Origin of the sequence: Mycobacterium sp. NPDC050853, from assembly GCF_040653875.1 — a bacterium.
GTDB lineage: Bacteria > Actinomycetota > Actinomycetes > Mycobacteriales > Mycobacteriaceae > Mycobacterium.
In genome coordinates this window covers 57,672-170,456 of the sequence record NZ_JBFAGW010000001.1, presented here as the reverse complement: position 1 = coordinate 170,456, position 112,785 = coordinate 57,672, and the positions used below count along the sequence as shown (strand labels likewise).

The window sequence follows — 112,785 nt, the reverse complement described above, 5'->3', positions numbered from 1 at the left end:
AGCACCGTGATCTCGGCGCCCATCGCAGCGCCCAGCTTGACGGCCATGTGCCCAAGTCCGCCGAGTCCGATGACGGCAACACGCTTGCCCGGACCGGCACCCCAGTGCCGCAGCGGTGAGTAGGTGGTGATACCCGCGCACAGCAGTGGCGCGGCCGTGTCCAGCGGCAGGCTGTCGGGGATGCGCAGCACGAAGTCCTCGTTGACGACGACGGCCTGGCTGTATCCGCCCTGTGTCTGAGTGCCGTCGCGGTCCTTGGCACCGTACGTGCCGACCATGCCGCCCCGGCTGCAGTATTGCTGCAAGCCGGCGATGCACTGGGGACACTCGCGGCAGGACTCGACCATGCAGCCGACACCGGCATGATCGCCCGGCTTGAACTTGGTGACTTCCGAACCGACCGCGCTGACTACGCCGGCGATCTCGTGACCGGGGACGATCGGGTACTTGGCGCGTCCCCACTCGTCGCGAACAGTGTGGATATCGGAGTGACAGATACCGGCGAACTTGATGTCGATGAAGACATCGTGCGGGCCGACTTCACGACGCTCGATAGTGGTGGGGACCAGTGGTGCCTTGCCGGACGTGGCGGCGTAGGCGGAGACGGTGACCATATATGCGTCCTTTTGAGATAGTTAACGAAGCTACCGATCTCAGACTACCCGCCGTCCTCAGCTGGGGCAGCTCAGATCGGTGACAGCGACCACTGCCCGTCGCCGATCAGCTCCAGTTTCTGCGTGTGATGCTGGTCGACCGTGCTGCGGTGACTGACGCTGACCACGGTGCACTCGGGCACCTCCGTGCGGATCAGGCGGTACAGCGCGAACTCCAGGCCCTCGTCGAGCGCCGACGTCGACTCGTCCATGAAGACCACCTTGGGCTTGATGAGCACGATGCGCGCGAAGGCGACGCGCTGCTGCTCGCCGGGGGACAGCACCTTGATCCAGTCGGATTCCTCGTCGAGACGGTCCACGAGGTGTGCCAGGGAGACCTTCTCTAGGGTCTGCCGGAGTTCCTCGTCGGCGAAGGTCCCCGACTCGGCGGGGTAGGTCAACGCGTCGCGCAGATTGCCCAGCGGGATGTACGGCAGCTGCGAGATGAACATGGTCTCGTGCTCGCCGCCGGGCCGGCTCCAATGACCGTCCGCGTACGGCCACAGCTGTGCCAGGGAGCGCAGCAGCGTGGTCTTGCCGCCACCCGAGGCGCCCTTGATGACAAGGGCATCGCCCGCGTTCAGCTCGAGGTTGACATCGTCGATAAGCCTGTCGCCATTGGGTTTACGGACGTATACGTTCTCCAGCGTGACCCCTTCGTCCTGGCTACCGGGGTCGAGCGACGGGAGCTCGCGGGATTGTCCATTAGCCTGCAGCAGTCCGTCGAGACGCATGACGGTCGCGCGATACGCGGCGAAGGTGTCGTACGCATTGCGGAAGAACGAGAGGTTGTCGTTGACCTGTCCGAACGCATTGGCGGACTGGCTGAGCGCGCCGTAACTGATTTCACCGGCCATAAGGCGCGGCCCTTGGATGACATAGGCGAAGACCGCAGACGCCTGGCTGACGCTCAGGTTCCATCCGGTGAAGCTGATGGTCCGGCCGACAAGATGCCAGAAGTTGGTGATGATGCCGTCGAATCGAGTCTGGAGCTGCTTGGACTCAGCTCGCTCGCCGCGATAGAAGGCAACGCTCTCCGCAGTATCCCGAAGGCGGACAAGGGCATAACGGAACATAGCGTTGAGGCGTTCGTTCAGGAAGTACAGCCGGATCAGTGGGCGCCCGATCCGGAATGCCACATATGTCGCGATGATGACGTACAGGAATGCCAGAAACACCATCGCGTGCGGGACGTTGACGCCGAAGTAGGTCTGCGGTCCGGACAGTTGCCACAGGATGATGGTGAACGACACCAGCGAGATCACCGAATTCACCGCACCAAAAGCGAGATGGGTGGACGAACTCTGTAGCGACTCTGGCGCCGTAGACATCGCCACGAAGTTGTTGATATCGGCCTGGATTCGCTGATCAGGGTTGTCGATGGTGCTGTCGATGAACCGCGACCGGTAGAACGCCCGGCCCTGTAACCAGTCGGATGTCACTCTTTTGGTGAGCCAGACGCGCCACCGGATGATGAAGGCCTGCAGGATGAATATATCGACCATCACCCGCGCTACGTGGATGGTCGCGAGGACGATGAACATCAAGATGGCATGCCAGAAGGCGGCTTTCGCCTCGGGCATTCCTTGCCCGTCGCGGGCCAGCGCTCCGGAGATCGCCTGGATCGACGAGGACAGGTCGTTGTAGTAGTACGAGAAAACCACGGCTAGCCGTACCCCGGACACCACCGAGAGCAGCAGAAGGGCGAGGAGGACCAAACCGGGACGCCCCTCACGGCTGGTGAAGTAGCTGCCCGTGATACGCCAAAACTGCTGACCCCACTGCGTGAAGGTGACAAGAGCGAGCGCAATCAACACGAAGCACACCACCGTCAGCGGCCACACCCAGCTGACCCAGACCAGCGATCGCCATGTTTCCGTTCCCCAGTCGGTCGCCGTCTCCATCAATCATGCCCTCCGAGTCCGTCACTATCCAGTTGATCGCGGAGTGTACGGGCACCGACTGTGCACGTCCTGGCAACGGGGTTACGGCGTGCCTTCGCCGAGTGTCAGCAGTGCTGTGCACACCCGGTGTAAATCACGCAGTAGCGCTCACACTCGGTGGGGAGTCCCGGCGTGAGGCCACCGCCACCACAATCGCGAGGATGCCGAAGAGCTCCGGCGTGGTGGGGATCTGGTGTAACACGAATACACCGATAGCGGACGCGGTGAGCGGAAGGAGCGCCAAAAGCACCGCGAAGTAGCTCCGCCCCGCCTGTCGCAGTATTACCTGGTCGAGCCCGTACGGGATGACGTTGGAGAGCACGCCCATCAGCAGTCCCAAGACGAGGACGTGCACGACGGGTACATCGTCATGAGCTCCGGCGATTCCCAGGCCCAAGACCGGAGCGGTCGCGATTGTGGCAACGGTGAATCCGACCGCCAGTGAGTCGGCCGGATTGCCCTGTAGCGCAACGCGCTTTCCGAGGACGATGTATCCGGCCCAGAACAGTGCGGCAAGCAGCGCGAAGGCCATCCCGGCGGGTTCGGACGCCAGCTGCACATCGGCGATCAGAACCACCCCGACGAGCGCGGCCAGCACCGAGAAGCCGTCTCGGGCAGAGCGCGAGCCGATCGCGGCAACGCCGATGGGCCCCAGGAACTCGATCGCCACCGCGGTACCGAGCGGCAGCCGGTCGATGGCCAGATAGAACGACATGTTCATCAGCGCGGTGACCACACCAAAGGCGCTCGCCCACAACAGTCGATCCCCCCGCCAGGCGGCGGCCTGCGGACGAGCGATGGCCAGGAACACCAGCGCCGCACCGCACACCCGGAGCCAGGCGACGCTCGCCGGGTCAAGCCAGCGGAACAGGCCGACACCGGCCGCGGCGCCGATATACATCGAGGTCCCGCTGACCAGCATGAGCGCGGGTGCGACCAGCCGGTGACGCGCGGCCTCAGCCATTGTGTGCTGCCAAGAGATGGCGGACCGCGGCGGCGAGGTCTTCTTCGAGCCACCCGGGCAAGGTGGGCATGTGGCGGCGTACTGCGGCATAGGGCAGGTCCACCACGGCGCGCATGAGCCGGTCGCGCGATCTCGCGTCGGCGCGACCATAGACGGCCCGCGTCAGATCCCGCGTCGCGCTGAACAACGGTTCGTTCATCTCGTCCAGTCTGGAACCAGCGTCGGCGCCAAGAACGTCGGTGCTGCGTAGGGATAGCAGCAGCCGGGCGTCGTCCGGGCAGGCGCGCGCGAAAGCCGGCACCGAAAGCGCCAGCGCCACAGCTACTTCAACGGAGTCTTCGGTGGAGCGCAGCGCGCCGAACGCGTGCTCATGAAAGCGCTCGACTGCGCGCAGCCATGTCGCCGACAGAATCGCCTCACGGTTGCCGAAGCGGTGGTTCAGCGTTCCGGGCGGGGCTCCCGAAGCGCTCGCGATTGCCGCAATGGTGGCGGCTCGCGGACCACCGCCGAGTAACAGGGCGCGCACTGCGTCGAGGATGGCATCGCTGGTGTGTTTGCGTTCCGGTGCCATCTGGAATGTTCATCCTAATTCTGATAGACAGTAGATATGGAACATCCATCCTATATTGACGAGCATACGATCCGGATAGACGCGCCGCGGCACCAGGTGTGGGAGAGCCTGCAGCACAATGTCGACGCCATGTTGCGGTCTGCCGAGCGCAACCCGATCGGCCCGTTGTTGGGCACCCGGCCTCGCGCCGGGTTCGCCGTCGACGGCATCGAGCCCGAACAGCGCTTGAGCTTGGCGGGGCAGCACCGTTTTTCGCGTTACGAGCTGGTTTTCGAGCTTGGCGAAACCCGGGACGGTGGTACGCAACTGCGTGCGCAGACCTATGCAGACTTTCCCGGGCTGCGCGGCAGGATTTACCGTGCCTTGGTCATTGGCACCCGCGGACATGTGCTGGCGACCAATTACATCCTGCGCTCGGTGAAGCGGCGGGCGAGTACCGTCTGAAGCGTGGGGACGTATGCGACGTGCCGTGGCGTCAGAACCGGCGCGACGCTCTGGCGCGCCACCGCGGACGGTCCGGAACACCATATTGTCCCCGATGGTGTGATGGACCTGATGTGGTTTCAGGGTCGGCTCGTCGTGGCCGGGCCCGACACTCGGATGTACAACGTCCAGGCCCACACGGATCAGGTGACCTGGGGACTGCAATTGGCACCCGGCCTCGCGTACGCCCTCTTTGGTGTGCCTGCAGACGAGCTCACTGACCGGCGCGTCGACCTGTCAGAACTCGTTACACCACAATCTGATTGGGTGCCAGAAGGTGATGTTGCCGCCTCACTTGAACGAGTTTTTCTCGATCTGTGGACGCGCGCGGAGCCGGATCACACCAGCCTGCGGATGGCGGCCTCGCTCGACCGGGCCGCTCGTGCGGGGTTGAGCGTGCGGTCGACCGCCAGGCAGCACAACCTGTCGGAGCGGTCGCTGCGCCGCCTGAGTAACCGGCTCTTCGGCTACGGACCCAAGACGCTCGTGCAGATTCACCGTTTCCACCATGCGCTTCATTTGGCGCGAGCCGGTGCACCGCTCGGCGAGGCCGCGGCCACGGCGGGTTTCGCCGATCAGGCGCACTTCAACCGCGAGACCAATCGACTGACCGGCACTACGCCGACCACGCTGCTCTGACGCTGGCCGATTCGTCCAAGACCAATACGGTCCGTCGATGGCAGGGTGACCTCGTGAGCATCAATCTGAACCGCGCACGAGAGTTCATGGCCGCCCATGCGCGCATCCTCGACGTGCGTCGCTTCGAGGCCATCACCACCGCTACCGATTCCGCCCGTGAGGCGACCGTGGACGCGCTTGCGGCGTACCGGAATCCGGATGGTGGTTATGGGTGGGGGCTAGAACCCGATCTGCGCGCACCGGAGAGTCAGCCGGCATGCGCCCAGCACGCGTTCGAAGCGCTCGCCGATGCCGGGCCGGTGAGGGCGCGGCATACGACAGTGCTTCTCGGCTGGCTGGACTCGGTGACGTTGCCCGATGGCGGGCTGCCCTTCGCACTTCCGGTCGCCGATCCGGCAGTCTGTGCACCCTTCTTCGCCCAGGCGAATCCGGAGGAATCTTCGTTGCAGATCACGGCGGCGGTGGCCACTCAGGCGTATCGCGCCGCGCGCTGGGACGCTGAGATCGTTCGGCACCCGTGGCTGTCCGCCGCGACGCGGTATTGCTTCGACGCGATCCGCCGGATCGACGAGGCGCCGTTCGCGTACGTCCTGTCCTTCGCGCTCCAGCTTCTGGACATCGCATCCGATACCCAGCCGGAGGCGCGTGAATTACTTTCTCGGCTAGGACGATTCGTCCCCCGTGATGGGTCGCTCCCTGTCCTTGGTGGGACCGAGGGGGAGAGGCTACATCTGCTCGACTATGCGCCCGAGCCCGGACGGCCCATTCGCGATCTGCTCGACTCTCACGCGATAACAGCGGATCTCGATCGGTTGGAGCATGCGCAGCACGACGACGGTGGTTGGGCGGTCGACTTCAGTAGCTACTCGGCGGCGGCAATGCTGGAATGGCGCGGCTACAAAACGGTTGGCGCGGTTGCGATCTTGCGCGCGAACGGTCGCTGAGGCTATTCGCAGGCAAGTTCACGGCGGGCCGATTCCGCGGCGAGGCCCTGCTGGAAACTCTTGATGAATCCCACCTGAGACTTCTTGAGCTGGCGTTCCAGCAGGCCGGGAAGCCGGATCTTCAGATCGAGGGAGACATCGGCGGTAAGCCGAGTCTGAGGGTCATCCGGGATGATGGTGAACTGGCTGACGTTGTGTCGCAGCGTTCTGCTCTCTATGAGGGTCAGCCGGCAGCCGTCCGGGAACCACTCGTACTCGGTGAGTGCGTCATCGGAGATCCCGAATGCGGAAGTTACGGTGCGCACCAACCGCGGCGAACCGTCTTGGAAAGACTCGACGACGGTCATGGAGCTGGCGATCTTTGGCCATGCGGGCAGTAGCGGGCGGAGCCAGCCATCGACCGACTCAACGTCTTTCAAGACCTCGAGGACGGTCTCGGGCCGGGCGGCGACGGTGATGTCGATGTGTTCTTGGATCACGTTCCATCCCTTCCGCGGATTGCCGGGAAGGTTAGCCGAGAAAACGCTCTTTTGCGAGCATTTAGCGCAAGATTCTCATAAAATACCAGTTCAAGACTGGTACAAGGGGTACGGGTACTAGCTGTTACGGATAGCTTTTAGGTGACGCGCTCGAGGGCGAACACCCTGATCTCGCGTCCGGTACGTCCCTTGTATGCCGTGTAGACCTCGAGCATTGCCTCGAAGCGGCGGTAGTAATCGTCGCGCTCGGGCCCTTGTGCGAGGGTCGCGACCACATCAATGGTCTGACCGGCCAATGTCACCTTGGCGTGTGGGTTGGCGAGCAGGTTGGTCGTCCACGCAGGGTGCTTCGCCTGGCCAAAATTGCTGCCTACCAAGGCGATTCGGTCACCGTCGTGCAGATAAAGTAGCGGCGAGACCCGAGGGTGGCCGGACTTGCGACCGGTCGTGGTGAGCAGCAGCGTCGACAAACCCAAGGGTCCCAGCACCGTGTAGCGGCTTCCGGAGCGTTCCATGACGGCTCGGTCCAGTGGTGTCAGCTTGCGGATGGTCCACGAACCCGCCTTGGTGGCGGCGAATTTGGCGGCAGCCCGAGACAGCACGCTGTCGGGATTGCCCCAGCGATTCTCGGGAAAGCCCTTGTCGCTCACGGTATCCCCGCTCCTTTGAAGCTGACGTTGAACCCGGTGCGCACATACTCGGCGACACCTGCCTGGGTGTACGGGTCGGCGGTGATCAAGGCGTCCGCCTCCTCCACGCTGATATCGCCGCTGATGAGTACGCCGCCGGTCGCGTGCTCGTTACGACCGGCCAGAATGAGGCGTCCCGCTTCAATCTCATCTGCAATCCAAGCAGCGTGATCCGGGCGGATCTGGTCGACGACGTCGAGCGGTTGGGTGTAGGTCAGGTTCAGCACGTGGTGCATGCGTGGAGCCTAACGGCTAGCGCAGCGACCCGGGAATCTAGTTGATGGGTGCGTTGACCCAGTGAAGGTCGTCCAGGATTCCGCGCGCCGCGACGATTCCGTCGCCGGTCTGCCACACCTCGTTGTTGACCGCGAACACCCGGTTATCGTGAGTGGCGCCGAGCGCCATCCAGGGCTTGGTACCGAAAATCCGGGCGGCGCGATCTTTTGCCGACGGCGTCGTGAAGGAGACATAGACGATGTCGCCCTCGACGGCCGAGAAGTCCTCGGTGCCGATCTCTATGAATGGGGTGTCGGTAAACCGTTGTGTCGCAGGACGATCCAACCCCACTGTGGCAAGCACCGAAGCCGGGAAGTTGTTGGCCCCGTACACCCGCACCGTCTGATCGGTGAACTGGACGATCGAGGCCTGGAAATGTGTGGCGTCGTTCTCACGGCCCACCTTCTTGGCGGCATCGACGAAACCCGCCCACAGCTTGTCCGTGTCCGCGGTTCGTCTGGTGGCCTTACCCACCAAGCGGACGTGCTCGGCCAGATCGTGTCCGGACACGATCACGGTGGGGGCGATGGCACTCAAGTCGAGATAGGAGTCCTGTTCGCCGGCCGAGCTCAGGATGAGATCGGGTTTGACAGCACCGATCTTGGCCAGGTCCGGAGCCGCCATCGGGCCGACCGACGGCAGGTTGTGGACCGTGGTGCCCAGGTACGACGGGGGAGCGGTAGTGCGGTCGGGCAGCGCCACTCCCACGATCCGGTCCTGCAGCCCTAGCGCGCACAGCGTGTCGATTGCACCGGCATCGAGGGTCACGATGCGTTTGGCGTCCTCGGGCACCTCGGTCTCGCCCTGGGCATGGCGCACCTCACGTGGTGCGTCCGGGTCGAGAGCCGCGGCATCCTTCGCGCAGGACTCGTCTGGCTTGCGTGCATTGCCCAGCACCCCCGCGCCCGCGATCTTCGTGGCGCTGGTGGCCAGCGTGCTCGGAGTCTCGTTGGTGGGCTTCTCGGTGCAGCCCGACACGGTCACCGCCATCAGTGCCGCCGTTATCGCGGCAGAGCCCCAGAACCTCGCTGTCTGCACCCGGTTGAACTTACCGCGCGGGGCTGCGAACACGCGGGTAGGACGCCGTGACCACGTCCGCACGGATCAGAAACGACCCAAGTACGACTCTCTGTAGGACCCGCTCCGCGATCGGGGGTGGCGCGGGCTAGGATTCACGGCAGACATGCAGTCACTGGAACGACTGCGCGCTACAAGGAATCGGAGGAGCCGTGACCGCCGAAGCACCCCCAATTGGTGGATTGCAGGCCAGCCGCCCGTTCCCGCCCCGTATGGGCGCCAAGGGCACTCTGATCTACCGGTTGATCACGACCACCGATCACAAGTTGATCGGCATCATGTACCTGGTCGCGTGCTTCGCGTTCTTCCTCATCGGTGGCTTGATGGCGCTGTTCATGCGCGCCGAGCTGGCGGTGCCAGGTCTGCAGTTCCTGTCGAACGAGCAGTTCAACCAGCTGTTCACCATGCACGGCACGGTGATGCTGCTGTTCTACGCAACGCCCATCGTGTTCGGCTTCGCGAATGTGGTGCTGCCGCTGCAGATCGGCGCCCCTGACGTCGCCTTCCCGCGTCTGAACGCCTTCTCCTTCTGGCTGTTCCTGTTCGGCGCCCTGATCGGTATCGCCGGTTTCATCACTCCCGGTGGCGCCGCCGACTTCGGCTGGACCGCCTACACCCCGCTGACCGATGCCATCCACTCACCGGGTGCCGGTGCGGATCTCTGGATCATGGGTCTGGCCGTCGGTGGTCTGGGCACCATTCTTGGTGCGGTCAACATGATCACCACATGCGTGTGTATGCGCGCCCCCGGTATGACCATGTTCCGGATGCCCATCTTCACCTGGAACATCCTGGTGACCAGCGTGCTGGTGCTGCTGGCCTTCCCCCTGCTGACCGCCGCCCTGTTCGGCCTCGCTGCTGACCGGCACCTCGGTGCGCACATCTTCGACCCCGCCAACGGTGGTGTTCTGTTGTGGCAGCACTTGTTCTGGTTCTTCGGACACCCCGAGGTGTACATCATCGCGCTGCCGTTCTTCGGCATCGTCTCGGAGATCTTCCCGGTGTTCAGTCGCAAGCCGATCTTCGGGTACACAACGCTGATCTACGCGACACTCGGTATCGCGGCGCTGTCCATCGCGGTGTGGGCGCACCACATGTACGCCACCGGCGCCGTGCTGCTGCCGTTCTTCTCCTTCATGACGTTCCTGATCGCGGTTCCGACCGGTATCAAGTTCTTCAACTGGATCGGCACGATGTGGAAGGGGCAGTTGACCTTCGAGACACCGATGCTGTTCTCGGTCGGCTTCCTGGTGACGTTCCTCTTCGGTGGCCTGACTGGCGTGCTGCTGGCTATGCCGCCGGTCGACTTCCACGTCACCGACTCGTACTTCGTGATCGCGCACTTCCACTACGTGCTCTTCGGCACCATCGTGTTCGCGACCTACGCCGGTATCTACTTCTGGTTCCCCAAGATGACGGGCCGTCTGCTCGACGAGCGTCTCGGCAAGTTCCACTTCTGGCTGACCTTCATCGGGTTCCACTCGACCTTCCTGGTGCAGCACTGGCTGGGGAACCAGGGCATGCCGCGTCGCTATGCCGACTACCTGCCTACCGACGGCTTCACCTTCCTGAACTCCTTCTCGACGGTGGGTGCCTTCATCCTGGGTGCCTCGACGTTGCCGTTCCTGTGGAACGTGTTCAAGAGCTACCGGTACGGCGAGGTCGTGACGGTCGACGATCCGTGGGGTTACGGCAACTCCCTGGAGTGGGCCACCAGCTGCCCGCCGCCGCGGCACAACTTCACCGAGCTGCCCCGAATTCGTTCGGAGCGTCCGGCATTCGAGCTGCACTACCCGCACATGTCTGAGCGCATGCGCGCCGAGGCGCACGTGGGTGGCGGCCACAAATAAGGCCGCGACTCCCTGTTGTGAAGGATCGCGTCACGGTTCTTGTCACCGTCACCGGAGCCGACAAACCCGGTGTCACCTCGGTACTCATGGGAGTGCTGTCCCGCCATAGTGTCGACCTCCTGAACGTCGAACAGGTCGTCATTCGTGGCAAGCTCACGCTCGGTGTACTCGTCAAAGCGCAGGGCCGTAGCGAGGCATTGGAAGCGTTGCAGGACGAGCTCGAAGAGGCCATGCACACCCTCGGGTTCGATGTTGACGTCGAATTCGGTGGGGACAGTTCGGTTATCAAGGATCCGTCAACCCACACCATCGTGGTGCTCGGGCGGCCGGTCACCGCGCGGGCTTTCGGGGCTGTCGCACGTGCACTGGCCGGTCTCGAGATCAATATCGATGTCATCCGGGGTATCGCCGACTACCCGGTGACAGGCCTGGAGCTGCGGGTGACCGTGCCTCAGGACCGGCTCACCGATGTCGATCTGCACACGGCGATGGCCCAGGTGGCCGTCGACGAGCCGGTGGACATCGCGGTGGAGCACAGCAGCCTGGATCGACGGGCCAAGCGGCTCATCGTCTTCGACGTTGACTCGACCCTGATCCAGGGTGAGGTCATCGAGATGCTGGCCGACAGGGCGGGTGCGCGCGAACAGGTCGCCGCCATCACCGAGGCCGCCATGCGCGGGGAACTGGACTTCGCCGAATCACTGCACCAGCGGGTGTCCACGCTCGCCGGACTGCCCGAGTCCGTGCTCGATGATGTCGCCGACGAATTGGTGCTCACCCCGGGTGCTCGCACCACCATCCGGACATTGCGCCGGCTGGGGTACTCGTGCGGTGTGGTGTCGGGCGGATTTCGGCAGGTGATCGAGCCCTTGGCCCATGAACTGGCCCTCGATTTCGTGGCAGCCAATGTGTTGGAAATCGTCGACGGGAAGCTCACCGGACGAGTGATCGGCGAGATCGTCGACCGCCCGGGAAAGGCCAAGGCGCTGCGGCAGTTCGCCTACGAGGCGGGCGTTCCGTTGGCTCAAACCGTGGCCGTCGGAGACGGGGCCAACGATATCGACATGCTGTCGGCGGCCGGGCTCGGTGTGGCGTTCAACGCCAAGCCGGCGCTACGGAAGGTCGCCGACGCCTCGGTAAGCCAGCCGTACCTGGACGTTGTGCTGTTCATCCTCGGCATCACCCGCGCCGAGATTGAGGCGGCAGACGCCGTCGATGGCGGTGTGCGCCGCGTCGACATCCCCGACGCCTGAGGTTCGTGCCTAGCCAACCATTGCCGAATCGGCAAGCGGTACAGCACCAGTCACGGTATGCCAGGCCTGTGCGAGCAGTTCCACTCCGCGCAGCAGCTGATCGTCCTGCTGGGTGAAGGGCACACGCACGAACCGCTCCAGTGAGCCGCCGACACCGAACCGCGGACCCGCCGCGATGCGCACCCCGAGCCGCGCGGCGGCGGCAGCCAACGCGGTGCTCATCGGCGCAGGCAGCCGGGCCCAGATGCATAGGCCGCCTTCGGCTTCCTGCAGCTCCCAGTCGGGGAGCCGACGGCGCAGCTCGGCCACCACCAGTGCACGGCGTGCACGCAGGGTCTCACGCTGCGTGGCCTCAACCTCGTCTGCACGCCCCAGCAGCTCGGCGGCGGCCAGCTGCTCGAGGATCGGTGTTCCGGTGTCCATGGCGGAGCGCACCGCTGCGAGCCTGGCAATGGTGGTGCGGTCGGCGCGGATCCAGCCGACGCGCATTCCGCCCCAGAACGACTTCGACATCGACCCGATGGTGACCACCAGATCGGGACGCGTCACCAGCGAGGCCATCGGCGCGGGCCCGGGGGCCTCATGCCAGGCGCCGACGAGCGACTCATCGACGACCGTGCGGGTGCGCGTCTGGGAAATTATGTCCGCCAAGGCCTTTCGTTGCGATAGCGGCATGGTGAGACCGGTGGGGTTGTGATTATCCAGCACCAGGTAGGCCAGGTTTGGCGCCGTCTGGCGGATGGTGGTTTCCATGCCGGTGATATCCCAACCCGACTCGTGCTCATGGGTGTGCATCGGCACCGGAACCGGGCGTCCACCACGCTGAGCGATCGCATCGAGTGCGCCGTGATAGCTCGGCTGCTCCACCAGAACGCGGTCGCCGGGCTCCACGAAGGCGCCAAGGAGTAGCGCGATGGCCTGCTGGGCGCCGCAGGTCACCATGATCTGGTCCTCGGTGGTGGGCAGTCCGCGTCGTGAGAAGTGCTCGGCGATGCGGGGGCGCAGCTCCGGTATCCCCACCAACTCGTGACCGATTCCCCGAAGGTGGGTGGGCAGCTTGGTCAGGGCCACCTGGTATGCATCAAGCACCGCGGCGGCCGGTGCGGCGGTGGCGGCGTTCTGCAGATCGATCATCGGGTTTACCAATCCCGTTGTGGCCGAAGGAGACCGGTCGGGCCCAGGCAGAGCGGTGGTGCTGCGCGCACCCTGGCGGCCGCGCAGGTATCCGCTCTCGCGCAATTCGGCATAGGCGGCGGTGACGGTGGTTCGGCTCACGTGGATGACGCTTGCCAGTGCTCGTTCGCTGGGTATCCGGGCACCAAGGGGCAGCCGGCCGTCGATGACAAGAAGCCTGATCGCGTCGGCCAATGCTCCGTAGGCGGGTCCCGCAGAGCCCGCGGTGCGCCATTGGCCGAGGTGACGGGCCAGGGTGTCGGCATGGATGAGCCGCTCGCGCGAAGACAATCCGGCAGTGACTACGCGATCAGACATAAATGCCAGTGTGGCTGAACTGGCTATTGAAAAACAAGCCAGTTGGCCGAGAAACTTGTCGGGTGACCGGGAAATGGATTGGTTGGAGTGCGCGTGGCACTGCGCTGCTGGTGGGTCTGTACCTCTACGGGTTTTCGATGGCCCTCATGGTGCGTGCCGGGCTCGGGTTGGATCCCTGGGACGTGTTCCATCAGGGCCTCTCGATGCGCACCGGGATGAGCATCGGGCTCGCCTCGGCGGTGACCGGCGTCGTCGTGCTCCTCGCGTGGATTCCGATGCGCAACAAGCCAGGTGTGGGAACGATTGCCAATATCGTGGTCATCGCCGTGGCTGTCGACTCCACACTGGCCTGGCTCCCGGCCCCGTCGGTGATGGCGGTGCGCGTGGCGTTCCTGGTCGGCGGCGTGGTGTTGAACGCGATCGCCACGGTGCTCTACGTGGGCGCTGGGCTTGGTCCGGGACCCCGGGATGGACTGACAACTGGACTGGTTCATCGGACCGGCCGGTCTGTGCGGCTGATCAGGACCACCATCGAGGTCATTGTGGTGGGGACGGGTTGGCTGCTCGGAGGGAACGTCGGGTTCGGCACAGTGCTTTACGCGCTGGGTATCGGACCCCTCATTCAGATGGTGCTGCGGTTGGTGCCGCGGAAGCTGTTGGCTGTCAGCGGTTGGGGCTCTGTGCTGAGTACACAACGCGACAACGCATCGTGCCCCGAGCCGTCGCTGCGCGGGCAGTCGGTCGGTTGATTCGTGTGGTCTGGTCTGGGGCCGTGTCAGGTGCTTGCTCGTGGCCCGGTCACCGACCTGACAGATCGACTGCCGCCCGCGTGTGAGGGATCTGCAACGCCGATAGCGTGCAGAGATCGGTCGGTAGATGTTAGCTACGCGCCGCTTGCGGCCGGCCGCCGACGACAGGGCCGTCGATTCGGGTGATCACACCAGAATTCTGGGCGAAAGGCTCTCGCAAGATGAAATTCGGCGTGCAAACTTTGCACCAAAACTCAGGCGGGGACCTCACCGACCACGATGCGATCGTGCGGGAGTTGACCCTTGCCGAAGAAGTGGAGTCGCTGGGTTTCGATTCCCTGTGGACTGTCGAGCATCACTTCACCTCGTACTCCATGTGTCCGGACCCCCTGCAATTCCTGGCATTCGCGGCTGCTCGCACACGGCACATCGAACTCGGCACGATGGCGCTTATCGTGCCGTGGCACAACCCGGCACGGCTCGCCGGCCAGATCACCTTCCTGGACAATCTCAGTAACGGCAGGCTGATTGTCGGGCTGGGCCGCGGGCTTGGCCGCGATGAGTTCGAGGGCCTCGGAGTGTCTATGGACGAATCCCGGGCCAGATTCCGCGAGGGAGTCGACATTCTCGTCAAGGGCCTCAAAGGTGACAGCCTCCAGTACTCGGGCACGGTTTTCGAGCAGGCACACCGGACCATTCGCCCCGCGGCAGCGGCCTCGTTCCACAACCGTATTTACGCGGCCGCGGTGTCTCCACCCTCCATCCAGACCGTCGCTGAACTGGGTGTGGGCCTATTGGTAGGACCGCAAAAGGCTTGGAGCGCACTGGCGGCGGATGTGCAGCATTATGCGTCGACCTTCGCCGCCTTGCATTCCCGGCCGGCACCGGCCCGGGTGGTTTCGTGCCAGGTGGTCTGCCACCGCAGCGCAGAGATCGCGCGCAGCCTGCGTGACCGCTACATGGATAACTACTTCGAAACCCTGATGGCGCACTACGAGATGACGGGTGAGCATTTCCGCGGCACCTCGGGTTACGAGCACTATTCGCAGGTGGCGGAGAAACTCGGCACCCGCAGCTCAGCCAGCGCCGCGCGGGGATTATCGGCAGTACAGATCAGCGGTGACCCCCACGAATGCATCGATCAAGTGGCCGAACTCACGGAGCTCACGGGGGCCGACCACTTCGTCGGGAACTTCTCGTTCGGCGGTATGGACCTGGCCACTGCACAATCGAGCATGCGCCTTTTCGCCGAACAGGTCATCCCCGCCCTGCAGCCCGCCCACCGCCGAAAGGCAATCAGTTGACGTTCCTGCCCGCGAAGCTGCGCGAACAGGTTCTCGCAGCCGCACATCAGGCCATGGTGGCCGGATACAACGGCCGCGGAAAGTCCACCCCGCAGCAGGTTCGGGCCGCCGTTCAGGACAAGACGATTCTCATCACCGGCGCCTCTCATGGGATAGGGCGCAGCGCTGGCCTGAGCCTCGCCCGGGCGGGAGCGCGGGTGGTTTTGTTGGCGCGGTCCGCGGAACAACTCGAGGAGGCTGCTGCCGAGATCACAGATCTGGGCGGTACCGCTTCTTGGGTGACTCTCGATCTCGCAGATTCCGGCCAGATCGACGAGACGGTCGCGGCGATCATCGCCGAGCACGGCCCAATCGACTTCCTCGTCAACAATGCGGGTAAGTCGATCAGGCGGTCAGTGCATCTGTCCTTCAACAGGTTCCACGACTACCAGCGGACTGCGGACACCAATTACCTCGGCCCCGTTCAACTCTCCCTCGGCGTGTTGCAGTCCATGTGCGCCCGGGGATCGGGGCACATCGTCAACGTTGGGACGCTCGCCCTCAAGATGCCCGCAGCGCCGCGATGGTCGGCGTACTACGCGTCAAAACGCGCGTTCGAGGCGTGGGCCAGGTCCGTGGCCCCGGAGGTCCGCGCCGACGGCGTCACGATGACGATGGTCTACATGGGGATGGTCCATACCCGAATGAGTGCGCCCACACCGGCATACGACAGTTTCCCATGTATGACTCCCGAGCAGGCGGCGCGGCTCATCGAGGACGCGATCGTCTTCCGGGCCCCGTCTGTCCAGCCCTGGTGGGCGCCCACCGCCGCGGTCGTGTCGGAGGTGTTTCAACGCCCCATCGAAGCTCTCTATGCGCGCCAGTTCCCGCACGGTGACGATACCGAAAGCGCCAAGGCGTCGGCGTTAACTGTCTCTGCGGCAACGGCTCTCGATTCACCCCAGGTCATCGTCGCGCCTCGGTAGGCGGGCTTGCCTTCGGCCCCGTCGCGGCTCCTGTGGGTGGCAGTGCAGAGAGCAGGCTGGTGATGACATTTTGGGAATGAGTGCGGAGATTGAAGTGACCGCCGGGCAGCGTGACGATATTCGAGCCGGCACGGGTTTCTTGCGCCCAGTCGCTGAGATGACCTGGCTGGACCTCCGTGTCGTCTGTGCCTATGAGAACCGAGACCGGGCAAGGAAGCGCCGCGGGGCCTCGGTACCGGTAGCTTTCGGCGATCGCCATATCCGCGCGTAAGCAGGACAGGTACGGCTTCATGAATGCTGCGCTGTTCAGGATTTCCTCGTCGGTTCCGCCCAGGTTCCGCAGGTACTCGATCAGCTGATCATCGGTCCGGGTGCTGAACAGCTCGTACACCTGCGGCCACTGCGGAGCCTGCTGCGCGCCCACGACGAGATGATGCAGATTGTCCTCGAGTTCTGGTGGTAGCAACGCCGCCACTTCGTACATGAGCAGCGCGCCTAGGCTATGGCCGTAAAGCACGAATGGCCGTTCCATGAAACTGCTTGCAGCCGAGATGATTTGGTTGGCAACTTCTGTCACAGAGCTGGGGATCGGTTCGGAAATGCGCCGTTCCCGCCCCGGTAGCGCGATCGGTACGACAGCGGCCTTGCCTGCGAATGCGGCGGGCCAGCGGGCGAACTCCAATGGCCCGCCGCCGGCGCCCGCCAGGCAGAACAGCACCGGCAACCCGGCAGGCACGCTCAGTCCTCGGGGAAACCATGCGGAGTGGCCACTCATATCAGTGCGTGCCCGACGAGATGGGCGAGGAATTGTTGGCGATGATCCCGCAGAAAGAAATGGCCGCCGGGAAGCACGTGACAGTCGAACAGGGCAGAGGTGTATTCGCCCCACGCCGACAGCGTCTCGCGTGTGGTCTCGAAATCAGACGCTCCGCCATAGGCGATGATCGGGCACTCGATAACGGGATCGTCGGCGATCTCGTAGAGTTCCCGAATCCGGTACGACGCGCGCAGGTCGGTAAGCAGCCAATCCCTGAAGGTGTCACTGGCGAGCAGTTCCTCGGGTGTCCCGCCGAGCTCGCGAATCCACGCGAGGAGTTCGTCATCGGTGCGGTCAGCCAGCGCGCTCTTGCGCCCCGGCAGATGCGGGGCCGATATCCCCGATACCACCAGCCGTACGATGGGCCACCCACCCTGGCCCAGCCGCCGGGCCAGTTCGTAGGTCACCAATGCCCCAAAACTGTGACCGAACAACACTATTGGCGCATCGTCCGGCACATGCTCACCGATAGCCACCTGGATGTCGTCGACGAGTGCCAGCAGCCCGGTAGTCAAGGGCTCCCGTCCGCGCCGCTCCCGCCCGGGCAGCTGAATCGGCCAGATCTCGACGTCAGCGGGCAACAGCTGTCCCCACGGAATGAACTCCGAGGGACCGGCGCCCGCGCCGGACAAGCACAGCACCCGCAAGCGTGGGTTCTCTCGCCGAGTCACGTAGTTGAACCACGTCCCGTACTGTGCCCGGGACTGTCTGTCCGGGCGCACCGCCGGCCGGCTCATAGGGCCGGTACCGCGGCGAGGTCTGACACCAGCTCGGCGAGCTCGGCGACGGTGGGCGCCTCGAAGATATCGACGGGCACGATCGACACCCCGAATCGATCCTTGATCTGTGACATTAACCGGGCGACCTTCAGCGAGGTCATTCCGAGCATGAAGATGTCATCGGACGGGAAGATATCCGCGCTTTCCAGAAGCACGCGCAGCATCGACATCAGCGCCTCTTCGGTTACTGACGCGGGCCGCGGCTGCCGTTCCGGGAGGGATTCGAGTACCTGTGCAGGGTCGGGCAGCGCCGCCACGTCGACTTTCCCCCAGGCGGTCAACGGCAATGCCGCCAGCTGGATGTACATCGTCGGCACCATGTGCAGCGGCAGCAGCTCCTCAAGCCAATTGGTCACCTCGTGCCGGTCGAACGGATGACTTTCGGTGGGGGTGTAGTAGCCGACCAGACGATCGCCGTCACGGCGGACCACGCAGTCCCCGATGGACGGGTGGCGCAGCAACACGGCCCGCACCTCGCCGAGCTCGACGCGATGTCCACCGAGCTTGACCTGGTCGTCTTCGCGCCCGCTGAACGACAACATGCCGTCCGCGGCCAGGCGGACATGATCGCCGGTGCGGAACACCCTGCCGTCTCCGGTGTCGAGAAAGCGTTCGGCGGTCAGTCCGGCATCCAGATAGCCGATGGCCACGGCGCGCCCACCGAGGTAGAGCTCGCCGGTCTCGCCGGGACTGACGGGATGCCCGGCCTCGTCGAGCACGTGCAGCACAGTGCCGTCAATGGCCGTACCGATCGGAAGGGGGGAGCCGGGCACCAGCTGGCTGGGCTGGATCTCGGCGTAGGTGCTCCAGATGGTGCCCTCGGTGACCCCGTACCCGTTGAGGAGGCGACGCCCCGGTGCCCACTGCTGCGCCACGTCGTAGGTGAGCGCTTCGCCGGCGCTCAACACCAGACGTACGTGGCCAAGACCGGTGGTATCCAGGGCGCGCAGTGACGACGGGGTAGCGATGAGCACGGTCGCACCGGAGCGTTCCAGGTGCTCTTGCAGCGGTGGCCCGGGGTATCGGTCATCGGGATGCGTGATGTGCAGCGCGGCGCCCACGGTGAGTGCCGCGGTCAGCTCGGACAGGGCCGCATCGACCGACCATGGCGCGATCTGGGCTACCCGGTCGGCCGGGGTAATCCCGAAGGCTCGGTGCTGCGCCGTGGCCACCGCGGTCAGTGCATCCTGGCTGCAGATAACACCTTTGGGATTGCCGGTGCTCCCCGAGGTGTAGATGATGTACGCCGCGCCAGCAGCACAGGCACGGCCTGGCGTGGGCCGCAGGCTCACCGATGCCGTCTCGCCGGGGTCGCCGTCGATCACCAGCCGGGCACCCGAGTCGGCGATCAATTGTTCCTGGCGTGCGGCCGGCTGTGTGGGGTCGAGCGGTAGCGTCACGGCCCCGCCGTGCCATACGGCGAGCAGGGCCGCGATCAGTTCGCTGCCGGGATGCGGCCGCACCGCTACCACTTCGCCGGGAACTATGTCGAGTGCTCTCAAGTCGGCCACTATCCGGTCGCGCGCCCCGATGAGATCGCCATAGCTGGTTGCGCCCCGCGTATCGGTCACCGCGATCGCCCCGGGGTTCCGGGTGGCGGCTTGGGCGACCAGGTCGCCGACGGAGCGAATTCCATTGTGTGTCACGGTCATGCGTGCGTTGTCCTTCCACTCGAGTGGTCATCGGTCGAAATCCGCACCGGCACCGAGACCGGGCACGGCAGGTTGACGTTGTTGTTCCAAGTGCAGGCGGACTGGGTCTGCTCCAGGTGCCGTGACCCGTCGAAGAGTGCCTTGAGCACGATCTGGCTTTCGAGCCGTGCCAGGGGAGCGCCCGGGCAGAAGTGCTTGCCGTGGCCGAACACGAGGTGTGCGCTATCGGGCACCGGCACGCTGTCGTGCCAGTTGGCCGCTGCCAGCAGAACCAGCACCGATTGGCCCGCGCGTAGCTGCTGGCCGCCAAGTTCCAGGTCTTCCAGGACAGTGCGCCCGACGAACCGCGACGGCGAGATACGCACCAGCAGTTTCTCCACCTCGTCGTCGCTCAGCCGTCCGCCGGCGTGCTGCGCTATCACGGTGGCCAGGAAACCGGTGGTGGTTTGATGCCCCGCCGATATCAGCATCATGAGATTGCTGGCGATGGTCAGCCTGTCGTCCACCCCGACGGCCAGTGCCGCGCGGACGAAACGAGCCGTGCCGTCCGTCTCGATGGTTGTGTCATCGTGCCCGCGCTCGTCCACGAGCCTGTGGCAGTACGTGAGGAAATCCGCCACTAGCTGGTAGGTGGCCGGGTCGATAGTGGGTTCGAATCCGGTGACCACTGTCGTGTAGGCGTCCGACCATGCCGGCAGTGCGGGAAGCTGTGCGATGGGCAGATTCAGGAGCTGTCCCACCACGTCAAGAGGCAGCGGTCTGGCCAACATCGCCAACATATCGGCCTCGCCCTCGCCGTGCGCGTCGAGCAGCTGTGTCGTGCGAAGCCGAATCCAGTCTCCCATCTCATCGATGTACTTTTTCGCCAGCGTTTTCCGCAGGATCGATTGCCACCGTGCGTGTTCGGGGCCATCGAGGAAGAGGGCCTGCCGGGAGATCGCATCGTGCACGGTGGCCGAGAGTTTGTCGGCGGCGCTGTCGGTGCTGTGATCGAACCGGGTGGCGCTGAACCGCCCGTCGGTGAGCACCGTGAGCGCTTCCGCCCGCCGGGATACCAGCCATACCGACGCGAACGGATCCCAGCGAACGGGGTGATCCCGGGACAGTTCGGTGAACAGCTCCTCGGGTGTCCGGCGGCGAGAGCGCGAACTGAGTGAATAGATGCTGAGCGAGCGATCAAAGGTCTTGGCGTCCTGTGTCATTGGGCCACCTGAGGAATTCCGGCTAGCGCCGTAATCGGAGGGCCGTCAGGTGCCCGGAGTACATCGATTTCCCAGCGATAGTCCGGTGCCTGAAGGCCGGAAACCATGTCGCGCAGCTCTTCCGGGCTGTAGGTGCGCAGGTCCGAGACAACGGCGTCCCACGTCAGCAGCAGCGGCAGTACGGGCAGCGGGAAGCACGACAGCAGGGTGGTGAGCCGTGGTGGGCGGGCACGTAGCACGGAGCGGTACACCCGCGGTGCCGCGTTCAGCACGCTGTCGGTGATGGCGGCCGCAGACCGTGCGGTGAACTCGAAGACCCCAATCCCCGCGCGGGAGTGGAAGGCGTCGGCCAGCACCTGGCGTGCGACGGCCGGAGGAAAATGATGGAAGCCGGTGAACAGGGTGCGTACGCCACGTAGCCCGGCGTGCACCGCGGTGGCGTCGACCGAATCCCGTTGGTAGTCAGCACTTGTGCCGAGGATCGTCACGGTTTCTTCCAGTGCGGCCCGATTTGGGTACTTGTCGGTGAGGGTTAGATGAACCGGGCCCGCGAGCTGTTCCACTGCCGGGAGCAGGCTGGCCCAGGGACCGCCGGCCCCCGAACACAGGTCGACTATCTGGCGGCTTCCCTGCGCGGCAAGGAGTTTGGCGATAATCGGCCCTACGGGTGCGTAGATTCCCTGTCCTAGAGTCAAACAGTCGCGCAGGACCGTGGTCATGGCATCCCGCAGCGGGGCGGGTAGCCAGGACTGGTCCTCGAACTCAAACAAGTGCGCTCTGGTCATCTGCATCGGCCTCCTCGCGGTTCTCGCTGTTGGCTTGGCCGGTGGCGGTCAGCTGGGTATGGATCTGCAGGGCCGTCACGGCGCCGAAGAGCGCCGGCAGTTCCACTGTGAATCCGGCGGCGGCCAGGTGTCCCAGCAGGCGCACGGCCAGCAGTGAGTTGCCGCCCTGGTCGAGGAAACTGCTACTGGGATCGAGTGGGGAGCCGAGCACAGCGGTCCAGGCCGATCGCAACGCGCGGCCGGCGGGATCGTCCGGAATGGGTTGCCCGGCCGACTGCGGCACGTCCTGCGATGAGCTCAGGCGTGCGATGTCGATCTTGCCGTTGACGGTGCGGGGGAAGGCAGTAAGCAGTGTGATTACCGCGGGCACCATGTATGCCGGAAGCAACGTTGTGACATGGCGGCGTAGGCCATGGATATCCACGTATCTTTCCGGCTGCGGCACCACGAACGCCTCGAGCTGCGCGGTCACCGGATCACCGGGAATGCGTTCGGACACCCGGACGACCGCGGCGGCGACATCCGGGTGGCGCAGCAGAGCGATCCGCACCTCGTCGAGTTCGACCCGGTGCCCTCGCAACTGAACCTGCGAATCGGAACGCCCGAGGTATTCGATCTCGCCATCGGGCAACTCCCGTCCGCGATCCCCGGAGAGATACCAGCGGTCACCGCCTGCAGGATCGGTGACGAACTTGCGCCGGGTGACGTCGGGGAGATTGAGATAGCCGCGGGCGACACCGACGCCGCTTACGGCGATCTCGCCGATCGTCCCGGGCGGCACGGGGCGACTGTCGGGGCCGAAGATCGCCAGGCGCCAGCCAGGTAGCGCTGTACCTACCGAGCGGGAGCGAGTCCGGATGTACGGCTCGTCGATTTCTTTCCAGGTCGAATGGACCGTGGTTTCGGTGATGCCATACATGTTCACCAACCGGGTGGAGCGCAAGGGATTTCGCGTGATCCAGGTTTCGAGGATGGCTGGCTGCAATGCCTCGCCGAGAAACATGACGAGTCGCAGGCCCAATCGCCCAGATGCCTCTGCGTCCGCGGCGATGAGTGATGCGAAGGCTGTTGGGGTCTGGTTGAGCACGGTGACCGACTCGGCGGCCAAGATTGCATGCAGTGCCTTCGGGTCACGCCGGGTCCAGTAAGGGAGCACCACCAGCCGCGCGCCGGTCGTCAGCGCGCCCCAGATTTCCCAGACGGCGACATCGAACCCGATCGAGTGGAACCACGCCCATACGTCAGCGCCGGTGAACCCGAGACCTGACCGGGTTCCATCCAGTAGGCCGAGCACGTTCCTGTGGGTGACGGCCACGCCCTTCGGCTGGCCCGTCGATCCGGATGTGTAGATCACGTACGCATCGGTATTCGGTGTTGCGGCGCTCGGCACCGGCCCCGACGGCGTAGCTTTGCTACTTCGCTCCATTAGTTCGCTGACCGAGATGGTCGCGAAGGGAATATCGCTTGCCGATGCTGTGGTAATCACCACCGCTGGATTGGAATCAGCAAATATTGATTTTGCGCGAGCCAAGGGCTGTGTCGTATCGACGGGAACATAACATGCCCCAAGGCGCAATATCGCGAGAAGGATCGGCAATGTGTCAAGTCCGTGTGGCATGTGAATGCCGATTCGCGACTTCACCTGGATATTTAGGGTATCCCGGAGTGCTGCGGCGACTTGGTCGGCCTGCCGATCGAGTTCGTGGTACAGCAATGACGTGGCACCTTCGGTCGCGGCGACGGCCTTGGGATAGTCCTCGGCGGTGCGCCGTACCAATTCGTCGAGAGTGTTCGCCGCAAATTGCATACGCTCGATGCCCGTCCTCGCCGCAGGATGTCGCGAAGTTCGTTGCCTGACATCGTCAATATAGCCACGCTAAGTAACTAGACGTTGGGGACTAGGGCAGAATCTGTCAACTGCACACGTCGATCCGGAACGGCTGCCGAGTCGGGTGGACCCCGTTCAGGGCCTTGGGTCGATCGGCTCCTGCCTGCGCCTGCGAGTTTTCATCCGATCCCGTCGGATCACCTCAGGACGTAGTCGCCTGATTGTGTCGGTCAAGGGACTCGGCTTCCGCCAGTAGCTGTTCCCGAACGGTCTCGGGCAGGTGGAGCAGCTTGGTCGTCAGCTCGGCCGCCACTGTGTCCTGGGCGAGTTCGAGCGCGGTCAAATCTACGTCGATCTCGTCCGCGTAGCCACTATCGGTGAAGTAACGGACATCGATGCGAAAGGCGTGCGCGATACTCTCCAGCGCTTGGAGGGAAGGTCGCCCTCGCTGCCCGTTCCGCAACTGTGAAAGATACGGTGCCGAGACCACGGCGCCCCCGGTTCGCATGAACACGAGAAATTCGCTGTTTGAAAACGGTCCGCGACCGGGACTGTGGAGGACCGCGAACACCCGGTTAAGTCTGGTGACGAATTCCTCTTGTGCTCGCGCATCCCTGAAGGGATAGAGGGTGCCGCGGTTGCTCTCAGCCGATGAATCGAGTTTTGATGTGCTGGTATCTGCCATCTTCTCGAATCCATTGATTCGCCGATTCGCATCGATCAGGCTTCCGAGGGCCGTGGTGTCGCGGCGCAGCTGGGAGTGGAAGGCGTCGACTCGGCGACGCCACACCTTGAGGTCATCCCATACCCATGACCGATTCTCGCCGTGAGCTGCGCGTTGCTGTATCCGATTCGCTTCGGCATCGAGCTGTGCGATGAGTCGATGGTTGGCAATCCCGATATTGTGCACCGTGTCGAGGTAGGGATCGGGATCAAGATCGTTTGTCATGTCGTTGCCTAGAATCCCTTCCGAGCTTGCTGACGTACGGATGAGGATACGCGATGAGGTTCCGGATGCTTCGCTAGGACGGCCTGCGGGATGGCTCCCGCTCGCCGCTCCAAGTTGACTCCCGCCGCCCGCCTCCCGCGCCTGATGCGGCACGATAGGCCGGGTGGTCGATGAACGCTTGCGTGAAGAGCATGAGTCAGAAATTGATCCGGACCTTCTGCTCGATTTCCGCGATGTACTGCTGCGCCGCAATCGCAAGGTGTTGGTAGGTCCGGTCACCTGGTCCGTAGAGCTCGACGAACGGTGGGTAATCGTTGGCCCCAACGGAGCCGGGAAGACGTCATTGCTGCGGATGGCTGCCGCCATGGAGCACCCCACCTCTGGTAGCGCCGCCATTCTCGGCGAGCGGTTGGGCCGCGTCGATGTATCGGAACTCAAGGCAAGGATTGGCCTCAGCTCTGCGGCGCTTGCGCAGCGGATACCCGATAACGAGGTGGTCCGCGACCTGGTGGTCTCGGCCGGGTACGCGGTGCTGGGCCGTTGGCGCGAGGAGTATGAAGACGTCGACACCGCGCGCGCGGTGGACATGCTCGAAACTCTCGGCGCCGAGCACCTGGCCGAACGCACCTACGGAACGCTGTCCGAAGGTGAGCGCAAGCGGGTGCTCATCGCCCGTGCCCTGATGACCGACCCCGAACTGCTGCTGCTGGACGAGCCGGCTGCAGGACTGGACCTGGGCGGGCGCGAGGAACTTGTCGCGCGGCTGGGTGAGCTCGCCGCCGACCCGGACGCGCCCGCGATGGTTCTGGTGACACACCATGTGGAGGAGATCCCACCCGGTTTCAGCCACGCGTTGTTGCTGTCCGAGGGGGAGGTTGTCGCTCAAGGTCTACTCGCGGACGTGATGACCAGTGCGAACCTGTCCCGCGCGTTCGGCCTGTCGATCGTGGTTGAGATGATCGACGGGCGCTATTTCGCGCGACGTGCCCGGCCCCGAGCCGCACATTCCAGGAGGCAGTGATGACCCCATCCCAAAAGGATTCAGCACGGCCCAAACCCGCTGCCACCGTCGTTCTCATTCGGGACGGCGACATCGGTGTCGAGGCGTTTCTGATGCGGCGCGATAACGCCATGGCCTTCGCCGGAGGGATGACCGTGTTCCCGGGCGGTGGTGTGGACTCCCGCGACCTGCGTGCCGATCTGCCGTGGGTGGGCCCCGATGTCGACTGGTGGGCAGAGCAATTCGGCGTGACACCGGAGCTGGCGTCGGCCCTGGTGTGCGCCGCCGCTCGCGAGACCTTCGAGGAGTGCGGTGTGCTCTTCGCCGGCACCTCGGATACCGAGATCGTGGGGGATGCGGCGGTCTATCGCCAGGCCCGCAATGACCTGTCGGACAAGACGCTGTCCTTCGGTGAGTTCCTGCAACGCGAGGGGCTGCTCTTGCGGGCGGATCTGCTGCGGCCGTGGGCCAACTGGATCACCCCGGAGGCCGAGCCCCGGCGGTATGACACCTTCTTCTTCGTCGCCGCACTGCCCGCGGGGCAGGACGCCGATGGCGACACCACCGAGGCGGTCGCCTCGGGGTGGCAGACCCCCGAGGCCGCCATTTCGGCTTTCACCGAGCGAAGGAGCTTCCTGCTTCCTCCCACCTGGTCCCAGCTCGACGCCGTATCCACGTCCGGTGTGACGGTTGCGGAGGTGCTGGCCGTAGGGCGGGAAATCGCACCGATCATGCCGGTCCTGAAGGAGGAGGACGGACGGTGGTTCGTCCTGTTCGACGATATGGACCGCTATGAAGCCGCACGTCAGGGCGCGATGGAAATCCCCGAGATCACCGGTCCGGAGCTGGCATGACCGAGCCCGAGTTCGTCTCAGTGCGCACGGCGCCCGAGCATCCCGGCATTGGCACGATCGCGCTGTCGCGACCGCCTACCAACACCTTCACCCGACAGATGTACCGCGAACTCGCGCAGGCTGCTGCGGAGGCGAACGCCCGCGAGGACATCAGAGTCGTCATCGTCTACGGCGGGCACGAGATCTTTTGCACCGGAGATGATTTGGCTGAGCTTTCGGAGTTGACCGGTGAGGAGATGGCGCGGAGTGCCGGCGACCGCCAGGCCGCGATCACCGCGGTGGCAGAGCTGGCCAAACCCACGGTGGCGGCAATCACGGGATACGCGTTGGGCAGTGGTCTGGAGCTGGCATTGGCCGCCGACTGGCGGATCGCTGGAGACAACGCCAAGGTGGGCTCGCCGGAGATTCTGGTCGGCATGATCCCCGGCGGCGGCGGAACCGCGCGGCTGGCACGGGTCGTCGGACTGAGCCGGGCCAAGGAGATGGTGTTCAGCGGCCGCTTCGTCGACGCCAAGGAGGCCCTGCGGATGGGGCTGCTGGATCAGATGGTGCCGCCCGACGATGTCTATACCGAGGCCGCGGCCTGGGCTCGGCGCTTCGTCGACGGGCCGCCCCGGGCGCTCGCCGCCGCCAAAGAGGCCATCGACCACGGCTTCGACAGCCCACTGGCCGTGGGTTTGGGCAGGGAACGTGAGCTGTTTTGCCAGGTGTTCGCCACACAGGACCGCGTGGACGGGGTGGCCGCTCAGCTGGAGATCGGCCCAGGGACGGGCCGGTTCAGGGGAGCCTAACCAGGCGTTAGGCTGACGGCCATGACGGAGATTTCCGAGCCGACGACCAAGGCCACCGCCGAGCAGGTCGCTGCCGCCTTCGAGGACAACAAGCTCGCCCAGATCCTGTACCACGACTGGGAAGCAGAGACCTACGACGAGAAGTGGTCGATCTCCTACGACCAGCGCTGCATCGACTACGCCCGCGGCCGGTTCGACGCCATCGTTCCCGCCGAGGACCAGCGTGAGCTGCCCTATGACCGTGCCCTCGAGCTGGGTTGTGGCACCGGCTTCTTCCTGCTGAACCTGATGCAGTCGGGTGTCGCGCGCAGTGGTTCGGTCACGGACCTGTCTCCGGGCATGGTCAAGGTCGCAACCCGCACCGGCAAAGAACTCGGACTGGACGTCGACGGCCGGGTCGCCGATGCCGAGCGGATTCCCTACGACGACAACACCTTCGATTTGGTGGTGGGCCATGCGGTGCTGCACCACATTCCCGATGTCGAGCTGTCCCTGCGTGAGGTGCTGCGGGTGCTCAAGCCGGGTGGACGGTTCATCTTCGCCGGCGAGCCCACCACCGTAGGGAATCTGTACGCCCGCGCGCTCGCGAATCTGACGTGGAAGGCCACGGTTCAGGCGATGAAGCTGCCCGGATTGGAGAGCTGGCGGCGTCCGCAAGAGGAACTCGACGAGAACTCGCGTGCTGCGGCTCTGGAATGGGTTGTTGACCTGCACACCTTTGATCCGGCCGACCTGGAGAAGATGGCCGCCAATGCTGGCGCCGTCGCGGTGCGGACCGCCAGTGAGGAATTCACCGCCGCCATGCTGGGGTGGCCGGTGCGCACATTCGAATCGACGGTGCCGCCGGGCAAGTTGGGCTGGGGCTGGGCGAAATTCGCGTTCGGCGGTTGGAAGGCGCTCAGCTGGGTGGACGAGAACGTGTGGCGTCACGTGGTGCCGAAAGGCTGGTACTACAACGTGATGATCACCGGGCTCAAGGCTTCTTAGCTCCCGATAACTTTCTTCGGTAACCGGAGTGTTCGAGCTCGCCGACGTCTCCTATCTGTCGTCCGAGGCAGGCAGGACGGCGCTGGTACGAGCGTCCGCTTACACGTTCTCGGCGGGCACCCTGGTTGCCGATACCGCGGCGCTGCGCACCGAATTCGGGGACCGCGCCGCGATCCTGGCGCAGACGGTGCAGCTGCGCCGTAAGGCAGTGATCAAGCTCGGCGATGTACAGGACTGGCTGTTCACCGATGACGCGGTGCAACAGGCGACTCCGGCCGCGGTGGCGCGGCACCGGGCTGCCCGGCTTACCGGCTTGGTGGTTCACGACGTCACCTGTTCGGTGGGGACCGAGCTGGCCGCCCTCGACGGTATCGCCGCCTCCGTCATCGGCAGCGATATCGATCCAGTGCGAACGGCGATGGCGCGCCACAACATTGGACAGCGGGTGCTGATCTGCAGGGCCGATGCGCTGGCACCGTCCAGCCGCGCCGAGGTGGTGATCGCTGATCCGGGTCGCCGGTCCGGCGGGAGGAGACGGTTCGATCCGTCTGCGTACACACCGCCTCTGGATGCGGTGCTGCGGACCTACGCCGATCGCGATCTGGTCGTTAAATGTGCTCCAGGGTTGGACTTCGCCGAACTGCGCGAGCAGACCGGGTTCGACGGCGAGATCGAGGTGGTGTCACTCGACGGCGGCGTCCGTGAGGCATGTTTGTGGTCAGCAGGATTGGCGCGTGCACGCCGGAGCGCCACGGTGCTCTCGACGACCGCCGACAACTACCAGCTGACCGATGCCGACCCCGACGACTGCGTGGTCGCCGAGGCGGGGGAGTGGATCGTCGACCCCGACGGTGCGGTCGTGCGGGCAGGCCTGGTGCGCCAATACGCGGCGCGATATGGATTGTGGCAGCTGGATCACCGCATCGCGTACCTGTCGGGGGATTCCGTACCCGTCGGCGTGCAGGGGTATCGCGTGCTGGATTCGCTGTCCTACAACGAGAAACGGTTGCGTCAGGCGCTCGCCGCCCGCGATTGTGGTGCTGTGGAGATCACCGTGCGAGGGGTGGATATCGACCCGGCGCTGCTGCGTACCAGGCTGAAGTTGCGCGGCAGCGTGGCGCTATCGGTCGTCATCACTCGGATAGGTAGTAGTGCAAGGGCTTTCGTCTGCGCTGCTAGGTCCCCGGGCGGAACCCGTACACCATGCCCTCGCTCAGAGTGACTATCACGCGCCGATCGGGTCCGATCGAGATCCCGGCAGGGAAGCCCGCGGCATCGGGTAGCGGGTAGCGATTGATGGTGGCTCCGTCCGGGGTGTTGAACACCACTAGGGCCAGCCCCTTGTCTCCGTCTCGCACGACGGCGTAGCCCACGTTTCCGGCGGCCTGGCTCGACGTCGAGAGCGGAACGAGATCATCTCGGCGCCAGGCGATCTCACCCGCGTTACCGGAGTCTTTGATCCCCACCAGGGTGGCCTTGTCGCCGGTTCCGGCGATGATGGTCCCGTCCGGCGCGACCGACGGCGGCGTGGTGGCATTGAATCCCAACGGCACCGACCATTTCTGGCTGCCGTCGAACGTGTGCATCGCGTGGAGCGAACCCTTGCGGTCGTTGATGTAGACGGTCTCCCCGTCATGAGACATCACAGGGGAGCCGATCACACCCTCGTCGATGATCCTGTTGGCCCACTTGTGTTTCAGTGTGATCTTGCCGTCGGCGTCGTAGGTGATTCCCAGCAGCACCGGCACCGGTTTGCCCGGCTGCCAGAGGGTGGTGACGATGGTGCCGGTCGCCGGGTCATAGGCCGGGGAGGCCGATACCGGGCATTTGGGCCGCGCCGCTTCGCAATCGTCCAGACCGCGTCGTGGATCGGCCGGGTCGATCCCGTCGAGCAGGTCCATCGGGGTGCCCACGACCTCGCCGCGCTGGGCGTCGAAGATCACTATCTGACCGAGGTGCGTGACGATCAGGAGCCGTCCGGGCTCGACGATCTTGGGCGTGGTGGGGGCACCGATGACGGGCTTACGCCAGCGGATCCACTGGGTGGGTGGAAACGACACCAACGCACCGGGCTGGCCGATATAGAGGTTGTTGTATCCGTCGGCGAGCGGTCCGGACCACGGACTTCCGGTGACCATGCGGGTACACCAGCGCTGCCGCGCGGCCCTGTTGTTCTCCCACCCCATGAGCGTGCAGCCGGACGGGGTGTCGGCGCTGACCGCGACGAAGTTGTCGATACCGATTGCCGCGGCGCTGCGTATCTGGCCCTTGGTGTTCCGGCTCCACTCCAGGGTCAGCTCGCGCGCCCCTTCGGTGGACGTGTAGCTGCTGTTGTGTGCATCGGCGTAGCTGGCGGACCAGCCGGGTGCGGCCTTGATATTGATCCACGAATCGTCGCCGGAGCAGGCCGTCGGCAGAAGCGTGAATACCGCGACCGCCAAGGTCGCGAGCAGTCGTGCCCTGGAAAGCACGGTGAGGCACTCCTTTAGTCAACCCGAACGTGGTGTGCGCGCCCCACGAAGGCGGTGGTGCGCTCATCGCAGGGTAGTCGGTCGGCATTCGGTGGTCCCGTAGGCTGTGCGGCCATGACGACGATGTGGGGCGCTCCCCTGCACAAGAGGTGGCGCGGCCAGCGCCTCGGGGATCCGGCACAGGCCAAGTTCCTGACCATGGCTTCGCTGCGATGGGTGATCGCCAACAAGGCCTATACGCCGTGGTACCTGGTGCGGTACTGGCGGCTCCTCAAGTTCAAGCTCTCCAACCCGCACATCGTCACGCGCGGCATGCTGTTCCTCGGCAAGAACGTCGAGATCCACTGCACACCCGAGTTGGCGCGGATGGAGATCGGCAGGTGGGTGCATATCGGCGACGGGAACTCGTTGCGCGCCCATGAAGGCTCCCTGCGCCTCGGCGACAAGGTGGTTTTCGGCAAGGATAATGTCGTCAACGCGTACATCGACATCGAGTTCGGCGACTCCGCGCTCATGGCGGACTGGTGCTACGTCTGCGATTTCGACCACATCATGGATGACATCACTGTGCCGATCAAGGACCAGGGGATCATCAAGACCCCGGTACGGATCGGGCCGGACACCTGGATCGCTACCAAGGTGACGATTCTGCGGGACACGATCATCGGGCGCGGATGCGTGCTGGGCGCCCATGCCGTGGTCAAGGGCGTGATCCCGGACTATTCGATTGCCGTCGGAGCGCCGGCCAGGGTCGTCAAGAACCGGAAGGTGGCCTGGGACGCCTCGGCCGCGCAGCGGGCACAGCTCGCCGAGGCGTTGGCCGATATCGAGCGGAAGAAGGCGGCCGCTAGCTCGTCGGAGTGAGCGTGAACAGTGGGAAGACCCGGTCTGTGCGCGTCGTGTACTCGGCATAGGGTGGGAACGCTGCCACGGCGCGTTCCCACCACGCCGCACGCTCGGCCTCGTCGGTGATCTCGTCGGCGCGGACGACCTCGACGTTTTCGCCGTCGCGCAGGTCGATCAAGGGATTGGCCCGCAGGTTCGCGACCCAGGCCGGATTCTTCGGCGCACCGCCGATCGATCCGACCGCCAGGTACACGCCCTCGTGCTCGACGCGCATGAGCGGGGCCTTGCGGATCTGTCCCGATTTCGCGCCGACGGTGTACAGCACCACGACGGGGATGCCGTCGAACGTGGTGCCCTCGGCTCCGCCGCTGGATTCGTAGATCTCGATCTGCTCATCGACCCATTGCGGGTTGGCGGCGATGTACTCGGAGGTGAATTGGTTGCTCACCGTGGCTGCAACACACGCGGCGGGCGCCCTATTTCAGCCCATGTCGCGCAGCAGGTCTTCGATGCGGTTGTAACTGACCTGCATGCCACCCTCCATGCCGGAGTTGATGTGCCCGTCGCGATGTTCCTTGGAGCTGTGCTCCACCAGAACCCGCATGGTGGTCACGCCGTCAACCTCGTCGAGGGTGGTGGAGGTGAGGGCCGCGGCATCCGGCATGCCCTCGAAGACCTCGGTGTTGACCAGCCGATGCGGTGCATCGATCTCCCGGTACTCACCGTGGAATCCGACTTCCATATCTGGCGCGGATTCGCACGGTTGGCTGACCACGTACCGCCAGGTGCCGCCGATCCGTAGATCGATCTCGCACACCTGCCATTGAGCAGTCTCGAATCCCCACCAGCGCTTGACCAGATCCGGTTCGGTGAGCGTTCGGAAGACCAGTGCGGCGGGCGCATCGAATGACCGCGTGATGAGAATTGCGGTGTCCGAAGGCAATTCGACGGTGGCGCTGCCGTACCGATTCGTCGACGATGAGCCGCTTGCGCGAAGAGCGTTGGGGTCGGAGGTCATTCCATATCCTCTTTCTTGAGTTCGGTGAGTAGGTCGTCGAGCCGGTCCAGGCGCTCGTTCCAGGTGTGTTCGAACGCGGCGACCCACTCGTGGACGGGCCGCAAGGCCTCGCCGTTGACGCGGTAGAGGCGGTGTCGCCCGTGCGAGCGCACCCGCACCAGATCGACGGCGCGGAGCACCCCAAGGTGCTTGGACACCTGTGGTTGGCCCATCCGGGTTCGATCCACCAGGTCGTTCACCGTGACCTCGCCGGTGCCGATGGCGCTGAGGAGGTCACGGCGGCTCGCCTCCGCGATCGCGTTGAACGCGTCAGCCGTCGTCGGGGTGCGAGCCATGGCGCTAACATATACCGATATGGGAATGTGTCAACCGTGGATCATCGGGATACCCGCGAATTGCGGTACCCTGAGCTGCGTTGGCTTCGTCAGTCGGAGCGAGTCGAAATCAGTCATTGCGGGGTAGTGGGAAGCTGAGTATGGACAGGCCGATCAAGACCCGCCGTATCAAGTTCCGCTACCAACCCGGTTCGCTGGATCGTCACTTCGTACAGGGTGACCTGGTGTCAAGTCACATGATGGCTATGCTGTCGGCAGTCTTCCCGGAGGGTGAGGAGTTCTTCATCCGGTCGGTCCGGCGCTACTCCGATCAGATCACCGATCCCGAACTCAAGCGGCAGGTGTCCGGGTTCATCGGCCAGGAGATGACACACGGGCGTGAGCATCGCGAGCTCAACGAGCGTCTGCAGGAGATGGGATATCCCACTGCGTTCGTGGAGCGGCTCGCTCGCCGGATATTCAACTTTCAGACCCGGAACTACCCGCCGATCTACACGTTGGCCGTGACGGCCGCGCTGGAGCACTACACCGCGGTGCTGGCCGAGACGCTGCTGACCGATCAGCGCGCTCTGGACATGCTCGGCGAGGGCGAGGTGCGTTCCATGCTCCTGTGGCACGCCTTCGAGGAAGCCGAGCACCGCTCCGTCACCTTCGACGTTTACCGGGCGGTCGGTGGCAGCGAGCGGCTGCGTATCTGGGTGATGCGCCGCACCACCCTCGCCTTCATCTACACGACGTTCTTCGAGACGGTGATCTCGCTGCTTCGTGACAAGGCCGCCTACAACCCGATTCGATTGGCGAAAAGCATTGCGGCATTGCGGCATTTGCCTTTCCTGAGCCGTGAGGTGCGGCGCCGGATCGGTGAGTACAACCGCCCGGGATTCCACCCCAATGACTCCGACAACACCGAACTCATCGATAAATGGCATGCCGAGCTATTCGGTGAGAACGGTCACCTGACCGGCCACCTGCATTAGAGGCGCGATCTGCGCGCACTGGCACACTTGGGGATACTAGTGCGCAGATGTGTAGCGGGGTGAGGTGATCATGGAACGGGAAATCAAGACACGGCGGATCAAGTTTCGCTATCCGGACGGTTCTCTGCGGCGTCACTATGTCCAAGGTGACTTGGGGATGAGTCACATGGTGGCGGTGCTGTCAGCAGCCTTCCCAGAGGGGGAAGCTTTTATGATCCGCTCGGTGCGGGCGGTCGCCGATCAGATCACCGATCCGGAGCTCAAGAAGCAGGTGGCCGGGTTCATCGGCCAGGAAGCCACCCACAGCCGCGAACACCGCGAGCTCAACGAGCGTCTGCAGGAGATGGGCTATCCGACCGCGTTGATCGATCGAGTGATACGTAGGACGCTGGAAGCGCGTACCCGCTACCTCTCGCCGTTGTACTGCCTGGCAATGACCGCGGCGCTGGAGCATTACACCGCGATCCTGGCCGAGACACTGTTGAGCGATCAGCGTGCCCTGGACATGCTCGGCGAGGGTGAGGTGCGTTCCATGCTGCTGTGGCATGCGCTGGAGGAATCCGAGCACCGCGCGGTCGCCTTCGATGTGTACAAGGCTGTCGGCGGCACCCATCGGATGCGGGTTCTCGTGATGTGGTTCACCACACTTGCATTTCTTGCGTCCGCCGGGTGTGCGACGTACATGTCACTGTTTCGCGACCGAGACTTCTACAATCCCAAGATCCACTATCGGAGTGCCGTCCGATTTTTCGGCGCCCCCTTCTTCTCTCGATCGGTCTTTCGGCGACTACTGTCTTACAACCGCAAGGACTTTCACCCCAATGAGGTTGACAACACGGAGCTCATTGCGAGGTGGAATGCCGAGTTGTTCGGTGAGCACGGGCAGATTGCCGACCGTTTGCATTGATCCTCAGCCCGTCAGGTAGCGGGTCAGCATGCTGACCAGCTCGTCCTCGAACGGAGCCGGGTCGATGGGTCGCGGGCCTGCCACCAGGCGGTGTACCAATGATTCGATGGTCGCCACCACCATCCTTGCCGCTGTGGATGTTTCGATTACCCGGACATCGGGATGTGCCGCCAGAATTGCCTCGGCCGCAGCGACGACGGCATCCTCGGACCGGTGCAGCAGCGCAAGAAACTCGGGTGGTCGCGGCGCCTCTTCAAACAGCACCCTATGCAGCCTCGGGTTGTCGCGATGGTTGTCGATGGCCGCTCTGACAAAGATCCGAAGCATACCTTCGATCGAATCCGGTAGTCCCGCAGTGAGATGCCGTTGAATGAGCGCAAACCCATCCTCGGTGTGGGAGGTCATGAGCTCGACGAGGATGGAGTCCTTGTTGGGGAAGTACTGATACAGCGAGCCGATGGAAATTTCGGCCCGTTCCGCGATCCGGTTGGTGGTGCCGGCCGCATATCCGAAGTCGGCGAAAACGTGAGCAGCGGCATCCAGGATGCGCTGCCGGGTGGCCCCGGCGCGATCCTGTCGTGGCTGCTTGCGGGGCTGTAGTCGGGGGCCGGGCACGGTGTCGTCATCTCCTTCAAATGCGAGTACCACAAATGCGAGTAATTACTCATAATAGTGGCTGAGCTGCTGTAATGAAAGGAGACGCCGATGAAGACGGTGTATCTGGAGACCGAACTGCCCACCGACGCCGACCGGGTGTGGGGCGCGATGCAATATGCCGGAACCTTCCTGTACCTGTGCCGTGGCATATTCGGCATTCCGGCGCTCTCGGGGCGTACCGAGCCCATGCGGATAGGCGAGCGCGGATCCGCTTGGTTATGGGGTCTGCATCTGATCCCGTTGTACCGGCACACGATTCACGTGGTGGAGGTCGACGAGGAGAGTCGAACCGTACGGACCAACGAAGGCGGGGGAATCCTGCGTACCTGGAATCACACTCTGCACGTGGAACCGATAGGTGATCGTCGCTGCCGGTATAGCGATCGGATCGATATCGACGCCGGCTTCCTCACACCCGTGGCCGCCGAGGCGGCCGCGGCGATATTCCGGTATCGGCAACGACGTTGGCACAAGCTCGTCGACAAGCACCTGCTGCCGGAGGGGCCTGCGTACACCCGGGGATAGTGCTGTGTCACAACCACTCCCGATGTCATCCGGCCGATCGGGATCAGAGCAGCCCGTGTGCGCGTAGGTCCGATATGTACTTGGCGATGAGCGCGCGATCGATCTGTGGAATGTCGGCGCTCTCGCCTCCGATGTTGTGGTCCTGCACGGCCTTCCGAAACACATCGGTGGGCGCGGCGGCGCCGCGGCGCGGGTGGCCCGGCGCCCGGTAGGCATCAAGGAGTGGAAGCACCGAGGCACGTCGTTGTTCGTCCGACAGGCTTCGCAACGCCGTCTCGAATCGCGACAGCCATTCGTCGTAGTCGTCGATGATGTCGATGGAATGACCATCTTCGACCAGCCAGTCGACAAAGGTATCCACCGAGATGCCGTCATCGTGCGGGTTCATGACGTCGTAGGAGCGGAAGCCCTCGATGGTGGCCAGCCCCAAGGTGGTGATGGCCTCGGCGACGAAATCGACTGGCAGTCCCTCGTAATGGGCTCGCGGTCGGGAGCCGCCGCCATCGCCCTGGTAGAAGCTGCGCGGGGCGATACCGGTGAGGACCAGGCTCAGCAGCATGCGGGTGAAGGCGTCGGTGACATTGAGCTGACCGCTGTATCGGCGGTGGGTGAGGATCATGTCGGAGCGGAAGACGGCGGCAGGCAGGCCGCACAGATCATGTGCCTCCCGTAGCAGCACCTCGCCGGCCCACTTGCTGTTGGCGTAACCGTTGGCGTAGCCCGCGCCGACGGGCCGGATGGGGCTCACCGTGCGGATGTCCCCGTCCTCGTCGAAATCAGGCACCGTCATGGCGACCGCCATCGTCGACAGGTACGTCACCGGTTTCATCCGGGTGGTCAACGCCAAGCGGATGACCTCCGCTGTGCCAAAGACATTGGGACCGAACAACTGGTTGTAAGGAAGCACATGATTTACCAGTGCGGCGGGATGGACGATCTTGTCGACTTCCCGAGCCAGCTGCTCCCAGGTCGCGTCATCTAGGCCGAGACGGGGCTGGGCAATATCGGCAGCGATCACCCGTAGGTGTCTCTGCGCCAACGCGCGAAACTCGCTGAGCAGTGCCGGATCCGTGTCGCCGTACGCGGCCTCGAGCCGTGCCAGGGCGTCGGCGTCACTCTCGCCACGGACCAGACAGATCAGCTGCCCATCGGACTGCGCCAGCCGCTGCAGCCACTCCAGACAGAGGAACCGTCCGAGATATCCGTTGGCGCCGGTGAGCAACACGGTGCTGACCACGCACGCGGGCTTATCCAATTCTGAAGCGTTGCTGAGTATTTCGGAGTCGATGAACTTGTCCAGGGTGAGGTCGGCGGCGCTGACGACCGAGGCGTCCGGCCCATGCACACCGGCGGCGGTGGCGGTGTTGTTTTCGCGCTCCGTCTCGATGTAATCGGCAAGGGTCCGCAGATCGGCGGCGGGACCGGTAATCACGCCAACCGGCACCTCGACGTCAAAGAGATCGCGCAGCAGGTTGGAAAAGGTCAATGCCGACAGCGAGTCTCCACCGAGATCGATGAAGTGGTTGTCGGGGCGCACGGCATCCCCGGACATGCCGAGCAGTGCCCGAGCGGCCTCGGTGACGGTTTCGATGATGGGGCGCTGTTGTGCGGTATCCCGCAGCTGCCGCAGCTCTTCGACGCGGGCCTCGGCGAGGTCGACGTAGAGCTGTTCAAGCCGATCCCCGTAATGCTCGATCATCTTGGGGCGTATGGGCTTACCGACGGCCGCAAGCATGCCGCTTTCGATGGTGAACGGCGTGGTCTCGATGATGAAGTCGGCCGGGAGTTCGTACGAGTGTAGGTGGTTGGCGCGAGCGGTCCGCCGCAGCGATTCCCGGATCGTGTTTTTGAGGTCGACGGGGTCGGGGTGTCCGCGCAACGCCTCCTCGGTGGGCACGACGACCGCCAGCAGGTAGGCGCGTTCACTGTTGCCGTAGACGAAGATCTGGCGGACCAGCGGTGCGCCGACGTACACCGTCTCCAGGTTGGCCACTGCAACGAACTCACCCTGGGCAAGCTTGATGACGTTGTTGCGCCTATCCACGTACACCAGCTCGTCGGGAGCGATCTCCGCCATGACATCGCCGGTCCGGTAATAGCCGTCGGCGTCGAAAACCTCGGCCGTGACATCGGGACGTTTGTAATACCCGGGCGTTGCGGTGGCACTCTTGACGAGCAATTCGCCACGCGGATGCGGCTTGTCGGTGGTGTAGTACCCGAGTTCGGGTACATCGACGAGCTTGTAGTCGAGCACCGGTGGACGAGAGATCTTGCCATCCCGGAACACGCCGCCCACCTCGGTCAAGCCATATAGATCGAGCAGATGGAAGTGGAGTGCGGATTCCAGGAAGGATTTCATTTCGGGGGACAGTGGCGCCGTGGCGAGCATGCCCGCGACCACGCGTCCGCCCAGAACATCTTCGCGCAGTTCGGTTTTCGCACTACGATCGGCCGACTCGGGGTCGGCTCCGTCGGCAATGAACGAATCCATGCGCGTTTGGTAGTGCTGGAAAAGCATGTCGACCACCCGCGGGACCACGCCCGTGTACGTGGGGCGCACCAGCTGCCAGTCCTCGAAGAGGGTGGACAGATCGCTCTCGGGAACGAAGTAACAGGTGCCACCGGGTATGAAGGCGGTCAGCAGTCCGACACGGCCCGCGAGGTGGTTGAGCGGCAGGAAGTTGACGTTGATGATCGGGGTGTCCCGGTTCGGTGCCGCACCCGAGGACCAGAATCGGGTCACCGTCCACTCCGTGAACATTGCGCCCTTGGGGGCGCCGGTGCTGCCCGAGGTGTACATGATCAGCGCGGTGCGCTGGTCGTCGCCGTCGGTGTATAGTGCTGGTTCGGGCAGTTGCCGCCCCTTTGCGATGACGTCCGCGAGCGGCTCGACGGTGACTTCTGTACCGGCCGCGCGTAGACGATCCCTTGCTGCGGCGAGCTTCTCGCGGTGATCGTCAGTATCGGGGCGGTAGTCGAATACCACCACCCGCCGCAAATCCGGTGACCCCAGCGCGGCCTCCACCGCGAGTTCCAGGCAATCGGCGCTCGCTGCCACCAACCGCGGGTTTGTCTCCTCCAGCATCATGCGCAGCTGCGCCAAAGATGTGTTGTGTTGCAATGGAATCGACACACACCCATTCATCAGGGCGGCGAGGTCGAGGGTGACATAGTCGGGGCTGGAGAAGCCGATGGTGGCGACGAAGTCACCGGCGCCAATGGCATTGGGGCCGTGCTGCCACTCCGCGAGAATGGCCGAGATATCGTCGAGAAGCTGCCCGTAGCTGATGGTCTGGAAGGCGGGCAGCAGGCGGTCGACCGTACGGCCGGTCGTGGGGTCGACGACCGATTCGCGGGACCGGAACCCCATCACGGGCCGGTCGGCGTAACCGGTGAGCAGGGCGTGGAGCACCTGGGACAACCGCAGGCCGGGCACCAGCAGGGAGTCCATGACATTCGGATCGGGCGTGGCCGCCCGGAATTGAGGGTCGGACTCAAACAGTGTTGCCGCCCGGGCCGCCGCGTCGGTCTCGCAAGCGGGGGGTGTATTGATGGTCACGTGCCTCTACCGGTCCGGCAGCGGGCGCTCGACGATGACGCTGCGGCCCAATGGTTCCCGTTCGCGGCGTTTGGCGGCCAAGTACACCTGAGCCGTTTCGTCGGCCACTGTGGCCCAGTCGAAGTCCGCGGTGAGCCGAGCCCGTGCCGCTACGGCCCGTTCGGCGGCGGCGGTCGGATCGTCGAGGGTGCGTTTGACCGCATCCGCGATGCCTGCCACATCGCGTGGGGTGAAGGACAATCCGGTCTCGCCGTCGATGACGGCCTCACCGAGCCCGCCGACGGTTGAGGTCACCAGGGGAGTACCCGCGGCCGCGGCCTCCAGCGCCACGATGCCGAACGGCTCGTAGTGGCTGGGCAGCAGGATGGCGTCGGCGCGATGCAGCCATTGCAATAGTCCCTCGTGGTCCAGGTTGCCCAGGAACTGAACGGACTTGACGACCTTGTGCTTGCGCGCCTGTTCGAGGAGCCAATCCTGTTGCGTGCCATCACCTGCGACCGTCAACACCGTCCCCGGGTGCGAGCGGCGAATCTTGGGCAGCGCCGCGATGGCGTCGTGGATACCCTTCTCGTATTCGAGCCGTCCCACAAAAAGCAGTACGGGAGGAGACCCGTCGGAGGCTAGCCGCGGTGCGAATACCCAACGGGTGACATCGATTCCATTGCGGATGACATGGACCTGCGGTAGCTCGGGCCCGAACAGTTCGGTCACTTCGTCCAGCATCGATGCCGAGCAGGTGATCAGCGAGTCCGATTCGCGGGCCAGCCACCATTCCACCGAATGCACCTGCCTGCTGATGCGTCCCGACACCCAGCCGCTATGCCGGCCCGCCTCGGTGGCGTGCAGCGTCGACACCAGCGGTACATCGAAATGCTCGGCAAGGGTGATTGCCGGGTGGGCGACCAGCCAGTCGTGGGCGTGCACCACATCGGGGTGCCAATCGCCAGATCCCTTGAGAGCCAAGGCTAAACCCGCCCGCACCATCGCATGGCCCATGGCCAAGGTCCAGGCCATCATGTCGGTGCCGAAATCGAAGTCATGCGGGTCTTCGGCGGCCGCGACAACCCGCACGCCCTCGTAAACCTCATCGGTGGTCGGGTGGCTGGCGGGGTCCGTGCCGGAGGGGCGCCGGGTGAGCACCACGACGTCGTGGCCTGCTGCGGCCAGCTCAGTGGACAGGTGGTGCACATGCCGGCCGAGCCCACCGATCACCACCGGTGGGTACTCCCAGGAGACCATCAGGATTCTCATAGATGAGCCTCTCGGGCGAAGACCGTGTTCATCGGGGCAGCCTCCTGGCATCGAGTGCGCCGAACAGCCCGTCAGCACGATTCCACCCGTCCGCCAGGCGGATTGCGGCGTCCTGTCTTCCGCTGGCGAGCGCCGCAGAGATCTCGCGGGTGGCGTGCGCATGGAGATGAGCACGGTAGCGCGCGTAATCGGCGGCCGAATCCTTGCTGACCATGAAGGGCCAGTCGCTCGATACGGTCAGCAGGGCTTCACGCAGGATCTGATCGGCCACCCGATTGCGGGTATGCGGCGCGGGCTGCTCGTGCAGGGCCTTGTCGACCGCAGCGAGGGCGGTGTCGACCACCTCGGTGTTCAGCTGCACGAGGTCGGCCACCTTCTCGCCATTCCAGACATGCCAATCCTTACCGGAACCCCATGAACTGGCAGGCAAGTCGATGGGCTTGCCCACGTACCCCTGTGCGCGGGCCTGTTCCAGGGTGCCCACCTGGACACCTGCCTCGGGCAATGCCCGCAGCACCCGCTCGAGCCAGGCCGGCCCCTCGTACCACCAGTGCCCGTACAACTCGGTGTCGAAGGCGGCGATGACATGCGCGGGTCGGCCGATCCGATCGGACTCTGAGATGAGGCGCTGGCGCACGGTGTCCACGAAATCGCGGACATGGACGTCGATCGCGGCGTCGGCGCGCTCTGGCTCGTATGGCGCCTTGGCTTCCGAGGCCACGTTGCGTCCGGTGACCCGGGCGGGTTTGAGGCCGGTGTCGTGGTCGTAGGTGTGGAAATCGCGGTAGGCGGCGTTACCCGGATACCCCGACTTCGGCGACCACACGCGGTAGCTCACCGCCAGGTCGCGGCCAAAGGCCACCACATCGGTGTCGCCCACCGGCCGACCCAGTGAGGTGTCGCCCTGCAGGGACGGTCCGTCGACCATGAAATGGTTGACCCCGGCCGCTGCGTAGCCTTCCTCCATGCCTGGGGCATAGGCGCATTCGGGTGCCCAGATGCCGGTGGGTGCATGTCCGAAACGCTGTTCGGCGTCGGCAAGTCCCTCGCGCAACGCGAACTCGCGTAGCCGTGGGTTTAGCAGCGGCTGGAACGGATGTGCGAGCGGACCACCCAGCAGCTCAATGGCTTTTGCGTCTATCAGACTGCGCAGCGGACCGCTGCCGCCGTGGCGCCAGTACCCATCGAATTCATCGAGAGCGGCTGTGGCGCTGTGGTATTCGCGAATACCGAAGGCCCGTAACATTTCTGGGCTCGACGCGGTGCCCGGTTCGGCATCGGTTTTCGCGATGGTGGCGGCCTCGAAGGCACGCAGTTGCCAGTTGGCCAGCCAGCTGTACAGCCCGGTCAGGCAGTGTGGGTCGTCCAGCTGTGCGGCCACCACGGGGGTGATGCCAAGGGTGATCAGGTTCTCCCGGCCCTCGGCCGCCAGCGTCCGCAGCACCTTAAACAGTGGCAGATACGCGGCCGACCAGGATTGGTACAGCCATTCCTCGCCGACCGGCCAGCGTCCGTGATTGGCGAGCCACGGTAGGTGCGTATGCAGCACCATGGTGAATAGCCCAGGAACCTTTTCTGTCACGGAATCACCGCAATGGCAACCAGATCCAGACTCTGGTCGATGTCGCGTTCCCCCGCGTCGACTATCTCGAAATCTTCGGTGGTCAGTCCCGCGATATCCGCGAGCAGGTCCTGTGGCCAGGGTGCGTTGGCGACCGCACGCTCGATCTGCGCGTCGATGATCGAACCGCCGTACTTGACGTCGAGCTCGCGCAGCCGTGGTCCGTGAAAGACGCCATTCATCGACTGCACCGAAAACCCGGCCTCCACCAGGAGCTCGTCGAGCTCGGCGCCACTGAGCTCGCGGGTGTGGAACGGATTCAGCGGGGTGTCGCGGCCGGGGGAGAAGGTGATCCGATTCGGCGTGCTGATCAGTAGAGAGCCGCCGGGGCTGAGGACACGCGCGCACTCGGAGAGGAACTGGCCCTGATCCCAGAGGTGCTCGATCACCTGGAAGTTCACCACCACGTCCACCGAACCCGCGGCCAGCGGCAGGTCTGCCAGGTTTCCGGCGCGCATGTCCACGCGGGGGTACCGGGCCTTCACGTGCGCGATCGCGGACTCGTCATAGTCCAGCCCGATCACGTGCTCAGCCACCTGGGCCAGCATGTCCGCGCCATAACCCTCGCCGCTGCCCGCCTCCAATACCTTGCGCCCCGCGCAGAGGCTGCTGAGCCGCTCGTACACCACCTCATGACGGCGGAACCAGTAGTTCTCTTCGGCGATGCCGGGCACGGTCCGCTCGCCGGTGAGCGCCAAGGCTGCATCGGCATCATCGGCCGATGCGCCGCTTGCGCGAAGTGGATCAGCCGGGTGCGGGTCGGTCAGGTGCGAGTTCATCGTTTGGCAGGCTATCGGGTGAACGCCGTGTCTTAATACTGGTGGCCCAGATCACAGGCCGGAAACCAGGGGTGAACCGGCTATGGTGGACGGGCGAACTCCTTATATTACCCATGAGTAACATCATTGGCCGGGTTAGTCACGAAAAACGTGGCAATGCGACCGGCGCGGTATGGGGACGCAGGGAAGCACCTAGCACCAAAGCAGACAGCTGGTAAACAGCTGGACAGACAGCGAAGAGGAAGGACGATCGGAGACTTATGACGAATATCGCGGTCCTGATCAAGCAGGTCCCAGACACCTGGTCAGAGCGCAAGCTCACCGACGGTGACTTCACGCTCGACCGGGAAGCCGCCGACGCGGTGCTCGACGAAATCAACGAGCGTGCCGTCGAGGAAGCGCTGCTCATCAAGGAGCGCGAGGGCGGCGATTCGGTCGTGACCGTCGTCTCGGCCGGTCCCGAGAAGGCCTCCGAGGCCATCCGCAAGGCTCTGTCCATGGGCGCCGACAAGGCAGTTCACCTGCTCGACCCGGGTCTGCACGGATCCGACGCCATTCAGACCGGCTGGGCCTTGGCCCGCGCACTGGGCCAGGTCGAGGGCGTCGAGCTGGTCATCGCCGGTAACGAGGCCACTGACGGCCGTTCGGGCGCCATCCCCGCGATCATCGCCGAGTACCTGGGCCTGCCGCAGCTGACTCATCTGCGCAAGCTGACCGTCGAAGGCGGCGTCGTCAAGGGTGAGCGCGAGACCGACGAGGGCGTGTTCGAGGTCGAAGCCAACCTTCCGGCCATCGTGAGCGTCACCGAGAAGATCAACGAGCCCCGCTTCCCGTCCTTCAAGGGCATCATGGCCGCGAAGAAGAAGGAAGTCGCCGTGCTGACCCTCGCCGAGATCGGCGTGGATGCCGAAGAGGTGGGTGTCGCCAACGCCGGTACGACCGTGCTGTCCTCGACTCCCAAGGCTTCCAAGACCGCGGGCGAGAAGATCGCCGACGAGGGCGAAGGCGGCACCAAGGTCGCCGCGTTCCTGGTCGCTCAGAAGATCATCTAAGACCCTCTAATACAGAAACGAGAAAGCAAAGTTATGGCTGAAGTACTTGTGCTCGTTGAGCATTCAGAGGGTGCGCTGAAGAAGGTGAGCGCCGAGCTCATCACCGCCGCCCGCGTCCTGGGTGAGCCCTCTGCCGTGGTGGCCGGTCCTGCCGGTACCGCGGCGGCGCTCATCGACGGTCTCAAGGAGGCCGGTGCCGCGAAGATCTACGTCGCCGAGTCCGATGTGATCGACAGCTATCTGGTGACCCCGAAGGTCGACCTGCTGGCCTCGCTCGCCGAGACCGCCAGCCCCGCCGGCATCCTGATCGCCGCGACCACCGAGGGCAAGGAGGTGGCCGGACGCCTGGCCGCACGCCTGGGCTCGGGCCTGCTGACCGACGTCATCGAGGTTCGTGAGGGTGGCAAGGGTCTGCACTCGATCTTCGGTGGTGCGTTTACCGTCGAGGCGCAGGCCAATGGCGACGCGCCGGTCTTCACCGTGCGTCCGGGTGCCGTCGAGGCCGCGCCGGCCGCTGGTGCGGGCGAGCAGGTCACCGTTGAGGTGCCGGCTCCCGCCGAAAACGCCACCAAGGTCACCGCGCGTCACCCGATCGTCGGTGGCGACCGTCCGGAGCTCACCGAGGCCAACATCGTCGTGTCCGGCGGTCGTGGTGTCGGCAGCGCCGAGAAGTTCAGCGTCGTGGAGGCGCTCGCCGATTCGCTCGGTGCCGCCGTCGGCGCCTCGCGTGCCGCGGTCGACTCCGGGTACTACCCGGGCCAGTTCCAGGTGGGCCAGACGGGCAAGACCGTATCGCCGCAGCTGTACATCGCGCTGGGCATCTCGGGTGCCATCCAGCACCGCGCCGGTATGCAGACCTCGAAGACCATCGTTGCGGTCAACAAGGACGAGGAAGCCCCGATCTTCGAGATCGCCGACTTCGGTGTGGTGGGTGACCTGTTCAACGTCGCGCCGCAGCTGACGGAGGCCGTCAAGGCTCGCAAGGGCTAATCGGCCGAGCGGAGCCCGGGGGATGACACAGTGGATGCCTGAGGGCTATCCAACGCCTGAGGACTATCCAGAGCCTCGACCACCGCGTCGAGTGCCCTGGATAGTCCTTTCGGCGTTTATGGGCGCTCTCGTGGTGGGGCTTGTGCTGGCTGTTGTCATCGTCGGATCTCACCGGACCATCGTGGGCATGGCCGTGCTGCCACCAGGAGAGTCCGTTCGGACGACCGACCGGACGACGGCGCCTCCGAGGGGGACGCCGTCGGTGATCCCGCTTCCCAATGGGTCCCAAGGGCCTCTTGGTGGCCCGACCTACGGGCCGGGAGACAAGCTCCAACCCATCTCGATGCCCACGTACGTACCGTTCGATTTCAACCTGCCGGCGGGGTGGGGGTGTATGCACACCGAGAACAAACCGCTGGATAAACGGATCACCTGCATGGACGAAGTCAACAAGGGTGGTGCGGCCGGCTGGATCGGGACCGACCGATGTGCCGACGGATGTGGGCAGCCCGCGCAGGACAAAGTGCGCGCGAAACTTCCGATCAACGCCCAATTCTGGAAGCCCATCGACGATGTCACGTCTTATGCCCGGGTGACGGGCACCCTCGGAAACGGCACACGGGTGGTCCGCATCGCGATGACATGTGCCTTCGCATCTGCTTCCGGGGGGACTCGCGACACCCTGGCGGTGGCCATGATCACCGGTCCGCCCGAAACCGAGGACACCCTGCGGAAGATCGCGAACGAACTACGTCTGCGAGTCCCGGCCTAGTTCCTGTTGCGCAGCTGCCTGCGTGACGTGATGCCGCGCTTGGCGAAAACCTTCCGCAGGTGCCATTCGACGGTGTGCGAGCTGATGAACAACTGGGCGGCGATCTCCTGATTGGTCAGACCTTGACCGGCCATCCGGGCAATCTGCGCCTCCTGGGCCGTTAACGCGTCTTCCGAACTGGCAGAACGTTTCCGAACCTTTGCGCCCGTCGCGCGTAGCTCACGCTCCGCACGCTCGGCAAAGGCTTCGGCGCCCATATGGACGAAACTTTCGTGGGCCGCCTTGAGCGCCACGCGGGCATCCGCGCGCCGATGACAGCGGCGTAGCCATTCTCCGTAGATGAGATGCGCACGCGCGAGGTGGACGGAAATCCTTGTCTTCGTGAGCCGTTCGATCGCCTCGCGGTACCAGGCCTCCGCATCGTCGTCGGCGGCGAGCAGCGCCCGGGAGCGTGCCACCATGCCATGTGCCCAATCGGATTCGCCCGCCAGCGCCCGCTCTTCCAGTTGGTCAAGCGCCTTCGCCGCCGTGTCACGCTCGCCGCAGCGCACCGCCGCCTCGATCAGTTCGGTAAGGCACCAGCTGAACAACCCGAGATCCTCGTGCTCGCAAGCCCTTCGCGCCGCGAGGAAGGCAAGCTCGTAGCGGCCGAGGCCGTTGTTGAGCACGCCCGCCGCATACCCCATCGCACCGAGAAGTCTGCCCTCACCCCGCGCCGCTCCGTCACGCATGGCGGCATCGATCAGTGGTATCGCCTCCGCACCGCGCCACGCCGCCAAGATCAACGAGTGGTACCTGATCGGTGCATGGCCTGTCGCGGCCGAGATGGCATCGGCCTCCTGGACCAGCTCGGCCGCCGCGTCAAGCTCACCGGCATGCACATGGACACCCGCGCGATAGATGAGAGCCGCGGGGAGAACCGACAGCGCGCCGACATCACGGGCGATTTGCACCGCGCGGGTCGCGAGGTGATGCCACGTATCGTCGTCCCACACCTCATGAGTGGCGGATTCGAGCGCGATGGGAAACGCCTGCCATATCCAGCTCGTGTTCTCAGCGCTGTCGGCCTCACGGCGGATCAGGGCGAGCGCGTCACACAGTATCTGCGCGCTTGCGGCCGGACCGTGGGTGATTCGCATCGCCAGACCGTCGAGCAAGAGATCGGTCGGCCGCGGGGGTTGTGTCCCTGCGGGCGCCATGCGCGCCGGCTCGGCCACCTCGACCGCGCCGCCGCGTGGGCAGAGCCGGCCACCGTACATAGCAGCCCCCACCGCGTCCAGATAGGTCTCGCGGGCCAGGTCGTCGTCCAGGTTCTCCAAGCCCTTGGCGGCGTCCAGCAGGCCGATCGCGGCGTCGGACACCGTCGTGGAGCCATACGTGCCGACACGGCTTTCCGCGAACGTGATCTTCGCGCGCAGCCGTGTCGCCCTTGCCCGCGCCGGCGGATCCAGCGGAGCCATATCCGCGATGGCGAGCAGCTCACGGGCAGCGTCGAAGGCCGCCATATCGTGTTTGGACTGGGCCGCGGCCAGTGCCCGCGACCCGCGTACTTCCGGATCCGAGGTGAGCTCCGTTGCCCGCTGCAAAAAGGCCGCCGCCGCCGAGATGCCGCCCCTGGCCTTGGCGCGGTCGGCTGACCGCTCCAGTTCGGTTGCGATCGCCTCATCGGTGCCCGCGGCAGCATGAGCGCGATGCCACGCCCGACGATCAGGATCTGTCGCCGGATCCGTCGCCTCCGCCAGTGCACCGTGAATTCTTCTGCGTTCCAATGGGTTTGCGCTTCGATAGATTGCCGACCGCACCAGCGGATGACGAAAGCGGACCCGGGTACCCAACTGGATCAGATCGGCGGCCTCGGCTGGTGCGACCGCATCCATCGAGATTCCGAGTCGTTCGGATGCGCGCGTCAACAGCGCCGCATCGCCAAGCGGGTCGGTTGCCGCGGTGAGAAGCAATGTCTGTGTCCGGGCCGGTAGCTGCTGAACCCGTCGAAGGAATGCCTGTTCGATCTGACCGCTCAGGCGACCGGAGTCGGGCCACCCAAAACCACCGGCGAGCTCCTCGGTGGTCAGATCCCTGGGGAGTTCCAGCAGGGCCAGCGGATTGCCATGCGTCTCGGCCACGATGCGGTCGCGAACCCGGTCATCGAGGAGACCCGGAATCGCGGCGTCCAGCAGTGTGCCGGCGTCGGCGGCCCGCAGCCCGCTTACCGTGAGTTCCGGCAGCCCGGTGAGCTGGTCGTCGGTACCGTCGCGCACCGCGAAGAGCATGGCGACCGGTTCATTTGCCAAGCGCCGTGTGACGAAGGCCAGCGTCTGCAATGAGGCCCGGTCGAGCCATTGAGCGTCGTCGATCACGCACAGCATGGGTTGGTGTTCGGCGGCCGCCGCCAACAGGCTCAGCACCGCCAGTCCGATCAGAAAGCGGTCGGGTGCAGGTCCGCTGCTGACCCCAAATGCGGTGTCGAGTGCCTTGCGTTGTGGGTCGGGCAATGCCTCGACGTGGATCGACAACGGCGCACAGAACTGTTGTAAGCCGGCGAACGCGAGTTCCATCTCCGATTCGACGCCGGCCGTCCGGGCGATCTGAAACCCCTGCGCCTGCGCAAGCACGTACCGCAATAGTGCCGTCTTGCCAATGCCCGCTTCGCCGCGCAGCACTAGGACCTGACTGGGCCCCGAGCGCGCGGCCATGACCAGACGGTCCAGTGACGCGCACTCTTGAGTTCGACCGCACAAACGCGATCCCGGATAGCTGTTGATCACGTGCTCCGCCGAATCTGACTAATAGGGCACGACTTTACCGAGCCGTCCTACCGTAGAACGACTACGGGCTTTCCAGGGTTCGAATCGAACGCAGATCTGCGACCGTTACTTGGGTAACGAGAAAGGTAATCGCACAATGAAAATCACAGTTGTCGGTGCTACCGGCCAGATCGGGTCTCGGGTGGTGGCGCTGCTGACCGCCGATGGCCACGAAGTCGTCGCGGCGTCGTTGTCCTCTGGCGCAAATGTGTTGACCGGCGAGGGATTGGTGGACGCGCTCACCGGATCGAATGTGGTTATTGACGTTGTCAATTCTCCGTCGTTCGAAGACGGAGCGGTGATGGACTTCTTCACCGCCTCGGCGCGCAATCTTGTTGACGCGGCGAGGGAGACCGGCGTCGGTCACTATGTCGCGCTCTCCATTGTGGGGGCTGACGGTCTTCCGGAGAGCGGATACATGCGGGCGAAAGTGGCGCAGGAGAACATCATTACCGAATCCGGGTTGCCGTACACGATCGTGCGCGCCACCCAGTTTCAGGAATTCGCCCAGTCCATCACCGACACACTCGTTGTGGGCGATGAGGTGCGGGTACCGGACGCCAGGATCCAGCTGATCGCCGTCGATGACGTGTCCGCACAGGTGGCCCGGGCCGCCGAGGCCGCGCCCCGCGACGGGATCATCAATATCGGTGGGCCCGAGAAGTTTTCGTTCGTCGACATGGCGCGGACCGTGCTGGCCGCCAGTGGTGACGACAAGCAGGTCGTGGTGGACCCCAGCGCAACCTACTTTGGGACACCCGTGGACGACGACAGCTTGGTCACCGGCGATGACGGTGTGCTTACCGAGACGCGGTTCGCCGACTGGATGGCTAGCCGATGATCGAGAACGGCGACCCGATGAGCGGGCTGACGGTGTTGCAGACCGTGACACCGCCGGTGATCCCCGCCGACGCACATGTGATGACGGCAGAGATCGGGTGGCCGCCCGGCAGTGCGGGCACCCCGCCGATGCGGTGCTGCGCTTCGTAGTCACCATGATGTGTACACCGGGTACGCCGATGTTGGTGCTGGTCGACGAGGATGAGCTTCGGCAGCGTGCGGACCAGCGCGTGAAGGCGTGACCATGCCCGCAGAGCAACCGTTAGCTCTGTGTTTGCCTTAGGGATTCCCTTCCGCAAGCGTGTATTTGGCGTCTTGAACGCCGCAATTAACGGATCGTGCATGGACACGACACGCTTCCGATGCCGTTCCGCCGCATAACTGGGCGAATCTCGCAGTCATGAGCACCGCTTCAGTTCTCATCGCCGCAGATCAGTCAATGCCAGTGGCTACCGGGAAGAACGGGGAATCGCCGCTCGGTCCTCAATACACCCTGCTGCTGTCGAACGACCCCGCCGATATCGATGCCGTACAACGGCTTCGATACGACGTGTTCAGCAGCGAGCCGGGATTCCAGCTCGCCAGCACTCCGGCAGCGTTCGAGGGACGCGACGCCGACCGTTTCGACGAGCACTGCGATCACCTGCTGGTACGCGAGGATACCTCGGGTGACGTAGTGGGCTGCTACCGGATGCTTCCGCCGCCGGGTGCCATCGCTGCCGGAGGGCTTTACAGCGCAACGGAATTCGATATCAGCGGACTAGATTCGTTACGTCCTCAGCTGGTGGAAATGGGTCGCGCGGTAGTGCGCAACGACCACCGCAACGGCGCGGTGGTGCTGCTGATGTGGGCGGGAATCCTGGCCTACCTCGATCGCTGCGACTACCAGTACGTCACCGGTTGCGTGTCGGTGCCCATGCAGGACAGCCCCGAGAACGCTCCGGGTAGCCAGGTGCGCGCGGTCCGTGACTTCGTCATGAAACGGCATGCGGCCCAGCCGGAGTACACGGTGCGGCCCTACCACCCGGTGGTCGTTGACGGGATGGGGCTCGACGACATCGCGCCGCCGGCCAAGGTGCAGGTGCCCGCCCTGATGCGGGGATATCTGCGGCTGGGCGCGAAGATTCTCGGAGAACCGGCACATGACCCGGATTTCGGTGTTGCCGATTTCATGGCGCTGCTGAGCAAGGACCAGGCAGATGTGCGCTACCTCAAACGGTTGAGGTCCGTCGGGGCGGCGGCCGAAGCGGTTTCGGGCCAGGAATGACGATGGCGCCGGAATACGCTCACGCCTGGTTGCCGAAGGCAACCTGCGATGACAGCTGTATGCGGGCCAACCCCATCGACGAGCCCGGACGGGTGACGCGAACCCTCCGTACGACGACTCGGATGGCCATGGCGATCACGATGTTGACGCTTGCACCGCTGCTGGGGATACCGCTTCCGGGCCGGGTGCGCTGGCAGCGTGGCTACTGCCGGTTGATGCTGCGCTGCCTCGGGGTACGGATCTCCGTCTCCGGCGGGCCGATTCGCGATATCCGCGGTTCCCTGGTGGTGGCGGGTCACGTGTCCTGGGTCGACGTTTTCGCCATCGGTGCCGTACTACCGGGTTCATTCGTCGCCCGGGCGGATCTCATTGATTGGCCCGGTTTGGGTGTCATCGCGCGCATGATGCGGGTCATTCCCATCGAGCGCGGGAATCTGCGCACGCTGCCGCGGGTGGTGGACACCGTTGCCTCCCGGCTGGAAGCCGGCCAGACGGTGGTGGCCTTCCCGGAGGGCACCACCTGGTGTGGCCGCGCGTATGGGTCATTCCGCCCCGCGATGTTCCAAGCCGCCATCGATGCCCAGCGGCCGGTACAGCCGCTGCGGCTGACCTACCACGACCTCAACGGCGAGCTGTCCACCGTTCCGGCGTATATCGGCCAGGACACCCTGATGGCGTCGATCCGGCGGCTCACCGCCACGCGGATGACCGTGGCGCATATCCAGGTCGCGGGGCTGCAATTGCCCGGCGAGAGTCGCCGCGATCTGGCCAGCCGCTGCGAGGCCGCCGTCCGGGCCGGTGACCGCGCCCCGCAGTTCCACAGCCATCCGGAGCACCCGGAAACCGTCGCAGCCTGAGACGCTGGGCCTGGTGACGGGGGTATCGAGTCTCCGCTGGATCTGGCCGCGAATGCTGACAGCTATCCTGGATGCGCTATGTCCCGATCGGTTTACCTGGACCACGCCGCCACCACCCCGATGCGCCCCACGGCCATCGGGGCGATGGCTGCCACCATGGCGCAGACCGGTAACGCCGCCTCCTTGCACGGGTCGGGGCGCGATGCGCGGCGTCGGGTGGAGGAATCGCGCGAGTCGATCGCTGCGGCCCTGGGCGCCCGACCGTCGGAGGTGATCTTCACCGCCGGTGGCACCGAGAGCGACAACCTCGCCATCAAAGGCATCTATTGGGCGCGTCGCGACGCCGATGCGCGCCGTACCCGCGTCATTGCCAGCGCCGTCGAGCACCATGCGGTGCTCGATGCCGTGCGATGGCTCGCGGACCACGAGGGGGCCGAGGTGACGTGGCTGCCGGTGGACGACGACGGCACCGTCACGCCTGCGGCACTGCGCGCGGTGCTGGCCGAGCATGACGACGTGGCGCTCATCACGGTGATGTGGGCCAACAACGAGGTCGGCACCGTCAATCCGATCTGCGAGTTGGCTTCCATAGCGGCTGAGTTCGAGATTCCCATGCACAGCGATGCCATCGGCGCGGTTGGCCAACTCGATATCGGTTTCGCCGTCAGTGGGCTCTCGGCGATGAGCGTGGCCGCGCACAAGTTCGGCGGCCCCATGGGCGTCGGTGCGTTGCTGCTGCGGCGCGAAACCGCGTGTGTCCCACTGCTGCACGGCGGTGGCCACGAACGCGATATCCGTTCCGGCACGCCCGACACCGCGGCCATCGTGGCGATGTCGACTGCACTCGTCGAGGCTGTCGCGGAACTGCCCGAGCGTGCCGCCGAGCTGACGAGGCTGCGCGACGAGTTGATCGATCAGGTGCTGGCCCAGATTGCGGGTTCCACTCTCAACGGCGCGGCAGGCTGTGGCCGATTGCCCGGAAACGCGCACTTCACCTTCGCCGGTTGCGAGGGTGACTCCCTGTTGATGTTGTTGGACGCCAACGGCATTGAGTGCTCAACTGGTTCGGCGTGCACGGCAGGGGTCGCGCGGCCCTCCCATGTGCTCATCGAAATGGGTATCGACCCCGAAGTCGCGCGCGGATCGCTGCGATTCACCTTCGGTCACACCTCTGCTTCCTCGGATGTGGAGCGTGCGGTCGAGGCCCTGCATGCTGCCGTTCCCCGTGCGCGGGCCGCCGCGCTCGCCAGCGCCGGGGGCCGATCATGAGAGTGCTTGTCGCCATGAGTGGGGGAGTGGATTCCTCGGTGGCAGCCGCACGCATGGTGGACGCCGGGCACGATGTGGTCGGCGTGCACCTGGCTTTGTCGGCCGCACCCGGAACCCTGCGCACAGGATCCCGGGGATGCTGCTCCAAGGAGGACGCCGCCGATGCGCGCCGCGTCGCCGATATGCTCGAAATCCCTTTCTATGTATGGGATTTCGCCGATCGATTCAAGGAAGATGTCATCGACGACTTCGTCGAGGCATACGCCGAGGGTCGCACCCCGAATCCGTGTGTGAAGTGCAACGAGAAGATCAAGTTCTCGGCGCTGGCCGACCGTGCCATCGCCCTGGGCTTCGATGCGGTGGCCACCGGCCACTACGCGCGACTGCAAGAGGGCAGACTGCGCCGCGCGGTTGACGACGACAAGGACCAGTCCTATGTGCTCGGGGTGCTGACAGCAGATCAGTTGAGCCGCGCTCTGTTCCCGGTGGGAGACAGCCCCAAGGGCGATATCCGGGCCGAGGCGCAGGAGCGCGGTCTGCTCGTTGCGAACAAGCCCGACAGCCACGACATCTGCTTCATCCCCTCCGGTGACACCCAGGCTTTCCTCGGCGCGCGCATCGGCGTACGTCGCGGGAATGTGGTGGACGCAGACGGCAGTGTGCTGGCCACCCATGCCGGGGTGCACGAATTCACCATCGGCCAGCGCAAGGGGTTAGGGCTGGTCGGTCCCGCCGCGGACGGCCGTCCCCGATACGTCACGTCGATCGACGCCGAGACGGCCACCGTACGAGTGGGAACCGTTGAGGACCTTGAGGTGTGGGAGCTCGGCGGAGAGCCGGTGGTATGGACATCTGGTCGGATCCCGGCCGGACCCATCGAATGCCAGGTTCAGGTCCGCGCACACGGATCGGTGGTCGACGCGGTGGTTGACCCTGCGGCCGACCGGATTCACATCCGACTACGTACGTCCCTGCGCGGTGTCGCCGCCGGGCAGACGGTGGTGCTGTACCGGCCGGACGCCGAGGGCGACGAGGTGCTCGGCAGCGCCATCATTACGCGCGGCTAGAGACCCTAGACGCCCGCGGAACGCATGGCGATTGCGACGCGTTCGGCGACGTATTGGCGTCCGGGTGCGGTGGGGTGCATCGGAATTCCCTCATCACCGGCGCCGCTACCCGTCATCGATACATATCGCTGATAGTCGGGCGCGCAGACGCTGTGGTCGCTGCCCGTCTCGGGGATGATCGGGGTGAACCCCGCCTTCCCGGATTCGGCGATGATGGTGCTGTTCAGCTGGCGCTGCAGACCGTTGAGAAATGTGATTGTTTCTTGGCTGTTGATCAACCCGACGAGACACCCGCTGGCGTTCGCGGGCAGGATCGGTAGATAGCCGACGGTGAACACGCGGGCGTTCGGTGCCGCTTGGCGTATCGCCGCGTACGCGCCGGTCAATTTCGGCCCGACCGATGACACGTTGGTACTGAATTGCGCCTTCTTCTCCGGCGGGCAGGTGAGCGCGAACAGGCAGTCGGTGGCGATCTGCTCGAAGCCGGCGTCGTTTCCGCCGATGGACACGACCGCCACCTTGGTGGCGGGGGACAGTCCCGTGTTCTGCGGGCCGCGTGTGGATGGTGTGTAGACGTCGGTGGAGAGTGCGCCCACGCAGGAGTAATCGGCGAACGTCATCTGCGGGAACGAGGAGGCCACCAGGTGTGCAACATTGTCCGTCGCCTGGTTGCACGCGGCCCCGACGGGACCGGTGATGCCAGCAGCCGTCGAACCCGCGGCCATGAACGAATCCCCGATCGTGACCAGCTGGGCACCGGCTGCGGGTTCGGCCGAGGCGACCGAAGGGCCGGTCACCGTGGCCGCGATCACCGCGGCTAGGCCGATCACCGCCCCGAGCGTCCTGAAGGCGCGCATGTAGTCCTCTTCTCCCCGCTGGCCGGCAGATGGCCTGATCAATGGTACTGAACGGCATATCGCCGTCCGCCCACGTCGCCGTTACGGAGGTGTCGGAGCTGAGCGTCAGGCGATCGTGGTCGCCGCCTTGTCGGCCTTGGCGGCATTGCGCTCGGCGCGCTTGGCCTGACGCTCTAAGTACTTGGCCTTGACCTCTTCGAAATCCTGGGAGGTCTGCTGGAGGTCACCGATGATGCGCTCGAGGTCTTCGCGGTACCACTCGCCCTCACCGGTGATGTCGGTGCGTTCGAAGATGCGCCACTTGCGCAGTACCGGCATCACGACTTCGGCGAGGTGCGATTGCGGGTCGTAGATGCCGCCGGTGGCGATGGTGACGGCATTGCGGCGGAATCCGGGGATGGTGTAGCCGGGCATCGTGAAGTTGTCGAGCACGTGGTGGATGGACTTCACGGCCTGATTCGGCGCGATCTGAAGACCGGCGTCCACCATGTTGCGGTAGAAGATCATGTGCAGGTTCTCGTCGTTGGAGATGTGTTTGAGGAGCTCGTCGGCGATGGGCTCATTGCAGGCCTTGCCGGTGTTGCGGTGCGAGACGCGGGTGGCCAGCTCCTGGAAAGACACGTACACCACCGAGTCGAACAGGCTCTCGGCGAACATGTGGTCGCCGCCCTGCCGGTTCTGGCCGGGGGAGAAGCCGCGGGTCATCTGCTCGATGCGGAGCTTCTCGAGCTCCACCGGGTCGACCGCGCGGGTGACGACGAGGTAGTCGCGGATGGCGATGCTGTGGCGATTTTCCTCGGCGGTCCAGCGGTTTACCCAGGTGCCCCACGGTCCGTCCATGGTGAAGTTCATGGCGATCTCGCGGTGATATGAGGGCAGGTTGTCCTCGGTGAGCAGATTGGTGATCATGGCGACCTTGGCCACCTCGGAGAGTTTGCACTGCTCCGGGTACCAGTCCTGCCCGCCGAGTGCCTTGTAGTTCTTGCCATCGGACCACGGAATGAAGTCGTGCGGGTTCCAGTCCTTGAACACGCCGAGGTGGCGATGGATGTTCGCTTCGACCACGGGCTCGAGCTCGTGTAAGAGCTCGCGGTCGGTAAATTCCTTCTGCGGCATGAATGCGGTCCTCGGGGTTAGTTATCTGTGTCTGAAAGTGACACTTATATCTGACCGGGTGGCTGCACGCGCTTCTAGTGACGAAGGTCCTCTATCTGGTGTGGAAAGTCCCTTACCCCTGGTGGTTTCGGCGGGCGCCCGGTAACCAAGACCTGTACGTTCAACGGCTATGGCTGATGGTCTTCGCGCGAGCGGCTCATCCGCGCGCTCAGGCCCCCTGGACCGGATCTTTCGGATCTCCGAGCGGCAGTCGACAATCGGGCGGGAAGTCCGCGGCGGGATCGTCACCTTCTTCGCGATGGCCTACATCGTGGTGCTGAATCCGCTCATCATCGGCGGGGAGCCGGGACGCGCGCATAACGCTGACGTATTGGGCAATGTGCTGCCGGTGGGTCAGGTCGCGGCGGTCACCGCCCTGGCTGCCGGGGTGATGTCGATCCTGTTCGGACTGATCGCGAACTATCCGTTCGCTCTCGCTGCGGGGCTGGGCATCAACAGTCTGCTCGCGGTGTCGTTCGCATCTCAGATGAGCTGGCCCGAGGCAATGGGGTTGGTGATCGTCGACGGTCTGATCATTGTGGCGCTGGGCATCTCGGGGTTTCGGACCGCGGTGTTCCATGCCATTCCCGACGAGCTGAAGGCGGCGATCGCCGCGGGGATCGGGTGCTTCATCGCATTCATCGGCTTCGTCGACGCGGGTTTTGTACGGCGGATCCCCGACGCCGCGAACACCACTGTGCCGGTGGGTTTGGGCATCGACAATTCAGTGGCCACCGTTCCCACCCTGATCTTCGCCGCCGGCGTACTGCTGATGGGAATCCTGGTGGTGCGCAAGGTTCGCGGCGGACTGCTGATCGGCATCGTGGCGATGACCGTGGTGTCGATGATCGCGCAGGCCTTGACCGAACGCGGTGCGCAGCCCACCGATGGCAAGGGATGGAACCTCACCGTCCCGGACTGGCCGTCCTCCGCGGGAGGAATACCGGATCTGAACCTGCTCGGTCAGGTGGACCTGTTCGGCGCCTTCACCCGGGTGGGGGTGCTGTCGGCGACGGTACTGGTGTTCGCGTTGGTGCTGTCGAACTTCTTCGACGCGATGGGCACCATGACCGGCCTGGGTAAGGAGGCCGGTCTGGCCGACGCACACGGCACCCTGCCGGGAATCGGACGTGCGCTGACCGTCGAAGGGGTGGGCGCCGTAGTCGGCGGTGTCTCTTCCTCGTCCTCCAACACCGTCTTCGTCGAGTCGGCGTCGGGGATCGCCGAGGGTGCCCGCACCGGGCTGGCCAACGTGATCACCGGTCTGCTGTTCCTGGCGGCCATGTTCTTCACCCCGCTGTATTCGGTAGTGCCGCTGGAGGCCGCCGCACCGGCCCTGGTGGTGGTGGGCGCCATGATGATCGGTCAGCTCCGCAGCATCGACCTCACCCGGTTCGACTATGCGCTGCCCAGCTTCCTGACCGTGGTCACCATGCCTTTCACCTACTCGATCGCCAACGGCATCGGTGTGGGGTTCATCAGCTGGGTAGTGCTTGCGGTGGCCTCGGCAGAGAAGGGGAGCAGGTTCCGGTCGGTCCATCCGCTGCTGTATGTGGTGGCGGCATTGTTCGTGGTCTACTTCGCCAAGGGGCCGATCGAGGAGCTCATCGCATAGGTTCTAAGCGTGAATGTGTGGGCGAACGGAACGGGTGTCGGGTCCTGGCCGGGCCTAGAGGTGCGTGCCGTGACCGAGATCGTGGCCGCCGAGCTTCCGCTGGCCCATATCGTGGAGCTGCCGGCGCGAGGGGTGGGTGCCGATCTGATCGGCCGGGCCGCCGCGCTGCTGGTCGATATCGCCGTCGATCTGGCACCCACCGGATACCGGACGACCGCCCGCCCCGGCGCGGTGGTCCGGCGGGCGCGCGGATTCCTGGAAGAGGACATGGATGCGCTCGAAGAGGAATGGGAGCGCGGCGGGCATCGCGGCACCGATCGCGCGGTGAAGGTACAGGGACCCGGGCCGATAACGCTTGCGGCGCAGCTGGAGCTACCCAACGGCCATCGTGCGATCACCGATTCCGGCGCGGTGCGGGACCTGGCGGCGTCGCTGGCTGAGGGATTGGCTCAGCATCAAGCAAGGCTGTCTCGTCGGCTCGGTGTTCCCGTGGTGGTGCAGCTTGATGAACCGTCGCTGCCCGCCGCACTGGAGGGCAGGTTGTCCGGGACCAGCATGTTCTCGCCGGTGCACCCGGTCGACGTGCCCACCGCGACCTCGCTGTTGGACCAGTGCGCTGAGGCGGTGGGTGGCGAACTGCTGGTCCATTGTTGTGCTGCCGATCCTCCCTGGGAACTGTTGCGAGGGGCCAATATTCGTGGGATCGCGGTGGACGCCGCATGCCTGACCGATGCGCAGGCTCTCGATGGTCTGGCCTCGGTCCTGGACACGGGTAAGGCGGCGGTACTCGGCGTGATTCCCTCCGTTGCGCCGTCCGTGCCGATATCGGCCGATGTGCTGGCCGTCAGTACCGCTGGGCTTGCCGACAAACTGGGCTTCGGGCGTGCGGTGCTGCGCGATCGGATCGGCATCAGTACGGGATGTGGGCTCGCAGGTGCGGATCTCCAATGGGCGCGCACGGCAACTGAATTGACGCGCAAGGTCAGTGATCTCATCGATGCCGACCCGGATGCGCTGTGATGGACGTCTATCAGGCCATCGCCACGCGCCGGGACGTGCGCGCGGAGTTCACCGGACAGGTCGTCGACGATGAGACGTTGATGAAGCTGCTGCAGGCGGCGCATCGCGCGCCCAGCGTCGGGAACAGTCAGCCATGGGATTTCGTGGTGGTGCGCGAGCCGGAGGCCCTGGAGGCCTTCGCGGCACATGTCTCCGCGCAGCGCGAACGATTCGCCGACAGTCTTCCGGAGGAACGACGAAACACCTTTGACCCCATCAAGATAGAAGGAATCCAGGAGAGCGGCACCGGCGTGGTGGTTACCTACGACCACGGACGTGGCGGCCCGCATATCCTGGGCCGGCACACCGTTGCCGATGCGGGTTTGTTCTCTGCGGTGCTTGCGATCCAGAACCTGTGGCTCGCCGCGGTCACCGAGGGGATCGGCGTCGGCTGGGTGTCCTTTTACGAGGAGCAGTTCCTGGCCGAATTAATCAACGCGCCGACGCATATCCGGCCGATCGCCTGGTTATGTGTCGGACCGGTACGCGAGTTCGCCGAGCGGCCCGATCTAGAGCGGTTCGGCTGGCGCAGTGGGCGCCCGTTGGAGGAAGCCGTGCACTGGGGCCGTTACCGGCAGACCTAGCGTCCCTTGAACTCGGGTGCTCGCTTCTCGAACACCGCGCCGATGGCTTCCTGCAGGTCCTCCGACGGGAGGAACGCGGCGTTCCAGGCCGAGACGTACTTCAGGCCGTCGGCGACGACATTCTCACGCTCGCGTCCCAGCACGTCCTTGACGCCCTGCACCACCAGCGGGGGATTGGTCGCGATCTCGGCGGCAGTGGCATGCGCGGCCGCCAGGGTTGCCTCCGCGGTGTCGAATACGTCGTTGACGAGCCCGATCTTCTCGGCTCGGGCGGCGTCGATGTCCTTGCCGGTAAGCGCTAGTTCACGCAGGTGGCCCTCGCCGATGATCGGTGGAAGGCGGTGCAGCGAGCCGATATCGGCGACGATCGCCACCTTGGCTTCACGCACGCTGAACTTCGCGTCGGAGCTGGCATACCGGATATCAACGGCCGCGATGAGGTCGACACCGCCGCCGATGCACCAGCCTTGCACCGCGGCGATCACCGGCTTGCGGCACTCGGCGACGGCGGTCACCGAGGCCTGCAGCCTGCGCACCTCGTGGAGGAAGTCGGTGCGCGGCTTGGCCAGTGCCTTGTCGGCCATCAGTGGCATGAAGGTGCCCGCCATGGCAGGCAGGTCCAACCCGTAGCTGAAATGCGGCCCAGCGGCCGCGAGGACGATCGCTCGCACCTCAGGGTCGGCGTCGAGCTCGGTGAAGATCAGCGGTAGTTCCCGCCAGAAGTCGGGTCCCATCGCATTGCCCTTACCGGGGCCGATGAGGGTGACCTGGGCAATGTGCCCAGTGGTCTCGACGGTGAAGGCCTTCCAGTCGCTCATGGGGCTTGAGCCTACGGGCCTAAAATTGGAAGACTCAGGCGGGGAGCAGACCCCTGCGGTCCTCGCGGAGCTGTTTGATTACCGACGGCCACGACATCGCCCAGGACTGCACATCATCGCCGGATTGACTCGTCATGAAACCTCGAATGATGCCGACGAGCACTGTGCGGTCGCCGACATGCGTGTACACGGGGCCTCCGGAATCACCCTTGGCGATCACTGGGCCGTTGAATCTGAACCAGCCGTTGCCAAGTCGTGTCACCGATCCGCACGCATCACCCGTGGTGAAGCCGGTGCGGCAGATCGGCATTCCGACAGCGGGAGTAACCGTGTCATCGCGTTCGAGCCGTTGACCATTCGCCAGGATGTCGTTGAGAGGCAATCCTTCATCGATCGAGATGGCCTCGTAGTCGATGGTGTACTCGTCCTCGTACACCGGGCCCTCGGGGGGACGGTTGTCGTGCGCCAGGATCTTGTGTCCTACCGCGGCGCCGTCTCCGTTACGGACCACGCCGTCACCGTCGAAGCAGTGCCCTGCGGTGATGGCCACGTGCAGCCCAGGGTCGACGTAGCCAAGCGTGCAGCTGAGGGCGCCCTGGTAGATGAGCATGCCCGGGTACACAAGCGGCGGGTCGGCATGTGCGGGTGCAGGATTCGCCGCAGGAAGCACTAAGAGCACGGCCGCGATGGTCGTTATCCACAAAAACGGGCGCATGAGGGTTAGGGGACAACCATTCTCGCGGGACCGGAGGGTCGGTCATCGGAGGGCGCCGGAGGAAGAACCATTGCCGGCGCCTGGGGATTGGCGGCTACCGGGCTGGCGACCTCGGGTCGTCCCGCGGCCGCGATATCGTTTCGGATCTGCTGCTGGACCGTTGGCCAGGACAGTGCCACGGTGGACTCTCGATGGGTCTGGTTGGCGGTGAAGCGAGCGCTGACGATGCCGACGATGGCGGCGTTGCCGGGCGAGGTGACGGTGTACACGGCACTACCGGAGTCTCCGTGGTCGGCGGGAAGGCCGTCCACCAGGAACCAGCCGTTGCCGATTCCGTCGATCGAGCCGCACGCCTCACCTGTGGTGATTCCCACCCGGCACACCGGGAGGCCGTCCCGGGGGACGACTGCCGGATCGACTCCGAGTCGCAGTCCGTTGGGCAAAACGTTGTTGATCGGCACACCCTCGTCGAAGGCGATGCCCTCGTAGTCGATTCGGTAGTCGTCGCGGGACAGTGGCCCCTCGGGCTTGATATTGGACTGGGCGACGGCGAGCTGCCCGATGCGGGCCCCGTCGCTGGTGAACACCGGTCCATTGCCGCCACAGTGACCCGCGGTGACACCGACGCGCGCTGCGGGATCCACGAAACCGAGCGTGCAGCTCAGCGATTCCTTACCGGGTGGGCGCTGGATGATCTCCATGCCCGGGTAGATCAGCGGGTCGGCATGTGCCGCAGTCGGGTTCACAAGGCCGAGACCGGACAGCCAGGCAAGGGCCGAGACCCCTGCCGCTGATCGTCTCCACCGGACGGTACGTCGACCGCTGCCGCCGACACTGGTCACGCCGTAGCTCTCTGTCTGCCACGTTTACCGTCGACTGAGCCCCGACCAGCGTTAGGAGAGCACGCGGCACGACTCTCCGGTGCGAGCCTATGCGAATCAGGCGTCTTGTGGTGTGGGAAGGGTCTCCGGGGCCGGTGGATTCCCAGGTGGTGGGGTTGCGTCGGGCGATTTTTCGAGGTCTTCTCGGAGTTGGTCGATGACGGTCGACCAGGAAATCGCCGTGGTCTGCACCAGGCCGGTCTCCACATCCCGGGTGGTACCGCGGGCGATTCCGACGATGGCGCCATGCCCGGGGGAGGTGATCGAGTAGACGGCACTGCCAGAGTCGCCGTGGTCGGCGGGCAGCCCGTCGATCTCGAACCAGCCGTTGTTGATGGTGGTCACGGTGCCGCAGGACTCGCCGGTGGTGACGCCGTTGCGGCATACCGGCAGACCGGTGTGTGGCTGGATACCGCTACCGCGCTCAAGTCGAATCCCATTGGGGAGTACGTCGTTGATCGCCACGTCATCGCGGAATTTGATGGCCTCGTAATCGATCATGTACTTCGAACTGTCGATGCGATCGCCGTCCCGCAGATTGGAGCCGGCGATGACGAGGGCGCCGATGATGTTGCCCGTCGAGTCGTACACCGGGCCATCGGTGTCCATGGCGCAATGGCCGGCGGTGAGACCGAGCCGGGCATCGGGGTCGACGAACCCGAGCGTGCAGCTCTGGGTTCCCTGAATGATCTCCATCCCGGGAAAGACGAGGGGGCCATTGGCGAGAGCCGGGGGCGCCGAGGCAACGGCGATCAGCGCGGCCGCACCGAGGGCACTGCACAATCTGTTAGCAACAGGCAATTTGCGTCCCAACCCGTCTCTCTTAGTCGTAGGCAAAGTACAGAATAAGGGGCTTGTCAAAGGTCAGTCGGGCTGATCGAGCAGCTTGATCAGTCGTTTGGTGGCGATCAATCGGTAGGAGGCATCGAGCAGCTCGGCGACCTCATCCCAGTCCACATCGGCGGCGCCGAAGTCCAGTCCGAGCCAGCCGAAGGGGCCCATATAGGCGGGGTAGTAGAAGCGTTCGTCCTGCAGAAGCGCGCGGCGCTCCGAATCATCCACCTTGAGCAGCACCGAGTAGGGGTAGGCGATCATCTCGCCCTTGGTGGTTCCCTTGGCGTTCCCGCCGAACATCGCGAAGAGCTTGCTGGCCTTGGCGGTGCCTGCCTTAAAGACGGGACGACCCCAGGAGATCTGTTCGGCCGCCTCGGGTAGGGCGAGCGCCAGCTCGCGTAGCTCGGCCAGCCCCGGATCGCTCTCGGTAAACATGATGGGGTGTGTGCCCATGGGCACATCCTAGGGTTCCTGGGCTGTCGGCCGGGTCCGTTAGCCTGCCGGTATGGATCCCGATATCCAGCGCCAATGGGGTGAGCTGGCCGAAGAGGTGCGCGGTCACCAGTTCCGCTACTACGTCAAGGACGCCCCTATCGTCTCCGATGGTCAGTTCGATGAGCTTCTGAAGCGGCTGACGGCGTTGGAGGAGCAGTACCCCGAGCTGCGCACTCCGGATTCGCCGACGCAGCTCGTGGGCGGCGCGGGGTTTGTCACCGAATTCACCTCGGTCGACCACTTGGAGCGAATGCTCAGCCTGGACAACGCATTCAGTTCCGAGGAGCTGACGGCCTGGGACGCTCGGGTACGCGGCGATATCGGTTCTGAGATCGGTGCGGAACCGGAATACCTGTGCGAGCTGAAGATCGACGGGGCGGCGCTTGCGCTCGTCTACGAGAACGGCGTGCTGGTGCGTGGGGCTACCCGCGGCGACGGTCGTAGCGGCGAGGATGTCACCCTGAACGCCAGGACCATCGAGGATGTGCCGGAAAAGCTCACGGCGTCAGCGCAATTCCCGATACCGCGGCTCTTGGAGGTCCGTGGCGAGGTGTTCTTCCGGTTGGAGGATTTCGAGGTGCTGAATGCTTCGTTGGTGGAGGAGGGTAAGCCACCTTTTGCCAACCCACGTAACAGCGCGGCGGGCACCCTGCGACAGAAGAACCCGGCGATCACCGCCAAGCGAAGGCTGCGGATGATCTGCCATGGACTCGGTCGTGTGGAGAGTGCGGCGGGCTTCACGTTCGAGACCCTGCACGACGCCTATTTGGCATTGGGGGAGTGGGGATTACCTGTCTCTACCCACACCTCGAAGGTGCGCGGCATCGCGGAGGTGCAGGAACGCGTCGACTACTGGGCCGAGCATCGCCACGATGTGGAACACGAGATCGACGGCCTTGTCGTCAAGGTCGACAAGGTGGCGCTGCAGCGTCGTCTCGGCAGCACCTCACGCGCGCCCCGCTGGGCCATCGCGTACAAGTATCCGCCCGAGGAGGCGACGACCGAACTGCTCGACATCCGGGTGAGCGTGGGCCGCACCGGAAGAGTCACCCCCTTCGCATACATGACGCCGGTCAAGGTGGCCGGATCCACAGTTTCCCTGGCGACCCTGCACAACGCATCCGAGGTCAAACGTAAGGGTGTGCTCATCGGTGACACCGTGGTGATCCGCAAGGCCGGGGACGTCATCCCCGAGGTGCTGGGACCGGTTGCCGATCTGCGGGATGGATCAGAGCGCGAATTCGTCATGCCCGCAACATGTCCCGAATGTGGCACCACACTTGCCCACCAGAAGGAGGGTGACGCCGATATCCGGTGCCCCAACTCGCGGAGCTGCCCCGCGCAGCTGCGCGAGCGAGTGTTCCATGTGTCGGGGCGCGGAGCATTCGATATCGAGGTGCTCGGATATGAGGCGGCGATCGCGCTGCTCTCGGCCGGTGTCATCGAAGACGAGGGTGACCTGTTCACGTTGACCGCCGATTCTCTGCTGCGCACCGATCTGTTCAAAACCAAGGATGGTGTGCTGTCCGCCAACGGAGCTCGGCTGCTGGACAACCTGGACAAGGCCAAGCAGCAGCCGCTGTGGCGGGTGCTGGTGGCGCTGTCGATTCGGCATGTCGGCCCGACCGCCGCGCGCGCTCTGGCGACCGAATTCGGCGACCTACAGGCCATCGAGGAGGCGTCCGTCGAACAGCTGGCGGCTGTCGAGGGAGTCGGAGGCACCATCGCCGCGGCCGTGGTCGATTGGTTCACCGTCGACTGGCATCGTGCGATTGTCGATAAATGGCGAGCAGCGGGCGTTCGGATGGCCGACGAACGCGATGAGTCGATACCACGCAATCTGGAAGGTTTGTCGATCGTGGTGACCGGTTCGCTGCCCGGCTTTTCGCGCGATGAGGCCAAGGAGGCCATCATCACCCGCGGGGGCAAGTCGGTGAGCTCGGTATCCAAGAAGACGGCGTTTGTCGTCGTGGGAGACGCACCGGGATCCAAGTACGACAAGGCCGTTGAGCTCGGTGTGCCGATTCTCGATGAGGACGGCTTCCGTGCGTTACTGGCCGATGGACCACCGGCGTAGCACTGACAAAGTCTGACGCCGAGCGTGAAGCTATGGCGAGAAATCGCTCGGAATCCCGCCATCGCTTCACGCTCGGCGCTAATTAGGGTTTCGGTGGCCCCGACAGATCAAAGACCCGCAAGTCGCCGTAATCCGTTGAGGAGTAGTGCGTCTCGACCCATTTCTGGATCTCGTCGGCCACCCGCTTGGAGTCGTCGTCTTTCTGTGGCTGCTCTTTCTGCTTGTCCTTGTCCTTGACGGATTCGGCGTAGAACTCAACGGTGCCGTCCCGCGTGTAGTCGATGAACTGCTGCAGGGTGATGGGGTTGTCGCGTCCGGAGAATCCACCGATCGCCATCACCGGCGCGTTGGTCTCCAGCTGGATGGGCGCTGCGGTGCGGGTATTGGTGGTCGCCACCGGCCACCTGGCATCCGAATCCTTGATCAATGCCGCCAGCTTGGGGTCTAGCGGTTTCGGCGCCCGGCCTCCGAACTTGTCGTCGTCGGGCACGACCGGGCCCGAGGTGGACAGCCCGCCGACCTTCGGTGTGGTGACGTTCGCAATGGTGAACGCGATCGATCCGCCCAGTGAAACGGCAAGCGCCAGTGTGGCAATGCCAACCCGCAACCGTGCGGAGCGCTGCAACCCGCCAAGCGTCAACGCCACCGCCGCCGCGATCCCGCCGACAAGCAATACCCAGCGCAGCCAGGGCAGCCACGCGGGGTCTCGCCTCAGCAATACCCACCCCATGATGACGGCGGCAAGCGTCACGGCCGCGAGTCCGTACCGCCCGATGGCTTCGGATCGCTTCTCCCACAGCACGACTACGCCGACCGCTATCGTGCCCGCGATACCGGGCGCCATCGCCGAGGTGTAGTACGGATGGAACTGTTGTTTCATGTAGGCGAGGATCACGTACGTCGAGACCAGCCAGCCACCCCACAGAATCAGTGCCACCCCAGCGGGATTGGCGATCAGGGCGCGATACCGAGCGACAAGCACGGCGACCATTCGCCGCCAACCCGTGGCGTCGGCGACTTCTGCGGTGCGGCTGGTGATGACGAATCCGAGGATCAGCGCGACGAGCGCCGCTGGGATGAGCCAGGCCACGTGGAAGGCTTGATCGTCTTCAAAGATCCGGAATAGGCCAGGCTGCCCCGAGAAGCTCGGTCCCGAACGGCCGCCACCGTAGCCACCCATGCCGCCACCGGAATCGCTGCCCAGCAGGCGATCCAGGCCGTTGTAGCCGACGGCCAGTGTCCACTCGCTGTTATCGGTCGAGTTGTCGACATATGGGCGACTGGCGGCAGGTGTCAGGGCGACCGCGAGCATCCACCAACCGGACGACACGACGACGGCGACGGCGGCAGTCAGCAGCTGCGCCAACTTGGCCTTCCAGCCGAACTTGGCAGCCAGCACGTAGACCACCAGCAGAGCCGGCGCCACTAGCAGTGCCTCCAGTGTCTTGCACAGGAATGCGAATCCGATACCGGCACCGGCCAGCGCCATCCAGCCTGCCGCTTCGCGTGACCGCTCGGTATTGAGCGCGCGGGTGGTGAAGTATGCGGCGATCACCATGCCGAAGACCATGGGGGCATCGGGATTTGAATGCCGGAACATCACCGAAACGACCGGGATCAACGCGAACACCGCGGCGGCCAGCAGACCCGCTTGTGGTCCGGCAAGGCGTTTGACCGCGGCGCGGATAAGGGCGGCGCTGGCGACCGCGAGCAGTGCCTCGGGGATGAGCATGCTGGCGCTGGAGAAGCCGAAGATCCTGGCGGACAAGCCCATCAGCCACAGACCGCCAGCGGGCTTGTCTACCGTCACATAGTTGTGCGGATCGAAGCTGCCGAAGAACCATGCCTTCCAGCTCTGGCTGCCGGACTGTACGGCGGCCGCATAGAAGGAATTGGACCAGCCGTTCTGGCTGATGTTCCACAGGTACACCACGGTGATGGTCAGCAGAATGGCGGCGAAGATAAGCCGTTCACGAGTTCGGCTCATGGAGGCGTCGATATCAGTCACGCCAGTGAGTGTGCCGGGCGATTCCGGGAATTCGCTGTACCGTTCCTGTGAGCTGGCCGCTACCGCAACAAGGTCGCGACGATCCCGGCCAGGTAGCCGAGACGGGCCACTTCTGAGGGCCGGAACTCGGGGCCGCCAGGACGCCCCAGCACCACGGCGGTTTCACCTGAACCCAGCGGCGCAGCGACCAACGTGGTGTCCATGTCCTTCCACAGCTGCGGTACCCATTCGGCGGCGGTCTCGAGAACCTGCGGATGCTCGAGCGGTAACCAAGGGGCGGCGGTGGCCTGTGTTTCCGGGGCCCCCGAGCTGCCGGCCACTCGGATGAAGCCGGTGCCGTCCTGACGCACCACGGTGCACCAATTCGCGCGCAGCACGTGGGGGGCTTCTTCGGCGAGCACCGTAAGGCGGGCGGATGCTGCGGCTGCGGCCACCCTGTCGATGAGTTCCAGCTCGCGGTGCGCCTCCAACAGGCCCGTGTGTGGGCGGATGGAGTGCACGCGAACGCCGCTCAACGTCTCCGCGGCGGTGATCAACGAATCGGGCATCGCACCGGGTGGCAGGTCGATGACGAGATCGTCGATGGCATAGCCCGGACCGCGCTCGACGACGTCGAGAGACAGAATGTCGGCGTTCACCGTGCCGAGCGCGACAGCGACCGACCCCAGACTGCCGGGACGGTCATCGAGCTGTATGCGCAGGAGATAAGACGGCACGTCGAACACTGTGGCACAGACTGCCGCGCGACGCCCTCTAGGCTGTCTACCCGTGACAGCTATTTCCCGCGATGAAGTGGCGCATCTGGCCAAGTTGGCCCGGCTCGCGCTGACCGACGCCGAGCTTGATGGGCTCGCCGGTCAGCTCGGCGCGATCTTGGGCCACGTCAGCCAGATCAGCGAGGTTTCCACCGACGAGCTCGACGAAGTCGAGGCGACGAGCTCGCCGCTGGATGCGGTGAATGTCACACGGCCTGACGTGATCGCCGATTGCCTCACCCCTGCTGAGGCGCTCGCTCAGGCTCCGCGGGTGGCCGAGGGACGTTTCGCGGTACCGCAGATCCTGGGAGAAGCAGAGTGACGGATCTCATCAGGCAGGACGCGGCATCGCTGGCCGCACTGATCCATTCGGGCGAGGTGTCATCGGTTGAGGTGACGCGCGCGCATCTGGATCAGATCGCCAGTACCGACGACACCTACCGAGCCTTCCTGCACGTGGCGGGGGAGCAGGCTCTCGTGGCCGCCAAGGACGTCGACGATGCCATTGCGGCCGGCTCGGTGCCTTCACAGCTTGCCGGCGTTCCGCTGGCGCTCAAGGATGTCTTCACCACTCGGGACATGCCGACCACCTGCGGGTCGAAGATCCTCGAGAACTGGGTTCCGCCCTACGACGCGACCGTGACCGCGCGGCTGCGCGAGGCCGGGATCCCGATCCTGGGCAAGACGAACATGGACGAGTTCGCGATGGGCTCCTCCACCGAGAACTCCGCGTACGGACCCACCCGCAACCCATGGGACATCGAGCGGGTGCCCGGCGGCTCGGGCGGCGGTAGCGCGGCCGCGCTGGCTGCCTTCCAGGCGCCCCTGGCCATCGGAACCGACACCGGTGGCTCGATCCGCCAGCCCGCGGCGCTCACCGCGACCGTCGGCGTAAAGCCCACCTACGGAACGGTCTCACGTTTCGGTCTGGTGGCCTGCGCTTCCTCGCTGGATCAGGGTGGCCCCTGCGCGCGCACGGTTTTGGACACTGCACTGCTGCACCAGGTGATCGCCGGACATGATCCGCGTGACTCCACCTCGGTCGACGAGCCGGTGCCCGATGTGGTGGCTGCCGCTCGCGCCGGTGCGACCGGTGACCTCAAAGGCGTTCGCGTCGGCGTGGTCTCGCAGTTGCGCGGTGACGGGTATCAGCCGGGTGTGATGGCATCGTTCAACGCGGCCGTCGAGCAGCTCACCGCACTTGGTGCCGATGTGGTGGAGGTGTCCTGCCCCCACTTCGAATTCGCTCTTCCGGCCTACTACCTGATCCTGCCGTCGGAGGTGTCCTCCAATCTGGCGCGGTTCGATGCCATGCGGTACGGCATGCGAGTCGGGGATGACGGAACGCATAGCGCCGACGAAGTCATGGCGCTCACCCGGGCCGCGGGATTTGGTCCAGAGGTTAAGCGGCGCATCATGATCGGCACCTATGCGCTTTCCGCTGGGTACTACGACGCCTATTACGGCCGGGCACAGAAGGTGCGCACGCTGATCAAGCGCGATCTGGACCGCGCCTATGAGCAGGTGGACGTGCTGGTCACCCCGGCCACCCCCACAACCGCATTCCGGTTGGGGGAGAAGGTCGATGACCCGCTGGCCATGTACCAGTTCGACCTATGTACGTTGCCGCTGAACCTGGCCGGACACTGCGGGATGTCGGTGCCCTCCGGGCTTTCGGCTGATGACGGGCTCCCGGTGGGTCTGCAGATCATGGCTCCTGCGCTTGCCGACGATCGTCTGTACCGAGTGGGCGCGGCATACGAGGCCGCTCGCGGAGCGCTACCTGCGGCGATCTAGCCGGCTGCGCTTTCTGAATGACGGCGCGATCAAGGCACCCGCGCTCTAGTGCGTGCACCGGCCCACCGCTAGATTCGCTCTTATGGCATTGGCGCCCCCACGCGTAGCGACCCACAGTGGTGAGGTCGAAGGTTCTATCCGGCGCGGTATGCGCCGTTTCCGTGGAATCCCTTATGCCGAACCTCCGGTAGGGCCGCTGCGGCTGCGGGCGCCCCATCCCGTGCAGCCCTGGGAGGGAGTGCGCAAATGTCGGAGCTTCGGTGCCGCGCCGATTCAGCCGAAGGTATTCACGCCGCAAAAACGGCGCAGTGAGGACTGCCTGACGCTCAATGTGGTGACGCCGGAGGACTTGCCGGACGGGCCGCTACCGGTGATGTTCTACATCTATGGTGGCGGCTACTTCCTTGGTAGTTCCAGCAGCCCGCCCTACGAGGGTTCGATACTGGCGCGCCGCGGATGCGTATACGTGTCGGCGAACTATCGCGTGGGTGCGCTGGGTGCATTCGACCTGTCTTCGTTGTCCGATGCCGATCACGTCATCGAAAGCAACGTGTACCTGCGTGATCTTGTATTGGCGCTGCGGTGGGTCCGCGACAACGTTCGCGCCTTCGGGGGCGACCCGGACAACGTGACCATTTTCGGCGAGAGTGCGGGCGGCAGCGGCGTCGAGACCCTGATGGTCACCCCGGCCGCAGCGGGATTGTTCCATCGCGCGATCATCCAAAGCACCGCCAGTGGCCTCGCTGCTACCGCTGATTCGGTCGCACACGATGCCCGGCGATTCGCCGAACTCCTCGGCGCCACATCCGATAACGCCGCCGTGGCCGTCATGAATGCCTCGCCGAGGCAACTGCTGCGCGCGCAGCGGAAGTTGATCGCGGAGGGCGGGTTCCCGTTCGGGCCTTCGGCCGACGGCGACTATCTGCCGAGGCTTCCCGTGGAAGCCATAGAACACGGTGACGCGCAACGGGTTCCACTGATCATTGGCAGCAATGCCGACGAAGCCAGGCTCTTCACGAAGGTGATCAAGGCGATGCCGCTGTCCGAGGCCGAGCAGCAGGAGATTCTCGCGCGCGGAGGTCCCGGTTATCGGGAACGGATCGTCGCCGCCTACCCGGGATACCCATCGAAGGAAGCACGGTTGCGGCTGGCGGGAGACATGTTCTTCACGTCCTCGGTGTGGCGGATCGCTCAGGCGCACCAACAATTCGCGCCGGTGTACGTCTACCAATTCGACTACGCACCTTGGACGGTGCGGGCCGCCGGCTTGAAGGGATCCCATGCGACCGAGCTGCCTGCGGTTTTCGGCAACTACCGTGGACCCGCCGGGGCGCTGCTGGCGGGCAGCATCACCCATCGCGATGCATCACGAGTTGTCGATGACGTGCAGCAACGGTGGGTAGCGTTTGCGCGCAACGGATTTCCGAGTGAAGACTGGCCGTTATACCGTGGTCCGGACTGGCCGGTGATGGTCTTCGACCGCGAGCCACGCGTCGAGGACAACCTTGGCACCGACCGTCGCGAGGTATGGGCCGGGTTCACGCTGAGCGTTCCGAGCCGGCTGCCGAAAGCCTCGTAGCGCTGCCGCTCGGCGCAGTCGCGGGCATGATGGGGCTATGCGTATCGGAGTGCTCACCGGTGGCGGAGACTGTCCCGGACTCAATGCCGTCATCCGTGCGGTGGTACGAACCTGTGCCAACCGCTACGACTCGCAGGTCGTTGGTTTTCAGGACGGCTGGCGGGGTCTGCTGGAGAACCGGCGTATTCAACTGGCCAACGATGACCGCAATGACCGGCTGCTCACCAAGGGCGGCACTGTGCTCGGCACCGCGCGTACCAACCCCGACACGTTGCGGGCCGGGCTGCACCAGATCAAGCAGACCCTCGACGACAACGGGATTGACGTGCTCATCCCTATCGGCGGGGAAGGCACGCTGACGGCGGCCAGCTGGCTCGCCGACGAGAACGTACCCGTGGTCGGTGTGCCCAAGACCATCGATAACGATATCGATTGCACTGATGTCACTTTCGGGTTCGATACGGCGCTGACCATCGCCACCGACGCCATCGACCGGCTGCACAGCACGGCCGAATCCCACCAGCGGGTCATGCTGGTAGAGGTGATGGGCAGGCATGCGGGGTGGATCGCGCTGCACGCCGGGCTGGCCTCCGGTGCGCATATGACGTTGATCCCCGAAGTGCCGTTCGACGTGGAAGAAGTGTGTCGCCTCATCAAAGGCCGCTTCCAGCGCGGGGATTCGCATTTCATCTGTGTGGTGGCCGAGGGCGCCAAGCCCGCCGAAGGGTCGATGGAGCTGCGTGACGGGGGAATTGACGAGTTCGGGCATCAGCGATTCACCGGGGTGGCCCAGCAGCTGGGGGCGGAGATCGAGAAGCGCATCAATAAAGAGGTACGCACCACCGTGCTCGGTCATGTGCAGCGTGGTGGTACCCCGACGCCGTTTGACAGGGTGCTGGCAACCCGATTCGGCGTGAATGCGGCTGACGCCGCCCATGCCGGGGAGTACGGGATCATGGTGTCGCTGCGGGGGCAGGAGATCGGGCGGGTGCCGTTGGCGGAGGCGACTCGGCAGTTGAAGCTGGTGCCGAAGAATCGCTACGAGGACGCCGCCGCGTTCTTCGGCTGAGGGGTCCTTGGCGAGCAGACGCTTATTGCACACGCCACCTGCGATTTGTGTGCAATAAGCGTCTGCTCGGCGCGTAAAGCCGACCCATTAGGATCGCAGCATGACTGAACTGTTGGACTACGACGACGTGTTGACCCGATACGAGCCGGTGCTCGGCATGGAGGTCCACGTCGAACTGTCCACGGCCACCAAGATGTTCTGTGGCTGCCCTACGGAATTTGGCTCCGAGCCGAACACCCAGATCTGCCCGGTCTGCCTGGGTCTGCCGGGCTCGCTGCCCGTCGTCAACGAGAAGGCCATCGAATCGGCCATCCGCATCGGGCTGGCGCTTAACTGTGAGATTGCCCCGTGGGGCCGGTTCGCCCGCAAGAACTACTTCTACCCGGACCAGCCGAAGAACTACCAGATCTCTCAGTACGACGAGCCGATCGCCTTCAACGGCTACCTCGACGTCCCGCTGGACGACGGGACCATCTGGCGGGTCCAGATCGAGCGTGCCCATATGGAAGAGGACACCGGCAAGCTGACGCATATCGGCAGTGAGACGGGCCGCATTTCGGGGGCCACCGAGTCTCTTCTGGACTACAACCGAGCCGGTGTACCGCTCGTCGAGATCGTCACCAAGCCCATCGAGGGCACGGGGGCGCGGGCACCGGAGATCGCTCGCGCCTATGTGACGGCGCTGCGAGACCTGTTGCGGGCTCTGGATGTTTCCGATGTGCGGATGGACCACGGGTCAATGCGCTGCGATGCCAACGTATCGCTCATGCCCGCCGGTGCCGCTGAGTTCGGCACCCGCACCGAGACCAAGAACGTCAACTCGCTCAAGAGTGTCGAGGTGGCGGTCCGCTATGAAATGCGGCGCCAGGCAGCGGTTCTCGACGCGGGTGACGAGATCATCCAGGAGACGCGGCACTTCCTGGAGCAGGACGGCAGCACCAGCGCCGGGCGGCGCAAGGAAACCGCCGAGGATTACCGGTACTTCCCTGAACCCGATCTCGAGCCCGTCGCACCAAGCGCCGAGCTGGTCGAGCGGCTACGCGGCACCCTTCCGGAGCTGCCCTGGTTGCGGCTGGGCCGCATTCAGCAGGAGTGGGGTGTCTCTGATGAGGTGATGCGCGACCTGGTGAACAACGGCGCCGTCGAGCTGGTGCAGGCCACCGTCGCTGAGGGGGCCGGCAGCGAGGAGGCCCGCTCGTGGTGGGGCAACTACCTTGTGCAGCAAGCCAATTCGCGTGAAGTCGACTTGGCTGCGCTTCCTATCACCCCGGCCCAGGTGGCTGCCGTCGTCGTGCTGGTCAACGACGGCAAGCTGTCCAACAAGCTGGCCCGGCAGGTGATCGATGGGGTGCTCGCCGGGGAGGGTGAGCCCGAACAGGTGATGACTGCCCGCGGACTGGTTATGGTGCGCGACGATTCGGTGATCCAGGCCGCCGTCGACGAGGCCCTGGCTGCCAATGCCGATGTCGCGCAGAAGATCCGCGATGGCAAGGTGGCGGCCGCCGGTGCCATCGTCGGCGCGGTGATGAAGGCCACCAAGGGTCAGGCCGACGCGGCGCAGGTCAAGGACCTGGTGCTCAAGGCCTGCGGCCAGAGCTAGCTAGTCCAGGTCGTCATTGGCGCGGGGGAATCCGCCGCCCTTCGGGAACAGCGGGAACACCACGTCCTCGGTGTCGGTGGCGGTACCGAAGTCCTTGTTGATGGAACCGCCCCAGACGTTGCCGTCGGCCGAGAGCTTCAGCGACCGCACGTGACCGTGCTGCTCCTTTTGGCGGAGCACCTCGGGATCGCCGGTGACCGCGCCGGTCTCGGGGTTCTGGCGCACCACCACCGTGGTCTGGTTGAACACCAGGTTGACCATCACCGAGTTGTCCAGTGCTGCGCATCCGGCCACACCAGGCTTGTCCGGCCAGTTCCACACCGTCGAGATCTTGCCGTCCTTGGTGAGCTTTTGCAGCCGGTCACCCGCGGGCGAGCGGTCGGTGACATACAGCGCGCCGTTGGCGGCATCCACACACATGGCGCCACCTTCGCCGATACCGGAAATCGCGGTCGTCGGCGGTACCTGGCCCAGCGTGGTGGGCTGCTCTAGGCGGATCACCTTGCCTGCCAGCGAGTTCGGGTCGTTTGCCGATCCGGGATTACCGGCATTGCCGGTTTGCACGACCAGAGTGGTGGGGCTGGTGAAAGCCAACGATCCCGCATTGCCGGTGGGGCCCTTGGGAATTCCGGTGAGGATATCCTTGGGCACATCTCCGTCGGCGACGCGAATCACCCGGTTGTCGGTGGGGGTGCTGATGTAGGCGTACATCAGCCGGTCCTGTTGGTACGAGGGGGAGAGCACGATATCGGACAGTCCGCCGTCCCCCGAGGGGTCGACGGGAATGACCGTCTTCACCTTCGGCTCGGCGCTCGTCGCGATCTCTTTGATGACACCGGTCGCGCGCTCGGCGACCAATGCGGTCTTGCCGTCACTGCCCATGATGAGCCCGCTGGTGGCTTCCAGGCATCCCTGCATCACGCCCTCGGCGGGGCACTGCTTGGGAAACGGCTTACCGGGCAGCGGCGGCGGCGGGGTGGTCGTGGTTTGGGCGACCCCACGCCTGGGAACCTCGGTAAACGGCTGATCCTGCGTGGGATTGAACCGCACACAACCCGATAGCAGCGTCACCGCTGCGGTTACCGCCGCCATCGAACCGACAATCAGTCTTTTCCCCGATGGCTCATTGGTCGGTCCCTTCACGGGATTTAGCCGGATGTCGCCGGCTCTGCGGCTCCGGCAGCGAATGAGCATGCCCGCAAGATTACGGACCTTACGGCGTTGCTCGCCACATTCGGGCCTCTAATGGACTTACTCTTGGGCCGTGACCGGTCATTCGGACGATCCACAGGTGTGGCGTAAGCCGCCTGAACTGGTCGACCCTGAAGATGATGTGCCGTCCGCCAACTATGGCGGCGACTTCGAGACCACGGCAATCCCGCATTATCAGGCGGAGAAGCTGACGAGCTCCCACGACGTGAAAGAGGTTGGACCGTTGTACGATCCAGCGCCGCTGCCCTATGCCGAACCTGCTACCACCCAGATATCTTCCGAGGCGGTGCAGGCACGACACGCTGCACCGTGGGGAAGCCAGGACCCGACGGGCGACCGTCGTGGCACCCAAGACCTGGGACTGTTGTTGCTGCGTGTCGGAGTGGGTGCGGTGCTCATCGCCCACGGGCTGCGCAAGGTTTTTGGCTGGTGGGGTGGGACCGGGCTCAACGGCTTTGAAGCGACTCTCGGAGATCGTGGCTTCAAATACGCCGACATCCTTACCTATGTCGGTGTGACGGCGGAGCTGGGCGCCGGGGTGCTGCTGGTTCTGGGCCTGCTCACGCCACTGGCGGGTGCGGCCGCGCTGGCCTTCATGGTGAATGTGCTGCTGTCCGACATGGTGGCGGACAAAGCGAATCGCTATGCGATCTTCTGGCCCGCGGGGCACGAGTTCGAGCTGCTGATGATCGTCGCGATCATTGCGGTGATCCTCGTCGGCCCTGGTCGGTACGGGTTTGACGCCGGACGCGGCTGGGCCCGCAGGCCGTTTGTCGGGTCCTTCGCCGCGGTGCTGCTGGGCTTGGGTGCTGCGGCCGCCATCTGGGTGTTCCTCAACGGAACAAATCCGCTGGCCTAACCATGTTTCTGCACCGATACGCGGTGTCGCACGTCAGTCAATTGCGAAATGCGTCGTAAACCGTAGTTTCGACGGCTGCTCAGCACTGCAGAGGCTGCTGCGTTAAACGGATTCCGATCATGTTGGGCGAAATCTCAACGGAAACCGTATTCTGCTCGCATTCGGCCGAGCGAGGAGACGCGCATGAGCTCAGACAGTGCAGTGGAGAGCAAGGGGCTCAAGGGCGGCGCGATGGGGCTGCTTTCCAGCGTCGTCGTCGGGCTCGCCTCTACGGCACCGGCCTACAGTTTGGCCGCCACCCTGGGGTTGATCGTCGCCAGCGGCGGCGCCCTGCTGGCCGGGGTCAAGGCGCCCGCCATCGTGCTGATCTCCTTTATCCCGATTTACCTCATCGCGGTGGCCTATCAGGAGCTGAACAAGGCCGAACCGGACTGCGGCACCACCTTTACCTGGGCGTCCCGGACCTTCGGTCCGATTGTCGGATGGCTCGGCGGCTGGGGGATCATCGCCGCCGATGTCATCGTGATGGCTAACTTGGCCCAGATCGCGGGCGCCTATTCGTTCACGTTTGTCGGTGATCTGGGGTGGACCGCGGCGGCCAGTCTGGCCGACAGCACCCTGTGGTCGACAGTGGCAGGCGTCCTCTGGATCGTGATCATGACGTACATCTGTTACCGCGGTATCGAAGTCTCGGTGCGCCTGCAGTACGCACTCTTGCTGGTCGAGATGGTTGTCCTGGTTGCCGTGTCGATCATCGCGTTGATCAAGGTCTACACCCATAACGCCGAGGCCTACTCGCTGCTGCCGTCGCTGTCCTGGTTCTGGCCCGGGGGTATGGACTTCGGCACGGTCATCGCACCCGCCGTGCTGACAACGATCTTCATCTACTGGGGCTGGGATACCGCGGTGGCATGCAATGAGGAATCCGATGACCCGGGACGCACGCCCGGGCGGGCCGCAGTGCTGTCCACGTTCCTGCTGCTGGCCACCTACGCGCTGGTGAGCGTGGCCGCCGTCGCCTTCGCCGGGGTGGGCACCGAGGGTATTGGGCTGGGCAATCAGGAGAACGCCGCTGACGTGTTCGCGGCCATCGGACCCGAACTCTTCGGGGATAGCTTCCTCGGGCATGTAGGGATGCTCCTGCTCTCGGCCTCCATCCTGACGTCGGCGTCGGCCTGCACCCAGACCACGATCCTGCCGACGGCCCGCACCACCCTGTCGATGGGTGTCTACAAGGCGCTGCCCGACTCGTTCGCGTCGATCCACCGCACGTATCTGACGCCAACCACCTCCACCGTGGCGATGGGTGCTGTCTCGATCGTCTGCTACGTGCTATTTACGATCATCAGCACCAACCTGCTCACCGCGCTGATCGGATCGGTCGGCCTGATGATCGCCTTCTACTACGGGCTCACGGGCTTCGCGTGTGTGTGGTTTTACCGCCGGACACTCGCGCAGAGTGCGCGCAATTTCCTGATGCGTGGTGCGATCCCCTTGCTCGGCGGAATCGCCCTTACGGTCATCTTCGCCTACGGGCTGATCCAGTACGCCAAGCCCGACTGGCTCATCGATGACGCCGGCAACAACGTCACTCTCTTCGGGGTGGGGGCCGTCGCGGTCGTCGGGATCGGTGCCCTGGTGCTCGGTGTCGTGGTGATGCTGCTCTGGCGGGTGGCCGCTCCACCGTTCTTCCAGGGGACGACGCTGCCACGGCGCAGTGCCGATCTGGTGCTGGCGCCCGCAGGACCCACCGCGCACTTCGGCTTACCTGACGCGGTTGAGGCGCAGCAGACCGTCATCGCCACCGATCTGTCCAATCTCCCGGAGGGGGAGGTGGCGTTGAATCCGCAGACGGGCGAGGAGTTCAGCCGGGACCGTTGACGCGCTAGCGTGCTGCCAAGGCCTCGTTGGCGGCGGCCGCGGCGTCATAGTCGGGGATCCAGTCGTCGGCCAGGATGGCGGTGAGCCCCTCGGCCTGCTGCTGCGGGCTGAGGTCGGTGGCGCGGTAGATGCGACCCGACTGTCGTGCGTTCTGCTGCACCCGGCTGGTGCGGTCGCGGCGCAGCGACTCGTAAAGCGCCAGCCGCCCGGGGATGTCGGTGTCTGATGCGTCCGCCAGCACGGTGGCCAGCACCACCGCGTCCTCGATCGACATATTTGCGCCCTGACCCAGATGCGGAGTCATCGGGTGAGCGGCATCGCCGATGAGCGTGATGCGATCGGTCGACCAGCACCGCAACGGCTTTCGGTCGTAGAGACCCCAGCGGAAGGTCTCGGTCATGGCCGCGACGACATGCCGCACCGGTTGGGCCCACTCGCCAAACTCGGCGGCCAGCTCCTCGACATCGCCCGGGGCAGTCCAGGATTCCTCCGCATCGAGATTGCTTGCGGTGAAGGCCACCACGTTGAGCATCTGGCCCCGCGAGACCGGATAGATGAGGAAACTGCGCCCGGGGCCGAGCCACATCTGCATGCAGTCCAGATCGACTGTGCCACCCAGACGTTCGACCGGGATCAAACCTCGGTAGGCCATGATGCCCTCGCTGGACAGCTCCACCGGCCCGGCGACGACGCGCTGCACTACCGAATGGATACCGTCGGCGCCCACGACGATATCGGCGCGTTCCTCGGATCCGTCGTCGAACAGAATGCGCACGCCCTCGGGCGTTTCAACGAGGTCCAGGCAGGAGCGGCCCAGTTCGACGGTGCCCTGCGGCAGGGCGCCCAGCAGTGCGGCCTGCAGCTGGCCGCGGTGCACGGGCAGCGAGGTCACGGGCCGGTCGGGGCTGACGGCGGGCCAGGCCGGCGGCATCGGGACGCTCTCGCCGTTCCAGGTGTGCCATGTCGAGCGGTGGATGGGGGCGCCGATGGCCCGCACCCGGTCCAGAAGACCGGCACTGTCGAGGGCCCGCAGACCGTTCTTGGCGATAACCACACCCGCGCCTGCCTCGCGCAATTGGTGTGCTTTCTCAAAGACTTTGACGTCGATGCCCTTGGTGCGCAACGCCACAGCGGTGGTCAGGCCGCCGATTCCCGCGCCGATGACTGCTACTCGCATGTGTCGGTCCCTTCGTCAGTTCTCCATAACGTTAGCATGCTAACTATTGTCATGCTAACGCGTTAGACTGCGGCGGTGTCAACGCGTCCGGATGAAGGTTTAGCGCAGGAGATCGAAGACTTGGTTGCGGCCACAGACGTCGTGTATTTCGCGATGCGCAGGGGGCGTACCTCGCCCACGGGCACGCAGGCCGGGCTGAGTCGGTCTCAGCTTGAGCTGCTGGCCGCACTGCTTGACCAGCGTTCGATGCCGGTCAGTCAGCTCGCCGCCACTGCCGGGGTGGCGGTGCCGACGGCAACCCGGGCGCTCAAGCAGCTGGAGGAGCGGGGCATCGTGCAGCGCGCCCGTTCTTCATCCGATGACAGGCTGGTCCTGGTGGGTCTGTCGGCGGCCGGGCGGGCACGGGTCAATAAGGCGCAGTCGGCCTTTCGTGCGGCTCAGCATGAGGTGTTCGCGGGGCTCTCCGGTGTTGAGCGCCGCGCGATCACCGAGAGCCTCACGAAACTTGCGGGCCTGATCAACGGCCGCCTGGACGAGTAGCCCCTAGCGCTTGGCAAATATCGTCCGGTGCCAATCTTTTTCGGCGGTGCCGGTGATATCGCTCATGACGTGCTTGATGGTGAGGTACTCCTCCAGGGAGTAGTCGGACATGTCCTTGCCGAAGCCGGACGCGCCGAATCCGCCGTGTGGCATCTCGCTGACTATCGGGATGTGATCGTTGATCCACACGCATCCAGCCTTGATGTCCCGCGAGGCCCGCTGTGCGCGGTAGATGTCCCGCGTCCACACCGAGGCGGCGAGGCCGTAGGCGGTGTCATTGGCCTGGCGCAGCGCGTCGTCGTCATCGGTGAAGGACCGCACGGTGAGCACCGGACCGAAGATCTCGTTACGGTAGGCCTCGGACGACTCCGCCACATCGGCGATCAGCGTGGGCCGGTAGAAGGATCCCGGTAGATCGGGAGAGGTTCCGCCGGTGACGATCCGGCCACCCTGTGTGGGGGCGCGGTCCACGATCTTCGACACCCTGTCGCGGTGTGCGGCCGAAATCAACGGTCCGATATCGGTATTCGGATCCATGGGGTCGCCGACGACGACCTTGTTCATCACCTCGCCAACCCCCGCGACGAAGTCGTCGTACAGGTCGTGGGCGACGATGGCGCGGGTTGCGGCGGTGCAGTCCTGGCCGGAGTTGATGATCGCTCCCGCGACCGCACCCTGGATCGCGGCGTCCAGGTCGGCATCGTCGAACACCACGAAGGGGGCCTTGCCGCCGAGTTCCAGTTGTGTGCGATGGCCGTGAATTGCCGCCGCCGCCATTACTTTTCGGCCGATTGCAGTGGACCCGGTGAAGGTCACCAGGTCCACGTCGGGATGTCCGGCGAGTGCGGCGCCGACATCATCGCCGCGCCCGGTCACGACATTGAGCACGCCCTCGGGCAGTTCGGCCTCGGCGGCCAGACGTGCCAAGGTCAAGGTGGTCAGCGGCGTCAGCTCACTCGGCTTGATCACCACCGTGCATCCCGCGGCCAGCGCGGGCAACACCTTCCATACGGCCATTTGCAGCGGGTAGTTCCATGGGCTGATGGTGGCGACCACCCCGGCTGCCTGTCGCCGGATGCTGGAGGTGTGATCGGCCGAGTATTCGGCCGTTGCCTTGCCCTCCAGATGTCTTGCGGCACCGGCGAAGAACTCGACGTTGTCGATGCTGCCGGGTACATCGAACTCGCTGGCCAGCCGCACCGGCTTGCCGGTCTGGGCGACCTCCTCGGCCACGAGCGTGTCGGCATCGGCGGTCATCGCGGCGGCCAGTTTGGCCAGGACCGTCGCGCGCTCGGCGGGTGTCGACGAGGCCCAACCGGGTCCCGCGGCTTTAGCCGCCGTCACCGCCGCATCCACATCGGCGGGGGTGGCCAAGGCCAGTTCCGCGACGACAGTGCCGGTCGCCGGATTGATCACACGGTGCGCTTCTCCGCTGGTCGTGACGGGGTGGCCATTGATCCAGCTGCTGGGAACGCTCACCTCGCCAACAGTATCGTGAATCCACGGATTCCATCGTCTGTAACCCATCCTCGGCGGTAATTCGTCGTAAATCATTGCGTTAGGCGATGGAATCCGTGCACAATCGACCTCGTGGCCAATACGACACGACGCTTGTTGCGCGTCGCCGATCCCGGTAACAGCTCCGCTGCCTTCCAGCTCGACGACGTCTCCAAGGCGATCGTCGAGGAGCTTCAGCAGGATGGCCGGCGTCCCTACGCCACCATCGGAAAGTCAGTGGGGCTCTCCGAAGCCGCCGTGCGTCAACGGGTACAACGCATGATCGATGCCGGCGTCATGCAGATCGTGGCGGTCACCGATCCCATGCAGCTCGGGTTCGCACGTCAAGCCATGATCGGCATCAAGTGCTCGGGTGACACCACCGAGGTGGCCGAGCGGCTGGCGGAAATCCAGACCGTCGACTACGTGGTGCTGACCGCCGGAACCTTCGACGCAATCGTTGAGGTGGTCTGCGAGGACGACGACGACCTGCTGGACCTGCTGAACAAGCAGATCCGCGCGGTGCCGGGGGTGACCTCCACGGAGACTCTGGTCTATCTGAAATTAGTTAAACAGCAATATAATTGGGGTACACGGTGACAACCGTCGATGTAGCACACGATATTTCAGGCGACCTGCAGGAAAAGGCGGCCCGCCATCTCTGGGGCCACTTCGCCCGGCACGGCGAGGGCATCACGCCACCCATCATCACTCGCGGCGAGGGGGTGACCATCTGGGATGACCGCGGCAAGAGTTACCTCGATGGTCTCTCCGGATTGTTCGTGGTGCAGGTCGGGCACGGACGCACCGAGCTGGCGGAAGCAGCGGCGCGCCAAGCCGAGAAGCTCGCCTTCTTCCCACTGTGGTCGTACGCCACCCCGACCGCGATCGAACTCGCCGATCGCATCGCCGGGTACGCCCCAGGTGATCTGAACCGGGTCTTCTTCACCACCGGCGGGGGAGAGGCGGTGGAAAGCGCGTGGAAACTGGCCAAACAGTTCTTCAAGCTGACTGGGAAACCCGGCAAGTACAAGGTGATTTCGCGCGCCATCGCCTATCACGGGACCCCTCAGGGGGCACTTGCCATCACCGGCCTGCCCGCGTTCAAGGCGCCGTTTGAGCCGTTGACCCCGGGTGGGTTCCGCGCACCGAACACCAACTTCTATCGCGCACCGGATCCGTATGCGCACGACCCCAAGGCATTCGGGCGATACTGTGCCGACAGGATCGCCGAGGCCATCGAATTCGAGGGGCCCGATACCGTCGCGGCGGTGTTCCTCGAGCCCGTGCAGAACGCGGGCGGTTGCTTCCCTCCGCCGCCGGGCTATTTCGAGCGGGTGCGCGAAATCTGCGATGAGTACGACGTGCTGCTGGTTTCCGATGAGGTGATTTGCGCCTTCGGCCGCATCGGATCGATGTTCGCCTGTGAGGATTTCGGGTACGCGCCGGACATCATCACCTGTGCCAAGGGCATGACATCCGGGTACTCGCCGATCGGAGCGATGATCGCCACCGACCGGCTGTTCGAACCGTTCAATGACGGTAAGACCACCTTCCCGCACGGATATACCTTTGGCGGACATCCGGTATCGGCCGCCGTGGCACTTGCCAATCTCGACATCTTCGAGCGCGAGGGGCTCAACGATCGGGTGCGCGAGAACGCGCCGGTGTTCCGCTCTACCCTGGAAAAACTCCACGACCTGCCGATCGTCGGTGACGTGCGTGGTGAGGGGTACTTCTACGGAATCGAACTGGTCAAGGATAAGCAGAGCAAAGCGACCTTCAGCAGTGAAGAAAGCGAAAGATTACTGCGCGGCTTCCTGTCCTCGGCGCTCTGGGAGGCGGGGCTGTACTGCCGGGCCGACGACCGTGGTGACCCGGTGATTCAGCTTGCGCCACCGTTGATTAGCGGGCCACGCGAGTTCGACGCGATCGAGGAGATCCTGCGGGGAGTGCTCACCGCGGCCTGGGCCCGGTTATAGACATGAGAGTCCTCATCGTGGGCGCGGGAGGAGTGGGCAGTGCGGCCGCGCTCATTGCGGCGCGCCGGGAGTTCTTCGAAACACTCGTGATCGCGGACTACGACATCGCGCGGGCGCAGGCTGTGGTCGATCGCCTCGGCGATCCCCGGTTCACCGCGGCCCGCATCGATGCCTCCTCGACCGAGGACGTCACGGCTCTGTGCCGTGAGCATCGAATCACGCATGCTCTCAACGCTGTTGATCCTCGATTCGTCATGAGCGTCTTCGAGGGATGTTTCGCGGCCGGGGTGACCTACCTCGATATGGCGATGAGCCTCTCGCATCGTCATCCGGACCAGCCGTACGAGCTGCCCGGGGTGATGCTTGGCGATGAACAGTTCGCCACCGCCGAAAAGTGGGAGTCTGCAGGGCTGTTGGCGCTCGTGGGCATCGGGGTCGAACCAGGGCTTAGTGACATCTTCGCGCGGTACGCCGCCGATCACCTGTTCTCCGAGATCGACGAGCTGGGCACCCGCGACGGATCCAACCTGGAGGTGCAGGGGCACCGATTCGCTCCGTCGTTCTCCATCTGGACGACCATCGAGGAATGCCTCAACCCGCCGCTGATCTGGGAACGCGATAAGGGATTCTTCACGACCGAACCCTTCAGCGAGCCAGAGGTTTTCGACTTTCCGGGAGGTATCGGACCCGTCGAGTGCGTCAACGTCGAACATGAGGAAGTGGTGCTCATGCCGCGCTGGGTGAACGCCCGGCGAGTGACCTTCAAATACGGCCTCGGCGCAGAGTTCATCAACGTGCTGCGCACATTGCATCTCCTCGGGCTCGACAGCACCGACCCGGTCAGTGTTCGTGCCGGAGGTGGCGATGCGGCCGTCAGCCCGCGTGATGTGGTGGCGGCGTGCCTGCCGGACCCGGCCGGGCTGGGGCATCTGATGCGCGGGGCCACCTGTGCCGGGCTGTGGGTGACCGGCACCGGTAAGGACGGCAGGCCCCGCGAGGTCTATCTGCATCACGTCGTCGACAACGAATGGACGATGGCGCGTGACGGCGCCCAATGCGTGGTGTGGCAGACCGCCGTCAACCCGATCGTGGCCCTGGAGCTGCTCGCCGAGGGTGCGTGGAGCGGTGCCGGGGTGCTCGGCCCCGAGGCGTTCGACAGCCTGCCGTTCCTCGATCGACTCAATACCTTCGGTGCCCCGTGGGGCATGCAGGAGCGTGCGGCCGCCTAGTCGCGGATGACGCCTTCATAGGGGTTCGGCACTCGGCCGTTACTGGCCGCCGACAGGATGGGCAGCGTCGAGAACGTCACGGCCGGCAGCCGTAGGCCGGTGCCGTCGGTGAGATTGGCCTGCGCCCAGGCGTGCTTGTCGAAGCTGAGCCCCTTCACATCGGTCCACGGCAACGTGCGGATGGATGTCAGCGTCCGCACCTGTACCGACTCGGTATCGACCGCCGTGAAGTACCTGACGACCGCGTAGGAGATGACGACCGGGATGACCAGCAGTGGCGCGAGGATCGGCTGGTACAGGACGAAGGTCAGGATGCCGAGCGCCAGAAACCCGGACATGAAATGCGCCATCGGCGATATGCGGATCACGGTGCGCTTCGTCGTCGATGAGCCGCTTGCGCGAAGAGGATCAGGCTCCGATGAGCCGCTTGCGCGAAGAGGATCAGGCTCCGATGAGCCGCTTGCGCGAAGAGGATCAGACTCGGCCATTCGCCCATTGTCCCTTATGGGGGCAATTTGACTCGGACCTCTAGAAACGACTACCGTGCCCGGTGTGAACAACCACACCTTGCTCGTAGTAATCGGTATGCGCGTCGACGCGTAGCCCGAGTCCAAGGCAACTCGCGCACACTCGACGCGCAACCCTCGTACAGCAGACCGCTGGCGGGGGTTTTTTGTTGCCATAGGTTTCACTACAGCCACAACAAGAGGACAGACCACGATGAGCGCACCTACGAAGCCCAAGCCAGCGGCGGCTCCTGAGCCCAATGTCGTCGCACCCCAGCGCGTCTCCGGCGCGCAGTCGGTAGTGCGGTCGCTTGAGGAGCTCGGTGTCGAGGTCATCTTCGGTATTCCCGGCGGTGCGGTCCTGCCCGTGTACGACCCGCTGTACGACTCGACCAAGGTCCGCCATGTCCTGGTGCGCCATGAGCAGGGTGCGGGGCACGCGGCAAGTGGCTACGCGCACGCCACCGGCAAGGTCGGCGTCATGATGGCCACCTCCGGTCCGGGCGCGACGAACCTGGTCACCCCGCTGGCCGATGCACAGATGGACTCCATCCCGGTGGTCGCGATCACCGGGCAGGTGGGCCGCAGCATGATCGGCACCGATGCCTTCCAGGAGGCGGACATCTCCGGCATCACCATGCCGATCACGAAGCACAACTTCCTGGTGTACAACGCCGAGGACATCCCGCGGGTCATGGCCGAGGCCTTCTACATCGCACAGAGCGGGCGTCCGGGGGCGGTGCTCGTCGATATCCCCAAGGATGTCCTGCAGGCGCAGACCACGTTCAGCTGGCCGCCGCAGATGTACCTGCCCGGCTACAAGCCCGTCACCAAGCCGCATGGCAAGCAGGTCCGCGAGGCGGTCCGGCTCATCACCGCGGCCAAGCGTCCAGTGCTGTACGTCGGTGGCGGTGTCATCCGCGCGGACGCGTCCCCGGAGCTCAAAGAGTTGGCCGAGCTGACCGGCATCCCCGTCGTCACCACCCTCATGGCGCGCGGCGCATTCCCCGACAGCCACCAGCTGCATATGGGTATGCCCGGGATGCACGGCACCGTCGGTGCGGTGGCCGCGCTGCAGCGCAGCGACCTGCTGATCACCCTGGGTGCACGGTTCGACGACCGGGTGACCGGGCAGCTGGAATCGTTTGCCCCCGATGCCAAGGTGATTCACGCCGATATCGACCCCGCCGAAATCGGTAAGAACCGTCACGCCGATGTGCCGATCGTCGGTGATGTGAAGAACGTCATCACCGAACTGATCGAGTCCATCAAGGCGGACCGCGCAACCGGCACTGCCACGGATCTGTCCGACTGGTGGGTGTACCTGGATGACCTCCGCACGCGGTACCCGCTGGGATACGACGCGCAGCACGACGGCAGCCTGGGCCCGGAGTTCGTCATCGAGACGTTGGGCCGGATAGCCGGACCCGAGGCGGTCTATGTGGCGGGCGTTGGGCAGCACCAGATGTGGGCCGCGCAGTTCATCAAGTACGAGAACCCGCGCACCTGGCTCAACTCCGGTGGTCTGGGCACCATGGGCTTCGCGGTTCCCGCCGCCATGGGCGCCAAGATGGCGCGGCCGGAGGCCGAGGTGTGGGCCATCGACGGTGACGGCTGCTTCCAGATGACCAACCAGGAGCTGGCCACGTGTGCCATCGAGGGCGTGCCCATCAAGGTGGCGCTCATCAACAACGGCAACCTGGGCATGGTCCGTCAATGGCAGACCTTGTTCTACGACAAGCGCTACTCGCAGACCGACCTGGCGACGCACTCGCGCCGCATCCCCGATTTCGTGAAGCTGGCCGAGGCGCTCGGCTGCGTCGGATTGCGTTGCGAGCGTGAAGAGGACGTGGCCAAGGTGATTGAAGAGGCGCGTGCCATCAACGATCGCCCGGTGGTCATCGACTTCATTGTCGGTGCCGACGCGCAGGTGTGGCCGATGGTCGCGGCCGGCACCAGCAATGACGAGATCATGGCGGCCCGGGGCATCCGGCCGCTGTTCGACGACGACGATATCGCGGCTCCCGCGGAGGGACAGGAATGACAAGTACCCATACTCTGAGCGTTCTGGTCGAGGACCGTCCCGGCGTGCTCGCTCGTGTCTCCGCGTTGTTTTCTCGTCGTGGCTTCAACATCGCCTCGCTGGCGGTGGGGCCGACGGAGCTCAAAGGCATATCGCGCATGACAATCGTCGTCACCGTCGACGATTTTCCGCTGGAACAGGTCACCAAGCAGCTCAACAAGCTCATCAACGTGATCAAGATCGTCGAACAGGACGAGGCCAATTCGGTGGCTCGTGAGCTGGTGCTCGTCAAGGTGCGCGCCGATGCGACGGTGCGCGCACAGGTGATCGAAGTGGTGAACCTGTTCCGCGCGAAGGTTGTCGATGTGTCGCCGGAATCGGTGACCATCGAGGCGACGGGCACCCAGTCCAAGCTGGATGCACTGATGCGGATGCTCGACCCGTACGGTATTCGGGAGATCGTGCAGTCCGGTGTGGTCGCGCTATCGCGTGGCCCGCGGTCCATCGCCGCCGCCAAATAAGATCTGATTTTAAAAGGTAAGAAGGGAAAAGCACTGTGGCAGTTGAGATGTTCTACGACGACGATGCGGACCTGACCCTCATTCAGGGGCGCAAGGTTGGTGTTATCGGGTACGGCAGCCAGGGGCACGCGCACTCGCTGAGCCTGCGTGACTCCGGCGTTCAGGTGAAGGTCGGTCTGCGTGAGGACTCCAAGTCCCGCGAGAAGGTCACCGAGCAGGGCCTCGAGGTCGACACCCCCGAAGAGGTCGCCAAGTGGGCCGACGTGATCATGGTGCTCGCGCCCGACACCGCGCAGGCCGAGATCTTCAAGAATGAGATCGAGCCGCATCTGAAGGACGGCGATGCGCTGTTCTTCGGCCACGGGCTGAATATCCACTTCGGTCTGATCAAGCCTCCGGCCAATGTCACCGTCGGAATGGTCGCCCCGAAGGGCCCAGGCCACCTGGTTCGCCGGCAGTTCGTCGATGGCAAGGGTGTGCCCGCGCTCATCGCCGTGCACCAGGACCCCAAGGGTGAAGGCCAGGCGCTCGCGCTGTCCTACGCCAAGGGCATCGGTGGGACCCGGGCCGGCGTCATCAAGACCGACTTCAAGGAAGAGACCGAGACCGACCTGTTCGGTGAGCAGGCTGTGCTCTGCGGTGGCACCGAGGAACTGGTCAAGACCGGTTTCGAGGTCATGGTCGAGGCCGGGTACGCCCCCGAGATGGCGTACTTCGAGGTGCTGCACGAGCTCAAGCTGATCGTCGACCTCATGTACGAGGGCGGCATCGCCCGCATGAACTACTCGGTGTCCGACACCGCGGAGTTCGGCGGGTACCTCAGTGGTCCGCGTGTCATCGACGCAGGCACCAAGGAGCGGATGAAGGACATCCTCAAGGACATCCAGGACGGCACCTTCGTCAAGCGCCTCGTCGCCAACGTCGAGGGCGGCAACAAGGAGCTCGAAGGTCTGCGCAAGGAGAACGCCGAGCACCCGATCGAGGTCACCGGCAAGAAGCTGCGCGACCTGATGAGCTGGGTCGACCGGCCGATCACCGAGACTGCCTAGTCTCAATCGACGCAAAAGCCCCCGGCGCCCTTTGGTGTCGGGGGCTTTTGCGCGTAGGCCTCGGGCGGTGTCGTTGTCTCTCAGTGGGAATGGTGTCAATCGGCAGCGGGCCGCTCTCGCCGGATAACACAGGCAATCTGGCGGCCTACAAGGTCACAGCCCCGCTTACTCTGACGGAGCCCCTGCCTGTCCGGCAAGATGCACCAGATGATGCGATATCGGACGGAAAGGTGCGGGCTTCATAGATATGACATTTAGCGACGTTCAGCTTGCCCTGATTGACGCGGCTGAAGCGATCGTGGCCGAGAGTGGACTTTCCGCACTCTCATTGCGTAAGGCCGGATTACGAGCCGGGCAATACAACAACAGCGCTGTGCAGTATCACTTTGGAAGTCGCGAAGGGTTGGTTGCGGCAGTGTTAGAGGCCCGTTTGGGTCCGATTGACGAGGCACGATGTGAGATGCTCGCCGAGCTTGACGCGGCAGGTGACTACTCGGTACGCGATCTCATGAGAATTGTGGTTCTGCCGTTCACTCGGGCAGTCTCCGGTAAGCCCGGAAGTTGTTACGCACGTTTCCTGGCCCAATCTCTGCTCGATCCCAGCCTCGCCAAGATAGTTCTTAGCGGCCTTCAGTCCAGCAGTTCTGTCGAAGTGACCAATAGGCTCTCCGGCCGCACCGGCCTTTCCCGGATGTTAGAGGGATCTCGAACGCTATCGGCGTACGCGTTGATAATCGTCGCCATGGCGACTTGGGAAGCATTTCCCGATTCCGGTCCTGAAGTATCAGAGCTGGAAGATGATCTGGTTGAGAGGGCTACCGCAGTGATGTTGGCTCCCTCGAAGCGATCAAACATCGGGCCCTAGTTAGCCGATTCCGACTTGAGACGGAACCCCCGCTCGGGTCAGGGCGGGGGTTCCTCTCGGTACTCGTTTAAAGGGTCGGCGGACCGCTTGGTTTGGGCTTCTGGAATACGGGTCCGCCGCTGCCTGGTGTGCTGGGCTTTGGTGCGTTTACGGCGGCAGGTGCACCGGGTTTTGGACTGCTTACGCTCGGTGTATTGGGCTTCGCCGGCACCTGGGCGGTGACACTCGGCGCGCTGGGCTTCAGTACCGGGTTGCTGCTGTCCCTACCGTTTCGGAAGCCACTGTTTACCGGGCCGGTTGGAGCCAGGTTTCCCGGGTTGGTAACCGCGGGTGGCTTGGGGGCCGAAGAGGCCGCCCGGCGCGAATAGGCCCGGAGGTCTGGGTGCGCTTGAGGGTTTTGGTTTAAGGCCGGGGCTGTCGGCTGCATTCCGGCTTGGGCCCCAGCCTCCGATGCCTCTGCCCAAGGGTTTATCCCCGGGTTCATGGTGCCGCTATCGCCGGGGGCGGTGCTACCACCGGCTGCGGCATCGCTTGTTTCATCGTTGACGAGCCCGATGGCCGGCGTGGCCGGTGACTCACCGGCCGAAACGCAAATCAAGCCGGTGGCAATTAGCGCTGCCGCTGGGGCGGCACCGGCGACCGCGCGAAGGCGATGTCGAAAATTAGAATGAACATTCGGAAATGGCATGTGGGGCACTCTCCTTGGTGGACGAAACGACGCTGTTCTCCAATTCGGACGGTATGTTAAGACGAGTGTCTTGATTGCGGTTTGATGAAATATCAGAAAAAACGGAGACGTCCGCATCGCATCGAGCTCGTGCCGGGGACTGGGGACAGCTCTGCGGATTGAGATCTCCTGCCGGGGTTCGGTGGATACTGGAACTCGATGACTGCGTCCCGCTCGACCTCCGTCGCCTCCCGGCTCGTTGCCCCCGCCGCAGTGGCGGGTATGGCGGCAGTGGGTTGCGCGGCAATATGGTTTGCGGACCCGACGACACCCGGGGGAGTGCTCCCGGGGTGCCCGTTCAAGGCACTGACCGGGCTCGACTGCCCAGGGTGTGGCGGCCTGCGCATGGTCTACTCGCTGATGCACGGGGACGTTCTCGGTGCACTGCGTTACAACGCGGTTGCGTTGGTGGCCTTGGGGTTTCTCGCGGTCTGCTTTATCGCGTGGACGCGCAGCCGCTGGCGGGAGGATGCCGATTGGAATCCGCCGTGGATAGGTGGATGGGTATCGACGGTCACCCTGGTGGTGTTCGTGGCGTGGTTCGTCATCAGGATGATTCCGATCGCGCCGTTCACCGCGCTGCGAGTGTGATGTCTTAGGCCGAGCGCTCCATGAGCTCGCGAGCATTCTCGCCCAGGGTAATTCCATCGTTGCCGATGAACAGGCGGGAGATCTCGCGGGCAATCGGTTCGATGGTGAAGGGGATGAACGCGGGCTGCGTCAGTCGCAGCAGCATGACCAACACCGGGTCGGCTATTCGGGGAATTCCCATATGGCGCCGCACCTTTGGTGGTACCACCGCAACCGAGGGGATAGCGGTGACCAGCGTGATCGCGGCCACCGCAGCCGCCGTCAACCCGCCAAAGCTGCGGGCGTTCCTGATCACCGACAACGCGAATCGCACACCGCCCGGCACGAACCCTTGCACCATCCGGTATTCGGATTCGATCGACTCGTAGTAGGCCGCTACCTCATCGGAGGTCACGGGCACCGTATCGGGATCGGCACCCATGAGCTCGGCGAACGCCTTGACCTCCGAAAAGAATTGGTCGCGTTCGCCTTTGGGTAAGCGGCGGGGGATCAGACGTCCAAGAGCGGGCGTGTTCTCGTAGATCCGCAGCGCCGCGTGCATGATCGTCACATGTGCAAAGAGAATCAGCGCCGGTCCCTGCGCATCGTAGGGCCGGTCGGTGCCGGGGATGACCCCCTTCATGTTTCGGTGGTAGTGGCGTAGGTGCGCGGCGAGGGCGTCGGCGCTGGCGGTGTCGCCGAAGATCATCGGTATCGGGACTCCGGCGGTGCGTTGAATGCGTTTGACGGTGTCATCGAAGTCGACCTGATTGTTCTTGCTCTTGGTAAACACCGGATCGTGGTTGATCTCGACGGCCTGCAGGCCTTCGTGGCTGCCCTCCAGGAGTGCCGTCACCAGGACGATCATCGGTGCGACCGAAGGATGCAGGAACACCTTCCAGGTCACCGAGTCCGGTCCGAAGTAGCCGTAGTCCGGGTGCCCGTCGGGGCCGGTGCGTTGACCGGCCGGGGTGGCGCCGTCCCCGCGTCGCCAAATTCGGGTCTGGTCGTCACCTCGTGGCGGCAGGCCCGCCGAACGCGGTGTCGTGGCGTGTGCGGCTGTGCTTGGCATCGTTGCCTCCAGGGAGCGGTTCGCGTCCTACAATGAGAACGTTAACAACTGCCGTTGTCAACAGTGGCGCGCGCATCTGTTACCGAAGTGCCTCCGGACGGCTACCGGCGGTTCGCGTCGATCAGGTCCAGGCCCAGCGCGGTGGCGTCGTGAATGACCGCTTTGCCGTCGCGGCGGCTCCGTACCAACCGCGCCTGCCGCAGCGCCGATGTGTGTTCGGACGCTGACGCGGGGCTGATACCGAGATGTCGGGCGATGTCGCCGGTGGTGTGCTCATCCGTCAGCACGCGCAGCACGGCCGCTCGGGTTGATCCGAGTATCGCTGCGAGCGGGTCGGATTCGGCGCCGACACCGATGGTCAAATCGATTGGTGCAGGGTAAGCCAAGACGATGGGTTGGTCGTCAAGTTCGCCGACTAATGGTGGCCCCGCCCAGAAGACGCTGGGCGTCAACACAAGGCCCCGCCCACGCAATGCGATGGTGTGACGTTGCGGGCTGTCGATCTCAAGGCAATCGCCTTTCCACCGGGCACCGGGGACCAGTGTGCCGAGTGTGCCTCGCACACCGTGGCGTGCCAGCGTGCGCCCTTGTCGGACAAGCTCAATCTGATGATTCGCCTGGATATCGGGCCAGTATGGCTCTAACACAGCCCTATATGCGCTTGTCGTCATGCGACCCAACGTCAACATGGCCTCGCGATCGCCTGCGAGGGCGTGCCGGAGATAGTGCGGCGCGCCGGCGCCTTCGGTGGGGCCGCGCCCGAAGGCGGCCAATTCTGCGTTCGCTTGTTGCTGATCCAGTTGTTGGATGGAATGCATACCCTCATCGAAATTGTCGCCCAGCACAGTTGGCGATAATGACCACGAAAAGTGGCTCACTACTGCCCGTCTCGGAGCCGCCGATATGGGGAATGCGGCCAGGGCCCGACAACGCCACCGCTCGCCCCACGGTGTGGAAACGCCTTGCCGCAGCGCACGTGTCGCAAACTTCATCTCCAACAAGGGGGCAGGCATAGGCAGAAATCGCGTTAAAGCGAAATCATCAGCGGTGAACATAAGTCGCAACACAGTGGCCTACGACCCGCTGAGAAACGCTTTGACGCGCATTCCAACACAATATGCCCTTACCTTCTACTGCACCCATGAAACATCGCGCTGCCTGGAATCGTCGGGAGCTCTCTCACCAAGCGATGAACATGATCTGCTCGACGACGACGAGCACGTCCGGCGCGACGGTGGCAGCAGTGTTAGATGTGGAACCGCATGGGGATGCTGAGCGGTCCGCGGATGGCGGGTGTGTCTCGCCAGCTGACAGGACCGATGATCTCCGGTCGGCGTGCCAGGATCTCGCGAATGGCCACGGTGGCCTCCAGCTTCGCGAGCGCCGAGCCCAGGCAGTGGTGCGCGCCGTAACCGAAGGCCAGCGGCGGGGTGTTCTTGCGGTCCAGCCGGAATTCGGTGGGATCGGCGAACACCTGCGGGTCGCGGTTTGCTGCCGCGATCGCGATGAGTACCGTCTGGCCTTCCAGGATCGTGTTCCCGGCTAGGTTATGGTCCTCGATCGCCACGCGCGCGGTGCCTTGCACCGGGCCCTCGAGTCGCAGTAGTTCGGTGATGACCGCGGGGTCGTCCGGGTCGATGTGATCGGCTAGCCGGGTTCCGTCGGCGCGCCCCGCGAGTAACCGAAGCATGCTTGCCCCCAGGAGATTTGCAGTCGTCTCATGACCGGCAATCGCGATCGTGAATGTCATGGTGACCACGTCTTCTAAAGACAGGTCGGTATCGGATGCGATCAGGCTGAGTAGGTCGTCACCGGGATGCGCGCGCCGATCCGCGGCCAGGGGTAGCAGCTCGGTAGCGAGGGTCGCCCCGGCCGCGGTGCCGGCCATGACGGTCTCGATGTCGGCGAAGGCCCCCAGCATCTGAATGATGATCGGAGATTCCTCGCGAAGGACGGCCGACGATGAGTCATCCAGGCCAAGCCATTCACCGATTATGGCGATCGGTAGCGGCAAGGCGATATCGGTCATGAAATCGAAAGATTCTCCTGCCGAGTGGTATTCGATGACATGAGCGGTGATGGACTCCACGCCGTCGCGTAATCCGGCAATGAATCCGGGAGTAAATACGTCGCGGACTGCGCCCCTGAGCTCGGTGTGGTCCGGTCCATCGGCGAAGAGCATGTTCCTTCCGAAGTTGGACAGATCGAGGTACTCGGGGGCCGAGGCCCGCATCTGAGGGCTGGCGAGTGGATCACTCGACCAGCCGGTGCCGCCCAGTACTTGGCGGGCCGGGTGATAGCCGAGAACCAGCCAGGTGCCGGCTTTCTCGTCCCAGACCACGTCACCGCGAGCTCGGAGGTTTTCGTAGTAGAGGTAGGGATCCCTTGATTCCCAGGGGATCCGCGGTGCGATGGGGTTAGCAGTGGTCATGGTGATCCAATCCGAAGGGCAGGGCGCGGTCGCGGACCCAGGCGACATGCTGTTTACCTAGTGGGGAAACGGGTTCGGCGACACCGTCGAGGTCGTCGAGCAGCGCGCGGGTGTGTACGGTCGCGTTCAGCGTTGCGGACAGGGCGCTGATGTTCAGGTTGATCCTGGCCAGGAAAATCAAGTCACTGGGAATCGACATCTGATGCAACGTTTGGAAATTGAGCAGGGATCGGGTGCCACCGTTCGATACCTCACGCGTGAATGTCACGGGTTGAGCGGCGCGAATGTCTTGCACGGTCGACCCGAGCCAGTCAAAGATGTCCTGTTCGGAAAGTGGCGAATCGATCGCGAAGTAGCCGGCGTCGACCATGAGCTGACGCAAGTCTTCCCGGCGTTCCTCCGCGGCCGCTCGAATCATCTGCACGAGCCGATAACGCAAGGTCTCGGGAACCACTTTGATGCAGCCGAAATCGACGAAACCGACCGACCCGTCCATGCCGAATCGATAGTTGCCCGGATGCGGATCGGCGTGAAACAGATTGGCGTGCCGAAATGACCCGGTGCTGAAACGCCAGATCGTTTCCACCCAAACATCTTTGAGGTCTTGATCGGCTTGTTGGGCCGCTGCCCAATCGAGACCGTCCAGGTATGTCATGGTGAGTACCCGATTGCCGGACGCTTCGGAAATCACCTCGGGTATCCGGATGAACGGATGGTCCCGGTATAGCTCCGCGAAGGTCTGAATGTTGGCAGCCTCGTGCCGATAGTCCAACTCTTCGGAAATGCGTGCGGCCACTTCGTCGGCCATCAGGCGATGGTCCAGCTGTGGCCTCGGTCCGGCGATTCCCGTCGCGAAGCGCAGAAAGGTGGCCATCAGCTCTGCGTTCGATAGGTCGTGCCTAATAGCATGTGCCACACCGGGATACTGAATCTTTACCGCAACCGGGCGGCCATCGTGAAGGGTCGCCCGATGCACCTGGCCGATCGATGCCGCGGCCATCGGATCATCGCTGAATTCGGAGAACAGTTCCTCGATCGATCGCCCGAGATCCTCTTCGAGGGCTTGGCGCGCCAAGAGAGGATGCATGGGCGGTGCGTCGGCCTGCAGTCGCGTGAGCGCGTTCTGATACGGCGAGAGCTGGCTGTATCCGTGGGACGCGATATCGGCGACCGAGAAGATTTGGCCGGCTTTCATGAGGACACCTTTGGAGTGTCCGAGTAGTTCTGTGTAGCGTTCTGCGGTGCGTTCGTGGAACCGTTCGACGGCTCCGGTGTCTCCGGCTTTTTCGCGGAGGCCCGCGACGAGTCGTCCGCCTGCGGCGCGGGCGGTGAAGCCGGCCAGTGGCATGGTGCGCCGGATTCGGCCGTGGGGAATGGGGTTGTCGCTCATAGCTGGGCACCGACCTTTGGCTGTTCCCGGGGTTCCAGGCCGAATGGCAGTCCACGTTCACGGACCCAGGCCACATGCTGAATGCCCAGGGGAGTACTGGGTTCAGCGACACCCGTCATGTCCTCGACGACGGCGCGCGCGTTCACCGTGGCTCCTAGCTTCGACAGCGTCGACCGCACGCCGAGCGGAACTCGGACGAAGTAGATGAGGTCGGGCGGCAGCGCAATACGGGCAGAAAGGGAATCGGGGCTGCTGGTGTCCAGCGTGGCCAGGTTTCGGCTGATCAGCTCGGCGTTGTAGGTAACCGGTTGCGGACCAACAACATCCGGGTTGTTCTGATCCATCCATCGGTGCACTTCCTCCGTGGTCATGGTGGTTCCGGCGGCGATGAACCCGGCTTTCGTCATGACTGCGTGAAGGTCTGCTGTGCGTTTCTGCAGGTTGGCGACGATCATCTGCAGCCATGCGAGACGAAGGCGCTCGGGAATGACCTTCACGGAGCCGAAGTCGACGATCCCGATAGAGCCATCCAGGCCGAACCGGTAGTTCCCCGGATGCAGGTCCGTGTAGAAAGTCGACGCATGTTGCAGGGGTGACAGGCTGAATCTCCACAGTGCCTCTCCCCAAGTGTCTTTGAGGTCCTGGCTGGATTCCTGAGCCTGAGCCCAGTCGATTCCGTCAACGTAGGTCATGGTGAGTACCCGGTCGCTGGACAGCTCCGGGAGGGCCTCTGGCACACGGATGAACGGATGGCCACGGAACAGCTCGTGGAAAGTCGTGATGTTGGCGGCCTCGCGGCGATAGTCGAGTTCCTCGGCGATTCGTTCCGAGATGTCTCGTGCGGTGGCGCGCAGATCGATGGCGACACTGCGGCCGAGCAGTGACAAGAAGGTCCGAAGGAAGGTCGTGACGAGCTCGGTGTTGGCGAGGTCATCTTGGATGGCCTGTGCCACACCGGGGTACTGGATCTTGACGGCGACCTCACGGCCGTCGTGAAGGACAGCACGGTGAACCTGGCCGATGGATGCCGACGAGATTGGCTCGTCGGTGAACTTCGCAAACGCCTGGTCCGTTGGCAGTCCCAGTTCCGATTCGAGGATGCTGCTCGGGCGGCCTGTATCACCACTTCAAATCGAAGGAGGCGCTACTTGAGGCCGGTATCGACCGTCAGCTCGATCGTCGCAGCGCTATGCGCGACATCCGTGCACTCTTCGGTGGTCTCGGAGACCTGCGTAACGAACTGACCATGATGGGGCGCTACATCTTGGCGATACTGGACGAGGAATCGCAGCTGCTGCAGATCGTCTCCAGCGTGCCGTCTGGCCGTCCGGCGCGGCTCGATGACGCCTACGCGGCGCTGTTCGACAGTCTGTACGGAGAACTGACCGATTGGGTACAGGGCTGGGCGCCCGGTATCGGTAAGCAGGAAACGGAATCGATTGGGGTGCTTGGCGTCAATGCCCTCCTGGGCAAGCGTGTGACCAACACGGTGTTCCGGAGGCCTGGTCATGATATTGCCGACGAGGACTACATCGCGGAATGGACGGCCATGCTGGCCACGAGGATAGAGTCGCTGCGTTAGTCTCCGCCGGTGGCCATGACACCGGAGACCGCGCCCGCCCCGCCTGCTGTCCCGCGGAGCCGGATCGTCATCGCCTCCATGGTGGGCACCAGTATCGAGTTCTTCGACTTCTACATCTATGCCACCGCGGCCGTGCTGGTGTTCCCAACATTGTTCTTCCCCAAGGGAAATGACACCGCGGCGCTGCTGTCCTCGTTCGCGACGTTCGGGTTGGCCTTCGTCGCTCGCCCGGTCGGCTCGGTGATCTTCGGGCACTTCGGTGATCGGATTGGCCGCAAGGCCACCCTCGTCGGATCGTTGGTGACGATGGGGGTCGCGACATTCGCCATCGGACTGCTACCCACTTTCGACGCCGTCGGCTACTGGGCTCCGGCATTGCTCGCGTTGCTGCGCTTTTGTCAGGGGTTGGGATTGGGTGGGGAGTGGTCGGGGGCGGCTCTACTGGCAACCGAAACCGCCGAGGAGGGCAAGCGGGGCTGGGCGGCGATGTGGCCGCAGCTCGGCGCCCCGATCGGCTTCTTCTTCGCCAATGGCACGTTCCTGCTGCTGATGCTGCTGATGGACTTCGACGCCAAGACTGCGGCGACCAACCACGCGTTCTTGTCATGGGGTTGGCGGGTGCCCTTCCTGGCCAGTGCTGTCATCGTGATCGTCGGTCTGTACGTGCGCCTCAAGCTCACCGAAACACCCGTCTTCACCCAGGCCGTCGCCGAGGGCAAGAAGGTGCGCACGCCGCTGGCCGAGGTGGTCCAGAAGTCGTGGCGTCAGCTGGTGATCGGCACCTTCGTCATGCTGGCCACGTACACGATCTTCTACGTGGTGACCACCTGGGCGGCGTCGTACGGAACGGGGAAGGTCGTCGACAAATCCGGGGCGAAGCTCGCGATCAGTTACGTCGACTTCCTACAGATGCAGCTGTTGTCGGTGCTGCTCTTCGCCGTGTGTGTGCCGATATCCGGACGGCTCGCGGACCGGTACGGCCGCAGGCCGGTGCTGTTGACCTTCACCGCCGGAATCATCGCGTTCGGGCTGTCGTTCGGGTGGTTCCTCAACCCGGCGACGGTGGACAGGCCCACCATGCTGGTGTTCCTGAGCCTCGGAATGGCGTTGATGGGCTTGTCCTTTGGGCCCATGAGCGCCCTATTGCCCGAGCTGTTCCCGACGAATGTGCGCTACACCGGTTCGGGAATCGCCTACAACTTCGCCTCCATCATCGGCGCCGCCGTCGCGCCGTTCATCGCGACCTGGCTGGTGCACGACTTCGGTGTCGCGTGGGTGGGCGTGTACCTGGCGGTTGCCGGAGTGCTGACTTTTGTGGCTCTGCTGGCGGTGCGTGAGACGCGTGGCGTCGATCTCGCCAATGTCTGATCGCGTGTCAGCGGCCCGTCAGCCACCCAGGTCGATCGACGGGAAGTAGATGACCTGCCCCACGGTGATGTGATCGAGATCGTCGATCAGGTTGGCTGCTGCCGTCATGGCGACCGCCATCTGTGTCCGGTCGTCGCCATAATCGCCGTAGTTCTGACTCGCCAGCTTCCATAGCGTGTCGCCGGCGACCACGGTGTGGCGCCGGTTAAGCCGAGGCTGAATGAGCACCGAGCCGGGTTCAGGGTCGTCGCCGGCCAGCTGGTTCGCAATCGCGATAACTATCCATAGCGACCAATCGCCGTACCACCGATCGGCGAGCACCTGCAGTGTCTCGCCCGACATCACGGTGTGATGTCCCACGTTGGCGAGATCGGGAATCAGCAGCCATTCGCCGACAATCAGGTCGCGCTGCGATACGCCGCTGGGGCTCTCGAACACCCCACTCATCGAGAAGCTGCCGTAGAAGTGTTCTGCGATTTTCCCCTTGGTGTCGCCGGCCTTGACCTGATAGCGGAAGGTGACGTACGGGATTTCAAGTTCCTGCCCGATCTCGATGAGGTCCGGATCGGACAAGCCGTTGACCACCGCGATTACCCGGTAGCGACGTCCGTCGCCATAGAACAGCTCGGACAGTTTCCACAGAGTGTCACCGCTTCGGACCGCGTGTTTGCCACTCGTAGGCGGCGCATGTAGTTCATTCATGCACCGCAGCGTGGTTCAGTGGAGTGCCGTCAGTCGCGAGTAGTGCGCTACTCGATGTGTCGACCACTGTGATGTCCGCCGCATCGGAGGGCACACTAAGCTATGACGACGTGAGCGAACGTCCAGTCGTGTTGATTGCCGACAAACTTGCCCAGTCGACCGTAGAAGCACTCGGTGATGGTGTTGAGGTGCGCTGGGTCGACGGCCCCGACCGCCCCGCGCTGCTAGCCGCGGTACCCGAGGCCGACGCGCTGTTGGTGCGCTCGGCGACCACCGTTGACGCCGAGGTCCTGGCAGCGGGAACCAAGCTCAAGATCGTCGCGCGCGCCGGTGTCGGACTCGACAATGTCGATGTCAAGGCGGCAACCGCGCGCGGTGTGCTGGTCGTCAATGCGCCCACCTCGAACATCCACAGCGCCGCCGAGCATGCCGTCGCGCTGCTGCTGTCCACCGCACGGCAGATCCCGCCCGCTGACGCCTCCCTCAAAGAGAAGACCTGGAAGCGGTCGTCCTTCAACGGCACCGAGATATACGGCAAGACCGTCGGCGTAGTGGGTCTGGGCCGGATCGGCCAGCTCGTCGCGCAGCGGCTCGCCGCGTTCGGGACGCATATCGTCGCCTACGACCCCTACGTCTCCGCTGCCCGCGCCGCGCAGCTCGGCATCGAGCTGCTGACCCTCGACGAACTTTTGGGTCGGGCAGATTTCATCTCGGTGCACCTGCCCAAGACTCCAGAGACCGCGGGCCTCATCGGCAAGGAAGCGCTCGCCAAGACCAAGCAGGGCGTCATCATCGTGAACGCCGCGCGCGGTGGGCTCATTGATGAGGCGGCGCTGGCCGACGCCATCCGCAGCGGCCATGTCCGCGGCGCGGGCCTTGACGTGTTCGCCACCGAGCCCTGCACCGACAGCCCGCTTTTCGATCTCGACCAGGTTGTGGTGACCCCGCACCTGGGTGCCTCGACCAGTGAGGCGCAGGACCGCGCCGGTACCGATGTGGCCGCGAGCGTGAAGCTGGCCCTGGCTGGCGAATTCGTACCGGATGCGGTCAACGTCGGTGGGGGAGTCGTCAGCGAAGAGGTCGCGCCGTGGCTCGAGGTCGTGCGCAAGCTCGGCGTGCTCATCGGTGCCGTCTCCGAGCAGCTGCCCACCTCGCTGTCGGTCGACGTACGCGGTGAGCTGGCCTCCGAAGACGTTGCAGTGCTGAAGCTTTCCGCACTGCGCGGACTCTTCTCATCGGTGATCGAGGATCAGGTGACCTTCGTGAACGCCCCGTCGATCGCCGACGAGCGCGGAGTGAGCGCGGAGATCACCACGGCCACCGAGAGCCCAAACCACCGCAGCGTCGTCGATGTGCGCGCCGTGTACGCCGACGGTTCGGTGATCAACGTCGCGGGCACGCTGTCCGGCCCGCAGCTGGTGCAGAAGATCGTTCAGATCAACGGCCGCAACTTCGACCTGCGTGCCGAGGGCGTGAACCTGGTCATCAATTACGCCGATGTAGCCGGTGCGCTCGGCAAGATCGGTACGGTCCTCGGCTCGGCCGGTGTGAATATCCAGGCTGCACAGCTGAGCCAGGACGCCGCCGGTGAGGCCGCCACCATCATCCTGCGCCTCGACCGCACCGCTCCGGATGCCGTGCTGGAAGAAATCCGTTCCGCCGTCGGTGCGACAACTCTTGAGCTGGTGGACCTTTCATGACCAAGCTCGCGATTATCGCCGGTGACGGCATCGGGCCCGAGGTCATCGGCGAGGCCGTCAAGATCCTCGACGCGGTCCTGCCCGGTGTCCAGAAGTCCGAATACGACCTGGGTGCCCGTCGGTACCTGGCCACCGGCGAGCTGATGCCGGATTCGGTGCTCGAAGAGCTACGCGGACATGACGCTATTCTGCTTGGCGCCATTGGCGATCCGTCAGTCCAGAGTGGAGTGCTGGAACGCGGCCTGCTGCTGCACACCCGATTTGCACTCGATCACCACATCAACCTGCGCCCCGCGAAGCTGTACCCCGGCGTTACCGGCCCGCTGGCCGGTAATCCCGCCATCGACCTGGTGGTGGTGCGTGAGGGCACCGAGGGGCCGTACACCGGCAACGGCGGTGCGATCCGCGTCGAGACGCCGCACGAGGTGGCCACCGAGGTCAGCCTCAACACCCGGTTCGGGGTGGAGCGTGTGGTACGCAACGCATTCCAGCGTGCCGAGGCCCGCAGCAAGAACCTGACGCTGGTGCACAAGAACAACGTGCTCAAGTTCGCAGGCTCGCTCTGGACGCGGACTGTCGACGAGGTCGCCGCGGAGCACCCAGATGTGCAGGTGTCGTACCAGCACATCGACGCAGCCACCATCCACATGGTGACCGACCCGGGCCGGTTCGACGTGATCGTCACCGACAACCTGTTCGGCGACATCATCACCGACCTGACTGCCGCCGTGACCGGTGGCATCGGTTTGGCCGCGAGCGGAAACATCGATGGTTCAGGCAAGAACCCGTCGATGTTCGAGCCCGTGCACGGTAGCGCTCCGGATATTGCGGGCCAGGGGATCGCCGATCCTACGGCTGCCGTGGTGTCGGTCTCGTTACTGCTGAATCACCTCGGCGAGACCGAGGCAGCAGCCCGAGTGGAGAGGGCCGTCGAGGAGCATCTCGCCACTCGTGGCGACGAGAAGCTGTCTACCTCGGCGACCGGTGATCGGATCGCTAGCTTCCTCTAATTTCTTCTCGTGCACCGATTCCACCGTGTCGAGACGTTGTCAGCGGCCCGGCAATCTCGTGCGTGCGCTGTTCGCGCAATGCCCGCAGGTGAACGGCGGCCCAGGTTCTAAACGGGCGCCAGAGCTCGGCGATATCCTCGAGTGCGCGGCCGACGCCGTATTGCTCCGCGATCTCGGCGTCCAGGCGGCCCTCGTGGCGGGGGAGCGCGTCCGGAGCGTTCGCTCCGCGCAGCACGATGAGTTCGGCCGCGAATGGGCCGATGCCCAGGATGGATTGGAGCTGGCGGACTGCATGTGCTGGATCTGCAGTCTGCAGCCTCGCGCCATCGAGCTGGCCATCGAGTGCGGCTTCGGCGACGGCTTGCAGATACTCGGTCTTTCGGCCCGGCAGATCGAGATCGAGGCGTCGTAGTCGGCTAGGTGCGGGAAAGGCGCCGTCGTCTCCGTGATCACGCACTAGTTGGGCGCGTAGTTTCGCGGCTTGAGCGATCCTGATGCGCTGAGAGAGCACCGCCCACGCGGCGGCCTCATAGGGGGAATGGAATCCGCAGGGGCGCAGGCCGGGTAGTCGCCGCTGAGCATCGCCGATTACGGCGTCTCGCCGACCGACTTGGGGCCAATCTGTTGCGTCGACATCTAGCGACAAGAAGCGGCCCACTTGGGCTGCCGCGGCGTCGAGGTCGCCATCGCCCGTCACCTGAACGATCGCCGTCTGCCCGTCTTGGGTCACTTCGGCCTGGGCATGAGACCAGTCCTCATCTACGCGAAATACGGTGTGCAAGGCATCGTTTGGACCGGGCGAACGTCCGGGAAGGACGGCCGGCGTAAAGCCCTCCCAGAACGAGCGGCTGGTGGTCAGTGACCAGCGTCCGCGCACGCGCCTGCGAACTGTGTATTGCGGCATCGGTTTTCAGCTCCTCGCTGCCCGGCTATGAGCGTGCACCGCTTCGACGGTGTAAAGGTGAGGATCGAAGCTGACCGCGAGCGCTGCACAGGGCGCCATGTGCTCGCGCGACTTGGGGTCACTCAGCATGGCCTGATACGCCTCGGCGCTTTCCCATTGCGCATAGTTGACGACGCGTTGTCCGTCCAGGGACCGATGGATATTGGCCGAGAGAAATCCTGGGACGTGCTGCATGACCTCTTCGGTGGCGGTGACGAGTAGCTCGATGAGCGCGTCCGCGTTCTGCGGTTCGACGGTGAATACGTTGATCAACGTCGCATGCGTGCTGTTCTGTTCGATGGCAGTCATCGTCTTCTCCTATGTCAGGTTCCTTACATCAGGCTAGCATTGATGTAAGGTTCCTGTCATGGGCGTAGAGATCGAGGTTGCTCCGGGCTACTTGATCAAGCGAGTACAGCTCGCACTGCGCAGGCGTTGCGACGGCGCCCTGCGCGCCACCGGCCTGTCGATGGCTCAGTACGCGGTGTTGCGCGCACTGGCCGACCATCCGAACGCCTCCGCCTCTGAGTTGGCGAGGCTGTGCTTCGTGACGCGCCAATCGCTGCAGGACGTGTTATCGACTTTGCGCGGCGCTGGCCTGGTGGAGCCCACTGATGGGCCACCCAAGGGGCGGACAAGGGCGCTTCGTCTCACCGCAACCGGCGGTCGCCGACTGCACTTAGGTGCAGCGGCTATCGGATCCGTTGAATCCGATATGGAGCAAGGGATGTCGGTCAGGGAGAGGAATCAGCTGGCGGATCTGCTCATCCGTTGCGCGGAGAATCTTGAAGACTTCGCTCCCGACTGACCGGAACCAATCCGACTGCCGCCAAAGGGAATAGTGCGCATATGGCGAACGCTGCCGAGAAACCTGCCACCGCTGCCACGGCCCCGAAAACGGGCGGGGCGACAGCGGCGGCCAACAGCTGACCGGTGTTCTGGGCACCCAGTGCGCGGCCGCTCCAGAACGGCCCGGCGATCTCGGCGATCGAGGTGTAGGCCAAGCCGTTGTCCGACACCGTGATCACCGATGCGACGAGCATGACGACAACGCTGATCGACCAGTCCAACTGATTGGTGACGGCGAGCAATGCCATGGCGGCCGACGCCGCGGCAGCGATTACTCGGATCGGCCGCATGCGCGACCCCCAACGGTCGGACCACATCCCGGCCGCGACACGGCCGAGTGCCCCGGTCAGCTGCGCGACCGTCACCATGACGCTAGCGGCGCCGATGCTCCAGCCCCGGTCGGTGACCAACCACACCAGGGTGAACGTCCACACCACCACTTGAGGCACGACCAGCAGCACGGACACCCCGTGGATGAGCCACAGCATCCGTGACCCGCGGTAGGGATTGGCCAGGTGTTCTTCGGGAGCTTCCGATCGGGGTGGTCGTGGCGGGTCGATGATGCCTACCAGGCATACCGCCGATGACACCGCACACACCACCGCCGGGAAGATCAACGCCGCCCCGACGCCGTGGCCTTCGGCAATCCGCGGGATGACCAGCGCGCCCGCCGCCACGCCGAGCGGCTGGGCCATCTGGCGGATGCCCATGACTGTCCCGCGTTGGTGGGGCGGGAACCAGCCGACCACTACCCGCCCGCTCGCCGAATTGCAGGCCGCGGCGGCCGCCCCGCCCAACAGCAGGAATACGCCCGTCACCATCAGCGATGGCGATTCGGCGGCCGCGAATGCGGCCAGTGCCGTCAGTGCCAGCCCACTCACCAGGGCGATCCGTTCGCCGAATCGGTCGATGAGAGCGCCCCACGCGATGAGCGTCAGCACCATGCCGAAGCTGGGCATCGCCGACAGCAGCCCCGCGTTGGCAAGGTCGAGTCCGCGCTGGGTGTGCAGGGCCGGTATGAGGAATGCCACACCGTTGATGAAGACATTGGCACCGGCCGTGGATCCCAGGGCGATGGCCAGCATCGCCCAACGGCGTGCTGTACCAACCTCATCGACGTGGACCATGCTCACATGGTTCCACATCTATCTCATATTGTTGAATATGTGTCTCAATATATGGGATATAGTTAACTCGCGGTCGCGAGCTTGTCGTGTTGCCGGTACGTGCGATCGCCGCCGGTCTGCGCCATGCCCCGCGAGACGATCTGGCGCCGCGCAAAGTGACCGAATTCCTCACTCATTCGGGTCATCCCGGGCAGGATGTTGCGGCGCTCGAAGAACCAGTTGACCACCGACGTCCCGAGGACCGCGGCCTGCATCGGCTTGCTGTCGACAAGCCCCAAGTGATCGGCATGCGTCTTCCCGAGGATGAGGCGGCTGTAGGACGACAGATATGCGCGGGAAAGCCGCATGAATGCCGGCTCGTCCTGTGCGGACCCGTGTAGCGCCTGCGTCAGCGAGTACGAATCCTCGTCAGGCAGGAACTCGGTATCGGCTTCCAGCCAGAACAACCGCCAGGTGTCCTCCTCGCTGGTGGGTACGAGCTCGGGCTGAATTCCCATGAGCTGCCCCACATATCGCCAGAAATGGAAGACTGCCTCGCGCTCGGTTTCCGAGAAACTCATGCCCATCGCCTGGCACCCGGCGAGGTTGGCCAGCGAGAAGAGCATCAGCGTTCCCGCCAGCTGGATCTGGTTGATCGGGGTGTCCCAGTTCTCGTAGTCCCAGTCATCCCGCCGGTTCATGGCACCGCGAACCAACGCATGCATCAGACGTACGCGAGGAACTCCCTTGAAACCGGCGGCGAATCGCTCGAGTCCGCCGGGAGAGGTGACGTCGATGAGCCATTGCGCCGTCTCGTGCAGTCGACGCGGCGCCGCGGCTTGCAGATTCAGGTTGCCGGTACCGACCAGGGGCTTATCGGCACGGGACGAAAGGTAACCCCCGGTGAGGGCAAGACCGGGCAGTGCCAAACCCAGCCCGACGACTCCGGTGCGCATGCTGACCCGCGCGGCCAGCTCAAGCTTGGCGTCGTCGAGCCAGTACGGCCGGGCATCGATCTGCGCGAAGAACGCAACGAGTTCCTCAGGGGGATTGTCGACCGATTCGATGCCGGACTCCAGGGCCATCTCGAACATCCGGCGCCCGTGACCTGCTGGGAAACGCGCGAACATTGCGACCACTGCATCGGCGAGCGGGTCGCCGACATGCGCGTACTGGCGGAAGGACTCCCGCTGCTCGGCGGTCGCGCGGATATCCCGTCCGGCCAGAAAGCGAGTGAACACGTTGAATGGGAACTCGCGAAGCTGCGGCGGATTGGGCAGCTTCTGCCGGCTCGAGGTCATCGACCAGGTCCTTTCGTCGTTGAAAGTTGACAGTGGGCAGGCGACCATCTGGTGACGCGCCTCACCATCTGGTGAGAGTGTTCACCAAAAAATGCCGTGAGGTCAAGTACCGAAGTGCAACAATTGGCGAATGGCCTCCCGTAACTACGGTGGCGTCACGCCCAACGAGCGACGCGCGCGTCGTCGTGCCGTGCTGCTCGACGCGGCACTGAACCTGGTCGCGGCGTCGGGGGTGAGCGGTCTCACGGTGCGCGGGGTGTGTGCCGAGGCCCGGCTCAACGACCGGTACTTCTACGAGAGTTTCCGCAGCACCGATGAGCTTCTGCTCGCCATGCTCGACGAACAGATGCTCGCGGGATCGGCTGCCATCTTCGAGGCCATCGTCGAGAGCTCGCAATCCACCGACCCGGTGGTGCGCTCCCGTGCGGCCATCGGAAGCGGACTGCGGTTTCTCACCGCCGATACGCGACTGGGCAAGCTTCTGGTGGAATCTCAGGCCACCGAGGGACTGGCCGCCCGCCGGCGTGATCTGGTCAAGACGCTGGCGCAGGTGATGGCCGACCAGGGCCGTGTGTTGCTTCCCGCCGACGATGCGCTGGATCCCGACCTGGACCTGGCCACGTTCACGCTGGTTTCGGGTGGCCTGGACTTGGTCACCAGCTGGTTTCGCGGCGAGCTCGATATCACCCGCGACCGGCTGGAGGATTTCCTTGTGGCACTGGTCACCCGGGCGAACATCCGGGATGACACACCGGCGGAGGACACAACGGAGAAGGACACAGCGGAAGCCGCGAAGCCCGGCAACTAGGCTCATGTAAATGCGCCTAGGACGTATTGCCAGCCCGGACGGTGTCGCCTTCGTCAGCATCGAAGACGAGACCGCACGCGAAATCGCCGAACATCCCTTCGGCAACCCCACCTTCACCGGGCGGCAGTGGCCGCTCGCCGATGTCAGGCTGTTGGCGCCGATCCTTGCCAGCAAGGTGGTGTGCATGGGCAAGAACTACGCCGCCCATGCCGCGGAAATGGGTGGTGAACCCCCGGAGACACCGGTGATCTTCATCAAGCCCAACACGTCAATCATCGGTCCCGGCCTGCCGATCCAGCTGCCGGCCAGCGCATCCGAGGTGCACCACGAGGGCGAGCTCGCCATCGTGATCGGTCGGCCGTGTAAAGACGTGCCCGCCTCCCGGGCGGCCGAGGTCATTCTGGGGTACACGATCGGCAATGACGTGTCGGCACGCGATCACCAGCGCGCCGACGGTCAGTGGACGCGTGCCAAGGGACACGACACGTTCTGTCCGCTGGGGCCGTGGATCGTCACCGATCTGGACCCCGCCGACCTGGCCATTCGTACCGAGGTCAACGGCGAGGTCAAGCAGAGCAGCCGCACCTCGCTGCTGCTGCATGATGTCGGGGCGATCGTGGAGTGGGTCTCCGCAGTGATGACTTTGTTGCCCGGTGATGTGATTCTCACCGGAACTCCGGAGGGTGTGGGACCCATCGTCGACGGCGACACCGTGAGCGTCACCATCGAAGGAATCGGTACGTTATCCAATCCTGTTGTGCGGAAGGCGAAGTAAGAATGAGTGATCCAAAGGGATCCAACCGAGTCCGGGTTCGTTTCTGCCCGTCGCCGACCGGCACCCCGCATGTCGGTCTGGTCCGCACCGCGCTGTTCAACTGGGCGTACGCGCGACACTGCGGAGGTGACTTCGTATTCCGCATCGAGGACACCGATGCCGGCCGCGACAGCGAGGAGAGCTATCTGGCGCTTCTGGACGCGTTGCGGTGGCTGGGCCTGGACTGGGACGAGGGTCCCGAGGTCGGCGGGCCGTACGTTCCGTATCGGCAGTCGCAGCGCAAGGAGATGCATCTCGATGTGGTGCGCAAGCTGCTCGAAGCCGGGGAGGCCTATGAGGCGTTCTCGACACCCGAGGAGGTGGAGGCCCGCCACCTCGCCGCGGGGCGCAATCCGAAACTGGGGTACGACAACTACGACCGCGATCTCACCGACGAGCAGCGCACCGCGTTCCGGGCGGAGGGCCGCAGCCCCGTCCTCCGGCTGCGCATGCCCAATCACGACATCACCTGGGACGACCTGGTGCGTGGGGAGACCACGTTCGCGGCGGGCGTGGTTCCCGATTTCGCGCTGACCCGTGCCAGCGGAGACCCGTTGTACACCTTGGTGAACCCGGTCGATGACGCGTTGATGAAGATCACCCATGTGCTGCGCGGTGAGGATCTGCTGCCGTCGACGCCGCGCCAGATCGCCTTGTACGAGGCCATGATCCGGATCGGCGTGGCGGACTCGATACCTCGGTTCGCGCACCTGCCGTCCGTGCTCGGGGAGGGCACCAAGAAGCTGTCCAAGCGTGATCCCCAGTCCAACCTGTTCCTGCATCGCGACCGCGGGTTCATCCCCGAGGGGCTGCTGAATTACCTTGCGCTGCTGGGCTGGTCGATCGCGGACGATCACGATATTTTCAGCCTGCAGGATATGGTCGCGGCCTTCGACGTCGCCGATGTCAATTCGAATCCGGCGCGCTTCGATCAGAAGAAGGCAGACGCCATCAATGCCGAACACATCCGGCTGCTGTCTCCGGAGGAATTCGTGGCGCGGCTGCGTGCCTTCTTCGCGGCGCAGGGGCACGAGCTCGGACTCGACGACGGTGCCTTCGCGGTGGCGGCGGATTTGGTGCAGACGCGGGTTGTCGTGCTGGGCGATGCCTGGGGTCTGCTGAAGTTCCTCAACGATGACGCCTACGCCATCGACCCGGGATCGGCGCGCAAGGAACTGGGGGAGGCGTCGCTGCCGGTGCTGGATGCGTCGATCGGCGCGCTGGAGTCGATCGACGCATGGACCACCCCGGCGATCGAGGAGGCGCTCAAGAGCGCCCTCATCGAGGGGCTCGAGCTCAAACCACGCAAGGCGTTCGGCCCGCTGCGGGTCGCCGCTACCGGGGCCTCGATCAGCCCGCCATTGTTCGAATCGATGGAACTACTGGGCCGCGACCGAACCCTCGAGCGTCTTCGAAATGCCCGGACCTGGGAAAATGAGGTAGAGGGCTAGACCGATTCGGGTTAACCGCCCTTGGTTTGGTAGTCTGCTCGTCGGCCTTGAAGTCCGCAGTCAGTGCCTTGACCTGCGGTTCTTCGAAGCCAATGGGGTATGGTGTAATTGGCAACACTAGGGATTCTGATTCCCTCATTCTAGGTTCGAGTCCTGGTACCCCAGCGCAAATCATTTGCGCGACAAGTGATTTGGTGTGATGTATCGAGGTGGGCTAGACTGTCAAGCCTGCACGCCTCGCGCGTCGCACGAAATGTTCTAGCCCCCGTCGTCTAGCGGCCTAGGACGCCGCCCTCTCACGGCGGTAGCGTGGGTTCGAATCCCATCGGGGGTACAAAGTTTTCTAGCGGCAGCTAGCGCCACGTCTTGGCGCGGTAATTCCCCAGCGTGCGCAGGGCTTCCTCGGTCAGCTCGGGGTGTTGGTTCCGCAGACTCCAGATCACAAACTTGCGGGCGCGCTTGATCCCCACCTTGTCGATATCAACGTCGAACTCATCGACCTCGGCTTGTAGTTGGCGGATCTGGTCGGCGTGCTGTCCGGCCGTTCCGCCGGTATCGAGGTGGTGGACCAGCGCGTCGCTGAGCGGTCGTTTGATCTTCTTATGCCGCAGACCCTCACGGAAGGAGTCGAGCGCCTCGCGGACGAGCTGGCCCACTCTCTCGCCTACTCTTTCGGTGCCGTCGAACCGCCGAGTGGCATCACGGGCAGGCCGAGCTTGCGGTGATCCCAGGACCGGATGCGGGCGGGGCGCACGCGGACCGCGATGCGCTTGTTGAGCATCGCCTCGACGATGGGCTTCATTTCTTCGGTGTACGGCGCGGTATAACGCTCGAAGACGCTGATGCCGACCTGGAACAGGAGGTCCGGGTCCTCGACGATCTCGGCCTGACCCTCGATCGACACCCCACGCAGAGTGTCGTAGGTAAGACCGTCCTCGATAAGACACGTGATGGTGGGATTGCGCTTGAGGTTGACGACCTTCTGCGACTTGGCCTTGGTCTCGAACCACAGCTCGCCATCGAGTACCGCGTACCACATCGCCACCAAGTGTGGCTGCCCGTCGGCGCCGATGGTGGCCATTGTTGTGGTGCGTGAGTTGTTGATGAACTCGGTGATCTCTTCGTCGGACATGACGATCTGTGAGCGTTGATTGCTTCCCATAATCGGAGCTTAAAGTCTCAGCGTGATCGCCTCGGAGGCGGCAACGAGATCGGCGGCCCAGCGTGCCCCTGGCCGCCGTCCCATCCTGTCGATCGGACCGGAAACCGATATCGCCGCAATGACATTGCCGTGGTGATCGCGAACGGGGGCCGACACGCTGGCGACCCCGGCCTCGCGTTCGGCCGCGCTCTGCGCCCAACCTCGCTTGCGCACGTCGGCCAGGGCGCGTTCGGTGAATGTCGCGCCGGGGAGCACCGCCGCCTGAGTGGCTGGATCGCTGTGTGCAAGGAGGACTTTGGCACCGGATCCGGCGGACATGGGCAGGCGGGAACCGACCGGCACGGTGTCGCGAAGCCCGGCCGGTGGTTCGAGTGCCGCGACGCACACGCGCACGGTGCCTTCCCTGCGATAGAGCTGCACGCTCTCGCCGGTGATCTCACGCAGCTTCGGTAGTACCTGGACGCTGGCACTCAGCAGCGGATCGCTGACATGCACGGCGAGTTCGGTCAGCCCGGCACCGAGCTGCCACTGCCCATCACCGTCACGCGACAGGAATCGGTGGACCTCCAGCCCCGCGGCCAGCCGGTGAGCGGTGGCGCGGGGGAGGCCGGTGCGCTCGCACAATTCCGCGAGCCCGCAGGGGGAGTCGCCTATCGCGGTCAGGACCTGCACTGCTTTGTCGAGGACGCCGATGCCGCTATGCTGTCTCACAGAACGATACTAACGTTCCAAATAATGAGATGCAACGAGCACGGAGCTGACGATGAGCAAGGTCCAACAGCCCAGGACCCTGGCAGAGAAGGTCTGGGACTCCCACGTAGTGGTACGCGGAAAGGGTGAGGGGGCGGCCCGCGAGCCCGATCTCATCTATATCGATCTGCATTTGGTCCACGAGGTGACCAGTCCGCAGGCGTTCGACGGCCTGCGGCTTGCCGGGCGTCCGGTGCGCCGGCCGGATCTGACTATCGCGACCGAGGATCACAACGTGCCGACGGTCGATATCGACCAGCCGATCGCCGATCCGGTGTCACGCACCCAGGTGGAAACACTGCGACGCAACTGCGAGGAATTCGGTATCCGCCTGCACCCGATGGGTGACGTGGAACAGGGCATCGTGCACGTTGTCGGGCCGCAGCTGGGATTGACCCAGCCGGGCACCACGGTCGTGTGCGGTGACAGCCATACCTCCACACACGGAGCCTTCGGGGCGCTGGCGATGGGGATCGGGACCTCTGAGGTCGAGCACGTGATGGCCACGCAGACCTTGCCGCTAAGGCCATTTCAGACCATGGCCATCAGTATCGACGGCCGCCTGCCGGCGGACGTCACCAGCAAGGATGTCATCCTGGCGGTCATCGCGAAGATCGGCACCGGCGGTGGCCAGGGGTATGTCCTTGAGTATCGAGGCCGGGCTGTCGAGGAGATGTCGATGGAAGCCCGAATGACTATGTGCAATATGTCTATTGAGGCGGGTGCCCGGGCGGGGATGGTCGCGCCCGACGAAACGACATATGCGTATCTCAAAGATCGTGCGCACGCGCCCAAGGGGGAGCTGTGGGATGCCGCTGTGGCCGAATGGGACTCGCTGCGCACTGACGAGGGCGCCCAGTTCGACGCCGAAGTGCACATCGACGCCAGCACTTTGACGCCCTTTGTCACCTGGGGCACCAATCCCGCACAGGGAGTGCCATTGGGTGCCGAGGTTCCCGATCCCGAGCTGATGGCCGACGAGGAGCAGCGGCTGGCAGCCGAGAAGGCGTTGACCTACATGGATCTCACGCCGGGTACGCCGATGCGTGAGATCCCGGTGGACACCGTGTTCGTCGGGTCGTGCACCAACGGACGGATCGAGGATCTGCGGGCGGTGGCGGACGTGCTGCGGCACCGGAAGGTGGCCGAAGGGGTCACCATGCTCATCGTTCCTGGCTCTATGCGGGTACGCGTCCAGGCCGAATCCGAGGGATTGGGCGAGATTTTCACCGCGGCGGGCGCCCAGTGGCGTCAGGCGGGCTGCTCGATGTGTCTGGGTATGAATCCCGACCAGCTGTCCCCGGGGCAGCGGTGCGCCTCGACGTCGAACCGGAATTTCGAGGGCCGCCAGGGCAAGGGCGGCCGCACTCACTTGGTTTCACCGGCTGTCGCGGCGGCCACCGCGGTGCGGGGAAAGCTCTCATCGCCAGTTGATTTGGCAAAATCCGAAAAATAGGCAGCTGCGAAAGGCACAGGGAGGAAATAGTGGAGGCATTCGACACTCACACCGGAATAGGTGTGCCGCTGCGTCGTTCCAACGTCGACACCGATCAGATCATCCCGGCGGTGTACCTCAAGCGTGTCACCCGAACAGGTTTCGAGGACGGGCTCTTCGCCAGCTGGCGCAACGATCCCTCGTTCATTCTGAATCTGGAACCGTTCAACCGGGGCAGTGTTCTCGTCACCGGGCCGGATTTCGGCACTGGATCATCCCGAGAGCACGCCGTTTGGGCCTTGATGGACTACGGGTTTCGAGTAGTACTGTCGTCCCGTTTCGGAGATATCTTCCGGGGCAACGCCGGTAAGGCCGGTCTGCTTGCGGGACTGGTGGATCAGTCCGACATCGAGCTGCTGTGGAAACTTATCGAGCAGGATCCGGGCTTGGAACTCACTGTGAATCTTGAGGATCGGACGGTCACTGCCGGAACGGCGGTGGTGCCGTTTGCGATTGACGACTACACCCGATGGCGGC

General features: G+C 64.5%; 108 protein-coding genes, 2 tRNA genes and 1 pseudogene (2 of these 111 running past the window's edge). 59 read left to right on the top strand and 52 right to left on the bottom strand.

What is annotated here, in order from left to right:
* The 4 genes from AB0H22_RS00840 to AB0H22_RS00825 all read right to left on the bottom strand — a co-directional run.
* On the bottom strand, positions 1–614 hold the 5' portion of the coding sequence (locus AB0H22_RS00840) for an NAD(P)-dependent alcohol dehydrogenase (protein ID WP_358144160.1). Its footprint begins 430 nt before the window's first position; the window shows 614 of its 1,044 coding nt (coding positions 1–614); the start codon lies at positions 612–614; its stop codon lies off the left edge, out of view.
* 71 nt (positions 615–685) lie between these two features.
* The gene (locus AB0H22_RS00835; protein WP_358144158.1) at positions 686–2,557 is read right to left on the bottom strand and encodes an ABC transporter ATP-binding protein/permease; all 1,872 of its coding nucleotides are present in this window, start codon (positions 2,555–2,557) and stop codon (positions 686–688) included.
* A gap of 133 nt (positions 2,558–2,690) precedes the next feature.
* Positions 2,691–3,560 carry an EamA family transporter gene (locus AB0H22_RS00830; protein WP_358144155.1) on the bottom strand — a complete coding sequence of 290 codons (870 nt, stop codon included), beginning with the start codon at positions 3,558–3,560 and terminating at the stop codon, positions 2,691–2,693.
* Positions 3,553–4,131 (bottom strand): TetR/AcrR family transcriptional regulator, encoded by a 579-nt coding sequence (locus AB0H22_RS00825; RefSeq protein WP_358144153.1) that lies wholly within the window; start codon positions 4,129–4,131, stop codon positions 3,553–3,555. The genes AB0H22_RS00830 and AB0H22_RS00825 overlap by 8 nt, the downstream gene beginning before the upstream one ends.
* Before the next feature lie 36 nt (positions 4,132–4,167).
* On the opposite strand from AB0H22_RS00825, the gene AB0H22_RS00820 reads away from it, so the two are divergent.
* Genes AB0H22_RS00820 through AB0H22_RS00810 form a run of 3 tightly spaced genes read left to right on the top strand, consistent with a single transcriptional unit; the run spans position 4,168 to position 6,197 of the window.
* The gene (locus AB0H22_RS00820) at positions 4,168–4,575 is read left to right on the top strand and encodes a hypothetical protein (RefSeq protein ID WP_358144150.1); all 408 of its coding nucleotides are present in this window, start codon (positions 4,168–4,170) and stop codon (positions 4,573–4,575) included.
* A gap of 3 nt (positions 4,576–4,578) precedes the next feature.
* Entirely contained in the window at positions 4,579–5,253 is a 675-nt protein-coding gene (locus tag AB0H22_RS00815) for a helix-turn-helix domain-containing protein (protein WP_358144148.1), read from the top strand.
* Between the two features lie 53 nt (positions 5,254–5,306).
* A complete protein-coding gene (locus AB0H22_RS00810; protein ID WP_358144145.1) occupies positions 5,307–6,197 on the top strand; it encodes a hypothetical protein in 891 nt (296 codons plus the stop codon).
* Between the two features lie 2 nt (positions 6,198–6,199).
* Here the strand turns inward: AB0H22_RS00810 and AB0H22_RS00805 are convergent, their stop codons facing one another.
* The 4 genes from AB0H22_RS00805 to AB0H22_RS00790 form a co-directional block, all read right to left on the bottom strand.
* Positions 6,200–6,676, bottom strand: coding sequence for an SRPBCC family protein (locus AB0H22_RS00805; protein WP_180748275.1), 477 nt, complete (start codon positions 6,674–6,676; stop codon positions 6,200–6,202).
* A 137-nt stretch (positions 6,677–6,813) separates the two neighbouring features.
* Positions 6,814–7,326: a nitroreductase/quinone reductase family protein gene (locus tag AB0H22_RS00800; RefSeq protein WP_358144143.1), complete on the bottom strand. Its 513-nt coding sequence runs from the start codon at positions 7,324–7,326 to the stop codon at positions 6,814–6,816.
* Positions 7,323–7,601, bottom strand: coding sequence for a YciI family protein (locus tag AB0H22_RS00795; protein WP_180748273.1), 279 nt, complete (start codon positions 7,599–7,601; stop codon positions 7,323–7,325). Before AB0H22_RS00795 ends, AB0H22_RS00800 begins: the two co-directional genes overlap by 4 nt.
* 37 nt (positions 7,602–7,638) lie before the next feature.
* A complete protein-coding gene (locus AB0H22_RS00790; protein WP_358145970.1) occupies positions 7,639–8,631 on the bottom strand; it encodes an iron-siderophore ABC transporter substrate-binding protein in 993 nt (330 codons plus the stop codon).
* Positions 8,632–8,870: 239 nt separating this feature from the next.
* Between AB0H22_RS00790 and ctaD the strand changes: the two genes are divergently transcribed.
* Together ctaD and serB are read left to right on the top strand one after the other, a co-directional pair.
* Positions 8,871–10,568 (top strand): cytochrome c oxidase subunit I, encoded by a 1,698-nt coding sequence (gene ctaD / locus AB0H22_RS00785; RefSeq protein WP_180748271.1) that lies wholly within the window; start codon positions 8,871–8,873, stop codon positions 10,566–10,568.
* A 17-nt stretch (positions 10,569–10,585) separates the two neighbouring features.
* On the top strand, positions 10,586–11,821 hold the full coding sequence (serB, locus tag AB0H22_RS00780) for a phosphoserine phosphatase SerB (protein WP_180748270.1): 1,236 nt from the start codon (positions 10,586–10,588) through the stop codon (positions 11,819–11,821).
* A gap of 9 nt (positions 11,822–11,830) precedes the next feature.
* Here the strand turns inward: serB and AB0H22_RS00775 are convergent, their stop codons facing one another.
* Complete coding sequence (locus tag AB0H22_RS00775) at positions 11,831–13,312, bottom strand: PLP-dependent aminotransferase family protein (protein ID WP_358144139.1); 1,482 nt, start codon at positions 13,310–13,312, stop codon at positions 11,831–11,833.
* A 62-nt stretch (positions 13,313–13,374) separates the two neighbouring features.
* Between AB0H22_RS00775 and AB0H22_RS00770 the strand changes: the two genes are divergently transcribed.
* The 3 genes from AB0H22_RS00770 (at position 13,375) to AB0H22_RS00760 (ending at position 16,330) form a co-directional block, all read left to right on the top strand.
* Positions 13,375–14,061, top strand: a complete 687-nt coding sequence (locus AB0H22_RS00770) for a hypothetical protein (protein WP_358144137.1) — start codon at positions 13,375–13,377, stop codon at positions 14,059–14,061.
* Positions 14,062–14,282: 221 nt separating this feature from the next.
* The gene (locus tag AB0H22_RS00765) at positions 14,283–15,365 is read left to right on the top strand and encodes an LLM class flavin-dependent oxidoreductase (protein WP_358144134.1); all 1,083 of its coding nucleotides are present in this window, start codon (positions 14,283–14,285) and stop codon (positions 15,363–15,365) included.
* Positions 15,362–16,330 (top strand): SDR family NAD(P)-dependent oxidoreductase, encoded by a 969-nt coding sequence (locus AB0H22_RS00760; protein ID WP_358144132.1) that lies wholly within the window; start codon positions 15,362–15,364, stop codon positions 16,328–16,330. Before AB0H22_RS00765 ends, AB0H22_RS00760 begins: the two co-directional genes overlap by 4 nt.
* Here AB0H22_RS00760 and AB0H22_RS00755 read toward each other — a convergent pair.
* The 7 genes from AB0H22_RS00755 to AB0H22_RS00725 form a co-directional block, all read right to left on the bottom strand.
* Positions 16,311–17,066: an alpha/beta fold hydrolase gene (locus AB0H22_RS00755; RefSeq protein ID WP_358144130.1), complete on the bottom strand. Its 756-nt coding sequence runs from the start codon at positions 17,064–17,066 to the stop codon at positions 16,311–16,313. The two genes, AB0H22_RS00760 and AB0H22_RS00755, sit on opposite strands and share 20 nt — an antisense overlap.
* A gap of 35 nt (positions 17,067–17,101) precedes the next feature.
* A complete protein-coding gene (locus tag AB0H22_RS00750) occupies positions 17,102–17,884 on the bottom strand; it encodes an alpha/beta fold hydrolase (RefSeq protein WP_358144127.1) in 783 nt (260 codons plus the stop codon).
* Positions 17,881–19,578 (bottom strand): non-ribosomal peptide synthetase, encoded by a 1,698-nt coding sequence (locus AB0H22_RS00745; protein WP_358144125.1) that lies wholly within the window; start codon positions 19,576–19,578, stop codon positions 17,881–17,883. Before AB0H22_RS00745 ends, AB0H22_RS00750 begins: the two co-directional genes overlap by 4 nt.
* Positions 19,575–20,780, bottom strand: coding sequence for a hypothetical protein (locus tag AB0H22_RS00740; RefSeq protein WP_358144122.1), 1,206 nt, complete (start codon positions 20,778–20,780; stop codon positions 19,575–19,577). Before AB0H22_RS00740 ends, AB0H22_RS00745 begins: the two co-directional genes overlap by 4 nt.
* On the bottom strand, positions 20,777–21,565 hold the full coding sequence (locus tag AB0H22_RS00735) for a hypothetical protein (RefSeq protein ID WP_358144120.1): 789 nt from the start codon (positions 21,563–21,565) through the stop codon (positions 20,777–20,779). The genes AB0H22_RS00740 and AB0H22_RS00735 overlap by 4 nt, the downstream gene beginning before the upstream one ends.
* Entirely contained in the window at positions 21,543–23,372 is a 1,830-nt protein-coding gene (locus AB0H22_RS00730; protein WP_358144117.1) for a non-ribosomal peptide synthetase, read from the bottom strand. The genes AB0H22_RS00735 and AB0H22_RS00730 overlap by 23 nt, the downstream gene beginning before the upstream one ends.
* Positions 23,373–23,595: 223 nt before the next feature.
* The gene (locus AB0H22_RS00725) at positions 23,596–24,342 is read right to left on the bottom strand and encodes an XRE family transcriptional regulator (RefSeq protein ID WP_358144115.1); all 747 of its coding nucleotides are present in this window, start codon (positions 24,340–24,342) and stop codon (positions 23,596–23,598) included.
* A gap of 163 nt (positions 24,343–24,505) precedes the next feature.
* Between AB0H22_RS00725 and AB0H22_RS00720 the strand changes: the two genes are divergently transcribed.
* Genes AB0H22_RS00720 through AB0H22_RS00700 form a run of 5 tightly spaced genes read left to right on the top strand, consistent with a single transcriptional unit; the run spans position 24,506 to position 29,196 of the window.
* On the top strand, positions 24,506–25,363 hold the full coding sequence (locus tag AB0H22_RS00720; protein WP_358144112.1) for an ABC transporter ATP-binding protein: 858 nt from the start codon (positions 24,506–24,508) through the stop codon (positions 25,361–25,363).
* On the top strand, positions 25,363–26,196 hold the full coding sequence (locus tag AB0H22_RS00715) for an NUDIX hydrolase (RefSeq protein ID WP_358144110.1): 834 nt from the start codon (positions 25,363–25,365) through the stop codon (positions 26,194–26,196). The genes AB0H22_RS00720 and AB0H22_RS00715 overlap by 1 nt, the downstream gene beginning before the upstream one ends.
* The gene (locus AB0H22_RS00710) at positions 26,193–26,987 is read left to right on the top strand and encodes an enoyl-CoA hydratase (RefSeq protein WP_358144107.1); all 795 of its coding nucleotides are present in this window, start codon (positions 26,193–26,195) and stop codon (positions 26,985–26,987) included. Before AB0H22_RS00715 ends, AB0H22_RS00710 begins: the two co-directional genes overlap by 4 nt.
* 21 nt (positions 26,988–27,008) lie before the next feature.
* Positions 27,009–27,974, top strand: a complete 966-nt coding sequence (locus tag AB0H22_RS00705; protein ID WP_180748264.1) for a class I SAM-dependent methyltransferase — start codon at positions 27,009–27,011, stop codon at positions 27,972–27,974.
* 28 nt (positions 27,975–28,002) lie between these two features.
* On the top strand, positions 28,003–29,196 hold the full coding sequence (locus AB0H22_RS00700) for a class I SAM-dependent methyltransferase (RefSeq protein WP_358144104.1): 1,194 nt from the start codon (positions 28,003–28,005) through the stop codon (positions 29,194–29,196).
* Here the strand turns inward: AB0H22_RS00700 and AB0H22_RS00695 are convergent.
* Complete coding sequence (locus AB0H22_RS00695) at positions 29,150–30,445, bottom strand: PQQ-binding-like beta-propeller repeat protein (RefSeq protein WP_358144102.1); 1,296 nt, start codon at positions 30,443–30,445, stop codon at positions 29,150–29,152. The two genes, AB0H22_RS00700 and AB0H22_RS00695, sit on opposite strands and share 47 nt — an antisense overlap.
* A 114-nt stretch (positions 30,446–30,559) precedes the next feature.
* Between AB0H22_RS00695 and AB0H22_RS00690 the strand changes: the two genes are divergently transcribed.
* Complete coding sequence (locus AB0H22_RS00690) at positions 30,560–31,309, top strand: acyltransferase (RefSeq protein WP_180748261.1); 750 nt, start codon at positions 30,560–30,562, stop codon at positions 31,307–31,309.
* Here AB0H22_RS00690 and AB0H22_RS00685 read toward each other — a convergent pair.
* Genes AB0H22_RS00685 through AB0H22_RS00675 form a run of 3 tightly spaced genes read right to left on the bottom strand, consistent with a single transcriptional unit; the run spans position 31,293 to position 32,644 of the window.
* On the bottom strand, positions 31,293–31,739 hold the full coding sequence (locus AB0H22_RS00685; RefSeq protein ID WP_180748260.1) for a nitroreductase family deazaflavin-dependent oxidoreductase: 447 nt from the start codon (positions 31,737–31,739) through the stop codon (positions 31,293–31,295). The two genes, AB0H22_RS00690 and AB0H22_RS00685, sit on opposite strands and share 17 nt — an antisense overlap.
* A 33-nt stretch (positions 31,740–31,772) precedes the next feature.
* Entirely contained in the window at positions 31,773–32,309 is a 537-nt protein-coding gene (locus AB0H22_RS00680) for an SRPBCC family protein (RefSeq protein ID WP_180748259.1), read from the bottom strand.
* Positions 32,306–32,644, bottom strand: a complete 339-nt coding sequence (locus AB0H22_RS00675) for a metalloregulator ArsR/SmtB family transcription factor (RefSeq protein WP_358144098.1) — start codon at positions 32,642–32,644, stop codon at positions 32,306–32,308. The genes AB0H22_RS00680 and AB0H22_RS00675 overlap by 4 nt, the downstream gene beginning before the upstream one ends.
* Before the next feature lie 140 nt (positions 32,645–32,784).
* On the opposite strand from AB0H22_RS00675, the gene AB0H22_RS00670 reads away from it, so the two are divergent.
* On the top strand, positions 32,785–33,621 hold the full coding sequence (locus AB0H22_RS00670) for a metal-dependent hydrolase (protein ID WP_180748257.1): 837 nt from the start codon (positions 32,785–32,787) through the stop codon (positions 33,619–33,621).
* A gap of 70 nt (positions 33,622–33,691) precedes the next feature.
* Positions 33,692–34,528: a metal-dependent hydrolase gene (locus tag AB0H22_RS00665; protein ID WP_358144096.1), complete on the top strand. Its 837-nt coding sequence runs from the start codon at positions 33,692–33,694 to the stop codon at positions 34,526–34,528.
* A 3-nt stretch (positions 34,529–34,531) separates the two neighbouring features.
* Here AB0H22_RS00665 and AB0H22_RS00660 read toward each other — a convergent pair whose 3' ends face one another.
* Positions 34,532–35,143, bottom strand: a complete 612-nt coding sequence (locus AB0H22_RS00660; protein ID WP_358144093.1) for a TetR/AcrR family transcriptional regulator — start codon at positions 35,141–35,143, stop codon at positions 34,532–34,534.
* Between the two features lie 90 nt (positions 35,144–35,233).
* Here AB0H22_RS00660 and AB0H22_RS00655 point away from each other — a divergent pair, with 90 nt between their 5' ends.
* Positions 35,234–35,710, top strand: coding sequence for a hypothetical protein (locus AB0H22_RS00655; protein ID WP_358144091.1), 477 nt, complete (start codon positions 35,234–35,236; stop codon positions 35,708–35,710).
* A gap of 43 nt (positions 35,711–35,753) precedes the next feature.
* Here AB0H22_RS00655 and car read toward each other — a convergent pair whose 3' ends face one another.
* The 4 genes from car to AB0H22_RS00635 are packed head-to-tail and all read right to left on the bottom strand — an operon-like array spanning position 35,754 to position 42,920.
* Complete coding sequence (car, locus tag AB0H22_RS00650; RefSeq protein ID WP_358145968.1) at positions 35,754–39,263, bottom strand: carboxylic acid reductase; 3,510 nt, start codon at positions 39,261–39,263, stop codon at positions 35,754–35,756.
* Between the two features lie 12 nt (positions 39,264–39,275).
* The gene (locus AB0H22_RS00645) at positions 39,276–40,520 is read right to left on the bottom strand and encodes a glycosyltransferase family 4 protein (RefSeq protein WP_180748253.1); all 1,245 of its coding nucleotides are present in this window, start codon (positions 40,518–40,520) and stop codon (positions 39,276–39,278) included.
* 28 nt (positions 40,521–40,548) lie between these two features.
* Entirely contained in the window at positions 40,549–42,072 is a 1,524-nt protein-coding gene (locus AB0H22_RS00640) for a glycoside hydrolase family 57 protein (protein ID WP_219602731.1), read from the bottom strand.
* Between the two features lie 26 nt (positions 42,073–42,098).
* Positions 42,099–42,920, bottom strand: coding sequence for a class I SAM-dependent methyltransferase (locus tag AB0H22_RS00635; RefSeq protein WP_180748251.1), 822 nt, complete (start codon positions 42,918–42,920; stop codon positions 42,099–42,101).
* A 260-nt stretch (positions 42,921–43,180) separates the two neighbouring features.
* Here AB0H22_RS00635 and AB0H22_RS00630 point away from each other — a divergent pair, with 260 nt between their 5' ends.
* From AB0H22_RS00630 to AB0H22_RS00620, 3 genes are read left to right on the top strand one after another with little or no spacing between them, the layout of a single operon-like run.
* Positions 43,181–43,972 carry an electron transfer flavoprotein subunit beta/FixA family protein gene (locus tag AB0H22_RS00630; protein WP_180748250.1) on the top strand — a complete coding sequence of 264 codons (792 nt, stop codon included), beginning with the start codon at positions 43,181–43,183 and terminating at the stop codon, positions 43,970–43,972.
* A gap of 33 nt (positions 43,973–44,005) precedes the next feature.
* Complete coding sequence (locus AB0H22_RS00625) at positions 44,006–44,962, top strand: electron transfer flavoprotein subunit alpha/FixB family protein (RefSeq protein ID WP_180748249.1); 957 nt, start codon at positions 44,006–44,008, stop codon at positions 44,960–44,962.
* Between the two features lie 22 nt (positions 44,963–44,984).
* Entirely contained in the window at positions 44,985–45,734 is a 750-nt protein-coding gene (locus AB0H22_RS00620) for a hypothetical protein (RefSeq protein ID WP_180748248.1), read from the top strand.
* Here the strand turns inward: AB0H22_RS00620 and AB0H22_RS00615 are convergent.
* Complete coding sequence (locus AB0H22_RS00615; protein ID WP_358144087.1) at positions 45,731–48,472, bottom strand: AAA family ATPase; 2,742 nt, start codon at positions 48,470–48,472, stop codon at positions 45,731–45,733. The genes AB0H22_RS00620 and AB0H22_RS00615 overlap by 4 nt on opposite strands.
* Before the next feature lie 163 nt (positions 48,473–48,635).
* Here AB0H22_RS00615 and AB0H22_RS00610 point away from each other — a divergent pair, with 163 nt between their 5' ends.
* The 6 genes and pseudogenes from AB0H22_RS00610 to mnmA all read left to right on the top strand — a co-directional run bounded on the left by AB0H22_RS00610 (position 48,636) and on the right by mnmA (position 53,838).
* Positions 48,636–49,379 (top strand): SDR family oxidoreductase, encoded by a 744-nt coding sequence (locus AB0H22_RS00610; protein WP_358144085.1) that lies wholly within the window; start codon positions 48,636–48,638, stop codon positions 49,377–49,379.
* Positions 49,376–49,620, top strand: a pseudogene (locus AB0H22_RS00605) (hypothetical protein). Before AB0H22_RS00610 ends, AB0H22_RS00605 begins: the two are co-directional and overlap by 4 nt.
* A 158-nt stretch (positions 49,621–49,778) precedes the next feature.
* Complete coding sequence (locus AB0H22_RS00600; RefSeq protein WP_180748245.1) at positions 49,779–50,645, top strand: GNAT family N-acyltransferase; 867 nt, start codon at positions 49,779–49,781, stop codon at positions 50,643–50,645.
* A 2-nt stretch (positions 50,646–50,647) separates the two neighbouring features.
* A complete protein-coding gene (locus AB0H22_RS00595; protein WP_180748244.1) occupies positions 50,648–51,502 on the top strand; it encodes a lysophospholipid acyltransferase family protein in 855 nt (284 codons plus the stop codon).
* Between the two features lie 78 nt (positions 51,503–51,580).
* On the top strand, positions 51,581–52,771 hold the full coding sequence (locus AB0H22_RS00590) for a cysteine desulfurase family protein (protein ID WP_180748243.1): 1,191 nt from the start codon (positions 51,581–51,583) through the stop codon (positions 52,769–52,771).
* Positions 52,768–53,838, top strand: coding sequence for a tRNA 2-thiouridine(34) synthase MnmA (gene mnmA / locus AB0H22_RS00585; protein ID WP_180748242.1), 1,071 nt, complete (start codon positions 52,768–52,770; stop codon positions 53,836–53,838). The genes AB0H22_RS00590 and mnmA overlap by 4 nt, the downstream gene beginning before the upstream one ends.
* A gap of 5 nt (positions 53,839–53,843) precedes the next feature.
* On the opposite strand, the gene AB0H22_RS00580 is transcribed toward mnmA, so the two are convergent.
* Together AB0H22_RS00580 and AB0H22_RS00575 are read right to left on the bottom strand one after the other, a co-directional pair.
* Positions 53,844–54,695: an SGNH/GDSL hydrolase family protein gene (locus tag AB0H22_RS00580; protein ID WP_358144081.1), complete on the bottom strand. Its 852-nt coding sequence runs from the start codon at positions 54,693–54,695 to the stop codon at positions 53,844–53,846.
* A gap of 105 nt (positions 54,696–54,800) precedes the next feature.
* A complete protein-coding gene (locus AB0H22_RS00575) occupies positions 54,801–55,811 on the bottom strand; it encodes an acyl-ACP desaturase (RefSeq protein ID WP_358144079.1) in 1,011 nt (336 codons plus the stop codon).
* A 169-nt stretch (positions 55,812–55,980) separates the two neighbouring features.
* On the opposite strand from AB0H22_RS00575, the gene AB0H22_RS00570 reads away from it, so the two are divergent.
* Genes AB0H22_RS00570 through bluB form a run of 3 tightly spaced genes read left to right on the top strand, consistent with a single transcriptional unit; the run spans position 55,981 to position 59,108 of the window.
* The gene (locus AB0H22_RS00570; RefSeq protein WP_358144076.1) at positions 55,981–57,465 is read left to right on the top strand and encodes an NCS2 family permease; all 1,485 of its coding nucleotides are present in this window, start codon (positions 55,981–55,983) and stop codon (positions 57,463–57,465) included.
* Between the two features lie 15 nt (positions 57,466–57,480).
* Positions 57,481–58,485, top strand: a complete 1,005-nt coding sequence (locus AB0H22_RS00565; RefSeq protein ID WP_180749661.1) for a methionine synthase — start codon at positions 57,481–57,483, stop codon at positions 58,483–58,485.
* Positions 58,485–59,108 (top strand): 5,6-dimethylbenzimidazole synthase, encoded by a 624-nt coding sequence (gene bluB / locus AB0H22_RS00560; RefSeq protein ID WP_358144074.1) that lies wholly within the window; start codon positions 58,485–58,487, stop codon positions 59,106–59,108. Before AB0H22_RS00565 ends, bluB begins: the two co-directional genes overlap by 1 nt.
* Here the strand turns inward: bluB and AB0H22_RS00555 are convergent.
* The 5 genes from AB0H22_RS00555 to AB0H22_RS00535 all read right to left on the bottom strand — a co-directional run bounded on the left by AB0H22_RS00555 (position 59,105) and on the right by AB0H22_RS00535 (position 62,809).
* Positions 59,105–59,926 carry a crotonase/enoyl-CoA hydratase family protein gene (locus AB0H22_RS00555; protein ID WP_358144071.1) on the bottom strand — a complete coding sequence of 274 codons (822 nt, stop codon included), beginning with the start codon at positions 59,924–59,926 and terminating at the stop codon, positions 59,105–59,107. The two genes, bluB and AB0H22_RS00555, sit on opposite strands and share 4 nt — an antisense overlap.
* Before the next feature lie 34 nt (positions 59,927–59,960).
* Entirely contained in the window at positions 59,961–60,641 is a 681-nt protein-coding gene (locus AB0H22_RS00550; protein WP_180748235.1) for a hypothetical protein, read from the bottom strand.
* Between the two features lie 5 nt (positions 60,642–60,646).
* Entirely contained in the window at positions 60,647–61,483 is an 837-nt protein-coding gene (locus AB0H22_RS00545; protein WP_180748234.1) for a hypothetical protein, read from the bottom strand.
* A gap of 96 nt (positions 61,484–61,579) precedes the next feature.
* Positions 61,580–62,323, bottom strand: coding sequence for a hypothetical protein (locus AB0H22_RS00540; protein WP_180748233.1), 744 nt, complete (start codon positions 62,321–62,323; stop codon positions 61,580–61,582).
* A gap of 63 nt (positions 62,324–62,386) precedes the next feature.
* On the bottom strand, positions 62,387–62,809 hold the full coding sequence (locus AB0H22_RS00535; protein WP_358144069.1) for an MmcQ/YjbR family DNA-binding protein: 423 nt from the start codon (positions 62,807–62,809) through the stop codon (positions 62,387–62,389).
* 52 nt (positions 62,810–62,861) lie between these two features.
* Between AB0H22_RS00535 and ligA the strand changes: the two genes are divergently transcribed.
* On the top strand, positions 62,862–64,928 hold the full coding sequence (gene ligA, locus AB0H22_RS00530) for an NAD-dependent DNA ligase LigA (RefSeq protein WP_358144066.1): 2,067 nt from the start codon (positions 62,862–62,864) through the stop codon (positions 64,926–64,928).
* Positions 64,929–65,010: 82 nt separating this feature from the next.
* On the opposite strand, the gene AB0H22_RS00525 is transcribed toward ligA, so the two are convergent.
* A complete protein-coding gene (locus tag AB0H22_RS00525) occupies positions 65,011–66,915 on the bottom strand; it encodes a glycosyltransferase family 39 protein (protein WP_358145965.1) in 1,905 nt (634 codons plus the stop codon).
* Positions 66,916–66,995: 80 nt separating this feature from the next.
* On the bottom strand, positions 66,996–67,652 hold the full coding sequence (locus tag AB0H22_RS00520; protein WP_180748230.1) for an amino acid-binding protein: 657 nt from the start codon (positions 67,650–67,652) through the stop codon (positions 66,996–66,998).
* A 52-nt stretch (positions 67,653–67,704) separates the two neighbouring features.
* Between AB0H22_RS00520 and gatC the strand changes: the two genes are divergently transcribed.
* From gatC to gatB, 5 genes are all read left to right on the top strand, one after another.
* Positions 67,705–68,013 (top strand): Asp-tRNA(Asn)/Glu-tRNA(Gln) amidotransferase subunit GatC, encoded by a 309-nt coding sequence (gatC, locus tag AB0H22_RS00515; RefSeq protein ID WP_180748229.1) that lies wholly within the window; start codon positions 67,705–67,707, stop codon positions 68,011–68,013.
* Entirely contained in the window at positions 68,010–69,488 is a 1,479-nt protein-coding gene (gene gatA / locus AB0H22_RS00510) for an Asp-tRNA(Asn)/Glu-tRNA(Gln) amidotransferase subunit GatA (protein WP_358144063.1), read from the top strand. The genes gatC and gatA overlap by 4 nt, the downstream gene beginning before the upstream one ends.
* A gap of 82 nt (positions 69,489–69,570) precedes the next feature.
* Positions 69,571–71,067, top strand: a complete 1,497-nt coding sequence (locus AB0H22_RS00505; protein ID WP_358144060.1) for a carboxylesterase/lipase family protein — start codon at positions 69,571–69,573, stop codon at positions 71,065–71,067.
* 37 nt (positions 71,068–71,104) lie between these two features.
* Complete coding sequence (locus tag AB0H22_RS00500; protein ID WP_180748226.1) at positions 71,105–72,136, top strand: ATP-dependent 6-phosphofructokinase; 1,032 nt, start codon at positions 71,105–71,107, stop codon at positions 72,134–72,136.
* Positions 72,137–72,236: 100 nt separating this feature from the next.
* Positions 72,237–73,736 carry an Asp-tRNA(Asn)/Glu-tRNA(Gln) amidotransferase subunit GatB gene (gatB, locus tag AB0H22_RS00495; protein WP_358144058.1) on the top strand — a complete coding sequence of 500 codons (1,500 nt, stop codon included), beginning with the start codon at positions 72,237–72,239 and terminating at the stop codon, positions 73,734–73,736.
* Here gatB and AB0H22_RS00490 read toward each other — a convergent pair whose 3' ends face one another.
* Entirely contained in the window at positions 73,737–74,828 is a 1,092-nt protein-coding gene (locus tag AB0H22_RS00490) for a PQQ-dependent sugar dehydrogenase (RefSeq protein ID WP_255485576.1), read from the bottom strand.
* A gap of 172 nt (positions 74,829–75,000) precedes the next feature.
* On the opposite strand from AB0H22_RS00490, the gene AB0H22_RS00485 reads away from it, so the two are divergent.
* Both AB0H22_RS00485 and AB0H22_RS00480 read left to right on the top strand, forming a co-directional pair.
* A complete protein-coding gene (locus tag AB0H22_RS00485) occupies positions 75,001–75,807 on the top strand; it encodes a DoxX family protein (RefSeq protein WP_358144055.1) in 807 nt (268 codons plus the stop codon).
* Positions 75,808–75,990: 183 nt separating this feature from the next.
* Positions 75,991–77,688, top strand: a complete 1,698-nt coding sequence (locus tag AB0H22_RS00480; RefSeq protein ID WP_180748221.1) for an APC family permease — start codon at positions 75,991–75,993, stop codon at positions 77,686–77,688.
* 4 nt (positions 77,689–77,692) lie between these two features.
* Here AB0H22_RS00480 and AB0H22_RS00475 read toward each other — a convergent pair whose 3' ends face one another.
* Positions 77,693–78,865, bottom strand: a complete 1,173-nt coding sequence (locus tag AB0H22_RS00475; RefSeq protein ID WP_358144053.1) for an FAD-dependent monooxygenase — start codon at positions 78,863–78,865, stop codon at positions 77,693–77,695.
* Positions 78,866–79,018: 153 nt separating this feature from the next.
* Between AB0H22_RS00475 and AB0H22_RS00470 the strand changes: the two genes are divergently transcribed.
* The gene (locus AB0H22_RS00470) at positions 79,019–79,405 is read left to right on the top strand and encodes a MarR family transcriptional regulator (protein ID WP_358145963.1); all 387 of its coding nucleotides are present in this window, start codon (positions 79,019–79,021) and stop codon (positions 79,403–79,405) included.
* Positions 79,406–79,408: 3 nt separating this feature from the next.
* Here AB0H22_RS00470 and AB0H22_RS00465 read toward each other — a convergent pair whose 3' ends face one another.
* Positions 79,409–80,884, bottom strand: coding sequence for a gamma-aminobutyraldehyde dehydrogenase (locus AB0H22_RS00465; protein WP_180748219.1), 1,476 nt, complete (start codon positions 80,882–80,884; stop codon positions 79,409–79,411).
* A 111-nt stretch (positions 80,885–80,995) separates the two neighbouring features.
* Between AB0H22_RS00465 and AB0H22_RS00460 the strand changes: the two genes are divergently transcribed.
* The 3 genes from AB0H22_RS00460 to AB0H22_RS00450 are packed head-to-tail and all read left to right on the top strand — an operon-like array spanning position 80,996 to position 84,113.
* The gene (locus AB0H22_RS00460) at positions 80,996–81,502 is read left to right on the top strand and encodes an Lrp/AsnC family transcriptional regulator (RefSeq protein ID WP_180748218.1); all 507 of its coding nucleotides are present in this window, start codon (positions 80,996–80,998) and stop codon (positions 81,500–81,502) included.
* Positions 81,499–82,884, top strand: coding sequence for an aspartate aminotransferase family protein (locus tag AB0H22_RS00455; RefSeq protein WP_180748217.1), 1,386 nt, complete (start codon positions 81,499–81,501; stop codon positions 82,882–82,884). Before AB0H22_RS00460 ends, AB0H22_RS00455 begins: the two co-directional genes overlap by 4 nt.
* Before the next feature lie 2 nt (positions 82,885–82,886).
* Positions 82,887–84,113, top strand: a complete 1,227-nt coding sequence (locus tag AB0H22_RS00450) for a saccharopine dehydrogenase C-terminal domain-containing protein (RefSeq protein WP_358144049.1) — start codon at positions 82,887–82,889, stop codon at positions 84,111–84,113.
* Here AB0H22_RS00450 and AB0H22_RS00445 read toward each other — a convergent pair.
* A complete protein-coding gene (locus tag AB0H22_RS00445) occupies positions 84,110–84,463 on the bottom strand; it encodes a PH domain-containing protein (protein WP_255485691.1) in 354 nt (117 codons plus the stop codon). The two genes, AB0H22_RS00450 and AB0H22_RS00445, sit on opposite strands and share 4 nt — an antisense overlap.
* A 370-nt stretch (positions 84,464–84,833) precedes the next feature.
* Between AB0H22_RS00445 and AB0H22_RS00440 the strand changes: the two genes are divergently transcribed.
* The 6 genes from AB0H22_RS00440 to AB0H22_RS00415 all read left to right on the top strand — a co-directional run bounded on the left by AB0H22_RS00440 (position 84,834) and on the right by AB0H22_RS00415 (position 90,395).
* Positions 84,834–86,663: an acetolactate synthase large subunit gene (locus tag AB0H22_RS00440; protein ID WP_180748214.1), complete on the top strand. Its 1,830-nt coding sequence runs from the start codon at positions 84,834–84,836 to the stop codon at positions 86,661–86,663.
* The gene (ilvN, locus tag AB0H22_RS00435) at positions 86,660–87,163 is read left to right on the top strand and encodes an acetolactate synthase small subunit (protein WP_078323958.1); all 504 of its coding nucleotides are present in this window, start codon (positions 86,660–86,662) and stop codon (positions 87,161–87,163) included. The genes AB0H22_RS00440 and ilvN overlap by 4 nt, the downstream gene beginning before the upstream one ends.
* A gap of 47 nt (positions 87,164–87,210) precedes the next feature.
* Complete coding sequence (gene ilvC, locus AB0H22_RS00430; protein ID WP_180749657.1) at positions 87,211–88,212, top strand: ketol-acid reductoisomerase; 1,002 nt, start codon at positions 87,211–87,213, stop codon at positions 88,210–88,212.
* Between the two features lie 247 nt (positions 88,213–88,459).
* Positions 88,460–89,077, top strand: a complete 618-nt coding sequence (locus tag AB0H22_RS00425; protein ID WP_358144045.1) for a TetR/AcrR family transcriptional regulator — start codon at positions 88,460–88,462, stop codon at positions 89,075–89,077.
* A gap of 92 nt (positions 89,078–89,169) precedes the next feature.
* Positions 89,170–89,445: a hypothetical protein gene (locus tag AB0H22_RS00420; RefSeq protein ID WP_358144043.1), complete on the top strand. Its 276-nt coding sequence runs from the start codon at positions 89,170–89,172 to the stop codon at positions 89,443–89,445.
* Between the two features lie 518 nt (positions 89,446–89,963).
* Positions 89,964–90,395, top strand: coding sequence for a DUF2752 domain-containing protein (locus AB0H22_RS00415; protein WP_180748212.1), 432 nt, complete (start codon positions 89,964–89,966; stop codon positions 90,393–90,395).
* Between the two features lie 4 nt (positions 90,396–90,399).
* Here the strand turns inward: AB0H22_RS00415 and AB0H22_RS00410 are convergent, their stop codons facing one another.
* The 5 genes from AB0H22_RS00410 to AB0H22_RS00390 form a co-directional block, all read right to left on the bottom strand.
* The gene (locus tag AB0H22_RS00410) at positions 90,400–91,446 is read right to left on the bottom strand and encodes an oxygenase MpaB family protein (protein ID WP_180748211.1); all 1,047 of its coding nucleotides are present in this window, start codon (positions 91,444–91,446) and stop codon (positions 90,400–90,402) included.
* 101 nt (positions 91,447–91,547) lie between these two features.
* Entirely contained in the window at positions 91,548–92,513 is a 966-nt protein-coding gene (locus AB0H22_RS00405; protein WP_180748210.1) for a helix-turn-helix domain-containing protein, read from the bottom strand.
* 179 nt (positions 92,514–92,692) lie between these two features.
* Positions 92,693–93,877 carry a cytochrome P450 gene (locus AB0H22_RS00400; protein WP_358144039.1) on the bottom strand — a complete coding sequence of 395 codons (1,185 nt, stop codon included), beginning with the start codon at positions 93,875–93,877 and terminating at the stop codon, positions 92,693–92,695.
* Positions 93,864–95,267, bottom strand: a complete 1,404-nt coding sequence (locus AB0H22_RS00395) for an AarF/ABC1/UbiB kinase family protein (RefSeq protein WP_180748208.1) — start codon at positions 95,265–95,267, stop codon at positions 93,864–93,866. The genes AB0H22_RS00400 and AB0H22_RS00395 overlap by 14 nt, the downstream gene beginning before the upstream one ends.
* Positions 95,264–96,346, bottom strand: a complete 1,083-nt coding sequence (locus AB0H22_RS00390) for an AarF/ABC1/UbiB kinase family protein (protein ID WP_358145960.1) — start codon at positions 96,344–96,346, stop codon at positions 95,264–95,266. The genes AB0H22_RS00395 and AB0H22_RS00390 overlap by 4 nt, the downstream gene beginning before the upstream one ends.
* On the opposite strand from AB0H22_RS00390, the gene AB0H22_RS00385 reads away from it, so the two are divergent.
* A complete protein-coding gene (locus AB0H22_RS00385) occupies positions 96,340–96,849 on the top strand; it encodes a TetR/AcrR family transcriptional regulator (RefSeq protein ID WP_358144036.1) in 510 nt (169 codons plus the stop codon). The genes AB0H22_RS00390 and AB0H22_RS00385 overlap by 7 nt on opposite strands.
* Before the next feature lie 15 nt (positions 96,850–96,864).
* Positions 96,865–98,217, top strand: coding sequence for an MFS transporter (locus AB0H22_RS00380; RefSeq protein WP_358145958.1), 1,353 nt, complete (start codon positions 96,865–96,867; stop codon positions 98,215–98,217).
* Between the two features lie 18 nt (positions 98,218–98,235).
* Here the strand turns inward: AB0H22_RS00380 and AB0H22_RS00375 are convergent, their stop codons facing one another.
* Positions 98,236–98,919 (bottom strand): LysM domain-containing protein, encoded by a 684-nt coding sequence (locus AB0H22_RS00375; protein WP_180748205.1) that lies wholly within the window; start codon positions 98,917–98,919, stop codon positions 98,236–98,238.
* A gap of 110 nt (positions 98,920–99,029) precedes the next feature.
* On the opposite strand from AB0H22_RS00375, the gene serA reads away from it, so the two are divergent.
* Positions 99,030–100,619, top strand: coding sequence for a phosphoglycerate dehydrogenase (gene serA, locus AB0H22_RS00370; RefSeq protein WP_358144033.1), 1,590 nt, complete (start codon positions 99,030–99,032; stop codon positions 100,617–100,619).
* Complete coding sequence (locus tag AB0H22_RS00365; protein WP_180748204.1) at positions 100,616–101,629, top strand: 3-isopropylmalate dehydrogenase; 1,014 nt, start codon at positions 100,616–100,618, stop codon at positions 101,627–101,629. Before serA ends, AB0H22_RS00365 begins: the two co-directional genes overlap by 4 nt.
* On the opposite strand, the gene AB0H22_RS00360 is transcribed toward AB0H22_RS00365, so the two are convergent.
* Positions 101,616–102,533 (bottom strand): DNA-3-methyladenine glycosylase 2 family protein, encoded by a 918-nt coding sequence (locus AB0H22_RS00360; RefSeq protein WP_358144031.1) that lies wholly within the window; start codon positions 102,531–102,533, stop codon positions 101,616–101,618. The two genes, AB0H22_RS00365 and AB0H22_RS00360, sit on opposite strands and share 14 nt — an antisense overlap.
* A 6-nt stretch (positions 102,534–102,539) precedes the next feature.
* Complete coding sequence (locus tag AB0H22_RS00355; RefSeq protein WP_358144028.1) at positions 102,540–102,881, bottom strand: antibiotic biosynthesis monooxygenase family protein; 342 nt, start codon at positions 102,879–102,881, stop codon at positions 102,540–102,542.
* A 58-nt stretch (positions 102,882–102,939) separates the two neighbouring features.
* On the opposite strand from AB0H22_RS00355, the gene AB0H22_RS00350 reads away from it, so the two are divergent.
* The gene (locus AB0H22_RS00350) at positions 102,940–103,380 is read left to right on the top strand and encodes a MarR family transcriptional regulator (RefSeq protein WP_180748201.1); all 441 of its coding nucleotides are present in this window, start codon (positions 102,940–102,942) and stop codon (positions 103,378–103,380) included.
* Here the strand turns inward: AB0H22_RS00350 and AB0H22_RS00345 are convergent.
* Positions 103,337–104,566 carry an MFS transporter gene (locus AB0H22_RS00345; RefSeq protein WP_358144026.1) on the bottom strand — a complete coding sequence of 410 codons (1,230 nt, stop codon included), beginning with the start codon at positions 104,564–104,566 and terminating at the stop codon, positions 103,337–103,339. The two genes, AB0H22_RS00350 and AB0H22_RS00345, sit on opposite strands and share 44 nt — an antisense overlap.
* 44 nt (positions 104,567–104,610) lie before the next feature.
* Positions 104,611–105,828 (bottom strand): oxygenase MpaB family protein, encoded by a 1,218-nt coding sequence (locus tag AB0H22_RS00340; RefSeq protein WP_180748199.1) that lies wholly within the window; start codon positions 105,826–105,828, stop codon positions 104,611–104,613.
* A gap of 130 nt (positions 105,829–105,958) precedes the next feature.
* Between AB0H22_RS00340 and AB0H22_RS00335 the strand changes: the two genes are divergently transcribed.
* The 5 genes from AB0H22_RS00335 to AB0H22_RS00315 all read left to right on the top strand — a co-directional run bounded on the left by AB0H22_RS00335 (position 105,959) and on the right by AB0H22_RS00315 (position 109,235).
* On the top strand, positions 105,959–106,636 hold the full coding sequence (locus AB0H22_RS00335) for a TetR/AcrR family transcriptional regulator (RefSeq protein WP_358144023.1): 678 nt from the start codon (positions 105,959–105,961) through the stop codon (positions 106,634–106,636).
* A gap of 10 nt (positions 106,637–106,646) precedes the next feature.
* On the top strand, positions 106,647–107,411 hold the full coding sequence (locus AB0H22_RS00330; protein WP_358144021.1) for a fumarylacetoacetate hydrolase family protein: 765 nt from the start codon (positions 106,647–106,649) through the stop codon (positions 107,409–107,411).
* 2 nt (positions 107,412–107,413) lie between these two features.
* Positions 107,414–108,901 (top strand): glutamate--tRNA ligase, encoded by a 1,488-nt coding sequence (gltX, locus tag AB0H22_RS00325; protein ID WP_358144018.1) that lies wholly within the window; start codon positions 107,414–107,416, stop codon positions 108,899–108,901.
* Positions 108,902–108,994: 93 nt separating this feature from the next.
* Positions 108,995–109,066: transfer RNA gene (locus AB0H22_RS00320), tRNA-Gln, on the top strand.
* Between the two features lie 96 nt (positions 109,067–109,162).
* Positions 109,163–109,235, top strand: a tRNA-Glu gene (locus AB0H22_RS00315).
* A gap of 19 nt (positions 109,236–109,254) precedes the next feature.
* Here AB0H22_RS00315 and AB0H22_RS00310 read toward each other — a convergent pair.
* From AB0H22_RS00310 to AB0H22_RS00300, 3 genes are read right to left on the bottom strand one after another with little or no spacing between them, the layout of a single operon-like run.
* Positions 109,255–109,557: a hypothetical protein gene (locus AB0H22_RS00310; protein ID WP_180748195.1), complete on the bottom strand. Its 303-nt coding sequence runs from the start codon at positions 109,555–109,557 to the stop codon at positions 109,255–109,257.
* Positions 109,558–109,565: 8 nt separating this feature from the next.
* The gene (locus tag AB0H22_RS00305) at positions 109,566–110,063 is read right to left on the bottom strand and encodes a PPOX class F420-dependent oxidoreductase (RefSeq protein ID WP_180748194.1); all 498 of its coding nucleotides are present in this window, start codon (positions 110,061–110,063) and stop codon (positions 109,566–109,568) included.
* 9 nt (positions 110,064–110,072) lie between these two features.
* Positions 110,073–110,774 carry an IclR family transcriptional regulator gene (locus AB0H22_RS00300; protein WP_180748193.1) on the bottom strand — a complete coding sequence of 234 codons (702 nt, stop codon included), beginning with the start codon at positions 110,772–110,774 and terminating at the stop codon, positions 110,073–110,075.
* 52 nt (positions 110,775–110,826) lie between these two features.
* On the opposite strand from AB0H22_RS00300, the gene leuC reads away from it, so the two are divergent.
* Both leuC and leuD read left to right on the top strand, forming a co-directional pair.
* A complete protein-coding gene (gene leuC, locus AB0H22_RS00295; protein WP_180748192.1) occupies positions 110,827–112,269 on the top strand; it encodes a 3-isopropylmalate dehydratase large subunit in 1,443 nt (480 codons plus the stop codon).
* Positions 112,270–112,298: 29 nt separating this feature from the next.
* Positions 112,299–112,785, top strand: the 5' portion of a protein-coding gene (gene leuD / locus AB0H22_RS00290; RefSeq protein ID WP_180748191.1) for a 3-isopropylmalate dehydratase small subunit. It continues 113 nt past the right edge of the window; the window shows 487 of its 600 coding nt (coding positions 1–487); the start codon lies at positions 112,299–112,301; its stop codon lies beyond the right edge, outside the window.

What these genes read in the sequence shown, in the direction of transcription:
- AB0H22_RS00630 (WP_180748250.1), top strand. Translation starts at nt 43,181, where the DNA reads ATGACGAATATCGCGGTCCTGATCAAGCAGGTCCCAGACACCTGGTCA.
- AB0H22_RS00475 (WP_358144053.1), bottom strand. Translation starts at nt 78,865, where the DNA reads ATGCGAGTAGCAGTCATCGGCGCGGGAATCGGCGGCCTGACCACCGCT.
- AB0H22_RS00665 (WP_358144096.1), top strand. Translation starts at nt 33,692, where the DNA reads ATGGAACGGGAAATCAAGACACGGCGGATCAAGTTTCGCTATCCGGAC.
- AB0H22_RS00750 (WP_358144127.1), bottom strand. Translation starts at nt 17,884, where the DNA reads ATGAGCCGGCCGGCGGTGCGCCCGGACAGACAGTCCCGGGCACAGTAC.
- AB0H22_RS00525 (WP_358145965.1), bottom strand. Translation starts at nt 66,915, where the DNA reads ATGAGCCGAACTCGTGAACGGCTTATCTTCGCCGCCATTCTGCTGACC.
- AB0H22_RS00555 (WP_358144071.1), bottom strand. Translation starts at nt 59,926, where the DNA reads ATGAGCGACTGGAAGGCCTTCACCGTCGAGACCACTGGGCACATTGCC.
- AB0H22_RS00600 (WP_180748245.1), top strand. Translation starts at nt 49,779, where the DNA reads ATGAGCACCGCTTCAGTTCTCATCGCCGCAGATCAGTCAATGCCAGTG.
- AB0H22_RS00500 (WP_180748226.1), top strand. Translation starts at nt 71,105, where the DNA reads ATGCGTATCGGAGTGCTCACCGGTGGCGGAGACTGTCCCGGACTCAAT.
- mnmA (WP_180748242.1), top strand. Translation starts at nt 52,768, where the DNA reads ATGAGAGTGCTTGTCGCCATGAGTGGGGGAGTGGATTCCTCGGTGGCA.
- AB0H22_RS00305 (WP_180748194.1), bottom strand. Translation starts at nt 110,063, where the DNA reads ATGGGAAGCAATCAACGCTCACAGATCGTCATGTCCGACGAAGAGATC.
- AB0H22_RS00410 (WP_180748211.1), bottom strand. Translation starts at nt 91,446, where the DNA reads ATGCCAAGCACAGCCGCACACGCCACGACACCGCGTTCGGCGGGCCTG.
- AB0H22_RS00730 (WP_358144117.1), bottom strand. Translation starts at nt 23,372, where the DNA reads ATGCAATTTGCGGCGAACACTCTCGACGAATTGGTACGGCGCACCGCC.
- AB0H22_RS00645 (WP_180748253.1), bottom strand. Translation starts at nt 40,520, where the DNA reads ATGAGAATCCTGATGGTCTCCTGGGAGTACCCACCGGTGGTGATCGGT.
- AB0H22_RS00835 (WP_358144158.1), bottom strand. Translation starts at nt 2,557, where the DNA reads ATGGAGACGGCGACCGACTGGGGAACGGAAACATGGCGATCGCTGGTC.
- AB0H22_RS00825 (WP_358144153.1), bottom strand. Translation starts at nt 4,131, where the DNA reads ATGGCACCGGAACGCAAACACACCAGCGATGCCATCCTCGACGCAGTG.
- AB0H22_RS00470 (WP_358145963.1), top strand. Translation starts at nt 79,019, where the DNA reads ATGCGCAGGGGGCGTACCTCGCCCACGGGCACGCAGGCCGGGCTGAGT.
- AB0H22_RS00550 (WP_180748235.1), bottom strand. Translation starts at nt 60,641, where the DNA reads ATGCGCCCGTTTTTGTGGATAACGACCATCGCGGCCGTGCTCTTAGTG.
- AB0H22_RS00625 (WP_180748249.1), top strand. Translation starts at nt 44,006, where the DNA reads ATGGCTGAAGTACTTGTGCTCGTTGAGCATTCAGAGGGTGCGCTGAAG.
- AB0H22_RS00610 (WP_358144085.1), top strand. Translation starts at nt 48,636, where the DNA reads ATGAAAATCACAGTTGTCGGTGCTACCGGCCAGATCGGGTCTCGGGTG.
- AB0H22_RS00345 (WP_358144026.1), bottom strand. Translation starts at nt 104,566, where the DNA reads ATGTGGAACCATGTGAGCATGGTCCACGTCGATGAGGTTGGTACAGCA.
- AB0H22_RS00740 (WP_358144122.1), bottom strand. Translation starts at nt 20,780, where the DNA reads ATGACACAGGACGCCAAGACCTTTGATCGCTCGCTCAGCATCTATTCA.
- AB0H22_RS00535 (WP_358144069.1), bottom strand. Translation starts at nt 62,809, where the DNA reads ATGGGCACACACCCCATCATGTTTACCGAGAGCGATCCGGGGCTGGCC.
- AB0H22_RS00445 (WP_255485691.1), bottom strand. Translation starts at nt 84,463, where the DNA reads ATGGCGCATTTCATGTCCGGGTTTCTGGCGCTCGGCATCCTGACCTTC.
- AB0H22_RS00830 (WP_358144155.1), bottom strand. Translation starts at nt 3,560, where the DNA reads ATGGCTGAGGCCGCGCGTCACCGGCTGGTCGCACCCGCGCTCATGCTG.
- AB0H22_RS00670 (WP_180748257.1), top strand. Translation starts at nt 32,785, where the DNA reads ATGGACAGGCCGATCAAGACCCGCCGTATCAAGTTCCGCTACCAACCC.
- AB0H22_RS00765 (WP_358144134.1), top strand. Translation starts at nt 14,283, where the DNA reads ATGAAATTCGGCGTGCAAACTTTGCACCAAAACTCAGGCGGGGACCTC.
- bluB (WP_358144074.1), top strand. Translation starts at nt 58,485, where the DNA reads ATGGACGTCTATCAGGCCATCGCCACGCGCCGGGACGTGCGCGCGGAG.
- AB0H22_RS00735 (WP_358144120.1), bottom strand. Translation starts at nt 21,565, where the DNA reads ATGACCAGAGCGCACTTGTTTGAGTTCGAGGACCAGTCCTGGCTACCC.
- AB0H22_RS00395 (WP_180748208.1), bottom strand. Translation starts at nt 95,267, where the DNA reads ATGAGCGACAACCCCATTCCCCACGGCCGAATCCGGCGCACCATGCCA.
- AB0H22_RS00490 (WP_255485576.1), bottom strand. Translation starts at nt 74,828, where the DNA reads ATGGCGGCGGTAACCGCAGCGGTGACGCTGCTATCGGGTTGTGTGCGG.
- AB0H22_RS00675 (WP_358144098.1), bottom strand. Translation starts at nt 32,644, where the DNA reads ATGGCTCGCACCCCGACGACGGCTGACGCGTTCAACGCGATCGCGGAG.
- AB0H22_RS00595 (WP_180748244.1), top strand. Translation starts at nt 50,648, where the DNA reads ATGGCGCCGGAATACGCTCACGCCTGGTTGCCGAAGGCAACCTGCGAT.
- AB0H22_RS00425 (WP_358144045.1), top strand. Translation starts at nt 88,460, where the DNA reads ATGACATTTAGCGACGTTCAGCTTGCCCTGATTGACGCGGCTGAAGCG.
- AB0H22_RS00725 (WP_358144115.1), bottom strand. Translation starts at nt 24,342, where the DNA reads ATGACAAACGATCTTGATCCCGATCCCTACCTCGACACGGTGCACAAT.
- AB0H22_RS00450 (WP_358144049.1), top strand. Translation starts at nt 82,887, where the DNA reads ATGAGAGTCCTCATCGTGGGCGCGGGAGGAGTGGGCAGTGCGGCCGCG.
- AB0H22_RS00640 (WP_219602731.1), bottom strand. Translation starts at nt 42,072, where the DNA reads ATGGTGCTGCATACGCACCTACCGTGGCTCGCCAATCACGGACGCTGG.
- AB0H22_RS00775 (WP_358144139.1), bottom strand. Translation starts at nt 13,312, where the DNA reads ATGTCTGATCGCGTAGTCACTGCCGGATTGTCTTCGCGCGAGCGGCTC.
- gltX (WP_358144018.1), top strand. Translation starts at nt 107,414, where the DNA reads ATGAGTGATCCAAAGGGATCCAACCGAGTCCGGGTTCGTTTCTGCCCG.
- AB0H22_RS00400 (WP_358144039.1), bottom strand. Translation starts at nt 93,877, where the DNA reads ATGACCACTGCTAACCCCATCGCACCGCGGATCCCCTGGGAATCAAGG.
- leuC (WP_180748192.1), top strand. Translation starts at nt 110,827, where the DNA reads ATGAGCAAGGTCCAACAGCCCAGGACCCTGGCAGAGAAGGTCTGGGAC.
- AB0H22_RS00655 (WP_358144091.1), top strand. Translation starts at nt 35,234, where the DNA reads ATGAAGACGGTGTATCTGGAGACCGAACTGCCCACCGACGCCGACCGG.
- AB0H22_RS00635 (WP_180748251.1), bottom strand. Translation starts at nt 42,920, where the DNA reads ATGAACTCGCACCTGACCGACCCGCACCCGGCTGATCCACTTCGCGCA.
- AB0H22_RS00580 (WP_358144081.1), bottom strand. Translation starts at nt 54,695, where the DNA reads ATGCGCGCCTTCAGGACGCTCGGGGCGGTGATCGGCCTAGCCGCGGTG.
- AB0H22_RS00335 (WP_358144023.1), top strand. Translation starts at nt 105,959, where the DNA reads ATGGCCTCCCGTAACTACGGTGGCGTCACGCCCAACGAGCGACGCGCG.
- AB0H22_RS00590 (WP_180748243.1), top strand. Translation starts at nt 51,581, where the DNA reads ATGTCCCGATCGGTTTACCTGGACCACGCCGCCACCACCCCGATGCGC.
- AB0H22_RS00340 (WP_180748199.1), bottom strand. Translation starts at nt 105,828, where the DNA reads ATGACCTCGAGCCGGCAGAAGCTGCCCAATCCGCCGCAGCTTCGCGAG.
- AB0H22_RS00330 (WP_358144021.1), top strand. Translation starts at nt 106,647, where the DNA reads ATGCGCCTAGGACGTATTGCCAGCCCGGACGGTGTCGCCTTCGTCAGC.
- ligA (WP_358144066.1), top strand. Translation starts at nt 62,862, where the DNA reads ATGGATCCCGATATCCAGCGCCAATGGGGTGAGCTGGCCGAAGAGGTG.
- AB0H22_RS00360 (WP_358144031.1), bottom strand. Translation starts at nt 102,533, where the DNA reads ATGCCGCAATACACAGTTCGCAGGCGCGTGCGCGGACGCTGGTCACTG.
- AB0H22_RS00795 (WP_180748273.1), bottom strand. Translation starts at nt 7,601, where the DNA reads ATGCACCACGTGCTGAACCTGACCTACACCCAACCGCTCGACGTCGTC.
- AB0H22_RS00745 (WP_358144125.1), bottom strand. Translation starts at nt 19,578, where the DNA reads ATGACCGTGACACACAATGGAATTCGCTCCGTCGGCGACCTGGTCGCC.
- ilvN (WP_078323958.1), top strand. Translation starts at nt 86,660, where the DNA reads ATGACAAGTACCCATACTCTGAGCGTTCTGGTCGAGGACCGTCCCGGC.
- AB0H22_RS00620 (WP_180748248.1), top strand. Translation starts at nt 44,985, where the DNA reads ATGACACAGTGGATGCCTGAGGGCTATCCAACGCCTGAGGACTATCCA.
- AB0H22_RS00355 (WP_358144028.1), bottom strand. Translation starts at nt 102,881, where the DNA reads ATGACTGCCATCGAACAGAACAGCACGCATGCGACGTTGATCAACGTA.
- AB0H22_RS00375 (WP_180748205.1), bottom strand. Translation starts at nt 98,919, where the DNA reads ATGAATGAACTACATGCGCCGCCTACGAGTGGCAAACACGCGGTCCGA.
- AB0H22_RS00690 (WP_180748261.1), top strand. Translation starts at nt 30,560, where the DNA reads ATGACGACGATGTGGGGCGCTCCCCTGCACAAGAGGTGGCGCGGCCAG.
- AB0H22_RS00715 (WP_358144110.1), top strand. Translation starts at nt 25,363, where the DNA reads ATGACCCCATCCCAAAAGGATTCAGCACGGCCCAAACCCGCTGCCACC.
- gatB (WP_358144058.1), top strand. Translation starts at nt 72,237, where the DNA reads ATGACTGAACTGTTGGACTACGACGACGTGTTGACCCGATACGAGCCG.
- AB0H22_RS00680 (WP_180748259.1), bottom strand. Translation starts at nt 32,309, where the DNA reads ATGACCTCCGACCCCAACGCTCTTCGCGCAAGCGGCTCATCGTCGACG.
- AB0H22_RS00570 (WP_358144076.1), top strand. Translation starts at nt 55,981, where the DNA reads ATGGCTGATGGTCTTCGCGCGAGCGGCTCATCCGCGCGCTCAGGCCCC.
- AB0H22_RS00820 (WP_358144150.1), top strand. Translation starts at nt 4,168, where the DNA reads ATGGAACATCCATCCTATATTGACGAGCATACGATCCGGATAGACGCG.
- AB0H22_RS00440 (WP_180748214.1), top strand. Translation starts at nt 84,834, where the DNA reads ATGAGCGCACCTACGAAGCCCAAGCCAGCGGCGGCTCCTGAGCCCAAT.
- AB0H22_RS00365 (WP_180748204.1), top strand. Translation starts at nt 100,616, where the DNA reads ATGACCAAGCTCGCGATTATCGCCGGTGACGGCATCGGGCCCGAGGTC.
- AB0H22_RS00790 (WP_358145970.1), bottom strand. Translation starts at nt 8,631, where the DNA reads ATGGCGGTGACCGTGTCGGGCTGCACCGAGAAGCCCACCAACGAGACT.
- ilvC (WP_180749657.1), top strand. Translation starts at nt 87,211, where the DNA reads ATGTTCTACGACGACGATGCGGACCTGACCCTCATTCAGGGGCGCAAG.
- AB0H22_RS00380 (WP_358145958.1), top strand. Translation starts at nt 96,865, where the DNA reads ATGACACCGGAGACCGCGCCCGCCCCGCCTGCTGTCCCGCGGAGCCGG.
- AB0H22_RS00710 (WP_358144107.1), top strand. Translation starts at nt 26,193, where the DNA reads ATGACCGAGCCCGAGTTCGTCTCAGTGCGCACGGCGCCCGAGCATCCC.
- AB0H22_RS00505 (WP_358144060.1), top strand. Translation starts at nt 69,571, where the DNA reads ATGGCATTGGCGCCCCCACGCGTAGCGACCCACAGTGGTGAGGTCGAA.
- AB0H22_RS00480 (WP_180748221.1), top strand. Translation starts at nt 75,991, where the DNA reads ATGAGCTCAGACAGTGCAGTGGAGAGCAAGGGGCTCAAGGGCGGCGCG.
- AB0H22_RS00575 (WP_358144079.1), bottom strand. Translation starts at nt 55,811, where the DNA reads ATGCCGCAGAAGGAATTTACCGACCGCGAGCTCTTACACGAGCTCGAG.
- AB0H22_RS00350 (WP_180748201.1), top strand. Translation starts at nt 102,940, where the DNA reads ATGGGCGTAGAGATCGAGGTTGCTCCGGGCTACTTGATCAAGCGAGTA.
- AB0H22_RS00415 (WP_180748212.1), top strand. Translation starts at nt 89,964, where the DNA reads ATGACTGCGTCCCGCTCGACCTCCGTCGCCTCCCGGCTCGTTGCCCCC.
- AB0H22_RS00705 (WP_180748264.1), top strand. Translation starts at nt 27,009, where the DNA reads ATGACGGAGATTTCCGAGCCGACGACCAAGGCCACCGCCGAGCAGGTC.